The sequence below is a fragment of the Psychromarinibacter sp. S121 genome (assembly GCF_049801035.1).
Classification (GTDB): Bacteria; Pseudomonadota; Alphaproteobacteria; order Rhodobacterales; family Rhodobacteraceae; genus Psychromarinibacter.
The window spans coordinates 171019-279859 of record NZ_JBNAGE010000005.1; the positions used below are offsets into that span (position 1 = coordinate 171019).

Consider the following 108841-nt stretch of genomic DNA (forward strand, 5'->3'; position numbering starts at 1 on the left):
GGGCGGAATGCCTTGACCAGGACAAAGCCGTCCCCCTGCGCCTGGATGATGCCTTCCTGCCGGGTGCCGCGATGGTCGCCCGCCTCGAAGGACACGCCCCGCGCGCCGCCGACGCTGGCATCTTCCAGCGTCTCCAGAGCCGTCATCAGGTTCTCGCGCGTCAGCTCTTCGCCAGAGGCCAGCAGCGCCTCGAACCCCTTGTGGAAGATCGCCGCGTTGCTCCAGCCGTTCAGACCGAAAACGCCCACCGGATCGTCCGGATAGTATTTGCCGATCGAGTCGCGATAGGCGGCGATCGCGGCCTCGTCGCTGGACACCGGCAACAGCCACGACGAGAAATGCACACCGTCCAGCAGGTCGCCCGCAAGCTTCAGCGTCGACGGGTCGGCGGTGAAGAACGGCGCGAACCATTCGGCATCGACGCCTTGCAGGTCGGCGGCCTTCAGCGCCGCCGCCAGGTTGGCGTTCGAGCCGAACAGGATCACCGCCTCGGCGCCCGAGTTGGCGACGCGGCGAATGTGGGGGCTGAAGCTGGTGGTCTTGACGTCGAAGGGCACCGATTCAGCCGGCTCCATCCCCATCTCGGCCATGTAGGCGTCGAACCCGCGCTTGGCCGACTTGCCAAGTTCGTCGTTCTCCCACAGCAGCGCGATCTTGGTCAGGCCAAGGTCCTTCACCGCGTAGTCAAGGTTCGACGCCGCCGACCAGCCGTAGTCCGGCAGCAGCGGGAAGATATTGGGCTCTACGAAGAAGGCGCTGGCCCCACCGATAGGCCCGACCACCGGCAGCCCGACCTCTTTGGCGTAAGGGATGACCGCGACGTTGGTCGCCGTTCCGATGGGCGCGGACAGCGCGAAGATGCCGTCATCCTCGACCATCTGCCGGGTCACCGCCACCGAGCGCGCCGGATCATAGCCGTCGTCCTTGGTGACATAGTTGATGGTCCAGCCGTCGATGCCGCCGTTTTCGTTGAGATTGCGGTAATAGGCTTCCGCCGCGTGGGTCAGGATCGCGTAGAACGGAACCGGGCCGGTGACGGGCGTGAACGCCCCGATGGTGACGACCTTGTTTTCGGGATCGATCCCGGCCTCCTGCGCCAAGGCCGGCACCGCCAGCCCCGCGACCGAAAACATCAGGCCCGCGACGAGCCCCTTTCCATAGTCCAGTGGCATTCTCTCTCCTCCCTTGAGATTCAGCGTTTTCGGAGACGGTAAGAGCAAGACAACCCCTCGGTCAATGCAAAATGCATTTTATTTTATGTGGCATGGAGCGGCGCACGTACTTGCGCTTGATTTAGAACTGTTTTTTATCCAAACGCAGATCAACCGGCGGCTCAAAGAACGCTCTTCGACATAAATAATGCATTTTCTTGCTTGTTCGCCGCGCCAGGATTTGCAATCTCTTCCACAGCCGACAGCGCCAGGACGCGCGGCAGGAAAAGGAGATTGAGATGCAGAACGGCGTGCTGGCCGGCAAGACGGTCATCGAGCTCGGCAGCATGATTGCCGCCCCTTTCGCAACGCACATCCTGCAACAGCTTGGCGCCGAGGTGATCAAGATCGAACCGCCCGGCGGAGAGACCACGCGCAAGCTGGTGCGCGGCGGGCCAAGCGGCAGTTACCTTGCTTTCAACCGGGGAAAGAAAAGCCTGTGCCTTGACCTTCAGTCGGACAGCGGGCGCGAGGTGTTTCAAAGGCTGGTGGCCCGCGCCGATATCGTCGTGCAGAACCTGTCCCCCTCTGCGGCGCGCAAGCTGGGCACCACCTACGAGGATTGCAAGGCCGCCAACCCGGACATCGTCTTCTGCCACATCAAGGGTTACGGCCCCGGCCCGATGGAGGAAGAGGTCGCGTCAAACCCGATCGCCGAGGCCGCCACTGGGGTTATGTTCTCGAACCGGGTCGATGGCCGACCCGCGCGCCTTGGCCCGTCCTATCATGACCAGTTCGCCGGCTGTTACGCTGTGATCTCCGTCCTGTCGGCGCTGTTGTCGGGCGACCCCGCCAAGCGCAACATCGAGCTTGGCCTTTACGAGACCGGCCTACACATCGCCGCGCGCGACCTGCTGGGCGTGCAGCTGAAGTCGCAGCTTCTGGGACGGCCGGAACAGGAACCGTCAGCCGAGTTCAGCATCCCCGGCTACGGCGCCTACGAGACGGCGGATGCGCGATGGATTTACCTTGTGATGCTGACCGACGATCACTGGCGCCGGTTCTGCACCGCGCTCGGCATCGCCGAGGACCCCGGTCTGGCGACCCTGCGCCAGCGCCGCCGCGCCCGGCCGCAGGTCGAGGACATCGTCGCTTCCGCCGTCAGCGCCATCCGCTACGACGACCTTGCCGGTCGGCTTACGACGGCGCGCGTCGGCTTTAACGAGGTCCTGTCGATGGACCGCGTGTTGGACGCCCCGCAGGCCCGCGAACCCGGAAAATGCTCGGACTTCGAGTTCGGCGACTACACGTTCGAGGGGCCCGACTTCCCGCTACCGGCGCAGGTGCGCCGGGACGGACTGCGCGACGCACCTCCCCTGCTGGGCGAGCACAGCGCCGAGGTGTTGCGCGGCCTCGGCTACGCGCCGGACGAGGTCCGCGCGTTTCTGGCCAGCGGCACCGCACGCGCGCCGGATGTGACGCAGACACTTTGGGCGAAACCGGAAAGGCCGAAGGCGGAAGCGCATAGCGACGGATAGCGACAGGCGGCGCGTGCGTCCTTTGGCGCTGCTGCGGGTTTAGCCGGACCGGCGTCCCCTACCCGCCCTCACGGCTCGATCACGCGCTGCGATATGGCGGTGCCGTCGGCAAGGTCCGAGGGCGGGTACAGGACAACCTTCTCTCCCTCGGACAGGCCGTCGAGAACCTCGGCTTCGCTGCCGTTGTCGCGGCCAATCGTGACGGGGCGAAGCGAGGCGGTGCCGTCGGTCAAGACGAACACGGCCCAGCCGGGGCCATTCCGGAACAACGCGCTGGACGGCACTTTCAACGCGTTCTCCGCAGACCAGACCACGATCCGCGCCTCGACCGCGAAGCCGTGGCCAAGCCCCTCGCGGTCGTCGGGCGGCGTTGTCAGGTCGACGACGACGGTCACGCGCTGTTCCTCTACGCCGAGGGCCGAGACCTTCGTCTCGCCGAACGGCTCGACCCGCGTCACGACACCGGACAGGGACGCCGCGCCGCCCCAATTCTCGATATCCACTTGATTGCCAAGCTGCACGTTGATCGCGTCGGGAGAGATCAATTCGACCACCACCTCCAGCCCGTCGCGGATATCCCCGACCACAAGGATAGGAGACCCGGCGGCCAGCGTGGTCTCGTCCTGATGGATGACCTGAAGGATGACGCCGTCCGTGGGCGCGCGGATCGGCATCACCTCTCCAAGCCGCGCTTCGACGGCGTCGTAAACGCCGGGATCGTCGAAACCGATCAACTGCGCCCGCGCCCTGCGCAGTTCGGCCTGCTGCTGCTCGATTGCCGCGGCGGCGGTATCGAGCCGCGCCTGCGCCGCGCGGGCGGCATTCTGCGCCCGGTCAAGCGCGACGGGGCTTGCGGTGCCGCTTTCGGCAAGACGCTCGGTCCGCTCGAGATCGGCTTGGGCAAGGTCGGCATCCGCGCGCGCGGCTTCCAGATTGGCCTCGGCGACGTGCAGGGCGGCTTCTGCGGCCTCGACCGCGGCCATGGCCTGACCGCGCGTCCGAAGATCAAGCGCCGCGGGATTGGCGGGCCGCATGCGCGCGACGACCGTCTCGCCCTTCCGGATCGGATCGCCCGGCATTACCTCGACGCGCAACAGGCGTCCGTCCATCGGTGTCGAAACCACATAGGCGTCGCGCACCCGCGTCTTGCCCTGCTCGTCCACCGTCAGCCGCATCGCGCCTCGCGTTACCTCGCCAAAGTCGACCATCGTCGCGCGCGGCCAGAACGCGAAGGCGAAGCTTGCGGCCAGCAGGATCGCGGCAGCCAGAATGAGAACCGAGCGAGACAGTTTCCTGCGAGCCATGATCTAATCCCTTGATTTCAGGACGGTCACGAGATCCATCCGGTTCAGGTCGCGCTCGACGAGGAGGCCAGAGACGACCGCCGCGACGATGATGAAGGCCGCCGAGAACCCGTGACTGAACGGATCGAAATAGGCGGGTATCTGGTACAGTTCGGACGAAAACCCGCGCGCAATCGCGAAGGTCAGCGCGTAGCCCACAAGCGATCCGACCGGCAGGGCGACAAGCGTGATGATCGCCAGTTCTCCCAACAGGACAAAGGCCGTCTCTCCCTTTGAGAACCCCATGACCCGCAACGAGGCAAGGTCGCGCGAGCGCTCGTTCTGAGCGATCCGGGCCGCGTTGTAGACGATGCCGAAGGTGATGATGAACGCCACCGCCCCCATGATGTAGCGCGCCGATCCGGCGCCCTGATCCATCAGCTTCTGCAAAGACGCCCGCGCGTTTTCGGACACGCTGACGCCTGCGACGGTGGGCATGTCCTTGAGCCGCCGGTACACCTCGTCGGCCCGCGCCTCGTCGACGCGCAGACGTGCGCCCGAGATACGGCCGGGTTCGGACATGACCGCGTTGAGGGCGGCCATCTGCATATAGGCGGGCGCCCCGATCAGGGTGCTGGCGACGCGGGTCACCGGCACTTCCAGCACCGGCTGACGGCCCTCGGTGACCTCGATCGTCAGAATGTCGCCCGGCGCGACGGCAAGGATCTCGGCCAGCGCCTCGCCAAGCACGAGCCCCCGGGCCGGCAGCGGAATGGCGGCATAGCGGTCGTCGATCGCGCGGGTCATCTCGGGGTCCGCGATCATGCCGGAAACGCTGCCGCGATATTCGCGGCGACCGAACTTGAGGGTGGCCGCCACTTCCCGGAACGGCTCGACCGCGATGACACCGGGAATGCGGGCCAGCTCGAACGCCGCCTTTTCACCCAGCGGGGTGTGGAAGAACACCGTGGCGTCAGAGCGGTCGATCACCGAAAAACTGATGTCCATCATCCTGTCGAAGGACCCGTAGATCGTGGTCATCCCGGACGCGAGCGCCATGCCGCCCGCGATGCCCGCCGACAGCGCCATGGCGCGCCACGGCGACCGGGCCAGCCCTCGCAGCACGATCCGCGTCGGCTGGTCCAACCGACGCCCCACCGGGCCCGTGAAGGTCACCGTTTTCGAGTAGTCGGCGGGCGCCGGGGGCCGCATCGCCTCGGAAGGGGTCAGCGCGAAGATCCGTCTCAGGACAAAGACGCTTCCCGCCGACGCCGCGGCGATGCTTGCCGAAACGCCGATGACGAAGGCCGTCGGATCGGGACGGAACACGAGGAAGGGGAAGTTGTAGAAGGTGGTGTAGATCGGGATCATCGCGCGCCCGGCAAGCACGCCCAGCAGGCAGCCAAGCGCCGCCCCTGCCCCGGCGATCAGCAGGACAAGCTTGACGTAATGCGCCCCGACCTCCCTGTTGGTATAGCCGAACGCCTTCAAAAGCCCGATCTCCTCGCGTTCGGACTGCACGATCCGGTTGACCACGATGTACAGCAGGAAGGCCGCCACGGCGATGAACAGCGGCGGCACCGCGCGGGACATGGTGGCGAGGCCGTCGATCTCTTCGGTGACGAACCGGTCGGACACCAGATCGCTGCGCCCATAGGCTCCGGTGCCGCCCCATGGCTTCAGCACCCTGTCGACCGCGTCGATCACCGCCGCCTCGGAGCCTCCGCGCGAGATCGACAGCAGCGCTTCGTTGAATGCCCCTTCCATGTCGAAAGCCGCCGCAAGCGCCGAGCGCCGCATCCAGATAACGCCATAGCGCGCCGGGTCGGGCACCATCTCGCCGGGGGCGGCAACGAACAGGAACTCGGGCGACTGGGCCAGTCCGACGATCCGGATGCTGCGGCGCGACCCGTTCATGGTGACGTCGATCCTGTCGCCGATCCCGTAGCCATGGGCGGCGGCGAAACCCGACAGCAAAAGCGCCTCGTCGCGGTGGTGCTCGGCCGGAAGGCGGCCCGCCGTAAGGAAGACGGTGTTCAGGACCTGCGCGCCGCTGTCCGGCAGTCCGACGGCCTGCGACTGGACCGGAACGGGGTCGCCGGGAATGTCGATCAACGCACGGCCCACGGCCCGCCCCGTCACCCGCGCGACGCCCGGAATGTCGGCGAGCCGGGCCAGCACGGCGTCGGGCGCGCGGACGACGGGGGCGAAGACATCGGCGAGGTTGTTGCGTTCGTAATAGGCCCTGCGTGTTTCTGTCAGAGAGGCGACAAGCCCGGACATCATGACCTGAAGCATCACGCCCGTCGCGATGACCAGCACGATGGCGACAGCCTGCCCCTTGATCCGCCAAAGGTCGCGGAACAGTTTTCGGTCAAGCGGGCTCACCACTCGATCTCCGCCGGTTTAAGGCGTGCCTCGTTGACCTGCACCTGCCCGATCTGCCCGTCCACCAGCCGGATGACCCGATGCGCCATGTCCGCAATATTGGCCGCGTGGGTCACCATGAGAACCGTCGCGCCAAGCTCGGCGTTCACATCGTTCAGCACCTCCAGCACGGCGCGGCCCGTGGCACTGTCAAGCGCGCCGGTCGGTTCGTCGCAGAACAGAACATCCGGCTGCTTGGCGATTGCGCGGGCAATGGCCACCCGCTGCTGCTCGCCGCCGGAAAGCTGCGACGGGAAGTGATCCAGCCGCTTGGTCAGTCCGACCAGGTCCAGCGCCCTTTCCGGCGGCATGGGGTTTTCGGCGATCTCGGTCACAAGCTCGACGTTCTCACGGGCCGTCAAGCTGGGCATCAGGTTGTAGAACTGGAAGACAAAGCCCACGTGATCGCGCCGGAACCGGGTGAGCCCGGCATCGGTCATCGCCCCGAGATCGGCATCGCGGAACCGCGCCGTGCCGCTTGTCGGCCTGTCGAGGCCGCCGAGAATGTTCAGAAGCGTCGATTTCCCGCTGCCGGACGCGCCAAGCAGCACGACGATCTCGCCCTCGGGAATGTCCAGATCGACGCCGCGCAGCGCATGCACCATCGACCGGCCTTCACCATAGCTCTTGGTGAGGCCGCGCGTGACAAAGGCTGTCGCTTCCCTGTCCTTCACCCGAAGATCATCGCCCCCTGTCGCCAGCGCCGCCCCAAAGGACCGCGCCCCGAAACCATACACCGCCCTTGTCGCATCGCACGCGCAGAGGCTGCCTTGATGCAAATCAGGGCAATCGCGGTGTGGGCGGTTGGGGTCAGGCGTGGGGACTGCTGTGGTGGTGCGCGCGCGGGTATCGGCGGACGTTCCCGATACCATCTTCACGAGGCCAGGATGGCTGCCTGTTGCCTGTCACACAAACCGGCCCACTTGGCGGATGCAGCGAATGGGAATTGTCCAATGCTGGCGTTGGAGAGAAGGCCATGGGCGATTTGAAATCGTCGCCGAAGCGCAGCGCGGCGCTTAGCTGACCGCCTCACCCCCGCCCACGAGGTATCCGTCGCCCAGCGGGTCGGTCTCGTCCACCATCAGCTGCGACACCGCCGTGAGCCACGCGCGGCCCGTGACTTCGGGCACGATCCCGTCGAAACGGTCGTCGGTGTAGCGCGACACCGCCTGCCCTTGGTACAGCGTTTCCATCAGGCCCTGGTTCACAAAGGTTTCGCCCACCCCCAACTCGCCTTTCGCCACAAGGCAGGCCAGCCGCGCGCAGGTCGCGGTGCCGCAGGGCGAGCGGTCGAAGGACCCGGTGCGCGACACCGGGACGTTGCGGGCCGAGGCCCCCTTCGTCGCATGCGATCCCAGCCAGACGATGTTGCCGACCTGAGGTTTCAGCCCGTCGCGGGGGTCGACCCGGTCCAAAGCCGCGTTCAGCGCCGCCCGCACCGGCCCGGCTGCCGCGATCAGGCGGTCGATCATGTCCGGCTCGACGTCCAACCCCGCCGCCTTGGCGGGAAGAAACGCGTACCACTGGCCGCCATAGGCAACGTCGACCGACGCCGTGCCGCCATCGGGAAGCGCGATCTCTACCGCGCCGAGGTAGAAGGCATATGGCGTCCGGAACGCCACCGAGACGCAGCGCCCGTCCTCCAGCGTGACCCGCAGCGCAATACGGCCGGCGGGCGTGTGCAGGCCGATCTCGATCTCGCCCGTGTGGTCCGGCGCGGGCAGCGGTACGAGACCCATCTCGACCAGCGTGGTCGCCACGCCGATTGTCGCGTGGCCGCACATATCGGGATAGGACATCGCGTCCATGTAGACGACGCCCCACTCGCCCACCTCCGGGTCAGGCGCGATAAGCGCCGCGACGAACATCGAGCGGTGCCCGCGCGGCTCCATCACCGACACCCGGCGGACCCAGTCGCGCGAGGCTTCCAACTCGCGCCGGGCGGCGTCGGGGTCCATGCCGGCGGGCAGCCCCGCGCCCGACAGGATGACCCGCGTCGGCTGTCCGCAGGTGTGGGAATCCACGACTTCCAACGTGCGTGCCGCCGTGAAGGCAGGCGCGCGCAGCTTGACGAAGGTGGGGGCTTCGGTGGTCATGGGACGCTCCGGTGAGTGTATGGCGCGGGGGTTCGGCCCGCTGGTCAAAAGTCGACCTCGGTGCCCAGCCCGGCGGCGCGGGCAAAGCGAAGCGCGGCCTGCGCGACGGTCAGATCCTCTGCGGCGATGCCGAGAGACTTGAACAGGGTGATCTCGGCGGGCGACGTGCGCCCTGCGTGCAGGCCCGCGACGACCGTATGAAGTTCCATGGCCGGGTGGTCCTTGGTGATCGCGCCGCAGGCCCGTGCAAGCAGCAGCTCTCCACACTCCGTCTCGGCCTGCGCCGCGGAATCCAGGAACAGGCGCGAAGCCGCCACAAGATCGCCCGCGATCTCGCGGGCTGTCGGGCGACTGGCGCCTACCGCATTGACATGCGTGCCTGGGGCGATGTCGCGGACAGACAGGATCGGCTCGGCGGCTCCGGTAACGGTACAGACGATGTCCGCGCCAAACGCGGCCTCGTTCGGGGTGGCGGCGACAGCCAGACCCAGCTCATCGGCCAACGCGGCGCCATTCGTGCGCGCCCACAGGACGAAGCCGGCATCCGGATAAAGCGACCGCAACGCCGCGACGTGGCTACGCGCCTGCGTGCCGCCGCCGAGGATCGCAATGCGGGAGGGGTCAGGGTTCGCCAAAGCCGCCGTCGCTACGGCGCTGGCGGCGGCGGTGCGCAGGGCGGTGACGGAGGTCGCGTCGATCATTGCGAGCGGCTTGCCGGTGCGACCGTCCGCGAGCATCACGAAGCCCTGATGGCTGTCGAGTCCCTGCGCCCGGTTGTCCTTGCCGACAAGGACGACCTTCATCGCCCACGGCCCGCCCTCGGACAGATCGGCCACCGGCATGACGCCCATGAGTGCACGCTCGGGGCCTGCGGAAAGTTGATGGCGCGGGAAGGTTTCGATGGCGTCCTGCGCAAGGCTGAGAAACGCCTCGCGGACCGCGTCGAAGGCCTGCGCGGGCGATACCGCGCGGCGGACGTCATCTGCAGAGAGGATCAGCATGCGGCGGAGCGTTCGGCTTCGTATTCCGGCGGGGGAACGCCCCGCCGGAATGTGACAGGCCTTATTGGCCCTGCATCAGTTCGTTGACGCGCTCGACGTCCCAAGTGTCGACCTGGGTCAGTTCGCCGTCTTCGCCGACACCCCAGATCAGATAGGGACCAGAGACGTCACCATAGTCGTCGAACTCGATCGGCCCGGTCGCGCCGACATAGGAAATGTCGCCGCCTTCGGCCAACACCTCGATGGCACGTGCGAAACCTTCGGGGCCGGGGTTGATCACCTCGCCGCCCGGGCCGGTCACTTCGCGCACCGCGTCACGGATCGCGGCGCCCTCGTAGACACCGGCTTTCTGTGCGGCCAGCATCGCGATGGCGGCAGCGTCGTACATCGTGTGCAGACCGGGACCTTCGGGCGCAGAGCCAAACCGTTCTTCCCAAGCCGCGTTGAACGCATCGACCGACGGTCCATCGAACTGGGCGTTGTCGATGCCGGCTGCGTTTTGCAGGTACTCGGCCCCCACGGCGTCGATGAATTCGGTCGCCCGCAGCGCGTTGCTAAGCAGGATGTTTTGCGTGCCGCCGAAGGAAAGCCACTCGCGCAGCGCGGTTGCCCCGTCCGCCGGGAAGGCAACGAGGAACAGAGCGTCCGGCTCGGTGGCCAGCGCGGTGGAAACTTCGGCGCGGTAGGACGCCTGTTCCTGGTTGTAGGGCACCATTTCGGTGACGGTCCCGCCCGCGGCGGTGAAGGCATCGTTGAACGCCTCGGTCATTGCCACGCCATAGTCCGAGTTGACGTAGATCACCGCGACGCTTTCATAGCCGCGCTCGCGGGCGATGTCGGCCATCACGAAGCCCTGGGGACGTACCGTCGGCAGAGTACGGAACCAATAGCCCTGGGTATCGCCGCTGGCCGCCAGTTCGGTGAAGTTCGGCGCGGTGGAACAGCAGCTGATCTGCGTTACGCCTTCCGGCACCGCGACCGAGGTCAGCACCGGCATCGTGATGCCCGACTGGATCGCGCCCAGCAGCACCTCGACCCCCTCGATCGACACGAGTGACATGGCCGCATCGATGCCGACGTTGGGCTGGCCCTGATCGTCCCGCAGGCGATATTCGACCTCGCAGCCAAGCATGCCGCCCGCTTCGTTCATCTGGTCGACCGCAAGCTGGCCCGCGTCGCCGATGGCACCGCCGATGGCAGCCATCGAGCCCGACAGAGACAGCACCGCACCCAGCGGATACGTGCAGTCGCTGCTTTGCGCCGAGGCCGTTCCGGCGAAGGTTCCGCCCGTCACGGCCAGGGTGACCGCGGCAAGCGCCGAGTAGATGTTCTTTTGCATTTCAGTTCCCTTTGTTGGACTTAGCGGGCTTTCTTCATTTCTTTTTCAGATGCCGTCAGCCCTTTTCGGCGGCATCTGCCTGAAGCGCCGGCGTAGCGGGCGCTCCTGCATGGGTGGAAATTACGTCCTCCTCGCCGATCAGGCCGCGCGGCCGGAACAGCAGCGTGAGCACGATCACCGAACCGATCAGCATTGCCTGCAGCGCCCCGGCGCGCGACTGGAAGCCGGGCGGCACGAGGTTCGAGATCACGTAACCGCTGGCGGTCCACAGGCCCCAGACGATAAGGCAGCCCAGCACCGCGCCGCGGTTGTTGCCCGAACCGCCGACAATGAGCATCGCCCAAATCTGGAACGTCAGGATCGGCAGGAAGTCGATCGGGCTCACGAAGCCGATGAAGCCGACGTAAAGGCCCCCGGCCAGCCCCATGATCGCCGAGCCCAGCACAAAGGACTGAAGCCGGATCATCGTCGGGTTCTTGCCCAGCGACCGCGCCGCCGTCACGTCCTCGCGGATGGCGCGCAGGACGCGGCCCCAGGGCGAGCGCACCGCGCGCTCCAGCGCGACATAGACCACCGCCGCGAACACCAGAACGAGGCACAGGAAGAACACGCTGTAGACGCTCGGTTCGGTGAAGAACTGGTAGAACGGGCGCGGCAGCCCGACCAGACCGTTCGCGCCGCCGGTGAGCGAGGCGAAGTTCAGCGCGACAAGCTGGATCGAGATCGAGATCCCGAAGGTCGCGATGGCGAGATATTCCTCGCGCAGCTTCAGCGTCGCCAGCGCAACGATCAGCCCCGCCGCCGCCGCGATCAGGATTCCCCCTATCACGCCGATGAAATACGGCAGTTCGAACCCGCCGATCAGACGGACATTGTCGGGGCCGGACAGGATCGCGGTGCCGTAGGCCCCGATGGCGAAAAAGCCGACCACACCTGCATTGAACAGGCCGGTGTAGCCCCACTGAAGGTTCAGCCCCATGACGATGATCGCGTAGATCGAGACGACCGTCAGGAAGAAGACGATATAAAGTGCGATACCGACCATCACTTGCCTCCCGACGTGCCGCTGAACAGGCCGGTGGGCCGGACATACAGCACCAGAAGCATCACGATGAACGGCATCGCCAGCTTGTAGCCTGCCGGGATCACCAGCACCGACATCGATTCAACGATGCCGATGAAAAACCCGCCCAGAACCGCACCGACCACGTTGCCCACCCCGCCGATGATGGCGGCGGCGAACAGCGGCAGCAGAAGCTGGAAGCCGAACTCGGGGCGAAGCTGCACCGATACGCCATACAGGACGCCGGCGATTGCGGCGAGCGCGCCGCCGATGATCCAGACCCATTTGACGACGCGAGACAGCGAGATCCCGTTGATCTCGGCCAGCGTCGGGCTTTCGGACACGGCGCGCATGGCAAGGCCAAGCCGTGTTTTCTGCAGGAACAAGTGGATCGCGATCACCAGCACGATGGACAGGCAGAAGATGAACACCTGATCCGGCATCACCCGAAGGCCCGGCGCGATGCGGATCGCCATCTGCAACGTGTTTGTATAGTAGGTCGCCTCGCCCCCGAAGATCAGGCTGATCAGGTTGCGCACAAGAAGCGCGACGCCGAACGAGGCGAACACCAGCGTCAGGTGGTTCACCCGCCCCCGCAGCCGCGCGAAGATCAGCTTGTCGATCAGCAGCGCCAGCCCGATGGTCAGCAGAATGGCGATCAGCGTCGCGCCGATCAGCGGCCAGCCGAATGTCAGCGGGCCCAGCGGCGCGGATGGCAGGCTGAACACGGTCAGCACGCCGAGCGCCATATAGGCGCCCCAGGTCATCATCTCGGCATGTGCGAAGTTCGCGAAACGCAAAATGCCCATCGTCAGCGTGAGCCCGATGGCCCCCAGCGCGTAGATGGCGCCCGTCAAAAGCCCGTCGGCCAGAGCCTGCGGCATCACTGTTTCCTTCCAGCTCGTCCAAGATAAATTTGTGTCACCTGCGGGTCTTCCAGCAGCGCGTCCGACGCTCCGTCCAGCCGGTTGCGGCCCTCGGCCAGCACGTAGGTCCGGTCCGAGATGCGCATCGCCGCCTTCGCGTTCTGCTCGACCATCAGGATCGCCACGCCGGACTTCACCAGCGCGACCAGTTGCGCGAATACGTCGTCCACCATCTTCGGCGACAGACCCGCGCTGGGTTCGTCCAACATCACGATTTCCGGGTGCGTCAGCAGCGCCCGTCCCACCGCCAGCATCTGCCGCTGGCCGCCCGACAGCACGCCCGCCTTTCTCCGGCTGAACTTCCGCAGGTCAGGGAACTTCTCGTAAGCTTCCTCGACCCGTTCGCGCGCGGTGGCCTTGGGCAGCGCCTGAGCGCCCAGCTTTAGGTTCTCGTCCACCGTGAGCGAGGCGAAGATATTGTCCGTCTGCGGAACATAGGCCAACGCGGCGTCGGCCATCTTGTGCGTCGAGATGCGCGTAATGTCGGATCCGCTAAGTTCCACGCGCCCGTCCTCTACATTAAGAAGACCGGCCACCGCCTTGATAAGCGTGGACTTACCGGCGCCATTGGGGCCGATGATCGTGACCATCTCACCCTTGGACACATGCATCGAGACGTCGCGAATGATCGGCAGGCCCGGCTGGTAGCCGGCGGTCAGGTTTGCGATCTGAAGGATATGCGCGCTCATGCCACAACCTCGCCGAGATAGGCGTCGATCACCGCGCTGTTGTTGGCCACGTCCTCGGGCGTACCGGCGCAAATCACCTTGCCCTGCGCGAGAACCACGATCGGATCGCAAAGCGACATCACCATGTCCATGTTGTGCTCGATAATCAGGAAGGTCTTTCCACGGGCATTCAGCTCGACAATCTTCTCGACCAGCGTGTCCAGAAGCGCCGGGTTCACCCCCGCCGCGGGCTCGTCCAGAAGGATCAGCTTGGGGTCCGACATCAGGACGCGGGCAAGCTCTAGAAGCTTCTTCTGCCCGCCCGAGATCGCCCCGGCGAGGTTGCGTTCCACCGCAGTCAGGTTGCAGAACTGAATGACCTCGGCGGCACGCTCGCGGATCTCGCGTTCCTGACGCGCGACGGCACCGGGGCGGAACCAGGTGTTCCAGAACCGCTCGCCAATCTGCCCGGTCGCGGCAAGCATCACGTTCTCCAGCACGGTCATCGTCGGAAACGGGCGTGGGATCTGGAATGTGCGGCTAAGCCCCCGAGCGTAGATGTCCGTGGCCGACAGGCTTGCGATGTCCTCTCCGTTGAAGACGACGCTGCCCGAGGTCAGCCCGTTCTCTCCGGCGATGGCGCCGAACAGCGTCGACTTGCCCGCACCGTTGGGGCCGATCAGGCCGGTGATCGACCCGGTCGCGACTTCGAACGACGCATTGTCCACGGCGCGCATGCTGCCGAAGGTCTTGGTGGCGTCGGTGACTTTCAAAAGCGGTGCGGTCATGCGTCTGCCCCGGCCTTTGCAAGGCTGCGCTTGAGCGCCGTCACTTCGATCTCGACCTTGATCGCCGGATCCGCGAAACCGCAGATGATCGTGGTGTTGGTGGGCTTCGTCGCGGCCAGCGCTTTGCCCAGTACCTCGGACGCGGGAACGACGTAGTCCGCGCTGGCAAGGTAGACGCGCACGCGCACGATGTCCGAAAGATCTGCGCCCGCCTTGGACAGCGCATCCCCGATCTGGCGCAGCGAGCACCGCGCCTGCTCTGCCGGATCATCGGGGAACAAGCCGGTATCCGGGTCGAACCCCGCGGTGCCCGAGACGAAGATCCACTCTCCATCCACTACGGCACGCGAATAGCCCGCCAGTTCCTCGAACTTCGACCCTGTCTGGATCGTCCAGCGGTCTGACGTCATGGCTTTTCTCTCACTTTCCCTCACGTGACGATCACTTGATCATGTGATCAAGTGATCGTCAACAACGTATGAATCTTATCGATGACCCCACCGCAAAGCGCAGGGTAAGCGTCGGAATATTGGGCACTTCCTTGGGCAGTGACTGCGCTGGGACTCTGCGAGAACGCGCCGTCGTCGCCTGTGTCCGGCCCAAACGAAAGATCGGCATCATTCGATCCCGAGGCCCATCTGCGCCCGCACCAAGCGATTCAGTCGATCCGTCGGATCCGCCAGCGCATCAAGCAACACAGTGATGTGGTTCGTGCCCGCCGCGTGGTATGGCAGGACGCCGATCTTTGCGGCAAAGTCATCGGTCTGACGCAGGAACTCCTGTGTCTCGTCACCGCCCACGCTGACGATCATCGGCATCCGGATTTCGAGAGACCGGGACAGCGGCGAGAAGTCCGCAACCTCTTCCGGGGTAAGCTGCAGGTCGTCGTTCTGGAACGACCGCGTTACGGGCGCGAGGTCATAAAGCCCGCTGATCGCCGTACCACCCCGCACCAGTTCCGCACCAGGGCGGCTGGCGAGTTCCGCCACGAGATGCCCACCGGCAGAATTGCCAGCGATATGGATGCGGTCGGGGTCGCCTCCGAACGCTGCGATATTCTCGGCGACCCACGCCACCGAGCGCTGGCAGGCATCCACGATATCGCCCAGCCGTACTGTCGGGATCAGCGGATAGTCGATCACCACGAGACAGACGCCGAAAGGCACAAACCCCGGCGCAATGAAGCTGAACAGATCCGCGTCCAGAGACCGCCAAAAGCCACCGTGGATGAAGACGAGAACAGGCGCGCCCTCACCCGCTGGAAAGATATTCAACGTCTCGCCCTGCCCCGGGCCGTAGGGCACCGCGCGCCGCACGTCGAACTGGTCGAGCCCGGCTTTTGCCGCCATGCCCCGCCGCTCGAAAAGCTGATCAAGGTCCGACACGTCATCCAGCGACATCTGCCGGTCCATTCCCGTTCTTTCACTCATCGCGAAATTCCTTCTCTTTTTCCGTGACTTACCGACACATTACCGAAAGCACCTGTACACCGGCGCCAGAGAACCATGCCGACGTTCACGTGACCGCCCTCGCAGCTATGGGGCTGAAGCCCGAGTTCAACTCGGCTACCGACCTGCACCCGAGCAATGCCAACACGCGCAGGAGTTCTTCCTTCAGGATTGCGATGGCATGCGCGGCGCCGGCCTCGCCGCCCGCTGCGAGACCATAAAGTATGGCGCGGCCGGCCAAGACGGCATCGGCGCCCATCGCCACGGCTTTCGCAATGTCGCTTCCTCTTCGAACACCGCCATCCAGCAGGACAACCATGTCCGGGCCGACCATGTCCCGCGTCTTGCCTATGGTCTGCATCGGCGACACCGCACCATCCAACTGACGCCCACCATGGTTGGACAGGACGACGCCATCGGCGCCTGCGTCGCGCGCTCGGACGGCATCCTCTGGCGAGAGTAGTCCCTTGACGATCAGCCGACCCTTCCAGCGATCTCTGATCCGGTCCAGATCGCGCCAGGAAAGCGATGGATCCATCTGGTCCCGTGACCAGCTGGTGGCGGCGTTCAGGCTGCGCTTATCCTCGGGAAGGAAGTCCTGGATCACTTCCAGCGAGGGGAGCCCCGGCATCAGCACGTCGCGCATCCATCGGGGATGGCGCAGCGTTTCCAGTTTCCGGCTAAGCCGTGGAACAGAGGGCCTTGCGTAGTTCCTTCGGTCCCACTCTCTGTTCCCGAACACGTTGGCATCGACGGTCAGTATCAGCGCCTCGACACCGGCCGCGGCAGCGCGGTCGATGACCCCGTCGACGATGGATCGGTCCCGGAAGACGTAAAGCTGGAACCAGTGACGCAGACCGTCCAATCCGGCAATGTCTTCGATCCGGGCGTTGGACGCCGTGCTTTGCGAGAAGGGAATGCCCAGCGACCGTGCCGCCCTTGCAATGGCAAGATCACCATTGGAATGCAGCAGACCGTTCCCGCCGGTCGGTGCCACGACAAGCGGCAGCGAGAGTTCATCTTCGAACAGGCGGGTCCTTCCGTCGACCTGCGCGACGTCCCGCAAGGCGCGCGGGACCAAAGCGAGGCCCTCAAACGCTTCACGGTTCCTGCGAAGCGTCACCTCATCCTCTGCCCCGCCCTCGACATACTCGAATACGAACCCGGGAAGCCGGCGCCGGGCGAGATGGCGCAGTTCCGATATGGACTGGGCCTCTGGTGCTCGCCGTGCGGGGAAGGTTCTTCTCATCGACGCGGTCCTATGACTTGCCCGAGAAACCAGGAGCTACGCGCCCGGACCGGACGCACACCGGGCGCCCATGTTCCGACCGCATTCGCCGCAGTTCACAATGGCCTCCGGCGACGGAATGGTCTAATGAAGTTCCAAAATCGGACCAACAGCTACCAAAGATATTACCCAATGCACCCCTCCAAACTCGTTCTGACGCCGTTGATCCTTCCCAAGGCGAGTGAGGAAGCCGCCCGATCGATCGCCACAGCGATACGCCTTGGCGACTTCACGGTGGGCGACAAGCTTCCGGCGGAACGTGCGATCGCGGACGCGCTGAAGGTCAGCCGGGTCACGGTGCGAGAGGCACTGAGGATGTTGGCCGATGCAGGTCTTCTGGATTTGCGCCCCGGAGCCGGCGGCGGCAGCTTCGTCGCATCGGAGATCGTGCCACCAGAGCTTCTGTACCCCGGCCTGACCTTCGAGCCGAAAGACATGATCGATGTACTCGAAACGCGGCGCATCCTCATGCCACGCATTGCCGAGGTTGCGGCGACAAACCTCAACGAGGGTGACATCTCGCGGATGGAGGCGGCGCTGGCATTTGCACGAAGCGGGATCCGTGACACTCCGCACGGTCCGAACGACACGCTTCGGCACATCCTGTCGGTCGCCTCGATGCGGTTCGACATCGCCATGGCCGAAGCCACCCAGAATTCGCTTCTCGTGCGCATGATGCACATGCTTCTCACCTGGCTCGACCCGCTTCGCTTAATGACGCTCCGGTCGCCCGAAGACATCGAAACCGCCGTCAGGAACCTCGAGGATACGCTCGCGGCGCTGAAGGCTGGGGACCACTCGGCGCTTCTGGTCTCGCTCGACCGGCGCATGACGCAGATCGAGACCGAGTGGGAGCGCACCAGCGGGCGGAAGCTGCGTCGAACCATGTCAGCCGTCCTTCCGCCCGCCGATGCCTGAACCGCCGGGACGTCAGTCTTCCAGCAGAAAGAACGGGCGGCCGACCCGCGCCTCGAGCCGCATGTAGCGGTCAAGCCGGACTCCGTCTTTCTCCTGACGGACGCACTGGATCATGCCTGCAAGGGTCCGCTGGTCCGGAACTTCGAAGATCAGATACCAGGTGAAATCCGGCGTGCTGGGCTGTCCGACCATGAACAAATCGTCGTCGACGGTCGCCAGCGCCTTCGAGCCCATCTCCAGCCATTCCGCGAACATAGCCTTCATTCTGGGCAGGATCTTCTCGCGGCGATCCTCGCCGCTGGCGTTCAGCCAGCCCTCGGTCGTCGCACCAAGGATGATGACGCGCAGCGGGTTGGGGATGGTGGGGGCCTGGAATTCTACAGCCATCGGGAAATCTCCATTTGGATCGTGGTTAGGTGTGTAAGAGGCGGTCAGGTGACCGGGTCAGCGCATCAAGACGCCCCCGTTCACGTCGAGAGTCGTGCCGGTGACGAAGCCGTTGGCGGGATCGGAAAGGTAGACCGCGGCAGCGGCGACCTCTGTATCCTGACCCAGCCGCTGAACCGGGATCGTGCGGGCAAGACCCTGCACTTTCTCCTGCGGCATCGCCCGGCTCATGGGGCCTTCGATCGCGGCAGGAGCGATGCAGTTCACGGTCACGCCATCGCCCGCCAGTTCCTGAGCGAAGCACTTGCTGAGCGCGAGAATGCCGCCTTTCGACGCCGAATAATGCGCACCCGCGACAACACCGCCGCGCTGACCTGCCAGCGAGGAAAGGTTGATGATCCGCCCGTATCCCGCCTGCTTCATCACCCGGCCCGCCGAACGGCAGCCCAGGAAGACTCCGCGCAGGTTCACGGCGAGGACACGGTCCCATTCATCGACCGGGATATCCCAGACCGATTTGGATACCGTCATTGCCGCGTTGTTCACTACGATCTCAAGAGACCCGTGATCCGCCGTCACCGAGGTCACAACCTCGTCCCAGGCAGCTTCGTCGGCAACGTCGAACTGGCGCACAGACACACGCGCGCCATCCGGCGAAATGCTCTCTGCGGCTTCGGAGACCTTCGCGTCGATGTCGCACAGAACCACCGAAGCGCCCTCGAGCCAAAGCCCATGCGCGATGGCCTGTCCAAGCCCCTGCGCAGCGCCGGTGATAATGGCAGTCTGTCCTTCAAGCCGGTGCGACATAGCGGCCGTGCCTCCATTCCGAAACATTTGGTATTTTCATTTACCAAATTTGTTATTCCTATATGCCAAATAGTCAAGAGAAATTGTTCAGGCTTAAAATATCAGCGTAAAGCTATTGATCTTAGGGAGAAAATTCATCGCCGCCCGAGCGCATCGATCTGACGACCGACAGGATTGGCAAACCCGCCACCGCAGCGGCAACCGGCGGTCCATCAAGATCGCCAGACAGGTGATCTCAGGCGATGCCTTGAAGGCGCGAAACGGGGCGCGTTTCGTTGTCCGGCGAAGCTACTCCCCCCCCTTTCGCGCCGCGAGCGTGTTTGCTCTGACAGCGCCGTTCAATCCCACCTCGACCCTCGCGTTCTGGACAGCGTTGGCTTGGGCCGTACTCCAAAGGCCGCGAACGCAGGTGTTTTGTGCTTTCAGAGCAGCCAGAAACTCTCCTAAGGTCGCCGTTATTCGCCCATTTCATTTCCCGGACGCCAAAGATGCCCTTCACGATCGCCGAAATCGCCGCCGGACTGGGGGCAAAGGCCCACGGGAAGCTTGATCTCGTTATCCGGGGCGTAGCCGAACCCGCCCTGTCCGGGCCCGATGATCTGGCCCTTGCAATGGCGCCGAAGTATGCGGCCGAACTTGAAACCGGCAAGGCGCGGGCCGCGATCCTGTGGCAGGGAGTTGAATGGGAGGCGCTAGGACTGGACGCCGCCATCATTGTGGATCGCGCCCGAGTGGCAATGGCCCGCCTGACCTCGATGCTGGACAAGGGGCCGCGGTTTCGCTCCGGCATCCATGCCAGTGCGGTGATCGATGAGACTGCGGAAATCGGTCCCGGTGCCTCGATCGGCGCATTTGTCCTGATCGGGCCAAACGTGCGGATTGGCAGCGGGGCCAGAATAGACGGGCATGTGACCATCGGCGCCGATACGGTGATCGGCGACGATCCCATCCTTCATTCGGGTGTCCGGTTCGGTCCCGGTGTCCGCGCCGGCGACCGGCTGATCGCGCACCAGAATGCGGTCATCGGGTCCGATGGCTTTTCCTTCGTCACCCCAGAAGCCGCCGCCGCCGAAACTGCAAGAGAAACCATGGCCAACACGGTCGAGGCACAGGCGCAAAGCTGGCTGCGCATCCATTCTCTTGGAACGGTCGAGATAGGTGACGACGTCGAGATCGGCGCGGGAACCACCATCGACCGTGGGACGATCCGCGCCACTCGCATTGGGCGCGGCACCAAGATCGACAACCAGGTCCAGATCGGCCACAACGTCGAAATCGGCGAGGATTGCCTTCTCTGCGGGCAGGCCGGCGTGGCCGGATCAGCGAAGATTGGCGACCATGTCGTATTGGGCGGAGACGTTTCCGTCGCCGACAACGTTACCGTCGGCCCGTGTTCGGTCATCACGGGCGCCTCCAAGGTCGCGTCGAACGTGCCTGCAGGCAGAGTGATGGCCGGCTATCCAGCCGTCCAGATGAAGACCCACGTTGAAAGCTACAAGGCGCTGCGCCGCCTACCCCGGCTGTTCCGCGAAGTGAACTTGCTGAAAACGACGCTTACCAACCGCGACGAGTAGGAAACCGGACGCTCTCAGCGCGTGCTTTCGATGGAAATCGCACCAGTATCCACGAGGGCTGAAGGCTGTCCCTTGTGCTGCGATCTGACCGCGGCAGTCAGCCGGCGCAGCAAGACGACCACCAGCCCCGGATCGAAGGGCGCCCTACATCGGCACCACGCTCGTGTAGCAAATCCTGCGCAGTCCGCAGCGCACGCGGAAAACGGGTGAACGGCATGACGGCCAAACGGATGATCTCGGGCGGCGTCTTAAAATCGCAGGAAGCGGAGCGTTCCATCCTCCCGAGACGCTGTTCAGCCCGCCCGCCGAAAGCCAAGTTGCTTTGACATCACCTGCGGAAAAGTCCGAACCTTGCTTCGTCTCGCTTATCTGGCCGACGCGGTGTTTTCCTGAACATCACACCCGCTATCTGTTGCCTTGGATCGTAGAGAACTATTTCATTCCTCAGTGCAGCCCAAGGCAATCCGGTCTTCGCGGTTGGCGCCAAACGGCAGAGGACATGACATGAGCGGACTTCTGGCGCTTCTCGACGACGTTGCAGCAATCGCCAAGGTGGCGGCGGCCTCGGTAGACGATGTCGTCGGGCAGGCCGTCAAAGCATCCTCCAAGGCAGCAGGCGCATTGATCGATGACGCTGCGGTGACTCCGAAATACGTTCACGGGTTCTCGGCCGACCGCGAAATCCCGATCGTCTGGAAGATCGCGCGGGGGTCGCTGTTCAACAAGCTGGTCATACTGCTTCCGCTCGCGCTGCTGCTTTCGACGTTTGCGCCGTGGGCCATCACGCCGTTGCTGATGCTGGGCGGTGCCTATCTGTGCTTTGAAGGCGCCGAAAAGGTCTGGCACGCCCTCAATCCGAACGATCACCACGCCGAAGAGGTCTACGCGGCCAAGCTCAAGGATGCGCACCTTGAAGAGAAGAAGGTCGCGGCGGCCATCAAGACTGACTTCATCCTGTCGGCCGAGATCATGACGATCACCCTTGCGGCGCTGCCCGAGGGTTTGTCGATCTGGTTCCTGGCTGCCGCGCTCGCAGTTGCGGGTTTGATGATCACCGTTATCGTATACGGCGCTGTCGCGCTGATCGTGAAGGCCGATGACCTCGGCTTGCACATGGCGTCCGCCGGGCGGCTGTCGATCACGCGGAAGCTAGGTGTCTTCATCGTCCGCGCAATGCCGAAGCTCATGTGGCTTCTGGTCGTGGTCGGCACGGCGGCGATGATCTGGGTTGGTGGATCGATCATCCTCCACGGGCTGCACGAGTTGGGCCTGCACGAACCCTATGACATCATCCACGACCTTGCAGTTTCGGCGGCATCAGCGGCGCCATCGATGTCCGGCGCAATAGAGTGGATCGTGACCGCTGTTCTGGATGGATTGGCCGGGCTTCTGATCGGGTTGCTGCTGATCCCGGTCGCGAAGTTTGCGATTGATCCGGCGCTTGCGATTTTCCGAAAGCGTGAAGCTGCGAAGGCCGGGTGAAGGTGCTGCCAGCGCGGGTGGGGGCTTGTCTTTACAGAGGCAGGTTGACTGCCCTTATGCCTCACAGAGACCGCGCCAATGAGCAAGAGCGTCTGGCCGATTCTTCTTGAAATCGGCTCTCGGTTAGCGGCTGCGTTGCGATCAACCGCACCGGGGCCCTTTGGCGCACCGCCATGGGACCGGAGACGTGGTGCGCGTTGTCATCCGACGTGGTTACTCCCCCAACGGCCAAGAGCCGGATAGACCCGACAAAGGTCGCCGGACGTTTTCGATGGTCAGGGAGATTTCAGGTAGTCCGCCGACACGTACCCGGTCACGTTCTGTGCCTTGGCGAGGGACACCCGGCACCAGAGTTGGCTCACTTCGGTCACGCAATCACGCTTCAGAAGTTCGGTCCCATCCGGCAGGCCCAGTATGACGCGGTAGCCAAGCCCCGGGCCTGCCCGCAATTTCAGAAGATCGTCCTGCCCGACACGATGGACAACAGCGTTCGTTCCAAGCGCAGCGCCGCACCCGGCAAGAAGCGTCGAAGCGATCAGGACTGTTGCGAGAGTTTTGTTCATATCCATGCCACGCGAATTTCCTGAGCGATTAGTGCCCGGTTTTGGCCGCCCGGACAATGGCGCAGGGAAGGTCCGGGCGAAGGGGCTGGGGGCCCGTCCCCGCGCCGCATCAGTCAGCATCAGCTTGCCGCGCGGCGGTTCGGTCTTGCTTCCAGCTGGCCGGGGTCGTGGGGCTGCGCCCGGACGCGACAGCTGATCGAAGCATGCCTGACGGCGCGCAGCCTAGCCGCCGGACTCGTCCCGGAGCCGGGCAAGCAAATACGGCTGCGCCTGCCAGAGCGTGGCAATCCTCGGATAGTCGACTTCCGGAATATCGATGCCCAGCCTGGCGTGAAGCGCCGATACGAAATTCAGTATGTCCATCGAGTCCAGTTCCAGATCGTCCTGCAGGTGATCCTCGTTCGCGATGTCCTCGGCGTCGAGATCGGGGGCGATCTTGACCAGCTCTTCCAGATAGATGGCGCGGATGTCTGGGTCTGTCATAGTGTCTCCGGCGATGCGATACGGGTTTCGAAGTCATTTATGAAACGCGCAGCCTGGCGGCCGTCACTGGCGCGGTGATCGGCTGAAAGCGTCATCGTCACCACCGTGCGCGCCGCCACCGCGCCATCCACGATCCAGGGACGGACATGGGGCGCGCCGATGCCGACAAGCGCGACCTGCGGAGGGAAGATCACGCCGGTCATCGCTTCTGCCCCCGTCTCACCCAAGCTGGAAATAGTGATGGTGCCCTCGGTCATCTCCGACGACCGCAGCCGCCCTGCCCGTGCGCGCGAAACCAGGTCACGCATACCGGCCATGGTCTCGTCCAAGCTCATCCGGTCCGCCCCGATCAGCGCGGGCGCAACCAGGCCGCCACCGCGAAGCGCCACGGCAACGCCGGCGTTCACACCGTCTGCCGCGTGGAACGCGCCGTCGATGAAATGGCCGTTCATCACCTTGACCTTCATTGCAGCGAGAACGGCGGCGCGGACCATCAGCGCGCCCAGCAGGATCCTTTTGTCCGGCGCGGCTCCTTCGTTTCGTGCCGCCAGCCAGTCGAGCGCAGGTTGCACGTCGATGGTTTCCGACAAGTAATAGTGCGGGATCGTCTGCTTGGAGCGGGTCATCGCGGCGGCGATGGCCTTCCGCATCTCGTCCATCTGCCCAAGGCGCTTCGCCGGCTTGTCGTGTTTGGGCGCGGACGCCCCTTCCACATCCGCCAACAGCACCGCACCGCCGGGGCCGCTGCCTTCCAAGGTGGCCAGATCGACTGAAAGCTCGCCTGCGCGGACCCGTGCGGCGGGCGAGGCCGCCGTCCGCCCGGATGGCGGGGCGGCGGTCGGCGCCACGACAGCGACCGGCTTTGCAAAAGCGGGCTCCGGCGTTTTCGCTGGCGTGGCGGGCGGCTCGGGTGTCGGCGCCGCGTCCTGCTCTCCTGCCGCGAGGATCAATGCCATGGGTGCGCCCACCGGCAGGTCCTGATCCAAATCTGCCTGCAACTCCCGAACCGTGCCTTCCTCGAAGCACTCGATTTCGATGGCTCCCTTCTGGGTCTCCACAACGGCGATGACATCCCCGCGCGTGACGGTGTCGCCCGGAGCGACCAGCCACTCGACAAGCTTGCCGCCTTCCATGTCCGACCCCAGCGACGGCATACGGAAGACACCCATCAATCCGCCCCCAGCATGTCGCGGACCGTAGCGACGATACCGGCAGCCTGTGGGATCGACGCCTGTTCAAGGTGTCTGGCGTAGGGGATCGGAACCTCGGCCGAGCAGACACGCCCCACCGGCGCATCCAGCGACCAGAACGCCTGTTCCATGATCCTGGCCGAAACCTCTGCCGCCAATGATCCGCTGCGCCAGCCCTCGTCCACGATCAGCGCACGGCGCGTCTTCGACACCGAAGCCATGATGGTCTTGTCGTCCAGAGGTCGCAGCGAACGCAGGTCGATGACCTCGGCCTCGATCCCTTCTTTCGCCAGCGTCTCCGCCGCTTCCAACGTCTTGAACAGCGACCCGCCATAGGTGATCAGGCTGACGTCCCTGCCCTCGCGCCTAACCGCAGCCCGAGAGATGCCGACCGGCCCGGCGTTCGCGTCAATCGCGCCTGTCATGTTGTACAGCATGACGTTCTCGAAGATCAGCACCGGGTCCGGGTCCTCGAGCGCCGTCCACAGCATGCCGCGCGCGTCTTCCAACGTGGCCGGGGCCAGCACCTTCAGGCCGGGAATGTGGGCATACCAGCCCTCCAGACTATGCGAATGCTGCGCAGCAAGCTGCTTGCCGGCCCCGGTCGCCATCCGGATCACCAAGGGCACGCCGAACTGCCCGCCGGACATGTGGCGAAGCGTTGCGGCGGTGTTGAGTATCTGGTCCAGCGCCAGCATCGAGAAGTTCACCGTCATCAATTCGACGATGGGCCGCATCCCTGCCGCCGCTGCGCCGATCCCGGCGCCCGTGAAGCCGCTTTCCGACAGCGGCGTATCGCGGATCCGGCCGTCGCCGAACTCTTCCAGCAGGCCCTTGGAGACCGCATAGCAGCCGCCATAGGCGCCAACATCCTCGCCCATCAGGAACACGCGGTCATCTTTCTGCATTGCCTCGCGCAGCGCCTGCCGGATCGCCTCGCGATAGGTCGTCTGAACCGTCTCGCCAGAGGGCACGGCCCCAGCGGGAGGCTCTTGCTGCGGCCCCAGCACGTTATCCGTCAGGCGTTCCACCGGCTCCCATGTTCCGGCCTCGGCGAAGGCGACGGCCTCGGCAATTTCCTTATCGGCCTGCTCTTCCAGATCCGCGATGTCGCCTTCATGAACCAGACCGCTTTGCAGCAACCATTCGCGGAACTTCAGGATCGGGCCGCGCTTGCGCCATTCCTCGACCTCGGACTTGTCGCGGTACAACTGCGCGTCGAACATGGAATGCGCCCGGAAACGATAGCTTCGGCATTCCAGGAACACCGGCTTACCCGTCTCTCGCACCTGACGAAGCGCCTTGCGGGCCGCGACTTCGACCGCGACGACATCCATCCCGTCGACCTGCCACGCGTCGATGTCGTAGGCCGCGGCCTTCTTGTGGATATCGGTCTCTGCCTCGGTTCGCGACAGGGCCGACCCCATCGCGTATCCGTTGTTTTCGCAGACAAAAAGCACCGGCAGGTCCCAAAGTGCGGCCAAGTTCATCGCCTCGTGAAACTCGCCTTCGGCCACTGCGCCCTCGCCGAAGAAACAGGCGGTGACGTGGCTTTCGCCGCGCATCCGGTCCGCCAGCGCAAGACCGGTGGCCAATGGAAGCCCGCCGCCGACGATTGCGTTGCCGCCGTAGAAATTCGTCCCGGCATCAAACAGGTGCATCGAGCCCCCGCGCCCGCCCGAGCACCCCTCGGCCTTTCCGTACATCTCGGCCATGATCTTCGTCATTGGCACGCCGCGGGCCAGAGCGTGGCCGTGCTCGCGATAGGTGGCGACGACCCTGTCACCGTCCTCCAACAGCGGGATCACACCGGCCGCGATCGCTTCCTCGCCATCATACAGATGCAGAAAGCCGCGGATCTTTTCCTGCGTGTAAAGTTCGGCGCATTTGTCCTCGAACCTGCGGATGCGGATCATGGCGCCCAACAGCGCCAGAACATGCGTCCGATCGAGCTTTGGCTTGTCGACCACGGTCATGTCTCGTCACCCTCCAACGTGGAAATGTCGCCCTCGGGCAGGCCAAGTTCGCGCGCCTTGAGCAAGCGCCGCATGATTTTGCCGGAACGGGTTTTGGGAAGGGTCGTTCGGAACACCACCTCGCGCGGGGCGACCGCCGGACCCAGTTTCTTTCGAGCATGGCCACGAATGTCGCGCTCCAGATCCTCTTCGGGTGCGAAGCCTGGATTGAGCGTGACATAGGCTTTGACCACTTCGCCCGCCGTCTCGTCAGGCACGCCGATCACACCGGCTTCCGCGACCGCGGGATGCTCTATCAATGCGCTTTCTACTTCGAACGGGCCGATGAGATGGCCGGACGTCTTGATCAGGTCATCCGCCCGACCGACGAACCAGAAATACCCCTCTGCATCGCGCATCGCGAGGTCACCCGAAAGGTACCAGCCATCGACGAAACACATCCGATACCGCGCCTCTTCGTGCAGGTAGGCGCGCATCATCGACGGCCAGCCCGGTCGCAAAGCCAATTCGCCGATCTCACCGGCCTTCAGCTCGCGCACCCCCTCCCCGTCGCGCTCGACGATCCCCGCCTCGATGCCGGGCATGGGCTTGCCCATCGAGCCCGGCCTGACCTTCATTCCCGGCCGGTTGGCGATCATGATGCCGCCGGTTTCGGTCTGCCACCAATTGTCGTGGAACGGCTGACCGAACACCTTTTCAGACCAGAGCACCGCCTCGGGGTTCAGCGGTTCTCCGACGCTGGCAAGAAACCGGATCGATGAGAAATCATAGCGTGCCGCCGCCTCAGCACCGGACCGCATGAGCATCCGGATAGCGGTCGGGGCGCTGTACCAGACCTGAACTTTCTCTCGTTGGACGGTGCCATACCAACGATCGAGGTCGAATTCCGCTTCGTCCACGATCATCCGCGTCCGGTTCACCAGCGGCGCGATGATCCCGTAAGAGGTGCCCGTGACCCAGCCGGGATCCGCCGTACACCAGTAGACAGTGCCGGGGCGCAGGTCCAAGGCCTCTCGACCGGAGTAGGCGTGATAACGCACCGCTTCGTGGACATGCACAGCCCCTTTCGGCTTGCCCGTCGTCCCGGACGTGAAATGGATCAGCGCCGGGTCCTCCGGCCCGGTTTTCACCGCTTCGAATTCCGGCGATGCGGCCGCCATGGCAGGTCCAAGCGCGGTACATCCGTCAGGCGCGGTTTCACCGACGATCAGCACAAGCTTCAGCGATGGCAGTTCATGAGCCCAGCCCGCAATCTTGCGCTTGAAGAGTTGCGGCGTGGTGACCAGCACATTCGCGCTGCCAATTTCCATCCGGGTTCGAATGGGCTCGGGTCCGAAGGCAGAGAACAGTGGCGTGAACACCAAACCTGCCTTCAGCGTCCCCAACGCGGCGACGTAAAGCTCTGGCACCCGTCCCATCAGGACGAATACGCTGTCTCCCTTGCTTAGACCGTGCGCAGCCAGAACATTGGCGAACCGCGACGATTGCCCGGCGAGATCGGCATAGTCGAATTCCCGCCGTTCGCCCGCCTTTCCCAGCCACAGCATCGCCGGGTCCGAGCCGTGACCGTGCAGTACGTGTCGGTCGACCGCCTCATATGCAATGTTGATAAAGCCGTCCGGGGCGTCGATGAGATCCCGAGCCTGAGACCAGGGATCGTTAGCCGCCACACGGACCGACGTGACAATCGTCGATTCCGTCTGTTCCATGGCTCTCCTCCTGCCGAGAGCCTGGCAGGCTCCTTGAGGCGCGAACATGATTCAGGTCAATTTGGCCACCCACGCAGGGAATGCTCCACCGCAAGGCGGATCATCCGTGCGCTCGCCCTGAACCGCTCGAAGCGGGGCGGTGTGCCCTGCCGAAGGACGAGCCGACGTTATGCCCCTGCGGCCGGATTTGCATGACAAACGTCCGCCGGTCACTAACCTCTCATTGGCAAAAGCAGCCGCTATCCATCGCCCCGGTCAGCTGCACATCAGGCACAAAGCCCATGCGGTCGATCACATCGCGATCTGGATCGACTCCCGGGGCGATCTCGACCAAGGACGGCCCCTTCTCGGACAAACGAAAGACGGCGCGTTCCGTGACATAAAGCACCTCTTGCCCCTGTTTGAGAGCCTGCGCACCGGAGAAGGTGATCTGATCGACGTGCGGGACGAATTTCTGGATCTCGCCGTGGCGTTGAATGGTCAGTGTGCCATGTCCCGTTTCCATCTGCGCGCCTTTCGCATCGAAGGTGCCGACGAACACGACCTTTCGAGCGTTCTGCGCGATGTCGATGAACCCGCCCGGGCCCACCGGCAGGCCGCCGAGCTTGGACGCGTTCACGTTGCCCGCAGCGTCGACCTGTCCGAAACCCAAGAACGCGATGTCGAGACCGCCACCGCTGTAGAAATCGAACTGGCTCGGACCATCGATCATGCAGGTCGCGTTCTGCGCGTAACCAAACAACGTTCCGGTCAAAAGCCGCCCGCCGTAGGTGCCATGTTCGATCGTCTGGTAATAACGCCCGGTGTCTCCCCGGGCGGCGACGATGGTGGCAATCTCGTCGGGAATACCGTAGCCGAAATTGATGATGGCCCCGTCCACCAATTCCTGACGGGCACGATTTGCCACGATACGGCGCGGTGAAAACCCCGGGTCCGCTGGCGGCGGCAATTCGGTGCGCGACTGACCGGAGATCGAAGGATCATAGGCGATTTCATAGCCCTGCGTCTGGTTGCCATCGACGACGATGGCATCCACGATGGCCGCCGGAACGCGCACTTGCCGCGCAGCCAAGGCTCCGGCGGGCACGCGCTTTCGCACCTGGAAGATCACCTTGCCGCCTGAATTGTGCACCGCCGCGGCAATGGCATAGGTGTCCACGTTGGCTGGCTCTTCATCGAGCGAGATATTGCCCTCGTCATCCGAAATCGAGCCCTTGAGCAGGCAGGCATGGATCGGAAACGGTAGGTAGCGCAGGTATTCACGACCGTTGATCTGCATAACCTCGCAAAGCGGGTCCTTGGCGGCTTCGTTCATCCGCCCGCCATCGACGCGCGGGTCGATGAAAGTGCCAAGCCCGACATGGGTGATAAGCCCCGGACGCCCCGCCGCAATCTCGCGCATAAGCTGCATGGCGACGCCCCCCGGCAAGACATGCGCTTCGATTTCGTTTTTTGCGGCCATTTCCTGCATCTTCGGCGACCAGACCCAATGCCCGCCGATGACCTTGCGGACCATGCCTTCGTGCGCGAACCGCCCGACACCGGTGCCCTTGCGGTTACCGATCCCCAAAGCATGCACAAGCGTCATGTTGCGCGGATGACCCGTGTCGAGGAAGCGCGTCTCAATCGCTTCTTGCAAAAGCATCGCCTCGCACAAGCCGCCGCCCCCGCCCGTGATGGCAATGGTTGCCTCATCGGGCACAAGCGCCACGGCTTCGCTGGCTGACATGAACTTGTCCCGCATCATGCGCTCCAAGGGTCGAAAATGGCGCTGCCGCCCTTGAGCATGGACTTTGCGATCACGCTGCGATGGACTTCGGACGCTCCGTCAAAGATGCGGTAGATACGGGCATCGCGGTAGTAGCGCTCGATGGGAAGATCCTTGGAAAACCCCATGCCGCCAAAGATCTGCACAGCGCGGTCCACGACCCGGCCCAGTGTCTCGGCGCCTTGCACCTTGAGTGCGGAGATTTTCGCGCGCGGATCCATTCCCGCGTCCAATTCCCACGCGCATTGCCAAAGCGCGGCACGCGCCGCGTTGATCTCGATCGCACTGTCCGCGAGCATCTGCTGCACCATTTGGAAATCGCCAATCGCCTGACCGAACTGCTTGCGGTCCCGCGCGTGGTCGAGGGTCATGCCGAGGATCTTGGTCGACTTTCCAATCGCCCGCGCCGCGACCTGCGCCAAACGCACGCGGCCAAGCACGGAAAGGGCGAGTTTCAACCCTTCGCCCTCGCGACCCAAAAGATGTTCGTCCGTCAGTTCCACATCGTCGAAATGCAACTCGAGATGCGAGGTGCCGCGAATGCCCATCATCGGCTGGTCGCGCCCGATCTTGAACCCCGCCACGCCCTTGTCGACAAGGAACATCGAAATCCCACGATGCCCCTTGTCGGGATCGGTGACGGCTGTGACCACGAAGAAATCCGAATACGCGCCGTCGGAGATGTAGTGTTTCATCCCGTTGAGCACCCACTTGTCACCCCTCCTCACGGCGCGCGTCTTGATCCCGGCCGCGTCCGAACCCGCGCCGGGCTCGGTAAACGCGATGGAACACACGCGTTCGCCGGTCACCGCCGGCTTCAACCAGCGGTCGATCTGCGGCCCTTCGCAGGAGAAAAGCACCTCGTAGACATTGCCGAAGGCGCGCCGGATGAGAATGTCAGTCGTGTGTCCGAACTGCTCTTCGAGCATCATCTGATCGAGGCAGGACAACCCGCCCCCGCCGAATTCTTCGGGCACGTTCATCCCGTAAAGTCCCAGCGCCGAGGACTTCTCGAAAACCGCTTTCGCGGTTGCATCATCCAGCACGCCCGTGTCTTCGATACCTTGCTCCAAGGGGGCCAATTCGTTCTTGATGAAGTCACGTACCGTGTCGACGAGCAGTCTTTGTTCGTAAGAAATCTCAAAGTCCATCGGTCAGTCCTTGTCTGGGGCCTCAGCGCAGCGGCGAAAAGCCGAGCGGGCGAAGAATTTCATGGTAAAAGACGCCGTCTTCCGGGGCCGTCAGCGTGTTGAAATCATTGGCAGTAAGGGTCACGTGACTGCCGGGCGCGGTGCCGGAAACGACCCGGAAACCAGCAAGCGCATCCCCCGAAAGCGCCGAGCCCGAGTACGACAAACCATTCAAGCGGTTCGCGAACATCGGGGCGCTTTGGGCTTCGTTCGGATGGGAATTGCGCCGCGACGCGATGACATCGTCGAAGCTCGGCGACGACCGTTCCAGCAACATGATCCGGTTCTGCTGCGCCACGACATCGACAAAGGCCTTGGGAATGAAATCGTCCATCCACGCACGCTCGGCAAGAAGGCTCGCGCGGCAGGCATCGCGCTCCTGGAAGCTCTCGTAGATCCAAAGATGTTCTATGCGATTGAGAGCACCGGATTCCGTCATCCAGTAGCCACCCAACGGCAAGTGGCGCGTAACGAGGCCAAGGCCGAAGGTCCGGAAAAACTCCAGATATACCGTAGCCTTGCCCGGCTTCAGGTCATAGGTCCGAAGCTCAAAAAACACACATGCTCCTCCCGACTGGTGTCGGGCAAAACATGCAAACTGAAGAGGCCTACCGAAATGGACGATTGAAATTTTGTGTTGGACGATCCTTCAGCCACCCACGCGGGTCGTGGTCGCCGCTTCGGCGCGAAAAGTGCCCGGCGGTGTGCCGACCCTTTTGGAGAAGAAGCGATTGAAATACGCGGGGTCTTCGTAGCCGATGGAATGCCCGATCTCGGCCACGGTCATTTCTGTGTAAAGCAGACAGCGCTTTGCCTCGACCACGATCCGGTCATACAGCACCTCTGACGCCGTCCGTCCGGCGCGCAGCCTGCATGCTGCATTCAGCCTTTGCGTCGAAACGCCGATGTTGCGCGCATAGAAGGCCAAGGATTTCTGACTGCGGAAATGCGTCTCGATGGCGGCCCGGTAGCGTGTGACCAATTCAAAGTCCCGATCCTGGCGCGAAGGTTCGGCACCTGACCGGTTCTCGGCCACCCGCAGAAGCGATACCAGCACGTTCAGAAAACACCCGCGGATGGCGGTCCGCCGCCCCGGAGCATCCCAGTGGGCCTCGGTCAGGATCTGGTTGAAATGCTGCGGCACCGTCGATCCGCAGGGGCTGTCATCTGGCACTGAATAGACACCGGGTGTACGCGTGATCGCGATCAGCCGGGGATCATCGCGCGCCACGGCTTCGACATAGCTCACCGCAGCCGTGACAACGCGCCCCTCTGTGCCGGGCTCGAACCGGATTTCGTGGAGCGCGCCGGCCGGTTGCACGACCAGGGAACGGGCTGACGCCACATAGGTTTCGCCCTCGATCACAAACCGTGCGCCGCCCTCGGCAATCCAGAGAATTTGCACGTGGTCGGGATGCAGATGCGGGTGAATAATCCAATCGTGTCGCAAAGAGCGCTCGCGAATAGGTTCGACATGGATCGTGTCGAGATCCTCATCGAGTTGCTCATCTCCATACAGATAAAAGCTTGGAGCAGGTGCTCCGACAGTCAACGCCTTGACTCCCCATCTGATCGCGCCTCCTCCCACAGATGGCGCCGCTATCGAATTGTCCAACAAAAATGCCGTCCTGTCCATTGGCCTCAAGCGCCCGCTCCGGCGTAATCGCACCGCAGTCAAATGGGAGGAGCACATGAGCCTGCGGCCCAAGGGAAACGAGACCTATGATGTTGTCGTCATCGGCTCCGGCGCGGGGGGAATGTCCACCGCGATCACCGCGAAAAAACACGGTTTGTCCGTAGCGATCATCGAGAAGGAGCCGGTTTTCGGCGGGACGACGGCTTTTTCCGGCGGCGTGCTCTGGATCCCGCGCAGCCACTATGCGGCCGACGCAGGGATCGAGGACAGCCGCGAAGACGCGATCACGTACATGAAGGAAGAAACCGGCAACTTCTATGCCGCCGACGCGGTCGAGGCGTTCATCGATGCCGGTCCCGAGATGGTGGATTGGTTCGAACGCGAGACCTCCGTCAAGTTCGTCCCGACGCTTTATCCTGACTACCACCCGGATGTGCCGGGCGGCGTCGATGTGGGGCGGTCCATTCTGGCGGCCCCTTTCGATACCTCAACGCTTGGCGAGAACCTTAAACGTCTGCGCCCGCCACTCGCGACGATCACCTTCATGGGCATGATGTTCAATTCGTCGAACGCCGACATCAAACACTTCTTCAACGCGACCAAAAGCGCCAAGAGCTTTGCGTATGTCACCAAACGCATGGTCAAGCATTTCGCGGAAATGGCACGCTATGGTCGCGGCATTCAGGTGACTTCGGGCAACGCGCTTGCGGCGCGGCTGGCGAAATCGGTCTTCGATCTCGATATCCCTGTCTACACCGAGACCCCCGCCGAGGAACTGCTTGTCGAGGCCGGTCGCGTAACCGGCGTGCGCGTTCCCGGCGCGGTTCTGACGGCAAACAAGGCCGTTGTGATCGCCACGGGCGGGTTCGCCCATGACATTGAAAAACTGAAAAAGGCCTACCCCCATTTGGCGCGCGGCGGCGAACACTTCTCGCCCGTGCCCGAGGGCAATACCGGCGACGGCATTCGTTTGGCCGAGAATATCGGCGGCCATGCCCCCGTCGAGTTCAACGACACCTCTGCCTGGATGCCCGTGTCAAAAGTCCCGATGGGCGGCGGCAAGTTCGGTGCATTCCCGCACCTGCTGGATCGCTACAAGCCGGGCATCATCGCTGTGCTGAAAACGGGCAAGCGGTTCACCAATGAAAGCGAGAGCTACCACGATGTGGGCGCCGCGCTCATGCGCGCCTGCCACGGTGAGACAGAGACCGCCGCCTGGCTTGTCTGCGACCATCCGACGATCCGAAAATACGGGCTGGGCTTCGCAAAGCCCGCGCCGGTGCCACTTGGGAAGTATATTTCGAATGGCTACCTCCAGAAGGGCAACACGCTCGCCGAACTCGCCCGCGCGACTGGCATCGACGCCGCCGCGCTAGAGGCGACCGTCGCGACCTACAACAAGGACGCGGTGCGCGGCGAGGACCCGGAATTCGGGCGCGGCAAAACGAGCTTCAACCGCTATCTCGCCGATCCCGAGCACAAACCGAACCCCTGCGTGGGGCCGATCCAAAAGGGCCCGTTCTACGCGCTCAAGATCGTCATGGGCGATCTTGGTACGTTCGACGGGCTCAAGACGACAGTCGAGGGACAAGTGAAACGCGAGGATGGATCGACGATTGAGGGACTATTCGCAGTCGGCAACGACCGCGCCTCGATCATGGGCGGAAATTATCCCGGAGCCGGGATCACATTGGGCCCGGCGATGACCTTCGGATACATCACCGGCCGATACCTCGCTGGGGTGAGCACATGAGCTGGCTCGGCCTTACGGGAAAGGTCGCGGTGGTCACCGGCGCAGGCGGCGGCATCGGCAAGGCGATTTCCAGCGCCTTCGCGGGTGCGGGCGCAAACGTCGCGCTGCTTGACCTGGATGGCGCGGCGGCGACGGACTCGGCCAACGAAATCGGCGGTCTCGGTATCCGCTGCGACGTGACAGACCCGGCATCGGTCGCGGAAGCGGTCGCAAAGGTAGAGGCCGCGCTTGGCCCCGCCGATGTGCTTGTGAACAACGCGGCCTTCCTAAGCCCCGGCAGTCTCGACGAGGTCGACATCGCGGCTTGGCAAGCCATGCTGGACGTGAACCTCACAGGCTATCTGCGAAGCGCACAGGCTTTCGGGGCCGCGATGCTTGAACGCGGGTCTGGCGCTCTGGTTCATGTCGGGTCCATTTCAGGCAACCACCAGCAAGCATTCTCCAACGCATATTCGGCGTCGAAAGCGGCGGTCTCGATGCTGTCCCGGCAACTCGCCTTTGAATGGGGGCCGCGAGGTGTGCGCTCGAACGTCGTCGCACCGGGCCTTGTCCGCACACCGCTCTCTGAGGCGTTTTATGCCGATCCCATAACCAGGGCCGCCCGTGAAAAGGTTGTGCCACTTCGCCGGATCGGTCGCGCCCTGGATATTGCCGAGGCCGTTGTTTTCTTTGCCTCCGACCGCGCCAGCTACATCTCCGGCCAAGAGGTCATCGTCGATGGCGGCTATGCCCAAACGTTGATGAGCCACGTCCCCCGGCCCGGCTATGCTGATGACTAAGCCTGTTGTGCTTGTCACCGGTGGCGCGGACGGGATCGGGCGTGCGACTGCAGCGCTTTTTGCCGGCCGCGGATACAGGGTAGTCATTGCTGACCTTCAGGGCGCAGAGGACGCGGCGCTGGCATTGGGGCCGGAACACAGCGGGCACCGATTGGACGTAACCGACGAGCCGGCAGTCTGCGCGCTGGCGAGCGGTCTGGAGCGGATCGATGTCTTGGTGAACAACGCGGGCATCGGCGACAGCCACTTGCCCACTGTCGAGCAGGACCTGGAGACATTCCGAAAAGTTCTCGACGTCCATCTCGCAGGCGCGTTCCTGATGGCCCGGGAATGCGGACGGCGCATGATCGCGCAAGAAAGCGGTGCGATCGTGAACCTCTCATCCATCGCGGGCGTCGTCGGCCTGCCCCGCCGCAACGCCTACGGTGCCGCCAAGGCCGGGGTCGCGATGATGACCCGCTCGCTGGCCGCCGAATGGGCCGGATCGGGCGTCCGGGTCAATGCGGTCGCCCCGGGCTATGCCCGCACAGCGCTCGTGGAAAAATTGGTCGCAGCAGGGCGCATCGATCTTGAAGCCATCAAGAAACGTGTGCCGCAGGGGCGGCTCATCGATCCTGAAGAGATCGCGGAAGCCATCTGGTTTCTCGCCTCACCCGCCGCGAGTGCCATCACCGGCGTTACGCTATCCGTCGATGCGGGTTGGGCGGCGTTCGGCGATTTCGGCGACGCGTCCTAACCAAGCAATCCGCAAATCGCGCGGCGCGGCGGTCGCAAATGGCGAAACGGGCGGGCGTGATAAAGCGGATCGCAAAGCCGAACGCTGAAAATGCCGAGCTCACTGGCCGCCGTGCGGTCCATCGCCTCGATTCCTGCAAGCATTTTCGTACCTTTGAAACGCGGCAGGCGCTGACCAAGTTGGTTCACGTTCGATCCTTGAGACCAAGGACCAAAGGCGTGCTCATACCGGTGCTTCCTCGTCGATATGCCCGCCAAGGAACAGATGCCCGACTTTCGGATCCGCGAGCAGGACGTCCGCACGGTCGTGCATCCGCGTTTGCCCGAGTTCAAGCACCAGCCCATAATCCGACATCGCAAGCGCCGACTTAGCGTTCTGTTCGACCATCAGGATCGTCACGCCTTGGTCGCGCAACTCCTGAAGCGTGCGGAACACCTCTTGGACAAGGTTCGGCGAAAGCCCGATGGACGGCTCGTCGATCAGGATCAGCTTGGGGTCAAGCAGCAGCGCACGGGCCACCTCAAGCTGTTTTTGCTGCCCGCCCGACAGCTCGATGGCCTTGCGGTCGCGGAACTCTCGCAACATGGGGAACTGATCCATGACCGCTTCGATGCGCTTCTTGACCAGCCCCTGATCGGCGGCTGTGATCCCGCCAAGCTCAAGGTTGTGGTAAACGGACAGTTGCGGCACGACATTGCGGCCCTGCGGCACGTAAGTGACACCCTCCGCGATCAATTGCTTGGGGCTTAAACCGGTCACATCCTTTCCGTTCAATAGGATCGAGCCGGAATGGATGTTCAACAAGCCGAAGATGGCCTTGAACACGGTCGACTTGCCCGCACCGTTCGGACCAATGACGGTCGTGATGGAGGCTTCGGGAATTTTGAAACTGGTCCCGTTCAGAATGGTGATTTTTCCGTAGCCGCCGAAGATGTTCTTTAGTTCAAGCATCTCAGCCTCCCAAATACGCGTCGATGACTTGCTGGTTCGACCGGATTTCGTCCGGCGTCCCCTCGGCGATGATCGCACCTTCGGCCAGAACGATGATCCGGGTGCACAGGGTCATGACGAACTCCATGTTGTGCTCGATCACCACGAATGTCGTGCCGTGCTCGCGGTTGTAGGTCTCGAGCCGATCCTTCAGGTTGGCGAGCATTGTCAGGTTAACGCCGCCCGCAGGCTCGTCGAGCAGCACCAGCGACGGACCGGCCATGAATGCCATTGCCGCGTCCACCAGCTTTTGTTGCCCGTAGGACAGGCTCCCGGCCATCTCATCGCGCAGGTGTTCCAGCTTGAAAAACTGGATCATGCGGTCCGCTTCGGCAGTCAGACCGGCATCCGAGGGGCCGAAGAGGCGCGACGCCATCGAGCCGTGATGCTCTTGACCTGCCAGGATAATATTGTCGAGAACCGACATTTGCGGGAACACCGACAATTGCTGAAAGGTGCGGCCAACCCCAAGCTTGTTCAACCGTGACGCCCGCATCTGGCCAACCCGCTGCCCGTGGATCTGTACCTCGCCCGCATCGGCCGGCAATTGCCCAAGGACGCAGTTGAACAGCGTCGACTTGCCGGACCCATTTGGCCCGATCAGCCCAAGCACCTCGCCTTTGCCCACGTCAAAGGAGACATCGTTGACAGCATGGATGCCGCCGAACGACTTTGAAATGTTGCGCACGGAAAGGACGGTATCGCTCATAGCTGCGCCCCCTTCGACATATCCTTGCGGACCTCGCTTTGTGGCCTGATCTGTTGCCAAAGTTTCGTGCCCAGCCCGATCAGGCCGGTGGGCGAATAGACCATCAGCACGATCACCAACGCGGCGTATATCATCAGGTAATAGCCTTCGGTGAAGCGTAGGAATTCCGGCAGCAGGATCACCACCGCCGCGCCCAGCATCGGACCGTAGAACAGCCCTGCCCCGCCGACGACGACCATCAGCAGAATTTTCAGCGAATGGACCAGCGCAAAGGAGCCCGGCTCGATGAATTGCACCAGCGGCGACATGATAGCCCCGGCGCCTCCGCCAAAAGCCGAGCCAATGGCAAAGGCCAGAAGGGTGATGCGGCGGGTGTCGACGCCCAGGCTCTCGGCGCGCACCGGATTTTCACGCAACGCCTTGAAGGCGCGGCCCCACGGCGAATTGACGATCCAGTAGAACACCGCTGCCGAGATCACGAAAAGGACCAGGACGAAATAGTAGAATTCGAGGTTCTTGCCGGTGGAAATGCCAAAGAAGCTTGGGCGCGGCATGCCGACAAGGCCGTGGTTGCCGCCGGTCAGCCACTCTTCGTTGCGCAAGACCAGAAAGACCAGCGTGTTGAAGGCCAGAGTCACGAAGGCAAGGAAGTGATGCTGCACCCTGAGTGCCGGATAGCCAAGCAGCAGCCCGATGCCAAAGCAAGCCCCCATCGCCGCGACCCAGCCCACCACCCAATGGTAACCGGCCAGTGTCAGAAGCGCGGTGATATAGGCGCCGATCCCCATGAAACTGGCCTGCGCCAGACTGATCTGCCCCGCATAGCCAAGGGTCAGATTGAGGCCCATCGCCGCGATGGAGAACATCAGCCAGGAGGTCATCACGTAGATGATATAATTCCCCTGCCCCAAGGGTATCAGAACCAAGAGAGCCAAGGCGGCAAGCGGAAACAGGATCCGTACCATTTTCGTTGTCATACCGTGCGCCCCTCTGCGGTGCCCAACAGGCCCTGCGGCCTCACCAGGATGATGACGATCAGCAACAGCATCGGCAGCGCCTGCCTGTACTCGGACGAGAAATAGGCCGCCGACAGGTTGTCGATCACACCCAGCAGCAGGCCGCCCACCAAGGCGCCGCGTATCTGGTTGAAGCCACCGACGATGGCGGCAATGAAGGCGACGAGGCCCAAGGTCTCGCCATTGGAGAATTTCGCCAGATAGATCGGCGTGATCAGGATCGAGGCGATCGCCGCCAGTGCTCCATTGATCAAGAAGGTATAAAGCACCATCCGCTTGATATCGACGCCGAGGATCTGAGCCACATCCGGGTTTTGCGCAGTCGCCTGCATCGAGCGGCCCGTACGGGTACCGGACAGGAAAAGCTGCAAGGCGAAAATGGTGCCCATCGCTATGATAAGATTGGCGATATCAGGCACCGAGATCGAGGCATTGCCGATCTTCAGCACCGTTTGCGGAAACAAGCTTGGAAAGGGCTGCCCCAGCGGAGAGTAGAATTCCTTCACCATTTCCTTCAGCAGAATGCCCAGGGCAATGGTGGCAATCACCAGCGGGATCGTCCCGTGCCGGAACATCGGTTCCACGATCAACCGCTTGAACAGCGCGCCCAGGATCAAGACCGCCAGGATCACCGCCAACGGCATCGCCAGCCAGACCGGCAGTCCCATTTTGACCGTCAGCACCAGCACGAAGAATGCAGGCACCATCACGAACTCGCCCTGCGCGAAGTTGATCGTTTGCGAGGCTTGCCAGAGCAGGGTGAACCCAACCGCAGCCAACGCGTATATCGATCCGGTCGACAGGCCCGACACGATGAGTTGAATGAATTCGGACAAGGCTCCGCGCCTCCCGCTTGCTTGTTGAGATACGGTGTTATTGGGTTTTGGGGTGGTGTGCGGCGGCTAGCCCCATGCCGCCGTCGCACACCTATGCCGCGCCGATTAGTTTGCGGGCAGGCTTTCGGTGATTTCCTGAGACCCGTCGACCACTTCGACCAAGAAGCTTTCGCGGCTCATCTCACCAGTTTCGTCCCAGCAGACGTCCATCAGCACGCCGGGATAATCGGCGGCGGACAGGCAGAGGCCATGCAGGGTTTCGGCGAACTTCTCGCGGTCAAATTCGCCGATCTGCTCGGTCACATACTTGACGACATACACGCCGATATAGCCCTTGATCGCATTGTGATCGGCGCTGTAGCCGTAGATCTCCTGGAACCTTGCGGCCATCTCTTGAATGGCGGGCACAGGCGCCTCGGCGGAAAGGCCGACATGGCCAAAGGCGCCATCGGCCGCGCCGCCCGCGAGGTCGATCACCTTCTGCGACACCAGCACCGTGTCACCGCCAAGCGGCAGCTCCAGGCCCTGCTTTTCAGCCTCGATCAAGAAGCGCGCGCTCTCTTCTTCGGTCAGGTAGACGAAGACCGCGTCGGCGCCCGAGCCTTTGACCTTGGTGACGTCAGCGGCAAAATCGACCTGGCCCTGCTCGGTCGAGACATCGGCGACGATCTCCAGCCCCTGCTCGTCCGCGATGCTCATGAAGGCGTCATAGCCGCCCTTGCCGAACTCTGTGTTGGCCCAGACCACGGCGATCTTTTCGGCGCCCAGTCCGTCCTTGAGATAGCTTACCAGTTTGGGCAGGCCCTTTTGCGCGCCAAAGGCGGTGCGGAAGATATAGGGGTTGCCCTTGGCGGTGATCGTCGGGCTTTCGGAGCCCGTCAGCTGCGGCACACCGTTTTGCTGCGCGACCAGCATGTTCACGACGGTCGAGGACGAATAGACCGTGCCAAGCAAAACGTAGGCGCCCTCGTCGATGGCCTTTTGCACCATGGCGCGGCTGTTTTGCGGGTCGGTCTGGCTGTCGTATTCCTTCAGGTCGATCATCTCCCCCAGGATACCGCCCGACGCGTTGATCTCTTCCACGGCCATTTTGACCCCATCGTGCCAAACGGCACCGGCGGCCGCTCCGGCGCCTGAAAGCTCTGCCACGTCGGCAAGCACCACATCCGCCATCGCGGCGGGCGCGGTGAGCGCCATGCAGGTCAAAGTCGTTGCTGCTAGTCTCCGGATCATTTCCTTGTCTCCTCCCTTAAGTAGCGAACTCAATCCGCTTCGAGTGTCAGAAGAGCGTCTATCAGAAGCTCCTCTTGCGCCTGAAACATGCCGAGCCCCGGCATGGTCTGACATCCCAGAGCCGCCGCCGCCTCGATAAAGGGCGAACGGGCGGGTTTGGTTATTGGACAAGCCGCGAATTGCGTGGCCGTCATTTTCTCGATCAGGACCGGCATCGGGTCGTCCGTGCGCATCCCGAGCGGCGTTGCATTGGCGACGATGTCGAACCCGGTGGGATCGGCGGAACCGATCGAAATCCGACCGGGGAACCGGCCCTCAAGCCGCTCGATCACCCCGTCACGGCGGTCTGCGTCGATCTCGTGGATCGCAAGATGCGCGGCGCCGCTGGCCAGGAATTCGTAGGCGATCGCCGCACCGGCGCCGCCGACGCCAATCAGCAGAACGCGGCTGCCTTCAATGACCCCACCTGCCTTTTCGATACCGCGCACATAGCCCTGCCCATCGGTATTGCTGCCGACCCAACCAACGTCGGTTTTTCGAATGACGTTCACCGATTGCGCGTAGCGCGCGCGCTCGGTCAGGTGGTCGCAATAGGCCATCGAGGCTTGTTTATGCGGCACGGTGATCACAAGCCCGGGCGCATTCCGCGTGGCTTTCAGGCCGTCCATGAAAGCCGGGACATCGGCGGGCGTGACGTGCCCGGGCACACAGACGGCATTGATCCCTCGGGCGGCGAAACGGGCGGTCAGCAGTGCGGGTGACTTCACCTGAGCGATCGGATCGCCAATGATGAAGACGACCTGCGTCTCGCCGTTGAGCTCGCTCGTCATGACCGCGCTTCCATCGAGGGTCTCGCGATCCGGTTGCACATTTCCGTCGTGATGCCCCATTCGTGCGACAACGCTCCTCTTCGCGCTCCACGATGGCCCAGACGCATTGGACCATCTCTCCCTTGCGTCAAACTAGAGCCCAGTTGGGCAGAGTTTGAAAATGGACCAAAGGCATCAATGATTGGACAATTCGTTTGCGCCATGATGCTCACGCCGCTTTTTCCGCATGGCCACCTCGCGCCCGCGCGACCGCGTCTCGCGCGGCGATATAGGCAAAAGTGATGGCGGGACCGATGGTGATGCCGGGGCCCGGATAGACGCCCCCCATGATCGATTGCATGTCGTTGCCACAGGCATAAAGCCCCGGGATCGGCTGGTTGTCTCCGTCGATCAGCCGCGCGCGCTCGTCACAGGCAAGTCCGGTGGCCGCTCCGATATCGCCCGGCGTAACCGCTACCGCGTAGAAAGGTGCAGTGCCGATGGATCCAAGCGTCGGGTTCGGCCCGTGGGTCGCATCGCCATTGGCACATTCGTAGACTGTTTCGCCCCGGTTGAAATCCATGTCCTTGCCGGTCTCGGCGAAGCCATTCATCTTCGTGACCGTCGCGGCCAATCCATCGGCAGAGATACCCAAGGTCGCGGCAAGCGCGCGCAGTGTCGGCGCTTCCTTGAGATACCCATCCGCGATCAGCGCCTTCGCACCTCGCGCGCCGGGTCGCACCATGCCCAGCCCGTACTTCCGCAGACCTTCGGCATCGGTGACGAGATAGGCCGGGATCGTACCGGTCGCATATTGCGCAAGGCCGAACTCATGGTAGCTGCGCGCCTCATTGGTGAACCGCTCGCCCTGTTTGTCGACGGCGACGATCCCGGGCTTGGACCGGTCGAAGACGAAATGCGGGAACACCGCCCAGCTGCCGTCGCCCCGCTTGCGCGTCGACATGGGAGCCCAGAACACGTTCGACGCCGCGCCTTCGCCATAGCGCGCGCCTTGGGCCAGAACCAAGTCATGCATCGCGCCGGTATGGCCGGGGGCTGTCGGGCTGTGCGGTGCCAGCGGCTCGGGCAGCATTTCGGCGCGGCGGGTCGGGTGACGGCCGAAACCGCCGGTTGCAAGGATCACGCCGCCTGACGCCAGAATCTGATCGCCGCCCTCAAGCGTCAACAGCTGGCCGTCCCCTTCCGGTTCAAGCGTAGAGACCTTGGTCTTTACACGCACGTCGGCACCGGCGGTCCTGGCGGCCATCAACAAGCGCCCGACAAGTGCGTTGCCCATCACAAGACGCGCGGATCGGCCATAGCGCAGCTTGTCGACCATGAAGGTGCCGATCAACTTCACCGCATGGGCCAGAGATTTCGTCGACTTGCCCATGGAAAGCAGGTGGTTGATGTCGTCACGGTCCACTTGCAGCCCACCGAGAATGGTAAACTCGGGGATAGCGGGACGGATCAGTTGCAGGTCACGCCCAAGCGCGTCGGCGCGGAATGGTTCCGGCTCAAGCGCTCGGCCCTTTGCGGTCGAGCCTTCCAACTCATACAGGTAGTCCGGATGATGCGGACGCGCGCGAAACTGCGCCACCGTCCGGTCCATCAAGGTGTGAATTGCACGTGGACCGTTTTCGACGAACGCTTCCCGCATCGCGCGCGGGCTGCGATTGCCAACGGCATTGTCGAGATACCGCAGCACCCGCTCCGGGCTATCCACCGCGTCGACCGTTTTCGCCAACCGCGTATTCGGCACCCATGTCGTTCCTGCGGAAAACGCTGTCGTTCCGCCAACATACTCGGTGCTTTCAATCAGAAGGGTCTTTGCCCCTTCGAGCGCGGCGAACGTCGCAGCAGCCAAGCCTCCCGCCCCGGCTCCGACAACCACCACGTCAAATATCTCTCGATGAGCCATCCGTGCGTCCCCCCAGCACTGGCCATCGAATCCTCCTCGCCGGCCAGCTTGACCTAGCGTTGCACAAAATTGGAAACTCTTTCAAGTTTTAAAACTTCTTCCATTTTAGGCCCGCGCCACCTAATGTGAGCCCTATTGAATTGGGGGGAAAATGACTGACTTGCGGATCGCCACACCCGGCGCGGGACCATTCGGACCGACCCTGATGGGGACGCTGATCAATTTGGGTGTGGCCGCGCATGGCCAAGTCGACCCTAACGAAGCCTGGCACGCGGAGTTTGCCTGACATGTCGAGCGTTCTCGAAAAATCTCTCGCGATCCTCGAACTCATGGTCGAACACCCGCGCGGAATGCAGGTTTCGAGTATCGCGAAAACCCTGGATATCCCCGTGTCAGGCGTCCACCGGACGCTGCGCGAACTCGCGCGCCTTGGATACGTCCGCCAAGAGCGCGATCAGGGTGATTACACGCTGACGATCCGGTTGGCCGCCCTTGGCCTTGGGTTTCTCGGGCGGTCCGGCGTGACGGATATCGCGCAGCCGATCCTCGACCGTTTGGCGCAGATTTCCGGTGAACTCGTGCGCCTGTCGGTGCTCGACGAGCGGGGCCTGACATGGGTCGCGGTGGCGCAGGGCGCAACGGTCGGCCTACGCTACGATCCGGGACGTGAACAAGGGATGCAAGTGCATCCGGCCTCGACCGCGGGCGGCCAGGCCCTGCTTGCCACGATGCGTGACGACGAAATCCTCGCCCTTGTCGGCAAGACAGGCCTCGCCCTGCCGGATCAGGCCAATGCGCCCGGTGGACCGGCCACGATTGCGGAACTGATGGACGCGATTACCGAGACGCGAAAGCGCGGATACTCGGTGGCTGTGAACTCTTACATCGACGGCATGGGCGCCATGGCCTGCCCCATTCGCGCAGGCGGCGTGGCAGACGGGCGCGTGCTTGGCTGCCTGTCGATCGCCGGGCCAGCGGTGCGCGTGCCGCTCGCACGGATGGAAGAGCTTGCGCCGTCGCTTTTCGAAGCCGCGCAGGACATCGGCACCGCAGCGCCAGCGTCTCATTTCTTTGCAGGCTTGGCGCAGGACAAAGACGCCCCATGACCGAAACCTGCGACGTTCTCATCGTGGGCTCTGGTGCCGGAGGGCTGTCTGCGGCCCTGACCGCAGCGCATGCGGGATTGGACGTGATCGTCGCAGAGAAAACATCGCAAATCGGCGGAACGACCGCGTGGTCCGGCGGCTGGCTCTGGGTGCCACGCAATCCGCTCGCCATCGCCGCGGGCATCGTCGAACCCATCGACGGCCCACTGGACTATCTTAGCCATGAAATCGGCAACCATGTGCGCGATCCACGGGTCATGGCCTTCCTTGAGAACGGACCCGAAATGGTCGGGTTCTTTCAGGACATTTCCGCAGTCGAGTGGGTCGACGGCAACCACATACCCGATTTTCACGACAGTCCAGGCGCGTGCAGCGGCGGGCGCTCGGTCTCGGTCGCGCCCTACGATGCGCGGAAGCTTGGGCCATGGGCCGATCGCATCCGTCCGCCACTTGGTCCAACGACGATCGCAGGAATGGCCCTGGTGTCGGGCAAGGACATGGCGGCGTTCTTCAACTGGTATCGCTCGCCTGCCAACGCGATGCACGTCCTGAGACGCCTTGCTCGCCATGCCTACGACCTTGTAACCCGCGGCCGCTCTGCGCAACTTGCGAACGGAAACGCCCTCGTCGCGCGGCTTTTGCATGGCGCACTGGATCTTGGCGTGACCGTCAGAACCGATGCCGCCGTTACCCGCCTGCTCGCCGAGGATCGTCAGGTCACAGGCGCAATCGTCGCCGGTCAAACGATACACACGCGAAAGGGCGTGGTCCTTGCAGCAGGCGGATTTCCCCATGATCGCGCCCGCATTGCCGAGATGTTCGAACACGCGCCAACTGGCGCGGAACATCATTCAGCGGCGCCGCCCGAGAACACGGGCGACGGCCTGAGACTGGCCGAGGCGATCGGTGCCGGGATCTCGCAGGACTACGTGAACCCCGGCGCCTGGGCCCCCGTCTCCCTTTTGCCGATGAAGGACGGCACGGTGGCCCGGTTCCCGCACCTCATCGAACGTGCAAAGCCTGGGATCATCGCAGTTGGACCGGACGGGCAACGGTTCGTAAACGAGGCCGACAGCTACCACGACTTCATGTCGGCACTGTTTGCCAGCGGAGCCGATCACGCGTGGATCATCGCGGATGCCAAGGCGCGGCGGCGGTTCGGGATGGGCGCGGTCAAGCCGTTCCCCTTTCCCGACGCAGCGCATATCCGGTCGGGCTATCTCAAACGCGCCTCATCGCTCGCGGAACTTGCGCGCCGGATTGGTCTGCCACCTCAAGACCTCGAAGACACGGTTGCGCGCTTCAACGATGGCGCGCGTCAGGGCGAGGACCCCCAATTCGGGCGCGGGGCATCCGCGTATAACCGCGTTCAGGGCGATGCGGGCCACAAGCCCAACCCCGCGCTGGCGCCACTTGAGCGCGCGCCATTCTATGCACTCAAAGTGCTCCCCGGCAGCCTCGGAACCTTCGCGGGCCTGCGGACGGATGCCTGCGCGCGTGTCCTGTCCGAGACCGGCACACCCATCGCGGGGCTGTTCGCAACGGGCAACGACGCCGCCTCTATCATGGGCGGCAACTACCCGTCCGGCGGGATCACTTTGGGACCCGCCATGACATTCGGATACATCGCGGGGCGCGTTTTGGCGGGGCTCCCCGTCACCGGGATCTCTGCAATCAAGGAGGAAGACACCGATGTTCTATGAAATTTCCACTCTCAAAACCGAGATTTTCGGCGCGGGCAAAGCCGCTGCGGGGATCGAGAACTGGACGACGAAGGGCGCGGGTGACTTGCTTGGCGCATGGTTTGCCGACATTGGGTCGCTCAACGAAGTCTACCTTCTGCGCAGCTACGCAAGTGCCGAGGAAATGCTGGACGAGCGCGAGAGACTGGCCCGATCCGACAACCCTTTCGGCTGCATGGATCTTCTCATCAACTACGAAGTCGAAAGCTACCGACCGCTGGATTTCATGGGCCCGGTGGCGACCGGCCCGCTTGGCCCCGTCTACGAACTGCGCACCTACAAGATGAAGCTCAACGGGTTGATGCCGACCATGGAAAAATGGAAAACTGCCCTGCCCGACCGCGACGTGTACTCCAAATGCGCAATTGCCATGTATGGCGTCGATGGCCCGCCACGGCTGACGCAGATCTGGCCCTACGCCTCGCTTGAGGCACGCTCGGACGCGCGCGGGCAGTCGGTCGCCGATGGGAAATGGCCACCGAAGGGCGGACCCGATTGGCTGTCTCCGGACATGACGTCCACCGTGGCCATGCCGATGGCCTTCTCCCCGATGAAGTGACGCCATGAGCCGCAGCTACTCAATGGCCTATCTGACGGCGAACGGGCTCGATCCCGTCGCCGCCACCGAATTGGCCGCAGACCTCGGGTTCGACCAGATCAGCTATCGGCTCTTGCCAGCGGGTCCGGGGGACAAACCGCCGCCGATCCTGACAGACGACGACCTGTTCATGCGGGTGAAATCGGTGCTGGCGGCGACCGGCCTCACCATGTCGGACGCCGAAATGATCCGGCTCGACGCGGACACCGAACTTGAACGGTTCAAACCGTTTCTCGAACGGATTCAATCTCTTGGCGCCCGGCACATCCTTGTTGCGGGCGACGATACGAACCGCGCAAGGATCACCGAGACCTATGGCCGCCTGTGCGAACTGGTTTGGGACCACGGGCTGACAGCCGATCTTGAATTCATGCCGTGGACGGGCATCCGCAACATCGCCGACGCGCGGGAATTGGTCGAGGCTGCGTCTCATCCGGCGGCAGCGATCCTGTTCGACTGCCTGCATTTCGACAGGTCCGACAGTACGCTCGACGAGATCGCCGCCATTCCCCGCGAACTGATGAACTATGTCCAGATTTGCGATGGCCCCGTCCCATACGACCCCTCGGGCGTCGCGATGATGACCTTGGGGCGGACAGCACGACTTGTACCCGGCGAGGGCGGGATCGATCTGGCGTCGATCGTCACTCGCCTGCCGGCCGACATCCCCATCTCCGTCGAGGTGCCGAACATGCAGATCGTTCAGAAGAGGGGCGTTCGGGCACTGGTCCAAAAATCGCTGGAAGCGACGAAGCTCTTGGTTGCAGACCACTTGGGGGGCGAAGGGTAAGATGGGTTGAGGGTGCGAATGCGTGCTTCAAATTTTGCGTAGCGTCAGCGCAATCAGTCTGGTTCGCCCCTCTTGGCGCCACCTGTTTTGAGCAGGCCTCAAATGGGTGGTGTCAGACGAATTCGAACTCCTCTGTGCAAGGACAGGATGGCTGTCCCTTATGCTGCGCAGAGATCGCGCCACTCGGCCAGAGCAGCGGCGCGGTTCTTCTTGAAGTTGGCTCTGGAAGAGAGGCTGCGCTCCGAGTTGAAATAGTTGCTGACAGAGGCGTGGACGGACGCGAATTTTTGCAAACTTCGCATGCGTCGGAAGCGCAGCATCGCCCGTTCCCGTCGTCGGAACGGCAGATGGGAGTTTTCCGCGCGATTATTCAGCCAACGACCTGTCTCTTGGCGATCGACGGCACCGATTTCCCTCAGCGCCGCGCCATAGGACCTGAGCCGATCGGTCACAAGGGTGTCTGGCCGACCATAGCGCTTCATTGATTTCTTTAGAAATTTCAAGGCCGCCTTCTTATCGCGTGTCTTGGTGACAAAGCTTTCCAGGACTTCGCCCTCATGATCGACCGCCCGCCACAGATAGTGCCGCTCCCCGTTGATATTCACGAACATCTCGTCGAGATGCCAGCGCCAGCGACTGGACCGCATGCCGACGACCCGGCGCTTCCGGATCTCGGCCGCGAACATCGGCCCGAAGCGAAGCCACCAGAACCTCACCGCCTCGTGGCTCACGTCGATGCCGCGCTCGTGCAGCAGATCCTCGACGTTTCGAAGCGAAAGCGGAAACCGAATGTACATCATGACAGCCAAACGAACGATCTCAGGCGATGTCTTGAAGTAGCGAAATGGGAAGCGTTTCATTATCCGGCGACGCTACTCAGGCCCCTGCCCCGCCACAAGCCGGGTTGCTTTGACAGTACCACTCAAAGAGATAAGCGGCGCAGCTTGCTTTGAGATTGGTTCTGAAAAAGAGGCTGCGTGCGCCACAAGCAAGCTGCATAAGGAACAGGCAGAACCGCCAGCGGCGGGCCCTTGGCCACGCGGGAAACACGGGCAACTTTCGCCCTCTTGCACGGGTTCAGCTTTTTAGTCTTGCCGTAGCGTAAGCAAGTGTCGACACTCAGGTATATTTTTGGAGAGTTCTGATGAAGTCTTTCCCGGAGGAGGCCTTTTCGACCGGCCATTCGGTGCTGAATACATACCTTGATGCGCTCGTGTCGGAGCTTGCCGGGCTGGAGACCGGAGACATCGCAACCTACATCCCGCAGCTTGGCCTTGCCGACCCCGAGGACTTTGGGATCGCGATTGCCACGGCGGACGGTCGGTTCTGTAAGGCGGGTAACTGGGACCGGATGGTGACGGTCCAATCCGTGTCGAAGCCCTTCATGTATGGTGAGGCGTTGCGGCGGTTCGGGCGTGACACGGTGCTGACCAAGGTCGGGGTCGAACCCACGGGCGAGCGGTTCAATTCCATCGTGCTGGACGAGGCGAATAACCGCGCCTTCAATCCGATGGTCAACTCCGGCGCTATCGTCACCGCGTCGCTTCTGGCGCAGGAAACGGCCGAGCGGAACGAGACGAGCATGGTCGACCTATTCTCGCGCCTTGCGGGACGACGGCTGTCCATCGACAAGGACGTGTTCGCCTCGGAGCACGAGACCGGACACCGCAACCGCGCCATCGCGTGGCTGATGCTGAACTCGGGCATGATAGAGCCCGACCCGGATCTGGTGCTGGATCTCTATTTCAAGCAGTGCTCGGTGCTGGTGAATTGCGCCGACCTTGCCGCGATGGCCTGCACGCTTGGGACGTTCGGACGGCAGCCGGTGACCGGCGAACAGGTCTTTGCGCCCGAAGTCACCCGCGACGTGCTGTCGGTGATGACCACCTGCGGCATGTACGACTATGCGGGCCAGTGGCTTTACGACGTGGGCCTGCCCGCGAAAAGCGGCGTCTCGGGGATGATCATGGCCGTGATACCCGGACATATGGGGATCGCGGTGTACTCCCCGAAGCTCGATGCGGTGGGCAACTCTGTCAGGGGCATCGAGGTCTGCCGCCGCTTCGCACGCGACTTCGGCCTGCACGCCTGCACCAACGCGGTCGACCCGGGCGGCGCGATCCGCAGGGTCTACAGCGCGCGCGAGGTCCGCTCGCTGCGCCAGCGCACCGCACCCGAACGCCGTGCGCTAGAAGCAAGCGGCGAGTCCTTCGCCGCCGTCGAACTGACCGGCCCGCTGCATTTCGCCACGGCCGAACGCGCCGCGAACGAGGCCGCTGTCGCCGCGCAACTGGCTGGCTGTGTGGTGCTGGACCTGCGGCGGGTGGAAAGCATGGACCCCGCCGCGCTGGACATCCTGTCGCGCATTCCCGGCACGGTCGGAGACGACACCACCCGGGTCTACCTTGCCGAGACGCCCGAACGCCTGCTGCCGGCCTTGACCGACGCCCTGGCGGCACACGACGCCACCGACGCGCTGGCCTTTGCAACGACCGAGGCCGCGCTGGAGGCGTTCGAGGACACGGTGCTGGAGACCGCAGGCATCCTCGGCACCGACGACGCGATGCGGCTGTCCGAGGCCGAGATCTTCAAGGGGCTGTCCCCCGACGAGATCGCCGTTCTGGAAGGCGCCGCCTCAAGCTTTTCCTACGACCCCGGCGCGACCATCGTCACCCGGGGCGACGCGGCGCTGGCTTTTTACGTGGTGGCGCGCGGCGTGGTCAGCATCACGATCCCCGTGGGCGAAACGACGCGCCGGATCAGCGCGGTGGGCCCCGGGCAGGCGTTCGGCGAACTGGCGATGCTGGACGGGGGCGCGCGATCCGCCAACGCTGTCGCCAGCGGCCCGGTCCTGTGCCACGCCTTTTCGATCGAGCAGATCAAAGAGATTTTCGAAGCCCGTCCGAACGTTCACTCGGTGATCCTGGCGAACCTTGTGCGCAGCCTGTCCGACCGGCTGCGCGCGGCAAATGAACAGATAGGAACTTTTGAATGACGAAGCCTCGTTCCTCGCGCCGCCCTGCCCCTGCCCGACCGTTGCGTCTGCTGCTTGCCCCGCTTGCCGTCCTTACCCTGCTTGCCCTGCCGCTTCCCGCCCCGGCGCAGGACCACGACGCGCTGGTCGCCACCGGCAACCGCCTTGCCGCGTTGCTGCGGGCGGGCCGTGCCGTCGTGTCGGCGAACCAAGACCGGATCAACGACGCGTCCGTGGGCGACAAGGGCCTGACGCCGGATGTCTTCATGGATCAGGTGATCGCGGCCTATCTGGAAACTAACGGCGAACCGCCTCTGACCGACGACCTGACCGACCTGCAACGCCGCCTGACACAGGCGCAGCTGGACGCCATGCGCGCGGTGGTGGCCGAACAGCAGCAGGTCATCAACATGGAAGGCATGGGCTTCAAGGGGTTCATCCCCGCCGTCTTCGCCCGCCTCGTGAACGAACGCTTCGGGGAAACCGTGGGCGATCTGGCCAACGTCAAGGTCACCGCCCCACCCGATCTGGTGCGCAATCGCACGGCCCGGCCCGACGCGTGGGAGGCAGAGGTGATCGAGACGCGGTTCGGCGCCGTTGACCACGAGAAGGGCGCGCCGTGGTTCGAGGTGGTCGACGGCGCGGACTTTCGGATGCTGATTCCAGAGTATTACTCTGCCTCTTGCCTTAGCTGTCACGGCGGCCCTGCGGGCGAAGTGGACGTGACGGGCTTCCCCAAAGAAGGCGGCACCGAGGGCGAGTTGGGCGGCGCGATCTCGATCATCCTTCACGACGCGCAATGACCGTCACCCCGGACGCCGATGGCGACGCGCCTGCCTCGCCCGGCCAGCGGGTTCCGCGCATCGCCCTGCGCATCGGCGGCCTGTCGGCGATCCTGTTGGGCGTGCTGGTGCTGTCGACGGTCGTCATGGCGTTCGAGTTCTCGGCTAACCAGAAGCGCATCGCCGAAGCGACGGAACGCTTTCACCGTTTACAGGTGGCGACCGCTGCGAACCGCGATTTCGGGATGGTGCGGTATTGGTTGGCAGATCTTGCGGTCAGCCAACTTACGCTGTCGGAACGCAACGCCGAAGCCGCCCGCGACCAGCTGAACGACCGCATCACCGCGCTCGAGGCCTTCGCGCCCGAGGCGGCGGCGACGATCCGCTCGTCTACCGACACGATCTGGACCACCGCCATCGCCGCCGTCGACGCCTATGCCGACGGCAACCGCGTGGTGGGCAACGCCCTGATGTCTCAGGCCCGCACCCAAAGCGACGCCGTTACCTCGGCGATGGCCGCGCTGGTCGACGACCTGTCGGAACAGTCGATCCGCGCCAACGACACCGCTGCCAGCGCAGCGCAGGACGCACGGTTCCGCGCGCTTATCATCTGTCTGGTGATCGTCCTGGCGGGGGCGCTTCTGACGGCGCTGGTCCTGCGCTCGATCCTGCAACCGCTGAACCGCATCGACGCCGCGATGGCCGACCTTCAGGCAGGGCGCCCGCCGGTCGATCTGCCCCCCGAGGGCCCGGACGAGTTCGGCCGCCTGTCCAACACGCTGCGTACGCTGTGGGACACCCAGCGCGCCCGCGCCGAGTTGGAAGAGATCAACGCGCAACAGCGGCGCACTGTACTGACAGCGGTCGAAACGATCCCCGACGGCTTTGCCCTGTTCGACGAGACCGACCGCATGGTCCTGCGCAACGAGCGGTTCCTTGAGGTCTTCCCCTTCGCCCGCACCCTGCCTGACACCGCCACCTACGCCGAGTTTCTGGACGCTGAGATCGCGTCGGGCATCCTGAACATTCCCGCCGAAGACGCCGACGCGTGGCGGGCCGACTGCCTTGCCCGGCACACCAACCCCGGAGGCTCGCGGGCGGAACTGCCCTACGGCCCGCATTACCTTCTGGTTTCGAAGGGCAAAACCCCTGACGGGGGCACCGTCGCGGTCTATTCCGACATCTCGGAACTGCGCGGCCGGCAGGTCGAACTGGAAGCCGCCCGCGCCGAGGCAGAGGAGGCCAACGACGCCAAAAGCCGCTTTCTTGCCTCTATGAGTCACGAGTTGCGCACACCCCTGAACGCGATCATCGGCTATTCCGAGATGCTGATCGAAGATGCCGAGGATGCGGGCGATACGACCTCGGTCCCCGATCTGCAACGCATCGAAAGCTCTGGCCGGCACCTTCTGGCGCTGATCAACGACATTCTCGACCTGTCGAAAATCGAGGCCGGGAAGATGGAGATGCACATCGAAGAGGTGGGCATCGCCGCGCTGGTTGACGACGTACAGGCCACCGTCGCACCGCTGGTGGCGATGAACGACAACACGCTTTCGGTCACAGTCGCGGACGACATCGGCACCATGATGACCGACCGCACCAAGCTGCGGCAAAACCTGTTCAACCTGTTGTCCAATGCCAGCAAGTTCACGCAGGACGGGCGGGTCGACCTGACCGTCACGCCCGAAGCCGAGATGATCCGCTTCGACGTGCGCGACGAAGGCATCGGCATGACACCGGACCAGCTGTCGCGTCTGTTTCAGCCCTTCGCGCAGGCCGACAGTTCCACCGCCAGCAAGTACGGCGGCACCGGGCTGGGCCTGTCGATCGTGAAAAGCTATTGCGAGATGCTGGGCGGCGGCGTGTCCGTGGTGTCGGAGCCCGGCAAGGGATCGACCTTCACCATCCGCCTGCCTGTGTCCGCGCGCGCGCCAGCGCCCGCCGACGGAACGCCCACCGTGCTTATCATAGACGACGACGAAGCCGCGCTGGACAGTATTGGCCGCACCGTGCGCGACGCCGGTTACACGGTGCTGACCGCCTCCGACGCCGCCACCGGCCTTGCCCTGGCGCGCGAGCGGCGGCCCGATGCAGTGCTGCTGGACATCATCATGCCCGAACGCGACGGCTGGTCGGTGCTGCGCGACCTGAAAGAAGATCCGATCCTATGCGAAACGCCGGTCATTATGGTCAGCATCCTGACCGACCGCGAGATGGGTCTGGCCTTCGGCGCGGTCGAGCAGTTGATGAAGCCCGTCGACCCCGACCGCCTGATCGCGGCCCTGGAGGCGCTGGCAGGCGACGCCGAGCGCGAGATCCTGCTGGTCGACGACGACGCCGCCACCCGCGGCCTGTTCCGGCGCATCCTATCGCGCGAAGGCTGGTCCGTGCGCGAGGCGGCCGACGGCGCGCGGGCGCTGGCGCTGGTTGAGGAGCGCAGGCCAAGCCTTCTGGTTATGGACCTGATGATGCCAACCCTCGACGGGTTCCAGACGCTCAAGCGCCTGCGCGAGACCGAGGCCGGCCGTGGTCTGCCGGTGATTATCGTCACATCGAAAGACCTGACGCGGCGAGAATTCGACTGGCTGCAGGACAACGCACGGGACGTGGTAATGAAGGGCGGTGACGGGCGGGCGGACCTGCTGGCGGCCATCGCCCGGCAGGTCGGCAGCGTAAACGCCACCGCCAACGAGGAGGCCCCATGACGACCATCCTGATCGTCGAGGACAACGACATGAACCTCGACATGCTCAGCCGACGGCTAAAGCGGAAAGGCTACGACATCATCTCCGCGCGCGACGGTCAGGCCGGGGTAGACACGGCCCGTGCGGCCCGCCCCGACATCGTGCTGATGGACATGAGCCTGCCGGTGCTGGACGGCTGGGCCGCCACCCGCGCCCTGAAAGAGGACGCCGACACCGCTACTATCCCCGTCATCGCCCTGACCGCCCACGCGATGGAGGCCGACCGTCAAAAGGCGCTGGACGCAGGCTGCGACGCCTTCGGCACCAAGCCCATCGACCTGCCCGACCTTCTATCGAAGATCGAGACGCTGTTGCCCGGCTGATGATCGAGGCGACGAACGATATCCGCGAGCGGGCGCTCGCCGCGCGGGTGATCCAGCGCCTTGCAGGCCCGGCGGAATCCATCGCCGGGATTCAGGACATCGTCTGCGACGAACTTGCGTTGCTGGACTTCGCCGAGGCCAGCGCCGACGCCGAAAAGGTTCGCGCTGCCGCGCGCGAGTTGCTGGCGATGATCGTCGCCGTAGGCGAAACCGGCGTCGTCCTGTCCGACCGCCAGCGCCTGCGCCACGATCTGCGCACGCCGATCAACGCGATCATCGGATATTCCGAACTGATCACCGAGGATTTCGAGGACGTTCTCCCCAAGCCCCTGCTGGCCGACATCCGCACCGTTGTCGGCGAGTGCGCCCTGCTGCTGTCACAGATCGACCGTGTTCTGGGCCCCGAGGCCGACAGCGCCAGCCTGTCCGGCTCAGCCGTCGACGGGCTGGTCGCCGCCTCGCTTGAGGCGACGCTGACCCATGCGACCGACGCCGAAACGCGCGAGACGGGGCATATGCTGGTGATCGACGACACCCACGAGAACCTCGACCTGATGCGCCGGCAACTGGGCCGACAGGGCCATGACGTCACCACTGCGGACTCTGGCGCGACGGGGCTAGAGATCCTTGAGACGACCGAGATCGACGTGATCCTTGTGGATGTGCTGATGCCCGACATGAACGGGATCGAACTGCTGTCACGGATCAAGGCCCACCCGAAATGGCGGTATATCCCGGTTGTGGTGGTGTCGGGGCTGAAGGATATGCGCGCCGTCACCCGCTGCATTGCGGCTGGCGCCGAGGACTACCTCCAGCGCCCGGTGGACCCGGTGCTGCTGCACGCGCGGGTCAGTTCCTGCCTTGAAAAGCACCGCTGGCACCAGCGCGAGCTACGCTATCTGGCCGAGATCGAGTACGAGCGCGACCGCGCCGACGCCCTGTTGCACGCGGTGCTGCCCGCGCCGGTCATCGCACGGCTGCGCGCGGGCGAGAAGGTGATCGCCGACCGCGTGCCCTCGACCACCATCATCTTCGCCGATATCGTCGATTTCACGCCATGGACCGCGAACATGGACCCCGGCGAGCTGTTGCGCCGGCTGACCGAGATCTTCCTCGCCTTCGACGATCTCGCAGCACAGCACGGGGTCGAGAAAATCAAGACCATCGGCGACGCCTACATGGCCGCCAGCGGCGTGCCCCTGCCTTTCGACGACCACGCAGAGCGCGCGCTGGCTTTCGCCCGCGCGATCATCGGCGAAATGGGCCGCTTGACCGACAAGCAAATGGAGATCCGCGTCGGCCTGCACACCGGCCCGGTGATCGCCGGCCTGATCGGCCGCAGCCGGTTTGTCTACGATGTCTGGGGCGAGACAGTGAACATCGCCAGCCGCATCGAGAGCACCGGCGTGCCCGGCCGCATCCACCTGTCCGCCGAGACGCGGCAAAGACTGACCTTGCAGGGCGCAACCGGGTTCGAGCCGAAGCAAAGTCATCTCAAGGGCTTGGGCGACGTAAGGACATTCCTTACGGATTGAAGGGGGACTGCCCCAACGCCGCGTGACAGAACCCGCGCCGGGCTGCTGTCAGACGAATTCGAGCTCGTCTTTACAAGGACAGGATGGCTGCCTCTTACACCGCACAGAGATCGCGCCACTCAGCGAAAGCGGAAACCGGACGTACATCGTGACCGGCAAGCGAATGATCTCGGGGCTGCTTTGCAAGCCTTTGAGCGCGTTGTGCTCGGTCATAGCCGGACGCTACGGGCCCGTCCCCGCTTAACCTGAATCTTTTGGACAAAGCCGAACCGGGTGTTTCCAGCCCTCACAAGCGCGCTATGGTTTCATATACAAACTTCGATTTACATATGGCGCAAACCGCCCCAAAGTGGGAGTGACCATATTCGGAGTTTCAAGACATGTACGACTTCATTATCGTCGGTGCCGGGGCAGCGGGGGCGGCGATGGCCGCTCGTCTGACGGATGGCACGGACAAGACCGTCCTGCTGCTGGAGAGCGGCCCTGACTATCTCAGCGCTGACCAGCCGGACGAGATGGCCAGCCCCAATCCGTTCAACCTTCTGCTGCCGCGACATTTCCAAGAACAGTATATGTATCCGGACCTGATGGCCCGACGCACCGCGCGGCAGGAGCATCGGATTTATTGGCGCGGCAAAGGCGTGGGCGGCTCGACCGCGGTGAACGGGCAGATCGCAATCCGCGGTTTGCTGCATTCCTTCGACCGCTGGGAAAGCAAGGCGGGCTGCACCGGCTGGGGCCGCGACGGCGTGTTGCCGTTCTTCAACGTGCTGGAAGATGACCCGATCGAGGCGCCCTATCACGGTCAGGGCGGCCCGATCCCTATTTTTCGGATGCCGCAAGAGAACTGGGGCGCGGTCGACTGCGCCCTGCGCGATGCAGCACTGGAAGCCGGGCATCCGTGGAACGACGACCTGAACGCGCCCGACACCGAGGGTGTGTCGTGCTACCCGATCAACAACCGCGACGGGCGCCGGGTGTCGACCAACGACTCGTATCTCGAGACCGCGCGGCGCCGGAACAACTTCTCGATCCGCTGCGGCGTGACGGTGGACCGCGTGCTGCTGGACGGCCGCCGCGCCACCGGGGTGCGCGCCATCGTCAACGGCGAACCGGAAGAGTTCCACGCCGAAACCGTCATTCTTTCAGCGGGGTCGATCCATACCCCGCCGATCCTTCAGCGCAGCGGGATCGGTCGACCCGACACTCTGAAGGCGCACGGCATCGCACCTGTCGCCGATCTGCCGGTGGGCGAGGATTTCTTCGACCACCCGTTTTGCCGCTTCGAACTGAAGCTGAAGAACGAACACCGCGCCCGCGACGTGAACGCGCGCCACACCAATGCCTGCGTCCGGATGAGCACCGGGGTCGAGGGCGCCGAGCGGGACGACATCCTGTACGTCGCTATGAACCACGGCGGTGTTGGCGTCGAAAGCGAAAGCGACAGCGCTCAGTTCGGCGCAGCGATGGTGAACAACATCCTGATGGATTGTTCCAGCCGCGGCTCGGTCATGCTCGCTTCGGCCGATCCCTTCATGCAGCCTGTCGTCGAAGAGAACATGTTGGACGACGAGACCGACCGCGCCCAGTTCCGCGCCGGGTATCGCCACCTTGGTTCGCTGGTGGCGCTGGACCCTATCCAGTCGATCGTCGACGGGGTCACGCTGGGCGATAGCGACCTGCCGCTGGGCTGGCTGGACGAAGCGTCCGATGACGAACTGGACGATTTCGTGCTCGAGCAATGCTCGGACGCGCAGCACGGCATCGGCGGCTGCCGGATGTCGGGCGACGGGTCCGGCGTGGTCGACCCGGCCTGCCGTGTCGAGGGCTTTCACGGGCTGCGGGTGATCGACGCCTCGATCATGCCGCTTGACTGTCAGGCCAACACCAACCTGACTTCGATCATGATCGGCGAGAAGATGGCCCGCGCCATCCTCGACGGCCACTAAAGACACGACGCGAAGGACAACGCTATGGACGCCTACGAACGGCTGAAGGCGGCAGGGATCGAGCTTCCGCCTGCCCCGTCCCCCGCCGGGACCTATATCCCCGGCAAGATCATCGACAGCTTCATGTACCTCTCGGGCCAAGGCCCGCGCAAGCCTGACGGCACGTTTCACGAGGGCAAGGTCGGAGGCGAAGTCACGCTTGAGGACGCCAACCGCCATGCGCGCGAGGTCGGCATTCAACTGCTGGGCGTCGCGCACCTGCTGGCGGGCGACCTGAACAAGCTTGAGGCGGTGAAGGTGCTGGGCATGGTCAACGCCGTTCCCGAGTTCCGCGACCACCCGAAGGTGATCAACGGCTGTTCCGACCTGTTCATCGAAATCCTTGGCGAACGCGGCAAGCACGCCCGGTCTGCCGTGGGCATGGGATCATTGCCGAATTACATGACCGTCGAGGTCGAGGTGATCTTCAAGATCCACCCGTAACACATTGCCCCGGTGCGGTTTTCCGCGCCGGGGCCTTTCTGCCGTCAGACGGCGATATCGACCACCATCGTCTTCAGATCGCACATCTCCATCAAAGTGTGCCGGCCACCGGTGCGGCCCAGGCCGCTTTGCGTCCCCGAGGCACCGCCTGCAGGCACATGCGGCTCCCAGTAGCTGCTCATTTCGTTGATGTTCACGATCCCCGCCCGCAGCTTTTCGGTGAGACGATAAGCGGCCGTAATAGAGCGGGTGAACACTGCGGCAGATAGGCCGTAGGGGCTGGTGGCGGCAAGGCGCAAAGCCTCGGCTTCGTCCGCGAAGGTCAGAACGGGCACGACCGGGCCGAAGCTTTCTTCGCGATTCAACAGGCTGTCGGCGTCCAGTCCGGTGACGATGGTCGGCTGGAAATACAGATTGGTGGGCAGCCCTTGCGCCGTGCCACCACCGGCCAAGACCTGCGCGCCGCGCGCCCGGGCGTCGTCCATGTGGGATAGCATCTTGTCGAACGAGGCGGCATTGTTCAATGGCCCCATCGTAGTGCCGGGTTCAAGCGGGTGACCAAGTCGCACTTCTCCTGCAGCCCGGGCCAGCAGTTCGACAAAGCGGTCGTGAAGGCTTTGGTGAACCAGCACCCTTTCCGTCGCGGTGCAGATCTGGCCCGCGTTGCCGAAGGCCCCCGCCGCGACGCGTGCGGCGGCAAGCTCGACATCGGCGTCTTCCAACACCACGGTCGGCCCGTTGCCACCCAGTTCCAGCAGCAACGGTTTGCCCGCGCCGCGTCGCGCGATGGTCATGCCCGTGGCGGTTGAGCCGGTGAAACCGATGGCGTGGACGCCCGGGTGCACCACCGTGGCATCGCCGACTTCAGCCCCGTCGCCGGTGACGAGGTTCAGCGCGCCTTCGGGCATCCCGGCCCCGACCAGCAATTGCGCCAGCCGGTAAGCCACAAGCGAAGTCGAGGGGGCCGGCACCCACACCACCGCGTTCCCGGTCGCAAGCGCCGGGCCGAGGTAGTACATGCACGGCAGCCCCAGTGGGAAATTCCAAGGGGTGATGATCCCGAAGACGCCCTTGGGCTGCAGGAAACTGTGCGCACGCTTGGCCGGGTCGGCCACCGGGATCACCCCGGTTTCCAGCCACTTGATTTGCTCTGCCGCATTGCGGAAGCCCAAAGCCGCGCCACCTACCTCGGCCCGCGCCTCGGCCAGCGGCTTGCCCTGCTCCAGACTCAGAAGTGGCGCCAGTTCGTCTGCCGCGGCGTCGATAGCGGCGGCCATGTCCATGCACAGCGCGGCACGGGCAAAGGTCCCCATGGCGACCAGTCCATCACGCGCGTCCTCGGCCGCAGCGACCGCACGGTCGATGTCAGAGGCTGTGCCCATCGGGACGTGACCCAGCCTCTCGCCCGTGGCCGGGCTGTCGATGCGCAGGAAGCGTCCGCTGCCGCCATCCTCCCAGATGCCGCCGATAAGATGCTGCGCTACGACACCGTCGCCCGAGGGTTTCGCGTCAATCGCGATGCCGCGCAGGTGCGGACCCTCGGGCCGCGTCGAGAACTGGACCGTCATCGGTCTCTCCTTCGTCGTGAATTGGGTAATGCTGGTGAGCCGGTGACGACTTAGGCCGCCCGCGCCAATCGCGATTTGGCCAGCGTCATGCCGCTGTCGGCCAGCAGCGCGACCATGATGATGGCGCCCTTGTACAGCTCCAGGCTGGACGGGTCCGTGCCAAAGATCCGCAAAGCCGTGGTCAGCAGGCTGACGATGAGCGCCCCGACGATCGTGCCCCAGACGGTGCCGCGCCCGCCGAAGATCGACGTGCCGCCCAGAACCGCCGCCGCGATGGCGTCCAGTAGCAGCGTGGTGCCGCCAAGGTTCGGCGTCACGATGGGCACGCGAGCCACCATGACCAGTGCGCACAGGAACACGAACACGCCCGAGGCGGTATAAACCAGCACCGTGTGTCGCGCGATGGGGACGCCAGCGAGTTCGGACGCGGCGGCGTCAGAGCCCAGCGCGTAGGTGCGCAGTCCGAACCGCGTGCGTCGCAGCAGGAACCCTGCCCCCGCCACGATCGTCGCAGTCAGGAAGATGATGTTCGGCAGGCCCAAAGTTCGGGTGACGCCGATGAACTGCAGGAACGGTTCGCGCAGGATCAGCACCCCCGATGAGGCGACCGCCAGCGTCGCGCCTTGCAAAGCGACCATCGCCGCAAGCGTCGTCACGAAGGGCGGGATCTTCAGGTAGGCAATCACCACCCCGTTCAGCGCGCCGATCAGGGTCATCGCGAGCAGCCCGGCGAAGATCGCCAGCCCCAGCGGAACCCCCGCCATCTTCAACGACGCCATCAGCACGGCGCAGAACGCCACGCCGACGCCGGCGGACAGATCGATGCCGGCGGTGATCAGCACGATCATCGCGCCAAGCGCCAGCACCGCGATGGGTGTCGCCTGCCCGACAATGTTGATCAGACTTTGCCCTGAGATCACGCGGGGGTCGAGGATCGCAAAGATCACCAGCAAGACGGCCAGCAGGATCAGCGGCGACAGGTCCAGAAGGCGTCGTAGCAGTTGCGCGCGGTCATGGGTCATGTTGGCTACTCCTTACTCGGCCGCGTGGCGCACTGGCCCGGCATCGCCAAGCGCCAGTCGCATCACGTCTTCTTCCGTGGCGCCGCGCGGCAGTTCTCCGACTGCATGGCCTTCGCACATCACCACGATGCGATCCGCGACGCCCAACACCTCGGGCAGTTCGCTGGACACCATGATGATCGCCGCGCCTTCTTTCTTGAGGTCCGCAAACAGGCGGTGCAGTTCCGATTTCGCACCTACGTCGACGCCGCGGGTCGGCTCGTCCAGCAGGATCACGCGCGGCTTGGTGGCCAGCCACTTGCCAATGACGACCTTCTGCTGGTTGCCGCCGGACAGTTCGCCCGTACGTTTCTCGGGCTGCGCCGGGCGCACGCCCAGCGACTGGATCAGTTCTCGTGCAAGGCGGTTGATCGCCCGCCACGAAAGGATGCCGCCCTTCGTGTTTCCGCGCAGCCACGCCAGCGAAAGGTTGTCGCGCACCGTCATGGTGCCGACGAAGCCTTCAAGGTGCCTGTCCTCGGGGATGTAGACGACGCCGTTGCGGTTCGCTTCCTTGATATCCCCGCCCGACTGGGGCTTGCCGAACACCTCGATCGAGCCCGCCTCGAGCGAGGACAGCCCGGCGATCAGGCGCAGAACCTCGCTTCGGCCCGAACTCATAAGACCCGCGAGCGCAAGGATTTCGCCCTGCCGCACATGCAGGCTGGCGTCCTTAAGCAAATTGCCGTCCGAGATGCCATCGACCTTGACCGCGACCTCACCGGTCGGCGCTTCGAGCCACGGGAAGATTTCTCCGACATCGCGCCCGACCATCATCGACACGATTTCGGATTCAGTCGTCTCGGTCGTTTCGCGCGAGCCGATGTAGCGACCGTCACGCATCACGACGACGCGGTCGCACTGGCTGAAGATCTCTTCCATCTTATGGCTGATATACAGGATGCCAGCGCCGCGCGCCTTCAGCTTTGCGATCACCTCGTACAGGCGGTCGCGTTCGCGGTTCGACAGGGCCGAGGTCGGCTCGTCCATCACGAACAGCCACGCGTCGGACAGGACCGCGCGGGCGATCTCGACCATCTGCTGACGGCCCACGGTCAGGCTTTGCAGTTCGGCGGTGACGTCGATGTCCAGTTCCAGTTCGGACATGATGCGTTCCGCTTCGGCCTTCATCAGGCGGCGGTTCAGCATCCCAGCCCCGGTGCGCGGCTCGCGGCCAAGGAACAGGTTCTCCAGCACCGTCAGGTCGGGCGCGAGGCTGAAATGCTGGTGGATCACGGCGATGCCCTTGGCGTCGTTCGCACCTTGGAACCGGACCGGTTGGCCGTCGATGACGATCTCGCCTTCGTCCGGGCGGTAGATGCCGCTGATACACTTGACCAGCGTCGACTTGCCCGCGCCGTTTTCGCCCGCCAGCGCGACGACCTCGCCCGCGCGGATTGCAAAGCTGACGCCATCCAGAGCCTTCACGCCGGGGAATTCCTTGCCGAGACCCCGCAGTTCAAGGCTATGCCTCTCAGGGTGTCCGTGCGCGGCGTCTTCCGACGCCGCGGCGGCCGGGCCGATCTTGCGACGGCGTTTTTTCAGCAAGGCAGTAATGGTCTCGGGCTGGCTAAGCAGGACCGCGATCAACACAAGGAAGGCGGTCACGAAGTAGATGATCGTCTGCGGCACCTGCAGGAAAGACAGCCCCGTGTTGATAACGCCCAGCAGCAGCGCGCCGATTGCGGTGCCCCAGATCGAGCCCTCGCCCCCCGACAGCTTGGTGCCGCCGATGATCGCGGCGGTGATGGCGGTGAACTCCAGCCCGGTGCCTGCCAGCGGCTGGGCCGAACCCAGCCGTCCGATCGTCAGCACCGCACCGATCCCGGCGGTCAGCCCGAGAATGACATAGGCCGACAGACGCACCTTCTGTACGGGCACCATCGACGCCCGTGCAGCCGTGGCCGAACCGCCGGTCGCGTAGATCCAGCGCCCATAGGTCGTGCGCGTCAGCACGAACCACCACGCCACCAGCGCGATACCCGCGATCACCACCGACACCGGCACCACGCCCAATGTCTCGCGGCCTGCAAAGACCAGCACAGGGTCGCTGATCGGGATCGACGACGCGTCCGACAGGTTCAGCGAGAAGCCCCGCGCAAACGCCATGGTCGCAAGCGTGGCAATGAAAGGAGAGATACCCGAAAACCCGATCAGCAAGCCGTTCAGCAGACCCATCGCCGCTCCGGCCCCGAGGGCGGCGGCGATCGTCAGAAAGGCCGAGCCTGTGGCCTGGAACACCAATCCGCCGCAGATGCCCGAGAATGCCAGCGTCGAGCCGACCGAGATATCTATGCCCTTGGTCAGGATCACCGTGGTCATTGCAAAGGCGATCAGCGCCGTCACTGCGCTTTGCTGTAGGATCGAAACGATGTTGCCCGTCGACAGGAACCGCGCGTCGACCGCGCCGAACACGGCCACGGCGACGATCAGTACGACGATCAGGATCGGTTCGTTGCGGCGGAAAAGCGAAGAGAAACCACGGTCGGGCATGGGCTGTGCCTGTCTTGCGTCCCCGGTGCGCCTGTTGACGCGAAAGGGCGGGAAATCTGTTCTCCGGGCGCTCCGGCGGGGAAAACCCGCGCGCCCGGCCGTTCGTCCGGCAAGCGGTCCGCCGCCCCGGAACCCGGGACGGCACTCTCGCCAGCGTCCGGGCTTATTCGCCCGCAGTCATCGCAGAGGTCGGCAGGTCCGGACCAAGCTGCTCGGAGTAGCCCATCGCGGCTTCCTGAGCGACCGACGGTGTCAGGTAGTCGATCTCGAGACCCGCTTCGGCCAGCATTGCTGCCGTGTCGTCCGACGTGATGAAGTAGGTCGGCATGAACAGGTCCAGCGGCATTTCTTCGCCCTTCGCAAGGCGGGCGGCCACAGCGATGTTCCAATACCCAACGCGGTAGGCGCCGGTCAGCACGTCGATGACCATCTTGCCGCTATCCAGCAGTTCGACCATCTCGGCGTCGCCGTCATGGCCGCCGTACAGCAGGTCCGCACCCATCGCAGCAGCGACGGAATCGGCGCCCAGGCACATCGAGTCCGAGATACAGGCGATACCGGCCAGATCCGGGTTCGCCGTCAGCCAGGTCTGCGCCGCATTGGCGGCGGTGGCGGCGTCCCAGTTGGTGGGCTCGATGCCGACGATCTCGATGCCGGGGAATTCCTCGGCCATGGTCTCGGTAAAGCCGGCTTCACGGGTGTCGGACACGAAGTTGCCGCGTGCGCCGACCAGCAGACCAACCTTGCCTTCACCGCCCATGGCGGTGGCCAGCGCGCGTGCGACCATCGACATGTTTTCATAGTCCGGATACAGCGTGCCGTAGTTCTCGCCCGCTTCCACCTTGTTGCCCATTGTGATGACCGGAATGCCGGCATCAGTCGCCTGCTTGATCACCGGGATCACGGCGTTCTTGTCCAGCGGGTCGATCAGGATCGCGTCGACACCCTGGTTGATAAAGTTCTCGATGATGCCGACCTGGTTTTCGAGGCTGCCCTCGGCGGACTGCCAGGTGGCGTTCACGCCGTATTCCTCGGCGGCGACATCGCCCGCTTCGCGCATCCGCACGAAGAACGAGTTCTGCAGGTCGATCGCGGCCAGACCAAGGGTCGGCACGTCATCTTGTGCGACTGCCGGGATCGCGGTTCCAAGCGACAGAAGCGTCGCGGCGGCAAGGGTCATTTTTCTAGACATTATGTAGCTCCATGATGGTCGTTAAAGGCGCACAGTTGCCTGCATCTTGTTGTGTTCGATGGTCGCGCCGTCCTGTGGCGGATGACGAAATACTTCGGTCTGCGGGCGGCGCTCATGCGCCGAGCCCGTCGGTGCCGGCGCCGCAGACCAGCCCGGCCACCACCGCCTCGGGCGGCAGCGTCACGCCGCCGGTCATCAGTGCGGCAAGCGAGGCCGCGGCGCTGAGGTCGGCGGCAAGACCGAACTCGAACCACAGCAATTCCGCCGCCGACTGCATCGCGTCGTCCTCGATAAGGACCACCTCGTCGACGAGGTCGCGGACGGTTTCAAAGATGTCCTCGTGGGTGCGCCCGCAGGCCATCGTGGCCACTCGAGTCGTCACCTCGGGCAGCCGCACGACATGTCCCGCGTCAAGACTGCTGCGAAGCGTCGGAGAACCGACGGGTTCCACCCCGATGATCCGGGCATCGGGCTTCATCTTGCGCAGCACAGTGGACATGCCCGCGATCAGCCCGCCGCCGCCGATAGCGACGATGTAGGTGTCGGCGTCGGGAATCTGTTCGACCATCTCCAGCGCTACCGTTCCCTGCCCCGCGACAATCACCGGGTCCGCGAACGGATGGACGTAGAAGGCGCCGATACGTTCGGCATGGGCGGTCGCGGCCTCGTGGGCCTCGTCCCAGAAGCGGCCGGTCTGGACCACCTCTGCGCCAAGGCGGCGCAACTTCTCGGCCTTGATTGGGCTGGCAGTCTCGGGAAGGAAGATCGTCGCCGGCAGTCCTGCCTCGCGCGCTACATAGGCGGTGGCCAGCCCATGGTTGCCGCCGGAGGCCGCCACTAGCCCGCCCGGTGCCGCGCCCTCGGGCAAAGTCATCGCGCGATGCGTCGCGCCCCGGATCTTGAAGCTGCCGCTGACCTGCAGGCATTCAAGTTTCAGATGTACAGGGTTCGCCAGGTCCGCGCCTCGGCAATGATCCAGCCGCAGCACCGGCGTCTGCCGAAGGCGGGGCGCGATCAGAGCGCGTGCAGCGACAATGTCATCAAAGCTGGGCATGTGGTCTTGGCGTCTCCTGAAAGAAACCTGGTTTTGCAGAGCCCGCCTGCGGGCTTTTGCGCGGTGGCCGGATCGGCCGCCCCCGACTTGGTCGCCCGGAGCCCGCATGCGACGCGGGCACCAGAAATGTCTTGTGGGGTTAAGACTGTTAGTTTTATATTTGATGTCAAGTTCGAATATGAAACCATCGACCGGAGCATATGCAGTTGCTAGAAAAATCAGCGACGCGCAGATGCCGGAGGGAGCCAGGCGATGACAGAGCGGACAAAACCCGAGAGAACGGCCAGCTATTCCGCCCCGGCCCTTATCAAGGGACTCGACATCCTGGAGCTGCTTGCAGAGCGGCGGAACGAGTTGACGATGAAGGAAATTTCCGAGGGCCTCGGGCGCACCAAGAACGAGCTGTTTCGCATGATCGTGGCCCTGCAGGAGCGCGGCTACATTCAGCGCAACCCGGACACCGAAGCCTTCTCGCTGGGCGAACGGCTGTTCAAACTGGGCCTGCATGCGCCCAGTTCCCAGGATCTCCTGACTGCCGCCATGCCCGAACTCGAAGCCTTTGCCGCCGAATGCGGGCAATCTCCGCATCTTGTCGTGCTGGCCTCGGGCCGCACGGTCGTCACCGCGGTAGTGCCGGGTGGCGAGGACATGTCCTTCACGCTGCACCTTGGCTATGGCCGGGTCGCAACCGACGCTACCTCGGGGATCGCAATCATGGCGTTCATGCCCGAGACGATGCTTGATTGCGCGATCAAGGTCGCCGAGGCGCATCTCGACGCACCGATGGATCGCGCGCTTCTGGACGAGCGGCTGAAAATCGTCCGCGATCAGGGCTATTGGATGCGCGACAGTAGCGATTTCATTGGAATCACAGATATTTGCTGCCCGATCTTCGGCCCGCAGGGCACGGCGATAGCTTCGATTGTCATACCCTTCGTCAACCGCCACAACCGACCGGACGGACGGCAGCATGCCCTCGAGGTGCTGCGCCGTGCCTGCAACCGGATCTCGGACAAGCTTTCCCACAGAATCAACAGGACAGCGGCCACCGGGTGATCCCATTCCGTGCGACTGTCCCCCAAGGAGACCAAACGTCCATTGCCACATGATTCGAAGACGCTGACGGCCCAGCCCGTCACCCGCGACGAAGCGGTCTCTCTCCTCTCCGAGATGGTACGCATCCCAAGCATCAATCCGAATTTCCTTCGCGAGGGCCAACCCGAGGCGTGGCACAGCGAGGCTGCGTTGGCGCAGTACATTCTGGAATGGTGCACCGATCTGGGGCTGCCGGCGCGGCTGGATGAGGTGCTGCCGGGGCGTCCGAACGTGGTCGTAGAATTGATCACAGACCCCGACGCGCCGTCGATCTTGTGGGAGGGCCACACCGATACGGTTCAGGTCGAGGGGATGGCCGCCCCGTTCGAGCCCCGGCTGGAGGGTGACCTGCTGTACGGGCGCGGATCGGTGGACGACAAGGGTTGTCTGGCAATGTTCATGCTGGCGATGGCCGCCCTGAAACGGGCCGGGACGCCCTGCAACGTGACCTTCGTGGCTGCGGTGGACGAAGAATCGACCTTTCTTGGCGTGCTGCACCACGTCGCAACCCACCCGCCGGCAGAGATGGGCGTTGCGGGCGAGCCCACCGAACTGGCGATGGTTACTGCCTGCAAGGGTGTGATCCGCTTTGTGGTCGAGGTGACAGGGCGTGGCGCCCATGCCTCGCAGCCGCACGAAGGGCTGGACGCGTTGGCCGCGTCTGCGCAGTTGGTGCTGCATCTGCGCGAGTATATCAAAGGCACGCCTCGCACCCACTCCACCCTTGGGCCGCGCAGCCTCACCTGTACGATGATGGAAGCCGGCGAAGGGCAGAATACGGTCCCTGCGCGCGCCCGGCTGACCTTCGACATGCGCACCCTGCCCGACCAGTCCGGCGAGGACGCCTGGAACGAGATCAGCGGCGTCGTGGCGGCTTTCGCCGCGGACGCGTTGCCCGAGTTCGGCGTGACGATGCACCCGCCTTTCATCGACTCGATCTCGCAGCAGGTGCCGGACGACGCCCGTATCGTCGCAGAGATGGGCGCCGTTCTTGCCGCCCGCGGCCTTCCCGCTGCGCCGATTGCGGTTCCCTACGGGTCTGACGCGTCGAAGATGACGAAGGCCAACACCCCGACCATCGTCTTCGGCCCCGGCACCATCGACGTCGCCCACTCCGACAACGAGCATGTCGATGTGACAGAGGTCGTGCGTGCCGCCGAGATCCTCGTCGAACTCGTGCAGCACGCCGGTGGTCGCCGCAGCTAAACGCACGCGGTCAGCCGTTGAATGCATCAAGGGCGCGGGCGATGATCTCGTCCGTGGCCAGATCCGGGCTGACAGCGATGCTCTCGAGTTCCCCTGCCGCCTGTGCCGGCACGTCTTTCAGAATGTGCCCGGACAGGATCAGGACGGCGGGTTTCGGCAGCTTGTCTTCAAGCTTGCGATACGCCGCAAGCGCCGCGATTGCGGCAGGCTCGGCCGTGATCCCTTCCAGCCGCCCGAGGTCCAGCATCGCGCTACGGATCTCGTCGTCGGTCACAGCGACCGCGTGTCCGTCCGCGCCGCGAATACGCTTCAGAGTCCGTGTGCCGTCCGAAGCGTAGCCCCGCAACGGATCGTTGATCGACCCCGGCATCCCGGTGACCGCATCGCTCCATTCGTCGACCGTGTCGGCGCCTTCATCGAAGGCTCGCGCGATCGGCGCGCAGCCCGCGCCCTGCACGCCCACCGGGACCGGCATGCGTGCGATGCGCCCCTGCGCCAGCAGCACCTCGGCCCCGGCCACGATGCCGTCCAGCATCGGCCCTGCCCCGATGGGGATCATGACCGAGCCGACCTCGCCCAGTTCCGCCTGCAGCTCCCACATGATCGTGGCATGCGCCGCCGTCATGTACGGGCTGAGGTAGGTAGAGGTGAGGTTCACCCAGTCCGAATGCTCGGCGGCGATGGTCTCGGCCATCCTGAACGCGTCCGAAAATGTGCCGTCGACCTCGACCACGATGGCGCCGTTGGCCTTGGAGTGCACCAGCTTGCCCGGCGGTGTGCCCTTGGCCAGCGCGACGATACACGGCAGCCCGGCCCGCGCGGCGTAGGCCGAGACAGAGGCCGCATTGTTCCCGGTCGAGGCGCAAACCACGCCCTTCGCGCCCAGCGCGCGGGCCGCAGAGACAGCGACCGCCGCGCCCCGGTCCTTGAACGAACCGCTGGCGTTCATCCATTCGGCTTTCACATAGACACCGCCGTCGGGGAACATGCGGTCCAGCGGGATCAGAGGCGTGCCGCCCTCGCCGAGGGTGATGCGCACGTCGCCCACCGGCAGCGCTTCGGCGTAGTCGTAGAAAGCGGCCCGGCCCTCTGGCAGCACCGGGGCTTCCACCTGGGCGGCGAGCGTGCCGCCACAGATGTGACAGGCGGCGCCGAGATCGGGTGCCCGGGAGGCGTCGCATACAACGCACCGCAGCTGCGTTCGGGAAAGTCCGCCGTTGGATGTGGCTTGCGTCATGGCTGGTCGCTCCGTCGGTTTTCCACCACCGGAACCAGGCCAGCCTTAATGCAGGCATTGACCCTTCAGCTTTGGGGCGGCAGGATTGGTTAATCGTTTAACCATTAAGAAACAGCAATTTCCGTCGCCTGTCCAGATGTCTGTCTCGATGCCTCAGAAAGGTGCCGGAACTCCGGTCATCGCAACCCAGTCCAAGGCCCGCCGGGCGTGCCTCCGCCCATCCTTCAACGAGAATGTCCCGTGTCCCGGATAGAATTCTTCCCAGTCCAGCTCGGCCAGCTTGCGGATCGACGCGATACTGTCCGCGACCGAGCAGTCAGGGATCTCCTGCAACACGACTCGTCCGCCTGCGAACAGAGCGTCGCCCGCGATCAGGGCGGGTGCGCCATGCCCTGTCACCCTGAACGCGCAATGATCCGCGCTGTGCCCCGGCGTCTCGATCAGCGTCACCGCGAATGGGCTAAGCTGCATCGGGGTATCGGGCTGCATGACCGTGTCGACCTCGGGCGGCGTCCAGTCGTAATCCATGGGGTAGTAGCCGCCCCGCGCCCGATCGAGGCTGATCGCCCGTTCGTCGCGCTGCGCCAGAATCTCTGCCGTGGCGGCACCAGAGATGATCCGCAGACCCGGCACCCGCGCCTTCAACGCCGCCGCCCCGCCCGAGTGGTCCGCGTGCGCATGTGTCAGGAACAGCGTTTCCAGCCCGTCCAGGTCCAGCCCACCCGCGCGCATCGCCTCGATCATCCCATCGATATCCAGCCCGGCGCCGCTGTCGAACATGTGGTGCCGCAGGCCATCGGTCAGGACATGTACGTTGCAGTCCAGCCGGTCGGTCAGGTCGAACCCGTTGCCGCCGCTGGCCACCAGATGAAATCGCTCGGTCAGCTTCATTTTCGCACTCCCGTCGGCGCTTGCCGCGCCGCACTCACAGGTTTCAAGGAAAGGGTCCACCCATGACAACCCGGATGAACGAACTTATGGCGCTGACCGGTAAGGTCGCCATCGTCACAGGAGGCGCCGCCGGACAGGGTCGCGTTGCCGCCGAACTGTTCGCGCAGCAGGGCGCGAAGGTGGTGATCGCCGACATCAACGCCGAAGCCGGTGCAGACGTGGCGAACCAGATCGGCGGCACCTTCATCGCCACCGATATGGCGGACGAGGCGCAGATCGCCGCGATGGTCGCCCATGCGGTCGAGACGCATGGCGGCATCGACATCCTTTTCAACAACGCGGGCGTCGGCTTTTCGGCCTCGCCACGGTTCAAGATGGCACCGATCACCGAAACACCGATCGAGGCGTGGGACGCGATCCTCGACATCAACCTGCGCGGGCTGGCTATGGCCTGCAAGCACACTATCCCCCACATGGTGACGCGCGGCGGCGGGTCGATCATCAACAATGCCTCGATCAACGCGATTGCCGGGGTGAACGGCGCCGATGCCTACACCGCTGCAAAGGGCGGGATCGTATCGCTGACCCGGGTGCTGGCGCTGGACTGGGGCGCGAAGGGCATCCGAACCAACTGCATCTGCCCCGGACCGGTGGCGACGGCGATGATCAACGACCTCCTGGACGACCCGGCCTTCAAGACCGCGATGACCACGGCGATCCCCATGGAACGGGTTGGCACGGCGGAAGAGATCGCCGCGGTGGCGGTGTTTCTGGCCACGCCGGCTGCGGGTTTCATCAACGGTGCGATCCTGCCTGTCGACGGCGGCTGGTCCGCGAAATGACGGCGAGCGGGGCTGTTTCACCGGCCCCGCCCCCTGTTCCTTGCATGTAGGCATCGCGGGACCCCGCCCTACTTGGACGATCCCGCCGTAACCCCGGCGATGAAGTACCGCCCGGCGAAGGCGAACAGGATGACCACCGGCAGCGCTGTCATCACTGCGGCCGCCGACAATAGGCCCCAGTCGATGGAATATGAGGACACCAGCCCCTCCAGCCCTACGGGCAATGTCTGCAGGCTATCATCGATGATGAAAACCGAGGCGAACAAGAACTCGGTCCACGAGTAAACGAATGTGTAAGTCCCCGTCACCACGATACCTGGCAGGGTCAGCGGCACGATGATCCGCCGCAAGATCTGCATGTCGGTCGCGCCGTCGATGGCCGCAGCTTCCTCGATGCCGTCGGGGATCGAAGTGAAGAACCCGCGCATCAGCCATACGCTGAACGGCGCCGCGAAGGTGGCGTTCATGATGATCAGGCTGGCCCATGTATTCAGCGCGCCCGACAGTGCGAACAACTTGAACAGCGGTGTCAGCAGCAGGATGCCAGGGAAGACGTACACCACCAGCAGCAACAGGTAGACCGTCTGCCGCCCGCGATACTTGGTCCGGTACACGCTGTAGGCCGCCAGCAGCGCCAGCGGGATTGAGATCGCGGTGCTGGCCAGCGCCACGATCAGGCTATTGCGCAGGACCAGCAGGAAATTTGCCTCGCGCGGGAGGCGCGCGTAGTTATCCAGCGTCAGGGCGTCCAGCCGGAACAACTCTCCGGGTCGGATCAGCACCGCGTTGGGCTGGAACGAACTGAGCAGCATCCAGATGAACGGCAGGCCGATAATCGCCAGCATCATAAGTATCAGCGCGCCACGCAGCAGGCCGGGGACAAGAACGGACGGCATCACACGACCTCCTGTTCCGAGGCGCCGGACGGCACGAAGCGGATGTAGCAGAAGGCGAAGACCAGCAGAAACAGCGCCAGCGTCACCGACATGGCCGAGGCTTCGCCCAGGCGGAATTGCTGGAACGCGCGCTCGTAGATCGCGACGGGCATTGTCTTGGTTACGCCGATGGGGCCGCCCTTGGTGGTCAGCCAGATGATGTCGAACACGTTGATCGACCACAGCGTACCCAGCAGGCCCACCACGTACAGCACAGGCTGGATGAAGGGCAGCGTCACCCGCTGGAAGATCTGCAGGCCAGTCGCCCCCTCGACCTTGGCGGCCTCGTAGTATTCAGGCGCAATGCGCGTCAGGGCGGCGAGGATCAGCAGCGTCATGAATGGAAACCATCGCCAGGCATTGATCAGAGATACGGTCAGGAAGGCGAAATCGGGGTCGCCGAGGAAGTCGATAGGCCGCTCGATCAGGCCAAGGCCCGTCAGCACGTGATTCACCACTCCGAAGTCGGCGTTCAACATCCAACGCCACAGGAAGGTAACGATAATCGTGGGCACCACCCAGCTGATCATGATCCACGTTCGCGCAATGTGTTGCCCGCGAAATCCCCGCGACAGCAGCAGCGCGGCGCCAGCCGCGATCACCGTTTGCAGGACGGCGGCGCCTATGGCCCACATCAGGCTGCGCAGAAAGGGTCCGGTCATCGTGCCGTCCGAGAACACGGTGACGTAGTTCGCCAGCCCGACGAACCGCGGCACGCCGCCCATGGTGTTGGCGTTGGTCAGGCTGATCCAGATGCAGTAGCCCAGAGGCAGCGCGATGGTCAGAGCCAGCCAGATCAGGATCGGCGCCGCGAACAGCCGCCCGAGGCCCGCCCGGACGGACATGGTTGCCGCCCCCGTAGGGGCGGCCTCCTTCACGTCTTCAACGGTCGCGCCGGTCATTCCGAGATAGCGCTTTCCATCTGGGTCTGCCCCCAGGCCACGGCATCGGCGGCACTGTCATCCCCGATGATCGCGCGCTGCACGACCTGCGCCAAGATGTTCTGCGCCGCGATAGGGCCGATAGCGTCCTGAACCTCACCGGTGTTGAAGCCCGGCAGTTTGCCATAGCCGGACTGCTCGGTCATCAGGTCCAGACAGGTCTGGTACGGGGCCAGCGCCTCGGCATTCTTCCAAGCGTCGGTCGCGCCGTCCTCGGTCAGTGGCAGGAACAGACCCGGCTCGGCCAGCAGGAAATCGGCATAGTTCTCGGGCTCCAGCAGGAACGACAGGAATGCCTCGGCACCGGCGCGGCGCTCGGGGTCGTCGGTCATGATCATCGCCGCGTTCGAGTAGTAGATCGAGGCACGTTCACCACCGTCGGCCACCGGGATCGGTGCGCAGCCCAGCGACTCTGGCGGCTGGCCCGAGGCGCTTTCGAAGGTCGACAGGTATTGCCCCTTCTCGATCGCCATCGCTACGGCGCCCGCGTTCAGCGCGTCCTGCGGCTCGGCCCAAGTCCACGAGCCGATGCCCGACGGCGCCAACTCGGAAAGCTGCTTGTAGAAGTCCAGCGTCGCAACGGTGTTGGGGTTATCGAAGACAACCGCGCCGCTTTCGTCGAACAGTTCGGCGTCGTTGTTCACAGCCATGAAGCTGTAGAACACCTGATCCGTCGCAAGGCTCAGCGAGGCCGGGATGCCGATGCCATAGACGCCGTCGCCGGTCAGCGTCTCGGCTGCCGACAGCAGCTCGTCCCACGTGGCGGGGGGCGTTTCGGGGTCGAGACCTGCGGCCTCGAACAGGTCCTTGCGGTACCACAGCACCTGCACCATGCCGTAGACCGGAACCGCCCAGACCTCTCCGTCGTCCGTGTAGGGCAGCGCCGCTTGCTCGATGAAGCCGTGCGCCTCGTCAAGCTCGGCGACGAACTCGGTCACCGGCTGCACCGCGCCGGTGTCGCGCACGGTCACAGTAAAATCGGGGATGGTGAACTGGATGTCCGGCTGGATGCCGGCGTCCACAGCGGGCGGCAGCACCTGGTAGATGTTGCCCCAGCCCTGCACCTGCTGAACAACTTCGTATTCGTCCTGGCTGGCGTTGAACGCGTCGATGACGACCTGGAACTGGTCGATGCGCGGCTGCACCTGCTCTTGGTGCCACATCGTAATCTTGGTCTGGGCCATGGCGCCGGAGGCGGCGGTCGTGGCCAGAAGAACCGCGCACAGGCGCGATGCTCTGAACGAGCTGGTCATGTCGGAAAACTCCTCTGCCGGGATAAGCATTTTCATTGGCAAGCGGACCCCCGACCAAAGGTTGGACGATCTCCGCCGCATGACTCGGATCGTAGGAAGGGGCATTCAAAAACGCAAGTTTAATCGTTTGACTAAGTGAAAACTGCCAGGTTACGGTATGATTCAAGCAGGATCGCCGACCTCTGCGCCTCCCCATGGATGCGCTGGGGTCGGACGATCCAGACAGCGCATTCAGAACGACGGGACACCGCATATGGCGAAAGTCACACTCGACGGAGTGGTCAAATCCTACGGAACCGGGATGACCGCCGTGCACGGCATCGACCTTGCCGTCGAAGACCGCGAATTCGTCGTTCTGGTTGGCCCTTCGGGCTGCGGCAAGTCGACGACGCTTCGGATGATCGCAGGGCTCGAAGAGATCACCGGCGGCACGATCCGGATCGGCGACCGGGTGGTGAACGACTTGCCCGCCCGGCAGCGCGACATCTCGATGGTGTTCCAGAACTATGCGCTGTATCCGCACCTGACGGTATTCGACAACATGGCCTTCGGGCTGTCGCTTGGGAAGACTCCCAAGGCCGAGATCGAGACCCGCGTGCGCGACGCGGCCGAGACGTTGGGCATCGGCGCCCTGCTCGACCGCAAGCCCAAGGCGCTTTCGGGCGGCCAGCGCCAGAGGGTCGCGATGGGCCGCGCCATCGTACGGCACCCCTCGGCCTTCCTGTTCGACGAACCTCTGTCGAACCTCGATGCCGAGTTGCGCACCCAAATGCGCAGCGAAATCAAGCGCGTCCACCAGCGCGTCGACACCACCACAATCTACGTCACTCATGATCAGGTCGAGGCGATGACGCTGGCCGACCGCGTCGTGGTCATGCGCGGCGGGCGGATCGAACAGGTCGCCCCGCCGCAGGAGTTGTACGCCAACCCCGCCAGCCGCTTCGTCGCCGGGTTCATCGGCAGTCCCGGCATGAACTTCCTCGCGGCCACCGTCACCGCGGACCCTACCGCACTGACCTTCGAGGACGGCACCCGCATGGTGCTTCCTGAGGGACAAGCCGGCCGCCTTGCTCCGTTTACGGGCCGCACCGTGACTTTCGGGATCCGCCCCGAGCACCTGCAACCACCAGACGGCGTGATCCGGGGCCCCGAGGCCGCGCTGGAGGCGCGTGTGACGTTGGTCGAACCCTTGGGCGGCGAGGTCATCCTTCACATCGATGTCGCGGGGGCCGAACTGGTGTCCCGCGCCGCAGTCGACAGCTGGCCCGCGCCCGGTGACATGGTCCGCATGCGCGTGGCACTGGACCGGCTCCGCCTGTTCGATCCCGAAACCGGCGCTGCCCTGCCGCTGTAAAGACCCGAGGCTTCCATGACTTCCGAACAGACCCTTTGCTTCGACACAATCATCGCAGGGGGCACGGTCATCGACGGCACCGGCGCACCCGGACAGCGGGCCGACGTCGGCCTTGTGGGCGACCGGATCACCGCTGTCGGCAACCTAGACGGCGCGCATGCCGGCAAGCAGATCGACGCCACGGGGCTGACCGTTGCGCCGGGCTTTATCGACTGCCATACCCACGACGACGGCTACCTGCTGACGTCGCCCGATATGTCGGCCAAGGTCAGTCAGGGCGTGACCTCGGTCGTGATCGGCAATTGCGGCATCTCGTTGGCGCCCACCTTCGGGCGCCCACCCGCCCCGCCGATGAACCTTCTCGGTGCGGACGAGCTGTTCAAATTCAAGACGTTTTCAGGGTTTCTTGAAGCGCTCGACGACACGCCTGCCGCTGTCAACGCGCTGCCTCTCGTCGGTCTGACCACATTGCGCCGGTCGATCATGGACGACCTCGAAAAGGCCGCCACGCGTGACGAAGTCGCGGCAATGCGAAAGCTGTTCGAAGAGGCGCTGGAGGCCGGTGTGCTCGGCTATTCGACGGGGTTATTCTATCCCAACGCCGCCGCCTCGACCCCGCAGGAGGTGGTCGGCGTGGCAGAGCCCGCCAAGGGCATGGACATTGTGTACGCCACCCACCTACGCAACGAGGCCGACTACATCATGCCTGCGTTGGAAGAGGCGTTCAGCATTGCTCGCCGTCTGCAGTCACGGTTGGTCCTGTCGCATCACAAACTGATCGGCGTCCAGAACCACGGTCGCGCAACCGAGACGCTGGGCCGCGTGCATCGGCAGCGGTTGACGCAGGACATCGCGCTGGACCTGTACCCCTACACCGCCGGGTCCTCCGTGCTGAACCTCAAGACGGTCGAGGATACCGAGCGCGTGGTCGTCAGTTGGTCGGACCCCCACCCCGAGATGGCGGGCCGCGATCTGGAAGAGGTCTGCGCCGAGTGGGAGTTGCCGCTGGACGCGACCATCGAACGGCTGTCTCCCGCCGGAGGCATCCTGTTCATGATGGCGGAAAAGGACGTACAGGAAATTCTGCGCTATGAGGCGACGATGATCGGCTCGGATGGCCTCCCGAACGACAAGTTTCCGCATCCCCGACTGTGGGGCACCTTCCCGCGCATCCTCGGCCACTACAGCCGGGACCTTGGCCTGATCGACCTACCGGAGGCCGTGCATCGGATGACCGGCCTGACCGCGCAAGTGTTCGGGCTGACCGACCGGGGCCGCATCGCGCCCGGCTGCAAGGCCGACGTGACGCTGTTCGACGCGGTCCGGGTCCGCGACCGCGCCGACTGGGCCACGCCGACCGAGCCTGCCGAGGGCATCGCCCACGTTCTGGTGAACGGCACGACGGTCTGGACCGAAGGACAGTCCACCGGCGCCCGCCCCGGCCAGACGGTTCGGCGGGGCTGAACCGCGGCTCATTCCGGGGTTCCCCCGCATTCCGAAATGGCGCAGAACGCCGATCCGGTGTGGCCGCGGCTAGCATTCCGCCGCAGCACCCGCGATAAAGGGGCGACAGGCGAGGAAGGACGGCACGATGCGGCGGATGACGATGGCGGACCTGGCACGGCTGGCCGGGGTTTCGGCGGCGTCGGTCTCGCTTGCCCTGCGCGGCAGCGAGAAGATCTCGCCCGCAACCCGCAAACGCATCGCCGACCTCGCTGCAGAGCATGGATATGTCTACAACCGTGCGGCGGCACACCTGCGGATGTCGCAATCCACGATGATCGCCATGTGCCTTCACACGATCGTCAATCCCACGGTCTCGGCCATTCTGACCAGCGCGCAGAGGGTGCTGGCGGATGAGAACTGGTCGATGATGATCGGCGATTCCGAGGATGACGTAGCGAAGCAGCAAAGGTTCCTATCCAGCGCCATCGAAACGAACATCGCGGGCCTCGTCCTGAGCCCAGCGGCCGGAACGACGCAGGAGCACCTGCGCATGGTTCAAGACCGTATCCCCCTCGTGCTCGCGTCGCGTTCGGTGGTCGACGCCGACATCGACACCGTGCGGATCGACTTCCCCACCGGTGTCCGGCTGGCGATGACCCACCTCGCCGAGTTGGGTCACCGCCGGATTGGCTGGATCGGACGCAGCGCCGAAACCGGCACCCGCCCCGAAGGACATGTCCACTACGTGAGGATCATGGCTGAACTGGGCATGACGCCGCCGCCGGAGTGGACCGAATTCTGCCACCCCGACCGCGAAAGCGGCTACCTCGCGATGAAACGGATGCTGGCCGCGGTTCCCGATCTCACAGCGGTGCTATGTTTCTCGGACCTTCTTGCCGTTGGCGCGCAGCGCGCCGCACACGAGGTTGGGCGCGCCCCCGGGCGAGATCTCTCCATTGTGGGTTTCGACGATATCGACGAGGCGCGGTTCGCCACTCCGCCGCTGACGACTGTCCACATCGACTACGACGCACTCGGCGCGGCGGCAGTGCGGCTTTTGCTGGCCCGGATCGACGATCCGGACGCTCCGCGGCAGGTGGTCGACATGGCGCCAAAGCTGCTGGTCCGCGAAAGCACCTGCCCCACGACCTGAACCTTATTCCGCCGCGCTCCTACAGGTGCGGGTTGCGGTCGCGGTACTTCGCAATCAGCCGCGCATTGATCTCGTCCGCGCCTTCCATGTTGGCGCTACGGTAGACCGGCACGTCCTCACCCCTGTCCACCAACCTTTGCGCCACGTCCGCGAACAGCGCGTTCAGCAACGTCGCGCCGATCACCGTCGACACCGGCCCGACCCGCATCTCGCTGCCTTCCAGCGCGATGGCGGCGTCGCCCGCCGGGCCACCGTTGTCCAGCACGATGTCGGCAATGTCGGCAATCCGCACCCGCCCGCGCGCCGCGTGGGCCGAATAAGCCTCGGAGGTCACCGCCACGACAACGGCCCCGCGTTGCTTTGCCAACTCCGCAGCCTCCACGGGCGCAACGTTCACGCCCGAGTTGGACACCACGATCAGCATATCGCGGTCTCCTACGCCGTAGCGGTCGAGGATTGGCGCCACGATACCTGGCAAGCGCTCGTAGACGGTCCCCGCAACCGCGCCGTCCTGCACGGTGGTTGGCCCCGACAGGATCGGCACTGTGAAGGCCGGACCACCGGCGCGGTAGTGGGTTTCCTCGGCCATCGTATGCGAGTGCCCGGTTCCGAACACGAAGACCCGCCCGCCCCTGTCCAGCACCTCCAGCACCGCCTCGGTCGCGGCGGCCATCGGCGCGGCGGCGCTGTCGCGCAGATCCGTCAGCCGGGCGAGAAGGTCGTCAAAATATCGGGCGACGGTATCGGTCATTCGGGGGTCTCCATATCTGCGGCGGCAAGGACGGCGTCGCGTCTTGCGGAATAGAGGGAATGGGCCGCGCGCCATGCGACGGCTTGGTCGCCAAGCGGGGCGATAAGCCCCGCCCGAGGCGGCGCCATCGCGGTGAAGCTATCCTTGTCGGAGACGACCATCGTTGCGGCCAGCATCGCCGCGCCGAGGGCGCCGAACTCGCTACCGTCGGGCACTTTCACGGTGCGGCCCAGAGCATCGGCGATCATCTGCACCCATGTCTCGCTGCGCGCGCCACCTCCGGCGATCAGCACTGGCGCGACGGTATCGGATGGTGGCAACAGATTTACGAGGTCGACGATGGCCAGCACGATCCCTTCATGCACCGCCCGCAGGACGTCGGCCCGTCCGTGCGTCGGGGTCAGACCAAAAAAAGTCCCCCGCGCCCCGGTCGAGACCTTGGGCGCGATGATCCCGCTTTCGCTGAGGTACGGAAGGAAGGTCACGCCGTTGGCCCCAACCGGCACTTCGCGCACCAGCGCCTCGGCTTTCGCGTAGCGCTCTGGACCGGAGGGCCAGTCAGGACAGAACAGGTCCAGCGCCCAATCCAGCGCCAGTGTGCCCGCAACATTCACCATCGCACGGAACCACGTATCGCCGGGCAGCGGGAACAACAGCCCCAGCCCCGGCGGCGTGAAAACGGGCCGGTCGGTAGCGACGCCCAACATGCAGGTGGTGCCCAGAATGATCGAGACGGTCCCGGGCGCGCGCCCGCCCATCCCCGTCACCCCTGCCGGCACGTCGCCTGCGCCTATGGCGACCGGGGTTCCCTCGACCAGCCCCGTGACGTGCGCGGCCTCAGGAGTCACCCGCCCCGCGCATCCCTCGGAAGGACGCACGGGTCCCAAAAGATGCGCCAGCCCGTTCAGCCCGAACAGCGACAGCATTCGCGAGCTAAACCCGCGCGCTTTCGTGTCGCCCGGTGCGACGCTGGCTTCGGTCTGGTCGGCCGCGATCTCGCCGGTCAGGCGGAAGCGCAGGAAGTCCTTGTAGCTGATCGCGTGACGTGCCCGCGCCAGCGTGTCCGGCGCATGGTCACGCATCCATGCCAAAAGCGGCAACGTGCAGCCCTGCTGCAACGCACTGCCGGAACTCGCGAAGATCGTGGCGGGCATATTGGGTTCGGCGGCTTCCATCGCTTCCAGCAGCAACTGTGCGCGGGAGTCCTCCCAGTTTATGCCGGGGGCCACGGGCCTTCCGTCACCATCCAGCAGCCACAGCCCCACCATCGCACCCGTCAGCCCGACCCCGGCGATGCGCGACGGCGCGATGCCGGTCTCGGTCCACAGATCGTGAAGAACCGCGCACAGAGTGCCCCAAGCCAGTTCGGGATCGACCTCGACCCGGCGCGCCTCGGGCCGCGACATCTGCAGCGTCCGCGCTACTTTGCCAACCAGTCTTCCGCGCAGGTCGAACAGCGCGGCCTTCGTCACGGAAGAGCCGGCATCGATTCCAAGAAAGAGTGGAAGGTCTGTCATGTCAGGCAAGGTTAATCGTTAAACCATGCGTTAGCAATCTGGCATCAGAAGTCCAAGGTCGATTGCGGAGCAGCAATTCGCACCCGGGTCGCGACACTCAGTGCGCCGCCGGATACCACCCCCAGGCTTGCCGGCCGAGGAACACCACGCGCCTTCACATGTGGCGTTTCAGGCTTCGCTCGACCCCAATGCCATTCCGACCGGTCAGCCCAGTTCGGCCGCCCGCGCCAGCGAGTTGAACATGCCAATGCGTTGCAGGAAGGTGCGCCGCACGTCCGCGTCCTCCATCCGGCGGGCCATTGCATCGCGATAGGCGGCGCGGTCCTCGGAGGTTTTCGCTTCGAGGTCACGCTTGTTCTGGATGGTTATGGTCTGCACGTGTTCCTCGGTCACCTGCCGGCGCTGAAGGTCATAGCGTGTCAGCTCCTCCTCGCCCGCGTCGCCGTTCCAGACCGAGACCATGCGGCCCGTCAGGTTCACCGCATCGTGGATGCCGCCGTTCATGCCCATGCCACCCAGCGGGTTGTTGATGTGCGCGGCGTCCCCGGCAAGGAAAATGCGCCCCTGCTGGAAGGTGTCCGCCACGCGCTGATGCACGCGGTACAGCGTCCGGTGCTCGACCGGCAGATCCATCTCGGTCTCGGGCAACACCTTGCGCAAGAGACCGTCGCCATAGCCGGGCTCCAGCGCCTGCTCGTCGGACATATCCTGAGGCACGGGGAACATCACGCGCCAAGCGGTCGGGATTTCCAGAAAGAAGTTCCATTGCTCCGGATCGGCCACGTAAGTGACAGTATCGAGGTCGGGCACCAGGGCGCGCAGGTCCGCCGTGGTGGTCACGACAAGGAAGCGTTCCGCCCAGGTGAAACCTTCAAAGCCAATCCCCAGGGTCTGGCGCACAACCGAGCTTGCGCCGTCGGCACCGATCAGCCACCGGCCGGTCCGGGTGCGGGCGGCATCGCCCTCGCCCAGCGTGATCGTCACGCCGGCGTCGTCCTGCGCCACCGATTTCACCGGGCTGTCGAAGCAGATTTCGAAGTCGGGCTCGCCGGTCAGCTTCTCGAGCAGCGCGCGGCACAGGCGCCACTGTTCGCACTGAAGCCGGTACGGGTGGCCCGTCAGGTCCCCGATCTCGCTGAAGTCAAACCGGCCCAACAGACCGTCAGAGCGCGACCGGTACTGAACGTAAGGCGCGGCCAGCCCCTGTTCGATCAGTTTGTCCGCCACGCCCAGCTCGGCCAGCATGTCCAGCGTCGGCGGGTGGAAGGTCGAGGCGCGCGACTGGGTCGACAGATCGCTTCCGGCCTCGAATACGGTCACGGGGATTCCCGCCTGCACCAGCCGTGCCGCGGCGACCATGCCGACAGGGCCGGCGCCTGCGATGAGAACTCTGTTTTCGGTCATGTCTTCCTCGTGGATCAGTGTAAGAGAATATCGGCGAGGTGCAGCGCAAGGCCCAGCACCTGAGCATCGGCGCCGGCGGCGCCTGCGACCGACAGGCCCACCGGGGCACCGTCTGCACCGCGAAGCGGAAGGCTGGCCGCACAGCCGCCCAGAATGTTGACCGCCGTCGGGTTCCGCAGCATCAGCAGGTTGGCCGTGCCATAGGCCCCGTCGTCGGCAAGGTCTTCCATTCGGGGCGCGATGGTCGGGACAGTCGGCATCAGAAGGCCGTCATAGCCCTGCATCTCGGCCTCCAGTTCCGCGATGTAGACGGCCCGCGCCGCATCGAGCCGGTCCTTCGCATCCGCCGGCAGGTTGCCCGCGGCAAGGATACGCGCCGACACGCGCGGGTCGAAGGCGTCAGGGGTCGCGGCCAGCCGGTCCTTCTCGGAGGCGAAGGCTTCGATCCCGGGATAGGCGCCGATCTTGCCCATCTCGGGCAGGCGCTCGAAAGCCGCGACGGTCTTGCAGTCCAGCTTGACGCCGGCGGCTTCCAGCCGGTCCAGTGCAGCGGCGAAGGCAGTGGCGACGGTGTCGTCGATTCCGCCGGTTACATAGTTGCTGGGCACAAGAAACCCTGGCGGCGTGTCGTAAGTCGCTGGCGACACGTCTGCCCCGCTCAGGATGCCGTGCAGCAGCACACAGTCCGCGATGGTGGGTGCAATTGGGCCGATGGAATCCAGCGTCGGTGATAGGGGATAGACACCGGCGCGGGACACCTCGCCCTGCGTCGGCTTGAACCCGGCAAGCCCGCACAGCGCCGCCGGGATACGGACAGAGCCGCCGGTGTCGCTGCCGATGCCAGCCGCCGCCATGCCGTCGGCGACAGACACCGCCGCGCCCGAGGACGAGCCTCCCGGAATGCGCCGCGCGGCGCGGTCCCACGGGTTCGCGGGGGTGCCATGATGCGGGTTCAGGCCCAGTCCGGAGAACGCCAGTTCGGTCATGTTCGTGCGCCCCACGATCACCGCGCCTTCGGCCCTCAACCGTGCGACGACCTCGGCATCCGCCTGCGCCGCCGGATCGCTGGCCAGCGCCACCGAGCCCGCCATCGTCACGTAACCCGCGATGTCGAATAGATCCTTCACCGAAACAGGCACCCCATCGAGCCGTCCCAGAGGTTCGCCCGCCGCCCGGCGCCGGTCAGAGGCTTCGGCCTCGGCCAGCGCGGTACTCGTGAAGACATCACGGAACACCCGCGCGCCCTCGCCCGACGGATCCGCGATGCGGTCCAGTGCAAGGTTCGCCAGTTGCACACTTGTCGTATCCCCTGCCGCCAGCGCAGCAAGGCAGTGGGTCACACCCAGTTCCAGCATGTCAGATCACTTTTAGAATTGTACTTCGGAAGGACTTGATATGAGCCTCGGCGGCCTGCTGCGCCCCTTCCGGATCGCGGGCGCCGATAGCGCGGAGAATGGCCTTGTGCTCTTCGTGTACCTGCTCGACGTGTGGGGCATCGCTTAGCGACAGGAACCAGAACCGCGCGGACCGGTCCTGAAACTGGTCTAGCACATCGGCCAGCACCCGGTTGCCGCCCACCCGGTTAGCCCAAGAGTGAAAAGCGCCATCCAATTTCATCAGCGCTTCGATTCGGGCTTCTCCGGCAAGCTCGGCCTCTGCTTCGGCCAGGATCTGGCGCGGATAGTCTAGCTGGTCCTGCGTTACGCGCTCGGCCGCGCGGGCGGCACAATAGGGCTCCGTCACGAGTCGCGCCTCGATCAGTTCGGCGATCTCGTCATGCAGCACCGGTCGCACGCGGACGCCCTTGCGCGGCAGGATGTCAACGAGTTCCTCCTGCGCCAGCCGGTGCAGGGCATGGTGGACCGGCGTCCTTCCGATCCCTAGCTCCTCGGACAACTGCACTTCGTTCAGGCTCGCCCCCGGCGGAAACGCAGTCGTGACGATGCGATGCTTGATGCACTCATACGCCTGATCGACAAGCGAGACCCGCTTGCCGTCCTTGCCGGCACCTCCATCGCGACGAACCAGCGGAGCCATCCGGGTCAGTCCTCGTAGTAGTGGATTTCGAAGAGCACACAGCCGTTCTCGGACTTGAACGGCCCATGATAGGCTCCCGGCGGCCGCGAGGCGTAGGTCGGGCCGGTGAAGGACTCGCCACCCTCGCCGTTCTCGTCATTGCCCACAGTCAGGTCGCCGGAGACAAGAAAGACTTCTTCGAAGTAGTCGTGCACGAACGGCGCGGTCGTGTAGACACCCGGCGCGAAGCGCAGCAGGCGCGACCGGTTGCCCTTGCCGTTTTCCTCGTCGAGACTGCCCGCCAGAATCTTTTGCTGGATGCCTTCCGGATAGCCGGGCGGAACTTCCCACCCCTCGGCCATCGAGACCCGGAAGAATTCCAAGTGCGGTTTGCTCGTCATATTGCTCATCGTGTGTCCTTCCAATTCTCAGTCAGCCAAGCCCGTCAGTCGGCGATCTGCAAGCCGTTCACGCCGAACTCGTGACGAAGCGTTCGTCCAAGCACCGGGTCAGTTAATTCCAGCGCCATTTTCTCGGCGAAGTAGAACTCGCCGATGATCGGCACCGTGCCGCAGAACATCACGGCGCCGGGCCCGAACGATCCACCTTCTTGTGCGTATTGCTCCAGCAAGGTCTCGGGGGACATCAACCCGGCAAGCGTTCCATCTTGGTACAGCTGCCATTCGCCGTCGCGCCACACCAACGAGCGCAGCACCAACTGGTCCCAGTGCCCGCGCAAGTCGTCGAGCCTCCAAAGGGCTGGACCGACCGGCTTGCCGCAAATCTGCTTGGAGAGCGTGACGCCCACCGCTTCCAGCTTGCGGTCTGTGTGATCCGATCCGATCCCGACGCACAACTCGCCATTCACGTTCACCAACACGACCTCGGCTTCGCCGGTCGCCTCGCGCCCCACCACATCCATCGAACCGTCGACCGTTACCAGCGACGGGGCCAGACGATAGAACATAGGGGTGCGGCGCGGGCGGGCGACGCCGATCTCTTCCAGCTCCCTGATATGGGCCTCGACCGCAGCCGAATCGCGGCCGGCCCATCCGGCGATCACCAGCGCGGCGGGCTCGACGCTCAGCGAGATCGCCTCGCCGGAGGCAGCAGTACACTGGAATTCCAGGGAGTTGGTAGACATGGGATCTCCGCGTTCGTTTGTGATATATCACTGTATGGCCGGCGGTGTGATACTCGTCAATGCCAAAAAGATCTTACCGCCAAAAGCGTCAGAAATCGCATACTCACACACAGGCTCTTGTGCGTGAAGTGCACATAATTTCATCTTGTTTAGCAAATATTACCCATATTTTTTTGGACTATCCGAATTATCCACCACCCCCTTGCGCGAAAAAGGTTGATAAGTCATCACTGTGAAGTATCACTGATGCATCTGCTCGCCTCACGGCAGTCAAAACAACAGGAAGGTCTCTTATGTTCCTCAGAAATTGCAGCATTGCCGGGCTGACGGCCCTTGGCATTCTTACCGCCACCGGCCCCGCAGCCGCGCAGGATCCGGTCGAACTGACCGTCGCCTCGTTCCGCGCCGGATCCAGTTGGTTCGTCTATTCCGCCACCATCGGCGAGATCCTCCGCGACGCGCTGCCGGAAGGCTCGACAATCGACACGCCCCCGCTGGGCGGCGGGCATGCCAACGTGCGCCTCGTCGGCGCGGGACAAGCCGACATCGCCCTGAGCCACGCAATGACCAACCGCTGGGCTGCCGAAGGCATCGTCGCCTATGACGCCCCGATCGAGAACATCCGCGCCCTGATGGGCGGTCTCGACACCTACTTCCTGAACGTCACCGCCGCTGGCGCCGAGCCGGGCACGACGGTTTCCGAATACTTCACGGAAGTGAACCCCGAGGCCGTGATCGGCCTGAACCCTCCGGGCAGCGTCGCGACCTTCGCGGGGGAATTGCTTCTCGCCGAAGCAGGCGCCTCGAAGGACGAACTTGAAGCTACTGGCGGCCGGTACAGCTATATTCCTATCCCCGACACCACCTCGGGCTTCGCGGACGGCACTGTCGACGCCACCCCGCAGATGATCACCATCGGCCACCCGATGACCACCGAGATCTCGCAGACCTCGGACGTCGTGCAACTGACGCCTTCGCCGGAACTGCTGACCACGATGACCGAGAAATACGGCTTCGGCACCGCCGTGCTTCCGGCTGGTTCGTTCCGCGGGCAGGACGATGAAATCACCCTGCCCTCGTCCACGACGACGCTGATCGCATCGGCCGAAATGTCCGACGATCTCGCCTACACCATCGTCAAGGCGCTAGTCGAGAACGCGGAACGCCTGGCCGCCGGTCACGGCGCGCTGGCCGATTTTGACCCCGAGAACGCCTGGCGCCCGGAAGTCGTGAACCTGCCGCTGCACCCCGGCGCGGAACGCTACTTCCAAGAACGCGGCTGGATGGACTGACAAAAGACGGCCCGCGCGTTATGGCGCGCGGGCCCTTCGACCCTGAATACTCGGAACCTGTCCGGAGCCCCCTGAATGAAACTCTTCGCAACCGCCACGGCCCTCGTCTGGGCGCTTTTCCAGGTCTGGATCTGGTGGGACAGGGAACTGGACCTTCTTTTCGTGCGCTCAGCCCACCTCGGGCTGGCAATGGCGACCGGCGCTACGCTGATGGCCGCACGCAGCGCCCGGCGGGCGGAACAGGTGATTTTGCTACTGGTCGCCGCGCTATCGTTGATCGCACCACTGTACCACTATCTTGGCCACGACCGCTGGCTCAGCCGCATCTCCGGCCTCGACCCGGTCTACGCGATGGACTTCGCCGTCGCCGCCGTTCTGCTTCTGACCCTCGGCGCTGTTGCCTGGCGGCTGGTCGGCAAGGGTATGGTCTTCGTCGTGGCCGCCTTCATCCTGTACCAGTTGTTCGGCGGCGCCCTGCCCGGTGATTTCGGGCACCGGCAGGACAGCGTCGCGCTGTTCGTCGACCAGCAGATCATGACGATGGAAGGTCTTTACGGCATCCCGCTGGGCATATCGGTCTCGGTCGTCTTCTACTTCATCCTGTTCGCCGCGGTGTTCGAGCTGTTCGGTGGAGGCAAGATGATCGTCGATCTCGCGCTGGCCATGACGGGCCGCTACCGCGGCGGACCCGCGAAAGCTGCGGTCGTCGGCTCCGCACTGACGGGTCTGGTCTCGGGCAGCGCGGTTGCCAACGTCATGAGTTCGGGCATCTTCTCGATCCCGCTGATGAAGCGTGCTGGCTACAAGCCGACCTTCGCCGGCGCCGTAGAGGCCGTCGTGTCGACCGCCGGACAGATCATGCCGCCGGTGATGGGCGCTGCAGCCTTCATCGTGGCGGACATGCTGCGCATTCCCTACACCCAGATCATTACCGCAGCGGCCCTGCCGGCATTGCTGTACTTCGCCTCGGTCTTCATCACCGTCGACTTCACCGCCCGCCGCGACCGGCTGCCACTGCTGTCGCTGAACGAGATGACACCGGCCATGCAGGTGTTGCGCACCTACGGCCACATGCTGCTGCCGCTGGGCTGGCTCGCGTGGCGCATCGTCAGCGGCTACAGTGTCTCGAGCGCCTGTATCGAGGGGATCATCGGCACCGTCGCAATCGGCAGCCTGCGCCGCACGACGCGCCAGAACGTCAAGGACATCGTGCTAAGCCTCGCCACCGGCGCGCAGCGCGCGGTGACCGTCGCCATCCCCTGTGCGCTGGCTGGCGTGATCGTGGGCGTCGTCGCCTTCACCGGCATCGGCACCAAATTCACCGGCATTATCGTCGACCTGTCGGAAGGCTCGATGGTCTTTGCGGTCCTGCTGACCATAGCGGCGGCCATCGTGCTGGGCTTCGGCATGCCCACCACCTCGGCCTACGTCATGTCGGCGATCCTGCTGGCGCCCGCCATGGTCAGCATAGGCTTCGACCCGCTCGCCACGCACATGTTGCTGCTGTACTTCGCTGTGCTCGCCATGGTGACGCCCCCGATCGCGCTGGCGGCCTATGCGGCTGCGGGCATCGCGGACGCGCCCGCGAACAAGACCGGATGGGTGGCCTTTGGCCTGTCGGTGCCGGTCATGCTGATCCCTGTCATGTTCCTGTACCGCACCGAGCTGCTGATGATCGGCTCTGCGCCCCAGATCATCGGAGCGACGCTCATCACCATCGTCGCTCTGGTCGCGTCGTCAGCCGCCTCGACCGGATGGCTTTTTGCCAGCCTGTCCCTGCCCTTGCGCGCCCTGCTTGCGGTAAGCGCGATCCTGATGGTGCTGCCGCGGGACAGCTTCCCCTATTGGACGATCGGCAGCGCTATTCTGGCGGCGGTCGGCATATTCTACTGGATACGCCGACCGCGCGATCCGGTGGAAATGGGATTCGAAGTCCAGGATTGACGCTTCCCCACCGTTGCCGCGGTTCTGTCAGACGAATTAGAACTTGTTTCTACAACGACAGGATGACTTTCCCTTATAATGTGCAGAGCATTGTCAGAGAAATCGCATCTGACTGCCTTTCTGCTTCGCCTCTTCCGAAGAGAGGACGCAAAAAAGCTGTTCTGTAAGGGAAAACGCCTTTCACATTGCGGCAGCGACAAGGAAACCAGCCGACGGTGCTGCCAGACGAATTCGAACCAGTCTACGCATGGACAGGATGGCTGCCCCTTATGCCGCGCAGAGACCGCGCCACTCGAGGAGAGCGGCGGCGCGGTTCTTCTTGAAATGGCCGCGTGAGGTGAGGCTGCGCTCCAGATTGAAATGATTGTGGACAGAGGCGTGGACGGATGCGAATTTCTGCAGACTTCGCATCCGCCGAAAGCGGAGCATCGCCCGTTCACGTCGTCGAAATGGCTGGTGCGAATTCTCACCACGGTTGTTCAGCCAACGGCCAGTTTCCTGGCGATCGGCCGCTCCGATCTCCCTCAGTGCAGCGCCGTAAGACCGAAGCTTGTCGGTCACGAAGACATCTGCCCGACCGTGCTTCTTGATGGCTTTCTTGAGAAATTTCAACGCGGCCTTCTTATCACGGGTCTTCGTCACGTAGCTTTCCAGCACCTCGCCTTCGTGATCTACGGCCCGCCACAGATAATGCGTCTCGCCGTTGATCTTCACGAACACCTCATCCAGATGCCAGCGCCAGTGGCTGGATCGCATGCCTTCGATCCGTCGTTTCCGGATCTCTGAGGCGAACAATGGGCCGAACCGGTGCCACCAAAACCGGACGGTCTCATGGCTGATGTCGACGCCACGTTCATGCAGCAAATCTTCCACGTTTCGCAGCGAAAGCGGAAAGCGGATATACAACATGACCGCCAAACGGATGACTTCCGGGCTGGTCTTGAAATACTTGAACGGGTCGCGTTTCGTCATCCGGCGACGCTATATAGCCCCCTGCCCCGCCCGCAAGCCAAGTTCCTCTGACACTACCGGGGCAGTCGCTCGCGCTTGGGCTTCCGCGCGTTCGCCGTCAACATCTCGTCGAGCAAGTCTTTCCAAGGTCCGATCTTCGGCAACGGCTGAATGGTTCGCTCGTAGGTGAGCTCCGTCGCACCCGATCGGATCACCTTGCGCACCGTGTTCCGCGACACCCGCAGTTCACGGCAGATCTGCTTGATCGACTTCTTGTCCTGAAAATACGCCCGCCGGATCTTCGCTATCGTCTCCACGACCAACATCCCACACTGTGCTCCCCGATGACCTCGGGGGCATCATCCACATCAGTGTAAGGGGGTCATTTTTGGACGCCGATCACCCCTCTACGGGGTCAAAATTGCACGCCGGTTCACACCGTAGCGGTTGCTAGATAGGGTACAGGTGAGCGTGACTCGTAGGAGTATCGGGACAAACGACAGTCCTGCGGGCGCTCATTCGCCGTCGACGATATGCTCCTCCGGTAGATTTCCCGGTTTCCGACCTCCTTCGAAAACCGAATGATGGATGCACGAGCCTGAAGGGATGCGCCGAGGTTCCATTCTCGGAATGATCCACCCAAAGACGTCTCGTCTCGTGGAGTCCGAAGGCTTTCTCCGCGGAACGAATTCCAGCAGACGCCAGCCAACGCTCATGGAGTCATTCTCGTCCGAGGTCGGATCTGGGCTAACGTATTTTCCGTGATCGGCCTTTCCGAGAACCAGTTCATTTACGGTTCGTGTCTTGTAAAGCAGGCCAAAGTCTTTCGTTTCTTCGATCATCCAATGTAGCGGGATCTTGGCCAATCCAGCTTCCTCTTCCGGATACCCGCCTCCGATATCGCCATGGACACCAGCAAACCACACTTCCTTGAAATCTTGCGGCGTTCCGTCAGTGTCATCAAATCTGTTCGCGCTGAATGTTTGACCCCCGGCCCAAAGCTGAGGCCTGAACATCGTTCGTCGATCGGAAATAGCCACAGCATGACGCACTGCCTCAACGGAGGAATTGTTGCGCGTATGGGCATGGCTGCGCAGGCGAGGCAGAGTGCGACCACTCTCGATGACAGATGCGACGGTATCAAAAAGTCCGAGCAGTCGTACGGGTGGGCGGTCCGGCCGCATGACCCTCTCGAACAGACGCATTTCGGCGAAGGCGCCCTCGCCGCCGCTGGAGCCAATGCGCTTGTAGGCCCTGTAAGCGTAGTCGAGAAGATTAAGGTTTCTCGCTTCCATCAAACCGAACGTGTGAAGGAAACCCGCCAGGACGCGGGCCGAGTACGCACCGCGCGAGAACCCGAAAATGTAAATCCTATCGCGCTCCCCGCCATCGCTGCGCTCGTAGTTCTCGACAAGAAATTGATAGGCTTGCTTCACATTGGCATCGAGCCCCCACCCCGTTGCCATACCCCAGATCTCAACCGCCTTTCGCCAAAGATGAGACCAGGCCCCTTCAGCGCCGAAGGTTCCCACGCCTGGATCATAGTAGACGAGCTGCTCTTCGTTCTTCGTCAGCGTCCCATATAACCGAAGGATGTTGGTCCGGTCGGCTGATATTTCATTTGATGTGCCGTCAAGGAGAATGACGATATTCTTTGGCATGCGCGTTCCTCATACTACCGCTTCGAGCCGTTCTTTAAACTCGCGCATCCAGGACTGCGCCATGGCGGAATAGGGCTGATCTTCGGCACACATCTCTATCAGCTCGGCAAGCGTTCGGTCCCCGAACCCGTCCACCTGCAATCCCGCGCGTTTGATGTCCGAGTCTGCATTCCTCTTCAACTTTTCAGCCAGGAGTTTCAGATCGATTGCGAGATCGGCCAGAAATTCCAGCCGGCGAAGAAGGCGCGTGCGGGTGGTGTCAGACGAATTCGAACTCGTAGCTACAAGGACAGGATGGCTGTCCCTTATGCTGCGCAGAGATCGCGCCATTCGGCCAGAGCAGCGGCGCGGTTCTTCTTGAAATTGGCTCTGGAGGAGAGGCTGCGCTCCGAATTGAAATGGTTGCTGACAGAGGCGTGGACGGAAGCGAATTTCTGCAAACTTCGCATGCGTCGGAAGCGCAGCATCGCCCGTTCTCGTCGTCGGAATGGTAGGTGGGAGTTTTCCGCGCGATTATTCAGCCAACGACCTGTCTCCTGGCGATCGACGGCACCGATTTCCCTCAGCGCCGCGCCATAGGACCTGAGCCGATCAGTCACAAGGGTTTCCGGCCGACCATAGCGCTTCATTGATTTCTTTAGAAATTTCAGGGCCGCCTTCTTATCGCGTGTCTTGGTGACAAAGCTCTCCAGGACTTCGCCCTCATGATCGACCGCCCGCCACAGATAGTGACGCTCCCCGTTGATCTTCACGAACATCTCGTCGAGATGCCAGCGCCAGCGACTGGACCGCATGCCGACGACCCGGCGCTTCCGGATCTCGGCCGCGAACATCGGCCCGAAGCGAAGCCACCAGAACCTCACTGCCTCGTGGCTCACGTCGATGCCGCGCTCGTGCAGCAGATCCTCGACGTTTCGAAGCGAAAGCGGAAACCGGATGTACATCATGACAGCCAAACGGATGATCTCGGGCGATGTCTTGAAGTAGCGAAAAGGGGAACGTTTCGTCATCCGGCGACGCTACTCAGGCCCCTGCCCCGCCACAAGGCATGTTGCTCTGACACTGCCCGTCGTCGTATTCCATACCCATTGGGCTAGTCCTCCGTCGCTGACATGAACGCTACTATCAATTCTTGTGTTCAAGAAACAGTTTGATGAACGAGAACGAGAGGTGGAGCGCCGTTACCAAACATTCGCGTAGGTCGCAGCATCGTTCAATTTGCTCGAAGCGGCCAAGCGGCGCCGCGGCGACCAAGTCCGTCGAATGGGCAGGTTCGGTATCGTTTCCGGCCCAGTCCTGCTGTTCAAAGCGACCGTCGATCCGGCACCGCACCGTCACCGAAGCGGCCATTCGTGCAACGCGCAGCATTTTCGCGGGTGAAGGTCGGCAGTGCGGGCCAAGCAACATTGCGCTGCGGGTGCGCGAATGGGAGCGCGTTTTAGCGAAAACTTTTTCGATGCACTGTCAAACACATGGCTTGAGGATGCAAGCTAATGGGGTATTCCCCTCGGATCGTTAACCATGTCGCCCGGGATCAGATCTTTGAGGCAGACTGACGTTAACTGCCTTTTGGTTTATATTCTCCACGCTCGAGAACTTCTCCTGGTGACAATCCCTCTAGCGAAAAAAAAGTGCAACATGAGCCGCCGGGATTTCGTACCGATGGCGAGATAAGACCATTAACGTCATGCGACTTCCGAACAGATGAAGCAAACTCCCGGCATTCCTTGTGGTTATCATCGGTCAATTTGCACGTGTTCTCCTGATCCACGAAAGTTCGGATATCCATCATTTGAGTAGATGCTTCCAAGCTGAAAAGAACGTATCCAAACGGTTTGGTGGCACTAGAAAGGTAGTGGAAACGCTCCGCTTTGGCGGTTTCTTCCTCTTTCGCCGTGTACACTGCGCCTTCATCGGCTCCATTGAAACGTTGGGGGTCAACGGACTCCCCTTCTTCAACTTTGTCGAATGTCCACCTAATGTTACTCGCGATACGCGCCTGGTCTGTTACTTGAAAATCTTGACGGTGTGCGGAGATATATCTGTCAACGAAGGCTTTTGGTATCGAAGTCGGAAACTGCGCTCTGATGTGTTGTTCTGCAACATCGGCGTCAAAGATGACTTCAGCAACGCACCGAGATTTCGGGCGCTCCTTTAACACCCGTTGCCACCGCTTATCTTCAGTCATTTCATCAAGACTCCACCGAGCTTCGATTGAAGTGTCGATTGGAGCTTAATCAAATCATTCGTCGAGCCCAACAGGAGTTCAAACCCATTCTTTCGTGATGTACCAATTCGCAGCTGTTCCAGATAATATTTGAACTCACCTTCATGAAACTTCACAGCCAGCATCGCGACGATGTCTAGTAGGATATCGACTTTCTCATCTGGGAGTGTGCTCGTCTCAAAAACCCGAAGCGGTGGCGACGTTCTGCCGACTGTGCCAAGAAAGACTTGGATTTCTTCTGGACTGAAATCGACACGATCCGCTAAAGACAGAAACAACTCACAATATTCTTTGGGGCCCAGAATTGCGTCCGGAACATGATGGTCAGATGAGCGGGAAAAACCAAAACCAAGCTCCAACATCTTCTCGGCAAGCTTCTCTGCTATCTCGGTTCTCTTGATAGTTTCAATCGGTTTTTTGCTTCCATCCACTTGCAAAATGGAGGTGATGCCACGCAATTCCTGGTGGCTTGAGAAAATGAGAATGGGCAACGATCGGAAGTCAAAACCACGCTTCGGCAGAACCTCTCCGAGCAGCTGTGGGCCGCAACGATTGTTATCCACCGGAATGTCTGGATGTCCAAGAAAGCCAAAATCCGGCCAAATATCACAGTAAACATCAAACGCGACAAACGCATATTCTTCGACCGAGGCGCCTTCTCGCGACAACTCCTCGTCAAGCTCGGAGAACCCCGCGCAACGCACAAAATACAAGTCTGTTTCTGTGAAACCGTCAAGATAGTCAAAAGTTTCCCCGTCGTCGAAAATTAGAACGCGCGATCCCGTTTTTGTACTTGTTGTGAAGGACTTTTGGGACCCGCTTGTATCGGTGGCACGCTCAGCCATTGAATAAATTTACCTTTCTCGTCTTTCTGCCGCAGTACGGACCAAGTTTTTCGGAAACACAAGCGTTAAACGGTGCCAAGTCCAGTCCGCATGTGGCTCGTTGAGTTCCTCATGGCCATAAAGAAGTTCGCATCCTAGAAATTTCGTAGCGATAACTTTGGCGTAATAAAGACCGTATCCGCTGCCGGGGTATTCCAGCTGCCGAACCATTCGTCCACGCGCTTGATCTTGCATCATTTTTCGCTCTTCGTGGGTGTCTAGTCTCGGGCCAATGTTGGATATTTTGATCCCAAAGTTCGAAGTGGACCGTTCGGTAACAAGTATACTTGACTGCGGCCTAGCGTACTTCAGGGCATTGTTAGCAAGAGTTTGGAGCACCTGAATGAGGCACCACTCCTCCGCGACCACGTCCACGTTAGGTAAAGAGAATTTTTCCGGCAGATGAACATCGTTAGTCTCGACGGTCCCTTGGGCAGTTCTCAAAGCATGGTTCAACGTATCCTGTATAGACGTTTGTGGTCTACCTTGTTCTTCCCAAGCTTTAACCACGCTTGCTGCAAATCCAAAGTTGGGCTCACCTGCAAAAACTGGGTCTATCTCTGTACCTTCTAGTGCGGATGTCATTCTCTCAATGCTGAGTGTATGTTTAAGGTAATCTGAATAGTAAATTCTTGCATTCCAGCGATCGTTGTCGGTGAGCTTTCTCGTCTCCAGCCTACGCACGATCGGTTCAAGTTTTTTGTTCGACCACTTTAGGCCGCCAACTGACTTCTTGAACTCATGGGCTGACCTTTGGCGAATACTATTCTCCCACGTTTCCTTCGAATATATTCCACCAATTGTATTGCCAATTGTTTGACACACGAATCTGACCATAGCCTGCCAGTTCTCTTGTGCGACCGGCACGTGTATTGGTTCGATCACAACAACGCCGTGATTGACTTCTTTGATGCCAGATTTCCACGGAATTCGTGCCAATATAAGCTTATTGCTGACATTCGGCCGGTTTGGTATCATCCGGGATTGCTCAGTAGCATCTAAGAGATGCACGTCCTCTTTTTGACCACGAAAGTCATCTAGGCTCGAAGACTTCGACACTTGCGTCGCATCGGTGAGCTGCACTAGATCTCCACGATCGACGTGAAGAAACACCCGATCAGATCCACCCTCCTCTCTCGTCAATATAGCTAGAGACTTCGCCCCAAGAAGCCGCTGCATCACGTCACCGAGATGTTCTCTTTGCAACGAGAAACCTTCCGGGTTCGTGATGGCGTCATTCAACTCGCCTACTGCAGAAAACACCTCTCTTTGAGAAACATGCGGCGCAAAGACACTGATGGCTTCTTGTATCTTAGCACGTACAGTCTCTCGAAACGCATGCGGCATGATACTGACAAATTCGATCACACCCCAGAAGATTCCGGAGATGCGTATAGGGATTGCACAGGCTGAACGGCCCCAGTCTTCATCTGGATGGTCTCTGGGATAGGAAAGCGTTTGTCCCGTCGGACGCGCGACGCCTGTTTCCTGATTGAAGTACACGCAATATTGCTCAATGTTTGACGTGAACGCACGGATTGCGATCGATTCGTGTTGATTTGCTTCGCCCACGAGTTGCGTAAGATGCTTCGCCATCTTGCTGGGGCGATCATCGGGCGACTGAAACCGACTGTACTGAGCATAGCTCACAAACTCTGTTTTTAATTTTTTCGCGCGCACCCTATAAATGCTGCACTCATCTGCATTAAATAGAAAGGTCAGATAGCGCGCCAACCTTTCACCGAAGGGCTTCTCTGTTTCGTCTGGTATTGTCCCTGAGTGATACTGCAGCCATCCAATGAGAAGTGTTAAGGATTCTGACACAAAGATCGACCAGTTGCGAAATCCGAGCGAGGCGCGAAGACGAGCTGTGTCTTCAACCACAGCCCCAGATGTTTCTGTTAACTCAAAAGACTTCTGTTCTCGTTTTAAGGTTGCCGTCATTGCGACGGGCTCGCCATCTTCAACGAAAGACCTGAAGTTGAATCGAGTTTCCTTCTCCGAAGTCGTCAGCAGATCGTAGGCTGCTGCGGCAAGCTTGCTGTAGAAGATGGGTGCGCGCTCGTGTTCATTGACTGTGTCAGCCACACCCTCCAAGTGGTCTATGATTTTTCGAGATATTGTAGCTTCGTAGACAAGTTGCGTTTCAGAAATCTTGGGCCTTACGAATGCACTCCTAAAAATCTCCTCATGTGAACTTAATAGCCCTGTTTTTGCTCCTGATTTGAGAGCACCAATCCGTTCGGTTAGTTGCATTTCGAAAGTTGCGACCGAACTGCGAAGCGCTTCAAAGGACGTCGTCGACGAATTCGTGTCTGCTGGTCGATCCGTCGCCGTCGGGCCAAACATCAAAATGCCTGAGTTAGATTGGCATAGCGCCAATCTGAAGCCAAAGTCTTCTTCAAACACATCCCAGGAATAGACCTTTGGATCTTCGACAAGCTCGCCAGACCGATGGTAAAGTGTGTGCAAAAGGAACAATCGAACCGAATAATGGTTCATCAAGATACGAAACAGCGGGTGAGGAAAAGAAGGGCTCAGGATCACAATCTTTGAGAGAATTACTCTGGCGAAAGCATACCAGGCAGAAATATTCTCATCCAATACCTTCAAAAACTCACCAAATCGAAGGCCATCTTTGGGCAGTGCCAGCTTAGATTTTTCGAGTTCGGTATCGACAATACTGACGATCTGAGGATGGATAGTGGTCGTCGGAATTCCGGATTGATGTGCGCATGCGCTTTGCACCTGAGAGAGGCCGACTGGTCGCGGCTCAATGCAACCCAAAATACCAGAATCAAGAACAGAGGGCATGAGGTAACTCGCGGCCTAGCTAATATCTTTCATACTTTATTTATGAGATGGAATGTTATCCGAATAAAGCTCTATTTTCGTTGCAGACTACCAGACGCGGTGATTCGCACAAGTTCGGATGAGTTGCCAGTACAGTGCAGCACCTTGATGTAGCTTGGTGTTCAGTCTCGGCATCTGGCGGATCGGAATTAAGATGAAGCGATCTGGCTCTGAAGTCCAGATTTTGCAGATGTACTCGTACGGCGTGAGGCCGCTGAGCGTCTTGAGCCTGCGGGCGAAGTTGTAGGCTGCCATGGGTGCTGTCAGACGAATTCAAACCAGTCTCCACAAGGGCAGGATGCCTGCCCCTTATCCCGCGCAGAGACCGCGCCACTCGGCCAGAGCGGCGGTTCGGTTCCGTTTGAAAAGGCTTCGAGCCGAGAGGCTGCGTTCCTGGTTGAAGTGGTTTGAGACAGAGGCGTGGACGGCGGCGAACTTCTGCAAACTTCGCATCCTTCGAAAGCGAAGCATCGCCCGCTCCCGTCGTCGAAATGGCAAGTGGGAATTCTCCGCGCGATTGTCTTCCCAGCGCCCTGTCTGTTGACGATCTTCAGAACCGAGGACGCGCAGCGCCGCCCCATATGACCGCAGACGGTCGGTTACGATTCCCTCAGGCCGACCATGCTTGCGCATTGCTTTCTTGAGGAATTTTAACGCCGCCTTCTTGTCTCGTGACTTGGTGACAAAGGTCTCCAGGATTTCACCCTCGTGATCTACGGCGCGCCACAGGTAGTGCGTCTGGCCATTGATCTTCACGAAAACCTCGTCCAGGTGCCAACGCCAACGGCTCGATTTCATGCGCTCGATCCGGCGCTTTCGGATCTCGGATGCGAACATCGGGCCGAAGCGATGCCACCAGAAGCGAACCGTCTCATGGCTGACTTCGATACCCCGTTCATGCAGCAGATCCTCGACATTGCGTAGCGAGAGCGGGAAGCGGACGTACAGCATCACCGCCAGGCGGATGATCTCTGGGCTCTCGTCTTGAAATAGCGGAAGGGGCTGCGTTTGGTCATCTGCGAACGCTAGCCAGCGCCCTGCCCCGGCTCAAGCCAAGTTCGTCTGACAAGACCCTGCCCTGACAGAGCCCTTGGCCTAGAGTCTTGTTCGGTGTTTTCGTCCGTGACCACGGTGGTTATCCTGCCGTGGCCACTATAGTCATATGTTAGGCCGTGTACCCGCCGTCGACCGCGATCACCGATCCTGTAATGAACCAAGCTTCCTCGCGCGCGACGAATTCGACCATGCCGGCGATGTCCTCGGGCTCGGCCAATTCCTTGATCGCGCAGAAGGTCAGCATCTGCTTCACGCGAGGAGAGTCGTAGTCGCCCAGCATGTTGGTCTTGGTCGGACCGGGATTCACGAGGTTCACCGTGATGCCGTCTTCGGCGTAGTCATGCGCCATGGCCTTGGTCATGCCGACAAGCGCCGCTTTTGTCGTGGCGTATACGGAGCGGCATTTGCGCGGCACCCGCACGGCGTTGGTGGTGCCGATCGAGATGATCCGCCCGCCCTTCGTCATGTGACGTGCGGCGGCCTGAGCGCCCACGAAGGGCGCCCGGATGTTCACGGCCATCGCCCGTTCAAGCACCTCAAGATCGACGTCCTTCGCCAGCGACTGGTCGCCTACGGGCGCGTTGCTGACAAGGATGTCGAACCGGCCAAATGTCTCGGCCACCTTGTCGATCGTCGCAACGACCGCCGCCGCATCCGCCGAGTCCAGTTGAAGCGGCAGCGCCCTGCCCTCGGACGCGCCCAGTTCCTCGGCCAGATCCTTCGCCTGTCCCGCCGATTCCGACCGCGCGTGAGTGATCACCACAATGGCGCCTTCCGACGACAGCCGCCGTGCGATCGCCGCACCGATCCCGCGGTTCCCGCCCGTGATGAGCGCGACCCGTCCGTCCTGTTTTCCTGTCATTTGGTCCTGTTCCTGTCCTTGCGTTTATACGGCTGGCGCAGCGGCAAGCTGCGTCGCCCCCGTCAGCCCCAAGTGACCCGGCGCCGAAGACAGCAACAGCCGGGTATAATCGTGCTGCGGGTCCGCGAAGATCCGGGCGGTGGGGCCGTATTCCACAACCTCGCCTTCCTTCATCACCGCGACCTCGTCGCAGACTTGCGCGGTGACTCGCAGATCGTGGGTGATGAACACCATCGACAGACCCAGCTCGTCCCGCAGCCTGCGGAACAGTTGCAGCACCTGTGCCTGGATCGAGACGTCCAGCGCCGACACTGCCTCGTCCGCGACGAGGATCTTGGGATCGAGCGCCAGTGCCCGTGCGATGCCGATGCGCTGCCGCTGGCCGCCCGAGAACTCGTGCGGGAAGCGGTCCATCGCCTTGGCATCCAACCCCACGAGCTTCAGCAACTCCTCGACGCGTTCCATAGCCTCAGCCCGAGGTTTGCCGTGCACGGTCATCGGCTGGGCGATCAGGTCGCCCACTTTGCGGCGTGGGTTCAGCGAGGCATAGGGGTCCTGGAAGACCATCTGCACCAGCCCCGCCTTCTGGCGAAGCTCCGGCCGCGACAAGGCGGTGAAGTCGAGATCGTCCAGCAGCACCTTGCCGCTGTCAGGATCGGTGAGCCGCACCAGCGCGCGGGCCATGGTCGACTTGCCCGAGCCGCTTTCACCGACGATGCCCAGCGTCCGGCCCTTGGGAAGGTCGAAACTGACACCGCGCAACGCGTGGACGACGCGGCCATTTCCGAACAGCCCGGCGCTGCCGAAAGTCTTGACCAGATCCCTGACCTGCAACGCCTTTTTGTCGGTGGGAGGCGGCGTATAGGCCGGCGGCTCCATCCGGGGCACGGCGTCGATCAGTGACCGGGTGTAATCGTGCTGCGGATTGCCCAGCACTTCGGCGCCGGTCCCTTGCTCGACCACGTTGCCATGCTTCAAGACCACGACACGGTCGGCGATGTCCGCCACCACGCCGAAGTCGTGGGTGATGAACAGGACGCCAGTGCCATTGCGCTGTTGCAGTTCGCGGATCAGCTTGAGGATCTGAGCCTGCGTGGTCACGTCCAGCGCTGTCGTCGGTTCGTCCGCAATCAGAAGGTCCGGATCCAGCGCCATCGCCATCGCGATCATCGCCCTCTGGCGCTGCCCGCCCGACAGTTCGTGCGGATAGGCGGTGTAGGCCTTGGCCGGGTCCGGGATGTGAACGGCTTGGAGAAGCTCGATGGCTTTCGCCTTTTGTGCCGCCCGGCTCATTTTGCTGTGCAGCCGGAACATTTCCGAGATCTGCGTCCCGATCCTTTGCAGCGGATTCAGTGCCGTCATCGGCTCCTGAAAAATCATCCCGATCCGAGGTCCCCGGACCTTTCGCATCTGCTCGGGCTTCAACTTCAGCAGGTTCTGCCCGTCAAGCTCGACGGTTCCGGCCGCGACGCGCACGCTAGGTGGCAGAAGGCCCATGACGGTGCTCGCCGTCATCGACTTGCCCGATCCGCTTTCACCAACGACGCAAACGATTTCGTTCCGCGCCACATCGATGGACACGTCCCGCAGTGCCAGCGTGCGGTCGCCGCCCTCGGGCAGTTGCACGCTCAGACGCTTGATTGAAAGAAGTGGGTCGTTCGCCATCATGCCTCTACCGGGGTGAGGTTGGACTGGCCCGTGAACTCCGAATGTTCGAAGCCCTCAAGCTGGGTGATGTATGTATCGGCGTCGGCGAGGTAGAGCGCCTGCACGATGCCCTCGACCACGCGGTGGCTGGTGAAAGCGCAGCCATTCATACCTGTGTAACCGGGACCGACGCTGACCAGCGACGCGTTGTTGGGAAGGATAAGGTTGCTCAGCACCCGGTCCGCCTCGGGCGTCCGGCCACGGCATTCAAGGTTCGGTCCAAGGTACGGGTGCCGCCCGATCGCGCGATCGATGGACGTGTCTTCAAGATCGGCCACGTCGCTCCACAGCAGGATGTCGTCGCGCAGGCTGGAGAGGTAGTCGACCTTTGCAAGATCGGACTCGAAGCCGGTACCGAAGATCAGGAAATCGGCCTCGTGCTTCTCGCCCTTGGTGGTGGTGATCACCAGCGAGCCGTCCGCCGCCTCTTCGAACCCAGTCCAACCAGTCGCCATGTGGAAGCGGAAGTTGTCGAAGGCCTCGCAGCGCTCGATCGACCACAGCGGAGGCGGAACCGAAGTCTCGAGGTTCTTGCGCACCACCCGCAGGCGCTGCTGGTCGTCCATCAGCGGGAAGCTTCGGAACATCCCTGCGAATTCGAGAAACCGCAGGTTGTTGCGTTCCGGGTGAACGGGGCGGCGTACGTACTGCGCGACGCTCGCCGCGCCATGGTCAAGCGCAGTGGCGGCATTGTCCAGCGCGGAGGCGTTGCCGCCCAGAACCGCCACTCGCTTGCCGCGCAACTGCTCGAAATCGAAAATCTCGCTGCTGTGCTTCCACTTGGAGGGGTCGATGCCCGACATGTCGAAGGGCATGCGCGGCCCGCCTGCCCCGACCAGTCCGGTGGCTGAGACGACCTTGCGCGCGACAATAGTCTGCTTGCCCTCGGGCGTCTGGATTTCCAGTTGCAGGCCCATCTCATGCGGCAGGACATCCAGCACGCGGGTCTCGTTGCGGACCGGAACGTCGAAGGCTTTACGCACCCAACGCAGGTAGTCCATCCACTGATCCTTGGGGATCAGCCCCAGTTCCTCATATGCGCCGGCGCCATTCAATGCCTCGTACCATGCGCGGAAGGTGGCAGAGGGAAAGCCGCCGTCCGGACCATGCAGGCGTTTCTCGGTACGCAGCGTGTGCATTCGGGCATAGGTGACCCAAGGGCCTTCGAAACCTGCCGGGTTCTCGTCCAGAACCGTGAAGTTCTCGATTCCCATCCGCTTGAGCCGGACCGACACCGCAAGCCCGGCAAGGCCAGCGCCGATCACCACCACGTCCAAAACCGGCAAGCCTTCGGTGGTAGTGTACTTTACCGGCCAGACGCGGTCGGGATAGGCCATCGTCTCCCGCTCCCAGGCGAGCCGGGCTTCCAGTTTCGCAAGCGCGTCGCTCATGTTCGGTTCCTTTCGCGGAAAATCATCAGTTGCGCATCCGGGGGTTCAGGCGGTCGTTCAGCCCCTCGCCGACCACGTTGATGCAAAGCACCAGCACGAAGATCGCGAAGCCCGGAATGATCGAGAGGTAGGGAGAAGAGCGGATCACGGCCTTGCCGTTCGCCACCATACCGCCCCAAGAGGCGGTGTTGGGGTCGCCGAGCCCGAGGAAGGACAGGCCCGCCTCGACCAGGACGGCGGTCGCGACCATGACCGACGAGACAACGATTACCGACGAGAAGCAGTTTGGCAGGATCTCGGCGAAGACGATCCGCGCTGGGTGCATGCCGATCAGTCGGCAGGACTGCACGAACTCGCGCGAGCTAAGGCTCAGGAACTCCGCCCGGACCAGCCGCGCCACCGGCGGCCATGACACGACGGCGATGGCCAGCGTGATGGTCGCGATTGTCGGAGTGAAGATGACCACCAGAACGATGACGAACATGAAGCTGGGGATCGTCTGGAACACCTCGGTGAAGCGCATCAGTGCATCGTCCACCCAGCCGCGCGCATAGCCCGCGGTGGCGCCGATCACGATGCCGAGGATCGCCGCGGCAAGGGTCGAGGCGATGCCGATCAGCATCGAAACCCGCGCACCGTAGGCCAGCATGGCAGCCACATCCCGGCCAAGCACGTCGGTGCCCAGCGGCAGACCCGGCGCCGTCATCGGAGGGGTGTATGGCTCGCCTGCGGCGACCCAGGGACCGGCGGGCCAGAACAGGCCGGCGGTGAGCGCCGCAAGCGCGATGAGCGCAAGCATGGCGATGCCGCTGATGAAGACCGCGCGTGGGCGCTTTCGGCGGCGCAGCGGTGTCTCGGTGGCGACGGTAACGGCAGCGTCTGTCATCCGTTCAGTCCGATCCGCGGGTCGATCCAGCTGTAAAGCAGGTCGACGAGAAGGTTGGTGACGACCACACAGACCGACGACATGAACAACACGCCCAGCAGCAGGTTCACGTCACGGGCGAAGATGGCGTCATAGGTCATGCGTCCGAGGCCCGGCCACGAGAAGATCGTCTCGACCACCACCGAGCCGCCCAGCATGCCGCCGATCTGCAGGCCGAGCATGGTCAGCACCGGCAGCATGGCGTTCGCGGTGACGTGGCGCAGGTAAACCCGGCCTTCGGTCATGCCCTTGGCACGGGCGGTGCGGACGAAGTCCTGGCCCGCGACCTCGATCACCGAGGACCGCATCAGCCGGGCGAAGATGGCGAGGTAGAAGACGGCAAGGGTGAAGGCCGGCAGGATCAGGTGTTCGCCGATGTCCAGCCACTGCTGCCACCACGGTCCGCGCATCCCGATCGTCTTCATGCCGCCCGATGGCAGCCAGCCAAGATTGATGGTGAACAGCAGGATCAGCAGCAGGCCCAGCCAGAACAACGGCGTGGCGTAACCGATTAGTGCCAACACCGAGATTACGGCGTCCAGCGGCTTGCCGGCATTCTTTCCGGCGATCATGCCCATCAGCACGCCCAGCACGAAGGCCAGCAGGATCGCCGTGCTCATCAGCAGAAGCGTCGCGCCGAGCCTGTCCATGATGGCCTGCATCACAGGCATATTGCGGGTGAACGAGTATCCGAGGTCCAGCCTCAGAAGACTGGTCATGTAGTTGACGAACTGGACCGTGATCGGCTCGTCCAACCCAAATTCTTCCCGAAGCGCGTCGGCATAGCCGGGATCGCCGCCACCGGCGGTGCCCGCCATCACGTCGGCCATATCGCCGGGCGGAATGTTCAGCACGACGAAGTTGATGATCACGATGCCGACGACGATCAGGAAGGACTGGAACAGTCTACGGATCAGAAAGCTGGCGTAGCTTGGCATGGTTTGTTGCTCAATGCGCCCAAAGTGTGAGGGTTTGATGAGCCGGGGCGCCCGTCATTGACGCCCCGGCCAAAGGGATCACTCCGCCAGATAGGCGGTCGAGAAGCTGCCACCGAAGCCATAGGGGCTGACTTCGGAGTTCTGCAGCCGGGTGTTCTTCACAGCGAAGTACGGCATGTCGTTGATCGGCAGGATCGGCAGATCCGTCGCGGCTTTGACCTGGAACTTGTGGAACAGCTCGATGCGTTTCGCGGGATCAGGCTCGGCCGCGGCGCTTTCAAGAATCTCGTCCATCTCGGGATCGGCATAGCCCGACGCGTTCGAGAACGGCACGCCCGCAATGATGTTCTTCGACCAGAAGAACCTTTGCACCCCGATCGTCGGATCGGTCAGCGCCGAGGCGCCGGTGATCGTCAGGTCAAAGTCATTCCCCTCGCCGTACACCCGCTGGTAATAGGTCGCGGCATCGGCGGACCGGATCGTCACCTCGATCCCAACGACGGCAAGCTGCTGCTTGATGGACGCGGCGACGGTCGGATAGATCGGGCCGTAGGGAAGCGGATCCAGCGTCAGGTTCAGCCGCACGCCGCTGCCGTCCGGGGTGAAACCGGCCTCTTCCAGCAGGCTGATCGCCTTCTCGGTGTCGAACTCGTAGGTCGGCACGTCGGCTGTGTAGTAGGTCGAGATGGTGCTGGGCACCGGACCCGTAGCGACCTTGCCGAACTCGAAGTAGACGTTCTTGACCATCGCCTCGCGATCCAGCGCGTGCAGGATCGCCTGCCGCACCTTGGGATCCGCCAGGTATTCGCGGCGCACGTTCACTTCCATGAAGTTGTTGTTGCCGTAGGCTTCGTATCCGCTTTCCGGGATCTCAATGAACGGCAGTTCTTCCAGACGGCGGGCGTCGGCCAGCGACACGGGGATCGCCCCTGCGGCTTCGACTTCCTGCGCCTCGAAGGCGATCGCGCGCGAAGCGCTGTCGGCGATCAGCAGAACGACGATCTGGTCAAGGTAGGGCTCGTCTTCCTTCCAGTAGTTTTCGTTCTTTTCCAGCAAGATGTACTCGCCCTGCTGCCATTCGACGAACTTGAACGGGCCCGATCCGACTGGGGCGAGGTTGTTCGGGTTGGTCAGGATGTCGGTGCCTTCGTAAATGTGCTTCGGCACCACCTGGGCTTCCGAGGCGTTGAGCGCGTTCATCACGAAGGCAGAGGGCTTCGAGAACTTGAAAATCGCGGTCAGCTCGTCTGGCGTTTCGACCTCGGTCAGCGCGGCATAGGTCGACCGGCCGCGTGGGTGGAACTGGCTCCACACCTCCATGGCCGAGAAGGCAACGTCGGCCGAGGTGATGGGCTCTCCGTCGTGCCACGTCAGGCCCTCGCGAAGCACGACGGTCATGGTCTGCGCGTCGTCGGACATCTCGACCGAGGTCGCCATTTGCGGCTGCGGGTTCATGTCGAGATCGTACTCGACGAGCCCGTCGAAAATCTTGGGCGAGATCTGCGCGATTGGGCCCTGCGAGCTGACGGCGCTGACCAGTCCGACGGGTTCGGACAGGATGATGCGCAGGGTGCCGCCCATGACGGGCGATTGCGCGTAGGCGGCGGTGGTCAGGCCGCCAAGCGCGGGCCATGCGACCGCGGACCCGAGGCCAAGGGTGAAGAGGCGTCTGTTGATTTCCATGAAGGAGGTCTCCTGTTGGGTTGTCCCGGCTTGAGTGGCGTTGGCTATGGCTCAGTCGGCGTAGGCAAAGCCGCCGACGGCCTGCCGGGTTGGGTAGATTTCCATCCGCGCCAGCGTGGCGCGGTCGGGCAGTGAAAGCGCAAATCCGATACTCTCCGCGATGTCCGTTGGCTGGAGGGCCTCCTTCCCCTCCAGGAACGCTTTGCGCGCGGCTTCGGCGTCGCCCATGGCAAGGCCGAAAATCTCTGTTTCGACGCGTCCCGGCACGATCTCGGTCCAGCGAATTTTCGTGCCCAGCGTGTCGAGACGCAGGATGTTAAGGAACTGAGAGACGGCTGCCTTGCTGGCGGCGTAGGGCGCAGAGCCCGCCATCGGCCAGAGCCCGGCGCAGGAACCGGTCAGGAACACGTGCCCACGATTGCGCGCGCGCATTCCCGGCAGCACCAGCCGTGTCAGCTGCATCATCGCCCGCACATTCAGGTCGAGGATCTGGTCGATCCTTTCCGGCGGCATCGTGTCGAGCTTGCCATTGAACGTCGTGCCTGCGTTGTTGACCAGCACGTCGGCTTCGATCCCGCCGACCACATTCGCCAGCGCTTCGGCATCGGTGACGTCGACGGCGTGCGGGATTGCACCTGTTTCGGCGGCAAGCGCCTCCAGTCTGTCGGTACGCCGGGCCAGCGCGTGCACCGTCATGCCCTTGCCTGCCAGCATCCGGCAGACCGCGTCCCCGATCCCGGAGGATGCACCTGTCACGATGGCAGTCTTGTAGTCGGTCACCGTCACTTCGCCTCTCCCGGCGTGGTTGGTCCGAGGGAGAGCATCAGCCGGTTGGCCCAGTTGAAGAACGAGATGGCGTAGATGGCGTCGGCGATGGCCTGGTCGTCCATGCCGGTGGCGCGCAGCGCTTCGATGTGGTCGGGGCCGAAGGTCATCGGGATCGAGGTCAGGGCCACGGCGGCGTCAGTGATCGCGTCCCAGCGCGGGTCGATGCGGGCGGAAACACCCTCGTCCAGCAGCTTCTGCACCTCGTCCTTGCGCTTGGAATGCTGCGTGGCGAAGCGCGAATGCACCGAGGCGCAGTAGATGCAGCCGTTGTAGCGCGAGGTCGCGGCGGCGGCCATCTCGCGGTCGGCGCGCGGCAGGCCCGCGTCCGGGTTGTAGAAGATGTCCATGTCGGTGCGCGTCCGATATTCAAGGATATCCGGATCGCGGGCCAGCAGCATGAAGTACGGCATCTTGGACCGCCCCTTCTGGACCAGCGCGGTCCAGTGGCGCTCGGTCAGGTCGGCCTCGTCCATCGGCGGCAGCCACGGCTCCCAGCCCAGCATGTCCTGGGTGAAGACGTTGGGCTCGTCGGGGTTCTCGTGCGTAAGTACGGTCTCGGTCATCGGTGCGGTTCCGGTCAGCTGGCCGCCGCCAGAACCCGCAGGCCGGCGCCGGCGCGGATCTGGAAGCTGAGGAAGGAAATCATCTGCGACAGGGTGACGATATCGGTGGCGCTCCACCCGGCCCCGGTCAGCGCCACGATGGCGTCGCGGCCCGCGTCGCGGGGGTGGAACACCAGCATATGCGCATGCTCGAAAGCGGCGGCGAGGCGCGCGCCCAGGGCGTCGGCGTCGGCCTTGAACACCATGCCCGGCGTGTCCTCGGCGCTCAGCGGACCGGCCGGGAACGCGCCGTAGGGCCCTTCGGTCCGGCCCGCCGCGACCGCGGCCGCGATGGCGTCCGACAGGCCGGCGGCGTCGCTCTCGGCCAGCAGCCTCGCGTAATGCTCCATCGCCGGCGCGTCGCCGTGCAGCCCGGCCACGAAACACGTCACCGCCAGCCGCTCGCCCACCGGCATCAGCCCTTCGCGCACCGAGACGAACAGCGCCTCGTAGCTCTTTTGCGCGTATTCCCGCGCCGTGGGCCGCGCCGCGCGCAGCTCCGACTCGGGCGGCAGCCCCGCCAGCGTGTCGATCACGTCCGTCATGTCATCCTCACCAGTTGGTTATCCGTTCACGGTCACCGCGGCCGGCGCAAAGCGCGCCGTCGCCGGGTCCCCGACATAGCGTTCCGCGACACCCGCGGCGGTCTGCGCCAGTTCGGCCACGGCCAAGATCACCCGGTCCGCCTGCGCGTCGCTGAAGAGATAGCTGAAGTTCAGCCGCACCCAGCCCGGCCGGTCCAGCTCGCACCCGGCGTCCAGCTGCGCCGTCACCGCCTGCGAGGCGGGCCGGTCGAGATCCAGCAGGCGGTGCGCGTAGGGCCCGGCGCAGGCACAGCCGCCCCGCGCCTGAATGCCGTACATGTCGCTCAGCATGCGGGTGAACAGCTGGTGATGCACCAGCCCGCCCTGCCCGTCCCGCACCCGGAACGAGAACACCGGCAGCGCCCGGGCGCCCGCGCGCTGGCCAAGGATCTCGATCTCGGGGACCTTCGACCACGCGTCCAGCGCCCGAAGGCGGAACGCCTCGTCCCGCTCGGCGATCCGGTCGCAGCCCACCGCGTCCTTCACCAGCAGCGCCAGCGCGGCGCGGATGTCGCCGACCACGTTCGGCGTGCCCGCTTCCTCGCGCGCCTCGAGGCTGGAGGAATACAGGTGGTCCCAGGGCGAGACGAACCGCACCGAGCCGCCGCCGGGCGCGGTCGGGGTCGCGCGCCAGCCGATGCCGTCGCGGACGACCAGAACGCCCGTCGCCCCCGGCCCGCCGGGGAACTTGTGCGGCGAGAACACGATGGCGTCCTTCGCCGTCTCGCCCGTGCTCATGTCGATCGGGATGTAGGGCGCGGCGGCGGCATAGTCCCAGACCGCCAGCGCGCCCGCCGCCTTCAGCACCCGCGTCACCGCGTCGGTGTCGGTCAGGATGCCCGTGACGTTCGAGGCCGCGGCGAATGTGCCGATGACCAGATCGTAGCCTTCGACCTGCCGCAGCGCCTCGGCCAGCGCCGCCATGTCCGGCCCGCCGGTCGCGGCTTCGGCGATCTCGATCACCTCCACCCCGCTCTCGCGCCACGGAAGGATGTTCGAGTGATGCTCGTAAGGCCCGGTCAGCACCGCGATGCGCGCGCCGCCCGCCACCCGCGCCGCCAGGTCCAGCCCCGCCACGATCCGGTTCAGCGCGCCGGTCGCGCCCGATCCGGTGAAGATCACGTGGCAATCCGGCCCCGCGCCGGTCAGCCGCGCCACCTCGGCCCGCCCCGCCTCGCGCAGCCGCGTCATCACCCCGCCGCAGAACGAGGCCTCGGTATGCGTGTTGGCGTAAAACGGCAGCACCTGCTCGGACACGAAGCCTTCCACCTGCCGCAACGCGCGACCCGAGGCGGTGTAGTCGGCATACAGAAGCGACTGCGGCCCAAACCCCGCATCAAACACCACGCCATCCCCGATCAGACCACCGCGGAGGTCAGAGACGGGGTCG

General features: G+C 63.4%; 95 protein-coding genes and 4 pseudogenes (1 of these 99 cut by a window edge). 26 read left to right on the forward strand and 73 right to left on the reverse strand.

Going from position 1 to position 108841, the window contains the following annotated elements; all coding sequences use genetic code 11:
• A protein-coding gene (locus ACP156_RS21425; protein WP_425053429.1) for an ABC transporter substrate-binding protein crosses the window boundary here: on the reverse strand, positions 1–1172 show its 5' portion. The gene continues 40 nt to the left of window position 1, outside the view; only the first 1172 of its 1212 coding nucleotides appear in the window; the start codon lies at positions 1170–1172; the stop codon falls past the left edge of the window.
• Positions 1173–1450: 278 nt separating this feature from the next.
• Here ACP156_RS21425 and ACP156_RS21430 point away from each other — a divergent pair, with 278 nt between their 5' ends.
• On the forward strand, positions 1451–2689 hold the full coding sequence (locus ACP156_RS21430) for a CaiB/BaiF CoA transferase family protein (protein WP_425053430.1): 1239 nt from the start codon (positions 1451–1453) through the stop codon (positions 2687–2689).
• 68 nt (positions 2690–2757) lie between these two features.
• Here the strand turns inward: ACP156_RS21430 and ACP156_RS21435 are convergent, their stop codons facing one another.
• From ACP156_RS21435 to ACP156_RS21495, 13 genes are all read right to left on the reverse strand, one after another.
• Entirely contained in the window at positions 2758–3993 is a 1236-nt protein-coding gene (locus ACP156_RS21435) for an efflux RND transporter periplasmic adaptor subunit (protein WP_425053431.1), read from the reverse strand.
• 3 nt (positions 3994–3996) lie between these two features.
• Positions 3997–6360, reverse strand: coding sequence for an ABC transporter permease (locus tag ACP156_RS21440; RefSeq protein ID WP_425053432.1), 2364 nt, complete (start codon positions 6358–6360; stop codon positions 3997–3999).
• Positions 6357–7004 carry an ABC transporter ATP-binding protein gene (locus ACP156_RS21445; RefSeq protein ID WP_425053523.1) on the reverse strand — a complete coding sequence of 216 codons (648 nt, stop codon included), beginning with the start codon at positions 7002–7004 and terminating at the stop codon, positions 6357–6359. The genes ACP156_RS21440 and ACP156_RS21445 overlap by 4 nt, the downstream gene beginning before the upstream one ends.
• A gap of 411 nt (positions 7005–7415) precedes the next feature.
• A complete protein-coding gene (locus ACP156_RS21450; RefSeq protein ID WP_425053433.1) occupies positions 7416–8495 on the reverse strand; it encodes a proline racemase family protein in 1080 nt (359 codons plus the stop codon).
• Between the two features lie 44 nt (positions 8496–8539).
• Positions 8540–9496 (reverse strand): ornithine cyclodeaminase family protein, encoded by a 957-nt coding sequence (locus ACP156_RS21455; RefSeq protein ID WP_425053434.1) that lies wholly within the window; start codon positions 9494–9496, stop codon positions 8540–8542.
• 61 nt (positions 9497–9557) lie between these two features.
• Positions 9558–10835, reverse strand: coding sequence for an ABC transporter substrate-binding protein (locus tag ACP156_RS21460; protein ID WP_425053435.1), 1278 nt, complete (start codon positions 10833–10835; stop codon positions 9558–9560).
• Between the two features lie 55 nt (positions 10836–10890).
• Positions 10891–11880, reverse strand: coding sequence for a branched-chain amino acid ABC transporter permease (locus ACP156_RS21465; RefSeq protein ID WP_425053436.1), 990 nt, complete (start codon positions 11878–11880; stop codon positions 10891–10893).
• Positions 11880–12782, reverse strand: a complete 903-nt coding sequence (locus ACP156_RS21470; protein WP_425053437.1) for a branched-chain amino acid ABC transporter permease — start codon at positions 12780–12782, stop codon at positions 11880–11882. Before ACP156_RS21470 ends, ACP156_RS21465 begins: the two co-directional genes overlap by 1 nt.
• Positions 12782–13513 (reverse strand): ABC transporter ATP-binding protein, encoded by a 732-nt coding sequence (locus ACP156_RS21475; protein WP_425053438.1) that lies wholly within the window; start codon positions 13511–13513, stop codon positions 12782–12784. Before ACP156_RS21475 ends, ACP156_RS21470 begins: the two co-directional genes overlap by 1 nt.
• Positions 13510–14280: an ABC transporter ATP-binding protein gene (locus ACP156_RS21480; RefSeq protein ID WP_425053439.1), complete on the reverse strand. Its 771-nt coding sequence runs from the start codon at positions 14278–14280 to the stop codon at positions 13510–13512. Before ACP156_RS21480 ends, ACP156_RS21475 begins: the two co-directional genes overlap by 4 nt.
• Positions 14277–14690 (reverse strand): RidA family protein, encoded by a 414-nt coding sequence (locus ACP156_RS21485; RefSeq protein WP_425053440.1) that lies wholly within the window; start codon positions 14688–14690, stop codon positions 14277–14279. Before ACP156_RS21485 ends, ACP156_RS21480 begins: the two co-directional genes overlap by 4 nt.
• A 207-nt stretch (positions 14691–14897) precedes the next feature.
• A complete protein-coding gene (locus tag ACP156_RS21490; RefSeq protein ID WP_425053441.1) occupies positions 14898–15710 on the reverse strand; it encodes an alpha/beta hydrolase in 813 nt (270 codons plus the stop codon).
• An 85-nt stretch (positions 15711–15795) separates the two neighbouring features.
• On the reverse strand, positions 15796–16977 hold the full coding sequence (locus ACP156_RS21495) for an alpha-hydroxy acid oxidase (RefSeq protein WP_425053442.1): 1182 nt from the start codon (positions 16975–16977) through the stop codon (positions 15796–15798).
• A 171-nt stretch (positions 16978–17148) separates the two neighbouring features.
• On the opposite strand from ACP156_RS21495, the gene ACP156_RS21500 reads away from it, so the two are divergent.
• On the forward strand, positions 17149–17934 hold the full coding sequence (locus ACP156_RS21500) for a FadR/GntR family transcriptional regulator (protein ID WP_425053443.1): 786 nt from the start codon (positions 17149–17151) through the stop codon (positions 17932–17934).
• Between the two features lie 12 nt (positions 17935–17946).
• Here ACP156_RS21500 and ACP156_RS21505 read toward each other — a convergent pair whose 3' ends face one another.
• Entirely contained in the window at positions 17947–18321 is a 375-nt protein-coding gene (locus ACP156_RS21505; RefSeq protein ID WP_425053444.1) for a hypothetical protein, read from the reverse strand.
• 57 nt (positions 18322–18378) lie between these two features.
• Positions 18379–19155, reverse strand: coding sequence for an SDR family NAD(P)-dependent oxidoreductase (locus ACP156_RS21510; RefSeq protein ID WP_425053445.1), 777 nt, complete (start codon positions 19153–19155; stop codon positions 18379–18381).
• Between the two features lie 461 nt (positions 19156–19616).
• Here ACP156_RS21510 and ACP156_RS21515 point away from each other — a divergent pair, with 461 nt between their 5' ends.
• Complete coding sequence (locus ACP156_RS21515; RefSeq protein WP_425053446.1) at positions 19617–20702, forward strand: UDP-3-O-(3-hydroxymyristoyl)glucosamine N-acyltransferase; 1086 nt, start codon at positions 19617–19619, stop codon at positions 20700–20702.
• A gap of 115 nt (positions 20703–20817) precedes the next feature.
• On the opposite strand, the pseudogene ACP156_RS21520 reads toward ACP156_RS21515, so the two are convergent.
• A pseudogene (locus ACP156_RS21520) lies at positions 20818–20979 on the reverse strand (IS6 family transposase); the annotation flags it as partial.
• Between the two features lie 227 nt (positions 20980–21206).
• Between ACP156_RS21520 and ACP156_RS21525 the strand changes: the two are divergent.
• The gene (locus ACP156_RS21525; RefSeq protein ID WP_425053524.1) at positions 21207–22184 is read left to right on the forward strand and encodes a DUF808 domain-containing protein; all 978 of its coding nucleotides are present in this window, start codon (positions 21207–21209) and stop codon (positions 22182–22184) included.
• A 275-nt stretch (positions 22185–22459) separates the two neighbouring features.
• Here ACP156_RS21525 and ACP156_RS21530 read toward each other — a convergent pair whose 3' ends face one another.
• From ACP156_RS21530 to ACP156_RS21570, 9 genes are all read right to left on the reverse strand, one after another.
• Positions 22460–22747 (reverse strand): SH3 domain-containing protein, encoded by a 288-nt coding sequence (locus ACP156_RS21530; protein WP_425053525.1) that lies wholly within the window; start codon positions 22745–22747, stop codon positions 22460–22462.
• A 222-nt stretch (positions 22748–22969) separates the two neighbouring features.
• Positions 22970–23230 carry an acyl carrier protein gene (locus tag ACP156_RS21535; protein ID WP_425053447.1) on the reverse strand — a complete coding sequence of 87 codons (261 nt, stop codon included), beginning with the start codon at positions 23228–23230 and terminating at the stop codon, positions 22970–22972.
• On the reverse strand, positions 23227–24399 hold the full coding sequence (locus tag ACP156_RS21540; protein ID WP_425053448.1) for a dihydrolipoamide acetyltransferase family protein: 1173 nt from the start codon (positions 24397–24399) through the stop codon (positions 23227–23229). Before ACP156_RS21540 ends, ACP156_RS21535 begins: the two co-directional genes overlap by 4 nt.
• A complete protein-coding gene (pdhA, locus tag ACP156_RS21545) occupies positions 24399–26396 on the reverse strand; it encodes a pyruvate dehydrogenase (acetyl-transferring) E1 component subunit alpha (RefSeq protein WP_425053449.1) in 1998 nt (665 codons plus the stop codon). The genes ACP156_RS21540 and pdhA overlap by 1 nt, the downstream gene beginning before the upstream one ends.
• A complete protein-coding gene (gene acsA, locus ACP156_RS21550) occupies positions 26393–28105 on the reverse strand; it encodes an acetate--CoA ligase (protein ID WP_425053450.1) in 1713 nt (570 codons plus the stop codon). The genes pdhA and acsA overlap by 4 nt, the downstream gene beginning before the upstream one ends.
• Positions 28106–28325: 220 nt before the next feature.
• Positions 28326–29849, reverse strand: a complete 1524-nt coding sequence (locus tag ACP156_RS21555; RefSeq protein WP_425053451.1) for an acyl CoA:acetate/3-ketoacid CoA transferase — start codon at positions 29847–29849, stop codon at positions 28326–28328.
• On the reverse strand, positions 29849–31024 hold the full coding sequence (locus tag ACP156_RS21560) for an acyl-CoA dehydrogenase family protein (RefSeq protein WP_425053452.1): 1176 nt from the start codon (positions 31022–31024) through the stop codon (positions 29849–29851). Before ACP156_RS21560 ends, ACP156_RS21555 begins: the two co-directional genes overlap by 1 nt.
• A 22-nt stretch (positions 31025–31046) precedes the next feature.
• The gene (locus ACP156_RS21565) at positions 31047–31622 is read right to left on the reverse strand and encodes an NIPSNAP family protein (RefSeq protein ID WP_425053453.1); all 576 of its coding nucleotides are present in this window, start codon (positions 31620–31622) and stop codon (positions 31047–31049) included.
• 90 nt (positions 31623–31712) lie between these two features.
• On the reverse strand, positions 31713–32615 hold the full coding sequence (locus ACP156_RS21570; RefSeq protein ID WP_425053454.1) for a helix-turn-helix domain-containing protein: 903 nt from the start codon (positions 32613–32615) through the stop codon (positions 31713–31715).
• 4 nt (positions 32616–32619) lie between these two features.
• Here ACP156_RS21570 and ACP156_RS21575 point away from each other — a divergent pair, with 4 nt between their 5' ends.
• From ACP156_RS21575 to ACP156_RS21585, 3 genes are read left to right on the forward strand one after another with little or no spacing between them, the layout of a single operon-like run.
• Positions 32620–34452, forward strand: a complete 1833-nt coding sequence (locus ACP156_RS21575) for an FAD-dependent oxidoreductase (RefSeq protein WP_425053455.1) — start codon at positions 32620–32622, stop codon at positions 34450–34452.
• Positions 34449–35231, forward strand: a complete 783-nt coding sequence (locus ACP156_RS21580; protein ID WP_425053456.1) for an SDR family NAD(P)-dependent oxidoreductase — start codon at positions 34449–34451, stop codon at positions 35229–35231. The genes ACP156_RS21575 and ACP156_RS21580 overlap by 4 nt, the downstream gene beginning before the upstream one ends.
• Positions 35218–35967, forward strand: coding sequence for an SDR family oxidoreductase (locus ACP156_RS21585; RefSeq protein WP_425053457.1), 750 nt, complete (start codon positions 35218–35220; stop codon positions 35965–35967). Before ACP156_RS21580 ends, ACP156_RS21585 begins: the two co-directional genes overlap by 14 nt.
• Here the strand turns inward: ACP156_RS21585 and ACP156_RS21590 are convergent.
• The 8 genes from ACP156_RS21590 to ACP156_RS21625 all read right to left on the reverse strand — a co-directional run bounded on the left by ACP156_RS21590 (position 35964) and on the right by ACP156_RS21625 (position 43481).
• The gene (locus tag ACP156_RS21590; protein WP_425053458.1) at positions 35964–36155 is read right to left on the reverse strand and encodes a hypothetical protein; all 192 of its coding nucleotides are present in this window, start codon (positions 36153–36155) and stop codon (positions 35964–35966) included. The genes ACP156_RS21585 and ACP156_RS21590 overlap by 4 nt on opposite strands.
• Before the next feature lie 34 nt (positions 36156–36189).
• Positions 36190–36918, reverse strand: a complete 729-nt coding sequence (locus ACP156_RS21595) for an ABC transporter ATP-binding protein (RefSeq protein ID WP_425053459.1) — start codon at positions 36916–36918, stop codon at positions 36190–36192.
• A 1-nt stretch (position 36919) separates the two neighbouring features.
• Positions 36920–37666 (reverse strand): ABC transporter ATP-binding protein, encoded by a 747-nt coding sequence (locus tag ACP156_RS21600; protein ID WP_425053460.1) that lies wholly within the window; start codon positions 37664–37666, stop codon positions 36920–36922.
• The gene (locus ACP156_RS21605) at positions 37663–38631 is read right to left on the reverse strand and encodes a branched-chain amino acid ABC transporter permease (protein ID WP_425053461.1); all 969 of its coding nucleotides are present in this window, start codon (positions 38629–38631) and stop codon (positions 37663–37665) included. The genes ACP156_RS21600 and ACP156_RS21605 overlap by 4 nt, the downstream gene beginning before the upstream one ends.
• Positions 38632–38639: 8 nt before the next feature.
• Positions 38640–39518 carry a branched-chain amino acid ABC transporter permease gene (locus ACP156_RS21610; RefSeq protein ID WP_425053462.1) on the reverse strand — a complete coding sequence of 293 codons (879 nt, stop codon included), beginning with the start codon at positions 39516–39518 and terminating at the stop codon, positions 38640–38642.
• A 105-nt stretch (positions 39519–39623) separates the two neighbouring features.
• Positions 39624–40751 carry an ABC transporter substrate-binding protein gene (locus tag ACP156_RS21615; RefSeq protein WP_425053463.1) on the reverse strand — a complete coding sequence of 376 codons (1128 nt, stop codon included), beginning with the start codon at positions 40749–40751 and terminating at the stop codon, positions 39624–39626.
• A gap of 29 nt (positions 40752–40780) precedes the next feature.
• The gene (locus ACP156_RS21620; protein WP_425053464.1) at positions 40781–41581 is read right to left on the reverse strand and encodes a shikimate dehydrogenase family protein; all 801 of its coding nucleotides are present in this window, start codon (positions 41579–41581) and stop codon (positions 40781–40783) included.
• 208 nt (positions 41582–41789) lie between these two features.
• Entirely contained in the window at positions 41790–43481 is a 1692-nt protein-coding gene (locus tag ACP156_RS21625) for an FAD-dependent oxidoreductase (RefSeq protein WP_425053465.1), read from the reverse strand.
• Between the two features lie 287 nt (positions 43482–43768).
• Here ACP156_RS21625 and ACP156_RS21630 point away from each other — a divergent pair, with 287 nt between their 5' ends.
• The 4 genes from ACP156_RS21630 to ACP156_RS21645 are packed head-to-tail and all read left to right on the forward strand — an operon-like array spanning position 43769 to position 47717.
• A complete protein-coding gene (locus tag ACP156_RS21630; protein ID WP_425053466.1) occupies positions 43769–44587 on the forward strand; it encodes an IclR family transcriptional regulator in 819 nt (272 codons plus the stop codon).
• Positions 44584–46290, forward strand: a complete 1707-nt coding sequence (locus ACP156_RS21635; RefSeq protein ID WP_425053467.1) for an FAD-dependent oxidoreductase — start codon at positions 44584–44586, stop codon at positions 46288–46290. Before ACP156_RS21630 ends, ACP156_RS21635 begins: the two co-directional genes overlap by 4 nt.
• Entirely contained in the window at positions 46280–46888 is a 609-nt protein-coding gene (locus ACP156_RS21640; protein WP_425053468.1) for an NIPSNAP family protein, read from the forward strand. Before ACP156_RS21635 ends, ACP156_RS21640 begins: the two co-directional genes overlap by 11 nt.
• Before the next feature lie 4 nt (positions 46889–46892).
• Positions 46893–47717, forward strand: a complete 825-nt coding sequence (locus ACP156_RS21645) for a sugar phosphate isomerase/epimerase family protein (protein ID WP_425053469.1) — start codon at positions 46893–46895, stop codon at positions 47715–47717.
• A gap of 158 nt (positions 47718–47875) precedes the next feature.
• Here the strand turns inward: ACP156_RS21645 and ACP156_RS21650 are convergent, their stop codons facing one another.
• Positions 47876–48577, reverse strand: a complete 702-nt coding sequence (locus ACP156_RS21650) for an IS6 family transposase (RefSeq protein WP_425053470.1) — start codon at positions 48575–48577, stop codon at positions 47876–47878.
• Positions 48578–48861: 284 nt separating this feature from the next.
• Between ACP156_RS21650 and glsA the strand changes: the two genes are divergently transcribed.
• From glsA to ACP156_RS21685, 7 genes are all read left to right on the forward strand, one after another.
• Complete coding sequence (gene glsA / locus ACP156_RS21655) at positions 48862–50712, forward strand: glutaminase A (RefSeq protein ID WP_425053471.1); 1851 nt, start codon at positions 48862–48864, stop codon at positions 50710–50712.
• Positions 50709–51494, forward strand: a complete 786-nt coding sequence (locus ACP156_RS21660; RefSeq protein WP_425053472.1) for a c-type heme family protein — start codon at positions 50709–50711, stop codon at positions 51492–51494. The genes glsA and ACP156_RS21660 overlap by 4 nt, the downstream gene beginning before the upstream one ends.
• Positions 51491–54181 (forward strand): response regulator, encoded by a 2691-nt coding sequence (locus ACP156_RS21665; protein WP_425053473.1) that lies wholly within the window; start codon positions 51491–51493, stop codon positions 54179–54181. The genes ACP156_RS21660 and ACP156_RS21665 overlap by 4 nt, the downstream gene beginning before the upstream one ends.
• On the forward strand, positions 54178–54543 hold the full coding sequence (locus ACP156_RS21670; protein WP_425053474.1) for a response regulator: 366 nt from the start codon (positions 54178–54180) through the stop codon (positions 54541–54543). The genes ACP156_RS21665 and ACP156_RS21670 overlap by 4 nt, the downstream gene beginning before the upstream one ends.
• On the forward strand, positions 54543–56078 hold the full coding sequence (locus ACP156_RS21675) for an adenylate/guanylate cyclase domain-containing protein (protein ID WP_425053475.1): 1536 nt from the start codon (positions 54543–54545) through the stop codon (positions 56076–56078). Before ACP156_RS21670 ends, ACP156_RS21675 begins: the two co-directional genes overlap by 1 nt.
• A gap of 380 nt (positions 56079–56458) precedes the next feature.
• On the forward strand, positions 56459–58027 hold the full coding sequence (locus ACP156_RS21680) for a GMC family oxidoreductase (protein ID WP_425053476.1): 1569 nt from the start codon (positions 56459–56461) through the stop codon (positions 58025–58027).
• A gap of 24 nt (positions 58028–58051) precedes the next feature.
• Positions 58052–58510 (forward strand): RidA family protein, encoded by a 459-nt coding sequence (locus ACP156_RS21685; RefSeq protein ID WP_425053477.1) that lies wholly within the window; start codon positions 58052–58054, stop codon positions 58508–58510.
• 44 nt (positions 58511–58554) lie between these two features.
• Here ACP156_RS21685 and ACP156_RS21690 read toward each other — a convergent pair whose 3' ends face one another.
• The 5 genes from ACP156_RS21690 to ACP156_RS21710 form a co-directional block, all read right to left on the reverse strand.
• Positions 58555–60078, reverse strand: a complete 1524-nt coding sequence (locus ACP156_RS21690; protein WP_425053478.1) for an aldehyde dehydrogenase family protein — start codon at positions 60076–60078, stop codon at positions 58555–58557.
• A 50-nt stretch (positions 60079–60128) separates the two neighbouring features.
• Positions 60129–61100 carry an ABC transporter permease gene (locus ACP156_RS21695; RefSeq protein ID WP_425053479.1) on the reverse strand — a complete coding sequence of 324 codons (972 nt, stop codon included), beginning with the start codon at positions 61098–61100 and terminating at the stop codon, positions 60129–60131.
• Positions 61101–61112: 12 nt separating this feature from the next.
• Complete coding sequence (locus ACP156_RS21700) at positions 61113–63632, reverse strand: ATP-binding cassette domain-containing protein (RefSeq protein WP_425053480.1); 2520 nt, start codon at positions 63630–63632, stop codon at positions 61113–61115.
• A 163-nt stretch (positions 63633–63795) separates the two neighbouring features.
• Positions 63796–64824 carry a sugar ABC transporter substrate-binding protein gene (locus tag ACP156_RS21705; RefSeq protein WP_425053481.1) on the reverse strand — a complete coding sequence of 343 codons (1029 nt, stop codon included), beginning with the start codon at positions 64822–64824 and terminating at the stop codon, positions 63796–63798.
• 112 nt (positions 64825–64936) lie between these two features.
• Complete coding sequence (locus tag ACP156_RS21710) at positions 64937–65878, reverse strand: threonine ammonia-lyase (protein ID WP_425053482.1); 942 nt, start codon at positions 65876–65878, stop codon at positions 64937–64939.
• Between the two features lie 252 nt (positions 65879–66130).
• On the opposite strand from ACP156_RS21710, the gene ACP156_RS21715 reads away from it, so the two are divergent.
• Together ACP156_RS21715 and ACP156_RS21720 are read left to right on the forward strand one after the other, a co-directional pair.
• Positions 66131–66934 (forward strand): IclR family transcriptional regulator, encoded by an 804-nt coding sequence (locus tag ACP156_RS21715; protein WP_425053483.1) that lies wholly within the window; start codon positions 66131–66133, stop codon positions 66932–66934.
• Positions 66935–66976: 42 nt separating this feature from the next.
• On the forward strand, positions 66977–68179 hold the full coding sequence (locus tag ACP156_RS21720; protein WP_425053484.1) for a M20 family metallopeptidase: 1203 nt from the start codon (positions 66977–66979) through the stop codon (positions 68177–68179).
• Between the two features lie 10 nt (positions 68180–68189).
• Here ACP156_RS21720 and ACP156_RS21725 read toward each other — a convergent pair whose 3' ends face one another.
• Together ACP156_RS21725 and ACP156_RS21730 are read right to left on the reverse strand one after the other, a co-directional pair.
• A complete protein-coding gene (locus ACP156_RS21725) occupies positions 68190–69416 on the reverse strand; it encodes a pyridoxal-phosphate dependent enzyme (protein ID WP_425053485.1) in 1227 nt (408 codons plus the stop codon).
• 153 nt (positions 69417–69569) lie between these two features.
• Positions 69570–70307, reverse strand: a complete 738-nt coding sequence (locus tag ACP156_RS21730) for an MBL fold metallo-hydrolase (protein ID WP_425053486.1) — start codon at positions 70305–70307, stop codon at positions 69570–69572.
• Between the two features lie 74 nt (positions 70308–70381).
• Here ACP156_RS21730 and ACP156_RS21735 point away from each other — a divergent pair, with 74 nt between their 5' ends.
• A complete protein-coding gene (locus ACP156_RS21735) occupies positions 70382–71149 on the forward strand; it encodes an SDR family NAD(P)-dependent oxidoreductase (protein ID WP_425053487.1) in 768 nt (255 codons plus the stop codon).
• Between the two features lie 68 nt (positions 71150–71217).
• Here the strand turns inward: ACP156_RS21735 and ACP156_RS21740 are convergent, their stop codons facing one another.
• Genes ACP156_RS21740 through ACP156_RS21750 form a run of 3 tightly spaced genes read right to left on the reverse strand, consistent with a single transcriptional unit; the run spans position 71218 to position 74278 of the window.
• Positions 71218–72045, reverse strand: coding sequence for a carbohydrate ABC transporter permease (locus ACP156_RS21740; RefSeq protein ID WP_425053488.1), 828 nt, complete (start codon positions 72043–72045; stop codon positions 71218–71220).
• A complete protein-coding gene (locus tag ACP156_RS21745) occupies positions 72045–72929 on the reverse strand; it encodes a carbohydrate ABC transporter permease (protein ID WP_425053489.1) in 885 nt (294 codons plus the stop codon). Before ACP156_RS21745 ends, ACP156_RS21740 begins: the two co-directional genes overlap by 1 nt.
• 53 nt (positions 72930–72982) lie before the next feature.
• The gene (locus tag ACP156_RS21750) at positions 72983–74278 is read right to left on the reverse strand and encodes an extracellular solute-binding protein (RefSeq protein ID WP_425053490.1); all 1296 of its coding nucleotides are present in this window, start codon (positions 74276–74278) and stop codon (positions 72983–72985) included.
• Positions 74279–74531: 253 nt separating this feature from the next.
• On the opposite strand from ACP156_RS21750, the gene ACP156_RS21755 reads away from it, so the two are divergent.
• The 3 genes from ACP156_RS21755 (at position 74532) to ACP156_RS21765 (ending at position 78231) form a co-directional block, all read left to right on the forward strand.
• Positions 74532–75632 carry an ABC transporter ATP-binding protein gene (locus ACP156_RS21755; protein ID WP_425053491.1) on the forward strand — a complete coding sequence of 367 codons (1101 nt, stop codon included), beginning with the start codon at positions 74532–74534 and terminating at the stop codon, positions 75630–75632.
• A 15-nt stretch (positions 75633–75647) separates the two neighbouring features.
• The gene (locus ACP156_RS21760) at positions 75648–77096 is read left to right on the forward strand and encodes an N-acyl-D-amino-acid deacylase family protein (protein WP_425053492.1); all 1449 of its coding nucleotides are present in this window, start codon (positions 75648–75650) and stop codon (positions 77094–77096) included.
• Between the two features lie 127 nt (positions 77097–77223).
• Positions 77224–78231 carry a LacI family DNA-binding transcriptional regulator gene (locus ACP156_RS21765; RefSeq protein WP_425053493.1) on the forward strand — a complete coding sequence of 336 codons (1008 nt, stop codon included), beginning with the start codon at positions 77224–77226 and terminating at the stop codon, positions 78229–78231.
• 19 nt (positions 78232–78250) lie between these two features.
• On the opposite strand, the gene ACP156_RS21770 is transcribed toward ACP156_RS21765, so the two are convergent.
• The 7 genes from ACP156_RS21770 to ACP156_RS21800 all read right to left on the reverse strand — a co-directional run bounded on the left by ACP156_RS21770 (position 78251) and on the right by ACP156_RS21800 (position 85063).
• Positions 78251–78982, reverse strand: a complete 732-nt coding sequence (locus ACP156_RS21770; protein WP_425053494.1) for an SIS domain-containing protein — start codon at positions 78980–78982, stop codon at positions 78251–78253.
• Entirely contained in the window at positions 78979–80499 is a 1521-nt protein-coding gene (locus ACP156_RS21775; protein ID WP_425053495.1) for an FGGY-family carbohydrate kinase, read from the reverse strand. The genes ACP156_RS21770 and ACP156_RS21775 overlap by 4 nt, the downstream gene beginning before the upstream one ends.
• A gap of 204 nt (positions 80500–80703) precedes the next feature.
• A complete protein-coding gene (locus ACP156_RS21780; protein ID WP_425053496.1) occupies positions 80704–81903 on the reverse strand; it encodes an FAD-dependent oxidoreductase in 1200 nt (399 codons plus the stop codon).
• Positions 81904–81917: 14 nt separating this feature from the next.
• Complete coding sequence (locus ACP156_RS21785; RefSeq protein WP_425053497.1) at positions 81918–83258, reverse strand: amidase; 1341 nt, start codon at positions 83256–83258, stop codon at positions 81918–81920.
• Position 83259: 1 nt separating this feature from the next.
• Positions 83260–83940: a GntR family transcriptional regulator gene (locus tag ACP156_RS21790; RefSeq protein ID WP_425053498.1), complete on the reverse strand. Its 681-nt coding sequence runs from the start codon at positions 83938–83940 to the stop codon at positions 83260–83262.
• A 5-nt stretch (positions 83941–83945) separates the two neighbouring features.
• Positions 83946–84329, reverse strand: a complete 384-nt coding sequence (locus ACP156_RS21795; protein WP_425053499.1) for a cupin domain-containing protein — start codon at positions 84327–84329, stop codon at positions 83946–83948.
• Positions 84330–84364: 35 nt separating this feature from the next.
• Complete coding sequence (locus ACP156_RS21800) at positions 84365–85063, reverse strand: DUF2848 domain-containing protein (RefSeq protein ID WP_425053500.1); 699 nt, start codon at positions 85061–85063, stop codon at positions 84365–84367.
• A 293-nt stretch (positions 85064–85356) separates the two neighbouring features.
• Here ACP156_RS21800 and ACP156_RS21805 point away from each other — a divergent pair, with 293 nt between their 5' ends.
• A complete protein-coding gene (locus ACP156_RS21805; protein WP_425053501.1) occupies positions 85357–86355 on the forward strand; it encodes a TAXI family TRAP transporter solute-binding subunit in 999 nt (332 codons plus the stop codon).
• Between the two features lie 75 nt (positions 86356–86430).
• Entirely contained in the window at positions 86431–88299 is a 1869-nt protein-coding gene (locus tag ACP156_RS21810) for a TRAP transporter permease (RefSeq protein ID WP_425053502.1), read from the forward strand.
• 267 nt (positions 88300–88566) lie between these two features.
• Here ACP156_RS21810 and ACP156_RS21815 read toward each other — a convergent pair whose 3' ends face one another.
• The 21 genes and pseudogenes from ACP156_RS21815 to ACP156_RS21915 form a co-directional block, all read right to left on the reverse strand.
• Complete coding sequence (locus ACP156_RS21815; RefSeq protein ID WP_425053503.1) at positions 88567–89271, reverse strand: IS6 family transposase; 705 nt, start codon at positions 89269–89271, stop codon at positions 88567–88569.
• 56 nt (positions 89272–89327) lie between these two features.
• Positions 89328–89576 (reverse strand): annotated as a pseudogene (locus ACP156_RS21820) (IS21 family transposase); the annotation flags it as partial.
• 189 nt (positions 89577–89765) lie between these two features.
• Positions 89766–90911: a DUF2235 domain-containing protein gene (locus ACP156_RS21825; protein ID WP_425053504.1), complete on the reverse strand. Its 1146-nt coding sequence runs from the start codon at positions 90909–90911 to the stop codon at positions 89766–89768.
• 9 nt (positions 90912–90920) lie between these two features.
• Positions 90921–91241 (reverse strand): hypothetical protein, encoded by a 321-nt coding sequence (locus ACP156_RS21830; protein ID WP_425053505.1) that lies wholly within the window; start codon positions 91239–91241, stop codon positions 90921–90923.
• Positions 91217–91921 carry an IS6 family transposase gene (locus tag ACP156_RS21835; RefSeq protein WP_425053506.1) on the reverse strand — a complete coding sequence of 235 codons (705 nt, stop codon included), beginning with the start codon at positions 91919–91921 and terminating at the stop codon, positions 91217–91219. Before ACP156_RS21835 ends, ACP156_RS21830 begins: the two co-directional genes overlap by 25 nt.
• 115 nt (positions 91922–92036) lie before the next feature.
• Entirely contained in the window at positions 92037–92279 is a 243-nt protein-coding gene (locus tag ACP156_RS21840) for a hypothetical protein (protein WP_425053507.1), read from the reverse strand.
• A gap of 190 nt (positions 92280–92469) precedes the next feature.
• Positions 92470–93099: an RES family NAD+ phosphorylase gene (locus ACP156_RS21845; RefSeq protein WP_425053508.1), complete on the reverse strand. Its 630-nt coding sequence runs from the start codon at positions 93097–93099 to the stop codon at positions 92470–92472.
• Complete coding sequence (locus ACP156_RS21850) at positions 93096–93983, reverse strand: hypothetical protein (protein ID WP_425053509.1); 888 nt, start codon at positions 93981–93983, stop codon at positions 93096–93098. Before ACP156_RS21850 ends, ACP156_RS21845 begins: the two co-directional genes overlap by 4 nt.
• Positions 93984–93992: 9 nt before the next feature.
• Positions 93993–96836, reverse strand: coding sequence for a hypothetical protein (locus ACP156_RS21855; RefSeq protein WP_425053510.1), 2844 nt, complete (start codon positions 96834–96836; stop codon positions 93993–93995).
• Positions 96837–96923: 87 nt separating this feature from the next.
• A pseudogene (locus ACP156_RS21860) lies at positions 96924–97124 on the reverse strand (hypothetical protein); the annotation flags it as partial.
• A gap of 60 nt (positions 97125–97184) precedes the next feature.
• Positions 97185–97891: pseudogene (locus tag ACP156_RS21865) on the reverse strand (IS6 family transposase).
• 149 nt (positions 97892–98040) lie between these two features.
• Positions 98041–98793 carry an SDR family NAD(P)-dependent oxidoreductase gene (locus ACP156_RS21870; RefSeq protein ID WP_425053511.1) on the reverse strand — a complete coding sequence of 251 codons (753 nt, stop codon included), beginning with the start codon at positions 98791–98793 and terminating at the stop codon, positions 98041–98043.
• Positions 98794–98817: 24 nt separating this feature from the next.
• Entirely contained in the window at positions 98818–100458 is a 1641-nt protein-coding gene (locus tag ACP156_RS21875; protein ID WP_425053512.1) for an ABC transporter ATP-binding protein, read from the reverse strand.
• The gene (locus tag ACP156_RS21880; RefSeq protein ID WP_425053513.1) at positions 100458–101891 is read right to left on the reverse strand and encodes an NAD(P)-binding domain-containing protein; all 1434 of its coding nucleotides are present in this window, start codon (positions 101889–101891) and stop codon (positions 100458–100460) included. The genes ACP156_RS21875 and ACP156_RS21880 overlap by 1 nt, the downstream gene beginning before the upstream one ends.
• 25 nt (positions 101892–101916) lie before the next feature.
• Complete coding sequence (locus tag ACP156_RS21885) at positions 101917–102777, reverse strand: ABC transporter permease (RefSeq protein WP_425053514.1); 861 nt, start codon at positions 102775–102777, stop codon at positions 101917–101919.
• Positions 102774–103754 (reverse strand): ABC transporter permease, encoded by a 981-nt coding sequence (locus ACP156_RS21890; RefSeq protein WP_425053515.1) that lies wholly within the window; start codon positions 103752–103754, stop codon positions 102774–102776. Before ACP156_RS21890 ends, ACP156_RS21885 begins: the two co-directional genes overlap by 4 nt.
• A 78-nt stretch (positions 103755–103832) precedes the next feature.
• A complete protein-coding gene (locus ACP156_RS21895) occupies positions 103833–105437 on the reverse strand; it encodes an ABC transporter substrate-binding protein (protein WP_425053516.1) in 1605 nt (534 codons plus the stop codon).
• A 51-nt stretch (positions 105438–105488) separates the two neighbouring features.
• The gene (locus tag ACP156_RS21900; RefSeq protein ID WP_425053517.1) at positions 105489–106223 is read right to left on the reverse strand and encodes an SDR family oxidoreductase; all 735 of its coding nucleotides are present in this window, start codon (positions 106221–106223) and stop codon (positions 105489–105491) included.
• Entirely contained in the window at positions 106220–106828 is a 609-nt protein-coding gene (locus ACP156_RS21905; RefSeq protein ID WP_425049228.1) for an alkylhydroperoxidase domain protein, read from the reverse strand. The genes ACP156_RS21900 and ACP156_RS21905 overlap by 4 nt, the downstream gene beginning before the upstream one ends.
• Before the next feature lie 14 nt (positions 106829–106842).
• Positions 106843–107412, reverse strand: a complete 570-nt coding sequence (locus ACP156_RS21910; protein ID WP_425049227.1) for a CMD domain protein — start codon at positions 107410–107412, stop codon at positions 106843–106845.
• A gap of 18 nt (positions 107413–107430) precedes the next feature.
• Positions 107431–108841 (reverse strand): aminotransferase class V-fold PLP-dependent enzyme (locus ACP156_RS21915; protein ID WP_425049226.1); only part of this gene is annotated, 1411 nt, incomplete at its 5' end.

Bases quoted from the DNA above. Each gene is read 5' to 3' on its own strand.
- ACP156_RS21465 (WP_425053436.1), bottom strand. From the start codon at position 11,880: ATGGTCGGTATCGCACTTTATATCGTCTTCTTCCTGACGGTCGTCTCG.
- ACP156_RS21790 (WP_425053498.1), bottom strand. From the start codon at position 83,940: ATGGCTCCGCTGGTTCGTCGCGATGGAGGTGCCGGCAAGGACGGCAAG.
- glsA (WP_425053471.1), top strand. From the start codon at position 48,862: ATGAAGTCTTTCCCGGAGGAGGCCTTTTCGACCGGCCATTCGGTGCTG.
- ACP156_RS21685 (WP_425053477.1), top strand. From the start codon at position 58,052: ATGGACGCCTACGAACGGCTGAAGGCGGCAGGGATCGAGCTTCCGCCT.
- ACP156_RS21695 (WP_425053479.1), bottom strand. From the start codon at position 61,100: ATGACCCATGACCGCGCGCAACTGCTACGACGCCTTCTGGACCTGTCG.
- ACP156_RS21760 (WP_425053492.1), top strand. From the start codon at position 75,648: ATGACTTCCGAACAGACCCTTTGCTTCGACACAATCATCGCAGGGGGC.
- ACP156_RS21870 (WP_425053511.1), bottom strand. From the start codon at position 98,793: ATGACAGGAAAACAGGACGGACGGGTCGCGCTCATCACGGGCGGGAAC.
- ACP156_RS21480 (WP_425053439.1), bottom strand. From the start codon at position 14,280: ATGACCGCACCGCTTTTGAAAGTCACCGACGCCACCAAGACCTTCGGC.
- ACP156_RS21905 (WP_425049228.1), bottom strand. From the start codon at position 106,828: ATGACCGAGACCGTACTTACGCACGAGAACCCCGACGAGCCCAACGTC.
- ACP156_RS21810 (WP_425053502.1), top strand. From the start codon at position 86,431: ATGAAACTCTTCGCAACCGCCACGGCCCTCGTCTGGGCGCTTTTCCAG.
- ACP156_RS21645 (WP_425053469.1), top strand. From the start codon at position 46,893: ATGAGCCGCAGCTACTCAATGGCCTATCTGACGGCGAACGGGCTCGAT.
- ACP156_RS21725 (WP_425053485.1), bottom strand. From the start codon at position 69,416: ATGACGCAAGCCACATCCAACGGCGGACTTTCCCGAACGCAGCTGCGG.
- ACP156_RS21505 (WP_425053444.1), bottom strand. From the start codon at position 18,321: ATGGCTGTAGAATTCCAGGCCCCCACCATCCCCAACCCGCTGCGCGTC.
- ACP156_RS21525 (WP_425053524.1), top strand. From the start codon at position 21,207: ATGAGCGGACTTCTGGCGCTTCTCGACGACGTTGCAGCAATCGCCAAG.
- ACP156_RS21880 (WP_425053513.1), bottom strand. From the start codon at position 101,891: ATGAGCGACGCGCTTGCGAAACTGGAAGCCCGGCTCGCCTGGGAGCGG.
- ACP156_RS21445 (WP_425053523.1), bottom strand. From the start codon at position 7,004: ATGGTGCATGCGCTGCGCGGCGTCGATCTGGACATTCCCGAGGGCGAG.
- ACP156_RS21895 (WP_425053516.1), bottom strand. From the start codon at position 105,437: ATGGAAATCAACAGACGCCTCTTCACCCTTGGCCTCGGGTCCGCGGTC.
- ACP156_RS21640 (WP_425053468.1), top strand. From the start codon at position 46,280: ATGTTCTATGAAATTTCCACTCTCAAAACCGAGATTTTCGGCGCGGGC.
- ACP156_RS21700 (WP_425053480.1), bottom strand. From the start codon at position 63,632: ATGCCCGACCGTGGTTTCTCTTCGCTTTTCCGCCGCAACGAACCGATC.
- ACP156_RS21595 (WP_425053459.1), bottom strand. From the start codon at position 36,918: ATGCTTGAACTAAAGAACATCTTCGGCGGCTACGGAAAAATCACCATT.
- ACP156_RS21650 (WP_425053470.1), bottom strand. From the start codon at position 48,577: ATGAAACGCTTCCCATTTCGCTACTTCAAGACATCGCCTGAGATCGTT.
- ACP156_RS21495 (WP_425053442.1), bottom strand. From the start codon at position 16,977: ATGAGAAGAACCTTCCCCGCACGGCGAGCACCAGAGGCCCAGTCCATA.
- ACP156_RS21770 (WP_425053494.1), bottom strand. From the start codon at position 78,982: ATGACCGATACCGTCGCCCGATATTTTGACGACCTTCTCGCCCGGCTG.
- ACP156_RS21875 (WP_425053512.1), bottom strand. From the start codon at position 100,458: ATGGCGAACGACCCACTTCTTTCAATCAAGCGTCTGAGCGTGCAACTG.
- ACP156_RS21710 (WP_425053482.1), bottom strand. From the start codon at position 65,878: ATGCCCAGCTTTGATGACATTGTCGCTGCACGCGCTCTGATCGCGCCC.
- ACP156_RS21630 (WP_425053466.1), top strand. From the start codon at position 43,769: ATGTCGAGCGTTCTCGAAAAATCTCTCGCGATCCTCGAACTCATGGTC.
- ACP156_RS21845 (WP_425053508.1), bottom strand. From the start codon at position 93,099: ATGACTGAAGATAAGCGGTGGCAACGGGTGTTAAAGGAGCGCCCGAAA.
- ACP156_RS21670 (WP_425053474.1), top strand. From the start codon at position 54,178: ATGACGACCATCCTGATCGTCGAGGACAACGACATGAACCTCGACATG.
- ACP156_RS21745 (WP_425053489.1), bottom strand. From the start codon at position 72,929: ATGTCCGTCCGGGCGGGCCTCGGGCGGCTGTTCGCGGCGCCGATCCTG.
- ACP156_RS21450 (WP_425053433.1), bottom strand. From the start codon at position 8,495: ATGACCACCGAAGCCCCCACCTTCGTCAAGCTGCGCGCGCCTGCCTTC.
- ACP156_RS21580 (WP_425053456.1), top strand. From the start codon at position 34,449: ATGAGCTGGCTCGGCCTTACGGGAAAGGTCGCGGTGGTCACCGGCGCA.
- ACP156_RS21815 (WP_425053503.1), bottom strand. From the start codon at position 89,271: ATGACGAAACGCGACCCGTTCAAGTATTTCAAGACCAGCCCGGAAGTC.
- ACP156_RS21455 (WP_425053434.1), bottom strand. From the start codon at position 9,496: ATGCTGATCCTCTCTGCAGATGACGTCCGCCGCGCGGTATCGCCCGCG.
- ACP156_RS21540 (WP_425053448.1), bottom strand. From the start codon at position 24,399: ATGGGTGTCTTCCGTATGCCGTCGCTGGGGTCGGACATGGAAGGCGGC.
- ACP156_RS21825 (WP_425053504.1), bottom strand. From the start codon at position 90,911: ATGCCAAAGAATATCGTCATTCTCCTTGACGGCACATCAAATGAAATA.
- ACP156_RS21800 (WP_425053500.1), bottom strand. From the start codon at position 85,063: ATGTCTACCAACTCCCTGGAATTCCAGTGTACTGCTGCCTCCGGCGAG.
- ACP156_RS21555 (WP_425053451.1), bottom strand. From the start codon at position 29,849: ATGCGGGACAAGTTCATGTCAGCCAGCGAAGCCGTGGCGCTTGTGCCC.
- ACP156_RS21485 (WP_425053440.1), bottom strand. From the start codon at position 14,690: ATGACGTCAGACCGCTGGACGATCCAGACAGGGTCGAAGTTCGAGGAA.
- ACP156_RS21775 (WP_425053495.1), bottom strand. From the start codon at position 80,499: ATGACAGACCTTCCACTCTTTCTTGGAATCGATGCCGGCTCTTCCGTG.
- ACP156_RS21635 (WP_425053467.1), top strand. From the start codon at position 44,584: ATGACCGAAACCTGCGACGTTCTCATCGTGGGCTCTGGTGCCGGAGGG.
- ACP156_RS21910 (WP_425049227.1), bottom strand. From the start codon at position 107,412: ATGACGGACGTGATCGACACGCTGGCGGGGCTGCCGCCCGAGTCGGAG.
- ACP156_RS21885 (WP_425053514.1), bottom strand. From the start codon at position 102,777: ATGACAGACGCTGCCGTTACCGTCGCCACCGAGACACCGCTGCGCCGC.
- acsA (WP_425053450.1), bottom strand. From the start codon at position 28,105: ATGGAACAGACGGAATCGACGATTGTCACGTCGGTCCGTGTGGCGGCT.
- pdhA (WP_425053449.1), bottom strand. From the start codon at position 26,396: ATGACCGTGGTCGACAAGCCAAAGCTCGATCGGACGCATGTTCTGGCG.
- ACP156_RS21850 (WP_425053509.1), bottom strand. From the start codon at position 93,983: ATGGCTGAGCGTGCCACCGATACAAGCGGGTCCCAAAAGTCCTTCACA.
- ACP156_RS21515 (WP_425053446.1), top strand. From the start codon at position 19,617: ATGCCCTTCACGATCGCCGAAATCGCCGCCGGACTGGGGGCAAAGGCC.
- ACP156_RS21740 (WP_425053488.1), bottom strand. From the start codon at position 72,045: ATGCCGTCCGTTCTTGTCCCCGGCCTGCTGCGTGGCGCGCTGATACTT.
- ACP156_RS21535 (WP_425053447.1), bottom strand. From the start codon at position 23,230: ATGACAGACCCAGACATCCGCGCCATCTATCTGGAAGAGCTGGTCAAG.
- ACP156_RS21805 (WP_425053501.1), top strand. From the start codon at position 85,357: ATGTTCCTCAGAAATTGCAGCATTGCCGGGCTGACGGCCCTTGGCATT.
- ACP156_RS21785 (WP_425053497.1), bottom strand. From the start codon at position 83,258: ATGCTGGAACTGGGTGTGACCCACTGCCTTGCTGCGCTGGCGGCAGGG.
- ACP156_RS21855 (WP_425053510.1), bottom strand. From the start codon at position 96,836: ATGCCCTCTGTTCTTGATTCTGGTATTTTGGGTTGCATTGAGCCGCGA.
- ACP156_RS21460 (WP_425053435.1), bottom strand. From the start codon at position 10,835: ATGCAAAAGAACATCTACTCGGCGCTTGCCGCGGTCACCCTGGCCGTG.
- ACP156_RS21500 (WP_425053443.1), top strand. From the start codon at position 17,149: ATGCACCCCTCCAAACTCGTTCTGACGCCGTTGATCCTTCCCAAGGCG.
- ACP156_RS21795 (WP_425053499.1), bottom strand. From the start codon at position 84,329: ATGAGCAATATGACGAGCAAACCGCACTTGGAATTCTTCCGGGTCTCG.
- ACP156_RS21585 (WP_425053457.1), top strand. From the start codon at position 35,218: ATGCTGATGACTAAGCCTGTTGTGCTTGTCACCGGTGGCGCGGACGGG.
- ACP156_RS21835 (WP_425053506.1), bottom strand. From the start codon at position 91,921: ATGACGAAACGTTCCCCTTTTCGCTACTTCAAGACATCGCCCGAGATC.
- ACP156_RS21660 (WP_425053472.1), top strand. From the start codon at position 50,709: ATGACGAAGCCTCGTTCCTCGCGCCGCCCTGCCCCTGCCCGACCGTTG.
- ACP156_RS21755 (WP_425053491.1), top strand. From the start codon at position 74,532: ATGGCGAAAGTCACACTCGACGGAGTGGTCAAATCCTACGGAACCGGG.
- ACP156_RS21730 (WP_425053486.1), bottom strand. From the start codon at position 70,307: ATGAAGCTGACCGAGCGATTTCATCTGGTGGCCAGCGGCGGCAACGGG.
- ACP156_RS21690 (WP_425053478.1), bottom strand. From the start codon at position 60,078: ATGACGGTCCAGTTCTCGACGCGGCCCGAGGGTCCGCACCTGCGCGGC.
- ACP156_RS21530 (WP_425053525.1), bottom strand. From the start codon at position 22,747: ATGAACAAAACTCTCGCAACAGTCCTGATCGCTTCGACGCTTCTTGCC.
- ACP156_RS21510 (WP_425053445.1), bottom strand. From the start codon at position 19,155: ATGTTTCGGAATGGAGGCACGGCCGCTATGTCGCACCGGCTTGAAGGA.
- ACP156_RS21625 (WP_425053465.1), bottom strand. From the start codon at position 43,481: ATGGCTCATCGAGAGATATTTGACGTGGTGGTTGTCGGAGCCGGGGCG.
- ACP156_RS21675 (WP_425053475.1), top strand. From the start codon at position 54,543: ATGATCGAGGCGACGAACGATATCCGCGAGCGGGCGCTCGCCGCGCGG.
- ACP156_RS21615 (WP_425053463.1), bottom strand. From the start codon at position 40,751: ATGATCCGGAGACTAGCAGCAACGACTTTGACCTGCATGGCGCTCACC.
- ACP156_RS21620 (WP_425053464.1), bottom strand. From the start codon at position 41,581: ATGACGAGCGAGCTCAACGGCGAGACGCAGGTCGTCTTCATCATTGGC.
- ACP156_RS21750 (WP_425053490.1), bottom strand. From the start codon at position 74,278: ATGACCAGCTCGTTCAGAGCATCGCGCCTGTGCGCGGTTCTTCTGGCC.
- ACP156_RS21890 (WP_425053515.1), bottom strand. From the start codon at position 103,754: ATGCCAAGCTACGCCAGCTTTCTGATCCGTAGACTGTTCCAGTCCTTC.
- ACP156_RS21735 (WP_425053487.1), top strand. From the start codon at position 70,382: ATGAACGAACTTATGGCGCTGACCGGTAAGGTCGCCATCGTCACAGGA.
- ACP156_RS21705 (WP_425053481.1), bottom strand. From the start codon at position 64,824: ATGTCTAGAAAAATGACCCTTGCCGCCGCGACGCTTCTGTCGCTTGGA.
- ACP156_RS21765 (WP_425053493.1), top strand. From the start codon at position 77,224: ATGCGGCGGATGACGATGGCGGACCTGGCACGGCTGGCCGGGGTTTCG.
- ACP156_RS21435 (WP_425053431.1), bottom strand. From the start codon at position 3,993: ATGGCTCGCAGGAAACTGTCTCGCTCGGTTCTCATTCTGGCTGCCGCG.
- ACP156_RS21605 (WP_425053461.1), bottom strand. From the start codon at position 38,631: ATGGTACGGATCCTGTTTCCGCTTGCCGCCTTGGCTCTCTTGGTTCTG.
- ACP156_RS21475 (WP_425053438.1), bottom strand. From the start codon at position 13,513: ATGAGCGCGCATATCCTTCAGATCGCAAACCTGACCGCCGGCTACCAG.
- ACP156_RS21560 (WP_425053452.1), bottom strand. From the start codon at position 31,024: ATGGACTTTGAGATTTCTTACGAACAAAGACTGCTCGTCGACACGGTA.
- ACP156_RS21490 (WP_425053441.1), bottom strand. From the start codon at position 15,710: ATGAGTGAAAGAACGGGAATGGACCGGCAGATGTCGCTGGATGACGTG.
- ACP156_RS21780 (WP_425053496.1), bottom strand. From the start codon at position 81,903: ATGACCGAAAACAGAGTTCTCATCGCAGGCGCCGGCCCTGTCGGCATG.
- ACP156_RS21600 (WP_425053460.1), bottom strand. From the start codon at position 37,666: ATGAGCGATACCGTCCTTTCCGTGCGCAACATTTCAAAGTCGTTCGGC.
- ACP156_RS21840 (WP_425053507.1), bottom strand. From the start codon at position 92,279: ATGCTGCGCGTTGCACGAATGGCCGCTTCGGTGACGGTGCGGTGCCGG.
- ACP156_RS21430 (WP_425053430.1), top strand. From the start codon at position 1,451: ATGCAGAACGGCGTGCTGGCCGGCAAGACGGTCATCGAGCTCGGCAGC.
- ACP156_RS21680 (WP_425053476.1), top strand. From the start codon at position 56,459: ATGTACGACTTCATTATCGTCGGTGCCGGGGCAGCGGGGGCGGCGATG.
- ACP156_RS21715 (WP_425053483.1), top strand. From the start codon at position 66,131: ATGACAGAGCGGACAAAACCCGAGAGAACGGCCAGCTATTCCGCCCCG.
- ACP156_RS21665 (WP_425053473.1), top strand. From the start codon at position 51,491: ATGACCGTCACCCCGGACGCCGATGGCGACGCGCCTGCCTCGCCCGGC.
- ACP156_RS21830 (WP_425053505.1), bottom strand. From the start codon at position 91,241: ATGGCGCGATCTCTGCGCAGCATAAGGGACAGCCATCCTGTCCTTGTA.
- ACP156_RS21470 (WP_425053437.1), bottom strand. From the start codon at position 12,782: ATGCCGCAGGCTCTGGCCGACGGGCTTTTGACGGGCGCCATCTACGCG.